The organism is Paracoccus litorisediminis, assembly GCF_009711205.1.
Lineage (GTDB): Bacteria > Pseudomonadota > Alphaproteobacteria > Rhodobacterales > Rhodobacteraceae > Paracoccus > Paracoccus litorisediminis.
This window is the reverse complement of record NZ_WMIG01000005.1, coordinates 56852-172194: the sequence shown is the minus strand read 5'-3', so window position 1 is coordinate 172194 and position 115343 is coordinate 56852. Positions and strand designations below refer to the sequence as shown.

At 63.6% G+C, this 115343-nt stretch carries 97 protein-coding genes and 1 tRNA gene (1 of these 98 cut by a window edge); 46 read left to right on the top strand and 52 right to left on the bottom strand.

The features are described from left to right. Nucleotides 1–401 precede the first annotated feature (401 nt). Both GL300_RS12275 and GL300_RS12270 read left to right on the top strand, forming a co-directional pair. Nucleotides 402–7001 (top strand): ATP-binding protein, encoded by a 6600-nt coding sequence (locus GL300_RS12275; RefSeq protein ID WP_155039922.1) that lies wholly within the window; start codon nt 402–404, stop codon nt 6999–7001. Beyond that, complete coding sequence (locus tag GL300_RS12270) at nt 7001–7921, top strand: hypothetical protein (protein WP_155039921.1); 921 nt, start codon at nt 7001–7003, stop codon at nt 7919–7921. Before GL300_RS12275 ends, GL300_RS12270 begins: the two co-directional genes overlap by 1 nt. A 568-nt stretch (nt 7922–8489) precedes the next feature. Here GL300_RS12270 and GL300_RS12265 read toward each other — a convergent pair. The 6 genes from GL300_RS12265 to GL300_RS12240 all read right to left on the bottom strand — a co-directional run bounded on the left by GL300_RS12265 (nt 8490) and on the right by GL300_RS12240 (nt 13791). After that, a tRNA-Ser gene (locus GL300_RS12265) sits at nt 8490–8579 on the bottom strand. 63 nt (nt 8580–8642) lie between these two features. After that, nucleotides 8643–9941: an NAD-dependent dihydropyrimidine dehydrogenase subunit PreA gene (preA, locus tag GL300_RS12260; protein ID WP_155039920.1), complete on the bottom strand. Its 1299-nt coding sequence runs from the start codon at nt 9939–9941 to the stop codon at nt 8643–8645. Beyond that, nucleotides 9934–11280, bottom strand: coding sequence for an NAD(P)-dependent oxidoreductase (locus tag GL300_RS12255; protein ID WP_155039919.1), 1347 nt, complete (start codon nt 11278–11280; stop codon nt 9934–9936). The genes preA and GL300_RS12255 overlap by 8 nt, the downstream gene beginning before the upstream one ends. Before the next feature lie 113 nt (nt 11281–11393). Next, nucleotides 11394–12707, bottom strand: coding sequence for a sensor histidine kinase (locus tag GL300_RS12250; RefSeq protein WP_246195161.1), 1314 nt, complete (start codon nt 12705–12707; stop codon nt 11394–11396). Further along, nucleotides 12704–13366, bottom strand: a complete 663-nt coding sequence (locus tag GL300_RS12245) for a response regulator transcription factor (protein WP_155039918.1) — start codon at nt 13364–13366, stop codon at nt 12704–12706. The genes GL300_RS12250 and GL300_RS12245 overlap by 4 nt, the downstream gene beginning before the upstream one ends. Further along, nucleotides 13363–13791, bottom strand: coding sequence for a PepSY domain-containing protein (locus GL300_RS12240; RefSeq protein ID WP_155039917.1), 429 nt, complete (start codon nt 13789–13791; stop codon nt 13363–13365). Before GL300_RS12240 ends, GL300_RS12245 begins: the two co-directional genes overlap by 4 nt. A 134-nt stretch (nt 13792–13925) precedes the next feature. Here GL300_RS12240 and GL300_RS12235 point away from each other — a divergent pair, with 134 nt between their 5' ends. From GL300_RS12235 to dacB, 7 genes are all read left to right on the top strand, one after another. Continuing rightward, a complete protein-coding gene (locus GL300_RS12235) occupies nt 13926–14750 on the top strand; it encodes a hypothetical protein (RefSeq protein WP_155039916.1) in 825 nt (274 codons plus the stop codon). Between the two features lie 223 nt (nt 14751–14973). Then, on the top strand, nt 14974–16548 hold the full coding sequence (locus tag GL300_RS12230; RefSeq protein ID WP_155039915.1) for an OpgD/OpgG family glucan biosynthesis protein: 1575 nt from the start codon (nt 14974–14976) through the stop codon (nt 16546–16548). 4 nt (nt 16549–16552) lie between these two features. Then, nucleotides 16553–18724 (top strand): glucans biosynthesis glucosyltransferase MdoH, encoded by a 2172-nt coding sequence (gene mdoH / locus GL300_RS12225; RefSeq protein ID WP_343043018.1) that lies wholly within the window; start codon nt 16553–16555, stop codon nt 18722–18724. Beyond that, a complete protein-coding gene (locus GL300_RS12220; protein WP_155039914.1) occupies nt 18721–19851 on the top strand; it encodes an OpgC domain-containing protein in 1131 nt (376 codons plus the stop codon). The genes mdoH and GL300_RS12220 overlap by 4 nt, the downstream gene beginning before the upstream one ends. A 15-nt stretch (nt 19852–19866) precedes the next feature. Further along, nucleotides 19867–21537 carry a formate--tetrahydrofolate ligase gene (locus GL300_RS12215; protein WP_155039913.1) on the top strand — a complete coding sequence of 557 codons (1671 nt, stop codon included), beginning with the start codon at nt 19867–19869 and terminating at the stop codon, nt 21535–21537. Nucleotides 21538–21540: 3 nt separating this feature from the next. Next, entirely contained in the window at nt 21541–22146 is a 606-nt protein-coding gene (locus GL300_RS12210; protein WP_155039912.1) for a nicotinate-nucleotide adenylyltransferase, read from the top strand. Next, nucleotides 22143–23600, top strand: coding sequence for a D-alanyl-D-alanine carboxypeptidase/D-alanyl-D-alanine endopeptidase (gene dacB, locus GL300_RS12205; protein ID WP_155039911.1), 1458 nt, complete (start codon nt 22143–22145; stop codon nt 23598–23600). Before GL300_RS12210 ends, dacB begins: the two co-directional genes overlap by 4 nt. Nucleotides 23601–23603: 3 nt before the next feature. Here dacB and GL300_RS12200 read toward each other — a convergent pair whose 3' ends face one another. Beyond that, complete coding sequence (locus tag GL300_RS12200; RefSeq protein WP_155039910.1) at nt 23604–24026, bottom strand: tellurite resistance TerB family protein; 423 nt, start codon at nt 24024–24026, stop codon at nt 23604–23606. 86 nt (nt 24027–24112) lie between these two features. On the opposite strand from GL300_RS12200, the gene GL300_RS12195 reads away from it, so the two are divergent. Both GL300_RS12195 and GL300_RS12190 read left to right on the top strand, forming a co-directional pair. Beyond that, nucleotides 24113–25705 carry a lysine--tRNA ligase gene (locus tag GL300_RS12195; RefSeq protein WP_155039909.1) on the top strand — a complete coding sequence of 531 codons (1593 nt, stop codon included), beginning with the start codon at nt 24113–24115 and terminating at the stop codon, nt 25703–25705. A 139-nt stretch (nt 25706–25844) separates the two neighbouring features. Next, entirely contained in the window at nt 25845–28136 is a 2292-nt protein-coding gene (locus GL300_RS12190) for a glycosyl hydrolase family 28-related protein (RefSeq protein ID WP_155039908.1), read from the top strand. 36 nt (nt 28137–28172) lie between these two features. Here the strand turns inward: GL300_RS12190 and GL300_RS12185 are convergent, their stop codons facing one another. Further along, the gene (locus tag GL300_RS12185) at nt 28173–28661 is read right to left on the bottom strand and encodes a HugZ family pyridoxamine 5'-phosphate oxidase (protein WP_155039907.1); all 489 of its coding nucleotides are present in this window, start codon (nt 28659–28661) and stop codon (nt 28173–28175) included. 235 nt (nt 28662–28896) lie between these two features. Between GL300_RS12185 and acs the strand changes: the two genes are divergently transcribed. From acs to GL300_RS12170, 3 genes are all read left to right on the top strand, one after another. Then, nucleotides 28897–30852 (top strand): acetate--CoA ligase, encoded by a 1956-nt coding sequence (acs, locus tag GL300_RS12180; RefSeq protein ID WP_155039906.1) that lies wholly within the window; start codon nt 28897–28899, stop codon nt 30850–30852. A 272-nt stretch (nt 30853–31124) separates the two neighbouring features. Then, nucleotides 31125–32912 carry an MFS transporter gene (locus GL300_RS12175; protein WP_211595045.1) on the top strand — a complete coding sequence of 596 codons (1788 nt, stop codon included), beginning with the start codon at nt 31125–31127 and terminating at the stop codon, nt 32910–32912. 59 nt (nt 32913–32971) lie between these two features. Then, a complete protein-coding gene (locus GL300_RS12170) occupies nt 32972–33334 on the top strand; it encodes a response regulator transcription factor (RefSeq protein WP_155039905.1) in 363 nt (120 codons plus the stop codon). 52 nt (nt 33335–33386) lie between these two features. Here the strand turns inward: GL300_RS12170 and GL300_RS12165 are convergent, their stop codons facing one another. The 5 genes from GL300_RS12165 to GL300_RS12145 all read right to left on the bottom strand — a co-directional run bounded on the left by GL300_RS12165 (nt 33387) and on the right by GL300_RS12145 (nt 38959). Next, nucleotides 33387–34397 carry an oligopeptide/dipeptide ABC transporter ATP-binding protein gene (locus GL300_RS12165; protein WP_155039904.1) on the bottom strand — a complete coding sequence of 337 codons (1011 nt, stop codon included), beginning with the start codon at nt 34395–34397 and terminating at the stop codon, nt 33387–33389. Next, nucleotides 34387–35436: an oligopeptide/dipeptide ABC transporter ATP-binding protein gene (locus tag GL300_RS12160; protein ID WP_155039903.1), complete on the bottom strand. Its 1050-nt coding sequence runs from the start codon at nt 35434–35436 to the stop codon at nt 34387–34389. The genes GL300_RS12165 and GL300_RS12160 overlap by 11 nt, the downstream gene beginning before the upstream one ends. Nucleotide 35437: 1 nt before the next feature. After that, the gene (locus GL300_RS12155; RefSeq protein ID WP_155039902.1) at nt 35438–36361 is read right to left on the bottom strand and encodes an ABC transporter permease subunit; all 924 of its coding nucleotides are present in this window, start codon (nt 36359–36361) and stop codon (nt 35438–35440) included. Between the two features lie 3 nt (nt 36362–36364). Next, nucleotides 36365–37282: an oligopeptide ABC transporter permease OppB gene (gene oppB, locus GL300_RS12150; protein WP_155039901.1), complete on the bottom strand. Its 918-nt coding sequence runs from the start codon at nt 37280–37282 to the stop codon at nt 36365–36367. Nucleotides 37283–37354: 72 nt separating this feature from the next. Then, complete coding sequence (locus tag GL300_RS12145; protein ID WP_155039900.1) at nt 37355–38959, bottom strand: peptide ABC transporter substrate-binding protein; 1605 nt, start codon at nt 38957–38959, stop codon at nt 37355–37357. A gap of 147 nt (nt 38960–39106) precedes the next feature. Between GL300_RS12145 and cobU the strand changes: the two genes are divergently transcribed. The 5 genes from cobU (at nt 39107) to GL300_RS12120 (ending at nt 43928) form a co-directional block, all read left to right on the top strand. Then, the gene (gene cobU, locus GL300_RS12140) at nt 39107–39640 is read left to right on the top strand and encodes a bifunctional adenosylcobinamide kinase/adenosylcobinamide-phosphate guanylyltransferase (protein WP_246195160.1); all 534 of its coding nucleotides are present in this window, start codon (nt 39107–39109) and stop codon (nt 39638–39640) included. Then, nucleotides 39637–40593, top strand: a complete 957-nt coding sequence (gene cobT, locus GL300_RS12135; RefSeq protein ID WP_155039899.1) for a nicotinate-nucleotide--dimethylbenzimidazole phosphoribosyltransferase — start codon at nt 39637–39639, stop codon at nt 40591–40593. Before cobU ends, cobT begins: the two co-directional genes overlap by 4 nt. Then, nucleotides 40586–41371 carry an adenosylcobinamide-GDP ribazoletransferase gene (gene cobS / locus GL300_RS12130; RefSeq protein WP_155039898.1) on the top strand — a complete coding sequence of 262 codons (786 nt, stop codon included), beginning with the start codon at nt 40586–40588 and terminating at the stop codon, nt 41369–41371. Before cobT ends, cobS begins: the two co-directional genes overlap by 8 nt. A gap of 98 nt (nt 41372–41469) precedes the next feature. Next, nucleotides 41470–42093, top strand: a complete 624-nt coding sequence (locus tag GL300_RS12125) for a TRAP transporter small permease subunit (protein WP_155039897.1) — start codon at nt 41470–41472, stop codon at nt 42091–42093. Continuing rightward, nucleotides 42090–43928, top strand: coding sequence for a TRAP transporter large permease (locus GL300_RS12120; RefSeq protein WP_155039896.1), 1839 nt, complete (start codon nt 42090–42092; stop codon nt 43926–43928). Before GL300_RS12125 ends, GL300_RS12120 begins: the two co-directional genes overlap by 4 nt. A 57-nt stretch (nt 43929–43985) precedes the next feature. Here GL300_RS12120 and GL300_RS12115 read toward each other — a convergent pair whose 3' ends face one another. Then, a complete protein-coding gene (locus GL300_RS12115) occupies nt 43986–45083 on the bottom strand; it encodes a TRAP transporter substrate-binding protein (RefSeq protein ID WP_155039895.1) in 1098 nt (365 codons plus the stop codon). Nucleotides 45084–45199: 116 nt separating this feature from the next. Next, nucleotides 45200–46324, bottom strand: a complete 1125-nt coding sequence (locus tag GL300_RS12110; RefSeq protein ID WP_155039894.1) for a TRAP transporter substrate-binding protein — start codon at nt 46322–46324, stop codon at nt 45200–45202. A 207-nt stretch (nt 46325–46531) separates the two neighbouring features. Between GL300_RS12110 and nrdR the strand changes: the two genes are divergently transcribed. Together nrdR and ribD are read left to right on the top strand one after the other, a co-directional pair. Beyond that, nucleotides 46532–46996 carry a transcriptional regulator NrdR gene (nrdR, locus tag GL300_RS12105; RefSeq protein WP_155039893.1) on the top strand — a complete coding sequence of 155 codons (465 nt, stop codon included), beginning with the start codon at nt 46532–46534 and terminating at the stop codon, nt 46994–46996. 29 nt (nt 46997–47025) lie between these two features. Continuing rightward, a complete protein-coding gene (gene ribD, locus GL300_RS12100; RefSeq protein WP_155040002.1) occupies nt 47026–48003 on the top strand; it encodes a bifunctional diaminohydroxyphosphoribosylaminopyrimidine deaminase/5-amino-6-(5-phosphoribosylamino)uracil reductase RibD in 978 nt (325 codons plus the stop codon). Here ribD and GL300_RS12095 read toward each other — a convergent pair. The 3 genes from GL300_RS12095 to GL300_RS12085 form a co-directional block, all read right to left on the bottom strand. Then, entirely contained in the window at nt 48000–49994 is a 1995-nt protein-coding gene (locus tag GL300_RS12095) for a capsular polysaccharide biosynthesis protein (protein ID WP_155039892.1), read from the bottom strand. The two genes, ribD and GL300_RS12095, sit on opposite strands and share 4 nt — an antisense overlap. 4 nt (nt 49995–49998) lie before the next feature. Further along, a complete protein-coding gene (locus GL300_RS12090; RefSeq protein WP_155039891.1) occupies nt 49999–51102 on the bottom strand; it encodes a polysaccharide biosynthesis/export family protein in 1104 nt (367 codons plus the stop codon). Nucleotides 51103–51274: 172 nt separating this feature from the next. Further along, nucleotides 51275–52534 carry a capsule biosynthesis protein gene (locus tag GL300_RS12085; protein ID WP_155039890.1) on the bottom strand — a complete coding sequence of 420 codons (1260 nt, stop codon included), beginning with the start codon at nt 52532–52534 and terminating at the stop codon, nt 51275–51277. A gap of 308 nt (nt 52535–52842) precedes the next feature. Between GL300_RS12085 and GL300_RS12080 the strand changes: the two genes are divergently transcribed. The 6 genes from GL300_RS12080 to GL300_RS12055 all read left to right on the top strand — a co-directional run bounded on the left by GL300_RS12080 (nt 52843) and on the right by GL300_RS12055 (nt 56569). Next, on the top strand, nt 52843–53436 hold the full coding sequence (locus GL300_RS12080) for a riboflavin synthase (protein WP_155039889.1): 594 nt from the start codon (nt 52843–52845) through the stop codon (nt 53434–53436). Continuing rightward, nucleotides 53436–54002, top strand: coding sequence for a hypothetical protein (locus tag GL300_RS12075; RefSeq protein ID WP_155039888.1), 567 nt, complete (start codon nt 53436–53438; stop codon nt 54000–54002). The genes GL300_RS12080 and GL300_RS12075 overlap by 1 nt, the downstream gene beginning before the upstream one ends. Further along, nucleotides 53992–55110, top strand: a complete 1119-nt coding sequence (gene ribB / locus GL300_RS12070; RefSeq protein WP_155039887.1) for a 3,4-dihydroxy-2-butanone-4-phosphate synthase — start codon at nt 53992–53994, stop codon at nt 55108–55110. Before GL300_RS12075 ends, ribB begins: the two co-directional genes overlap by 11 nt. 3 nt (nt 55111–55113) lie before the next feature. Beyond that, nucleotides 55114–55665, top strand: coding sequence for a 6,7-dimethyl-8-ribityllumazine synthase (locus tag GL300_RS12065; protein WP_155039886.1), 552 nt, complete (start codon nt 55114–55116; stop codon nt 55663–55665). Then, nucleotides 55662–56162: a transcription antitermination factor NusB gene (nusB, locus tag GL300_RS12060; RefSeq protein ID WP_155039885.1), complete on the top strand. Its 501-nt coding sequence runs from the start codon at nt 55662–55664 to the stop codon at nt 56160–56162. Before GL300_RS12065 ends, nusB begins: the two co-directional genes overlap by 4 nt. A gap of 62 nt (nt 56163–56224) precedes the next feature. After that, the gene (locus GL300_RS12055; protein ID WP_155039884.1) at nt 56225–56569 is read left to right on the top strand and encodes a hypothetical protein; all 345 of its coding nucleotides are present in this window, start codon (nt 56225–56227) and stop codon (nt 56567–56569) included. Nucleotides 56570–56747: 178 nt separating this feature from the next. Here GL300_RS12055 and GL300_RS12050 read toward each other — a convergent pair whose 3' ends face one another. After that, nucleotides 56748–57089, bottom strand: coding sequence for an MmcQ/YjbR family DNA-binding protein (locus tag GL300_RS12050; RefSeq protein WP_155039883.1), 342 nt, complete (start codon nt 57087–57089; stop codon nt 56748–56750). Nucleotides 57090–57269: 180 nt separating this feature from the next. On the opposite strand from GL300_RS12050, the gene cysS reads away from it, so the two are divergent. Genes cysS through GL300_RS12035 form a run of 3 tightly spaced genes read left to right on the top strand, consistent with a single transcriptional unit; the run spans nt 57270 to nt 61068 of the window. Further along, entirely contained in the window at nt 57270–58694 is a 1425-nt protein-coding gene (gene cysS / locus GL300_RS12045) for a cysteine--tRNA ligase (RefSeq protein ID WP_155039882.1), read from the top strand. Further along, nucleotides 58694–60310, top strand: a complete 1617-nt coding sequence (gene cimA / locus GL300_RS12040) for a citramalate synthase (protein ID WP_155039881.1) — start codon at nt 58694–58696, stop codon at nt 60308–60310. Before cysS ends, cimA begins: the two co-directional genes overlap by 1 nt. Then, entirely contained in the window at nt 60307–61068 is a 762-nt protein-coding gene (locus GL300_RS12035) for a squalene/phytoene synthase family protein (RefSeq protein ID WP_155039880.1), read from the top strand. Before cimA ends, GL300_RS12035 begins: the two co-directional genes overlap by 4 nt. 45 nt (nt 61069–61113) lie before the next feature. Here the strand turns inward: GL300_RS12035 and eno are convergent, their stop codons facing one another. From eno to GL300_RS12015, 4 genes are all read right to left on the bottom strand, one after another. Then, nucleotides 61114–62391 (bottom strand): phosphopyruvate hydratase, encoded by a 1278-nt coding sequence (gene eno, locus GL300_RS12030; protein ID WP_155039879.1) that lies wholly within the window; start codon nt 62389–62391, stop codon nt 61114–61116. A 64-nt stretch (nt 62392–62455) separates the two neighbouring features. Further along, nucleotides 62456–63214 carry an endonuclease/exonuclease/phosphatase family protein gene (locus GL300_RS12025; RefSeq protein ID WP_155039878.1) on the bottom strand — a complete coding sequence of 253 codons (759 nt, stop codon included), beginning with the start codon at nt 63212–63214 and terminating at the stop codon, nt 62456–62458. 13 nt (nt 63215–63227) lie between these two features. Further along, nucleotides 63228–64646, bottom strand: coding sequence for a protein adenylyltransferase SelO (locus GL300_RS12020; RefSeq protein WP_155039877.1), 1419 nt, complete (start codon nt 64644–64646; stop codon nt 63228–63230). Between the two features lie 71 nt (nt 64647–64717). Further along, nucleotides 64718–65056, bottom strand: coding sequence for a DMT family transporter (locus GL300_RS12015; protein ID WP_155039876.1), 339 nt, complete (start codon nt 65054–65056; stop codon nt 64718–64720). A 133-nt stretch (nt 65057–65189) separates the two neighbouring features. Here GL300_RS12015 and obgE point away from each other — a divergent pair, with 133 nt between their 5' ends. Together obgE and proB are read left to right on the top strand one after the other, a co-directional pair. Continuing rightward, on the top strand, nt 65190–66221 hold the full coding sequence (gene obgE, locus GL300_RS12010; RefSeq protein WP_192337221.1) for a GTPase ObgE: 1032 nt from the start codon (nt 65190–65192) through the stop codon (nt 66219–66221). Beyond that, nucleotides 66209–67321 carry a glutamate 5-kinase gene (proB, locus tag GL300_RS12005; RefSeq protein WP_155039874.1) on the top strand — a complete coding sequence of 371 codons (1113 nt, stop codon included), beginning with the start codon at nt 66209–66211 and terminating at the stop codon, nt 67319–67321. Before obgE ends, proB begins: the two co-directional genes overlap by 13 nt. A gap of 145 nt (nt 67322–67466) precedes the next feature. On the opposite strand, the gene GL300_RS12000 is transcribed toward proB, so the two are convergent. Next, nucleotides 67467–68354: a 1-acyl-sn-glycerol-3-phosphate acyltransferase gene (locus GL300_RS12000; protein WP_246195159.1), complete on the bottom strand. Its 888-nt coding sequence runs from the start codon at nt 68352–68354 to the stop codon at nt 67467–67469. 71 nt (nt 68355–68425) lie between these two features. Further along, the gene (gene pepN / locus GL300_RS11995) at nt 68426–70975 is read right to left on the bottom strand and encodes an aminopeptidase N (protein ID WP_155039872.1); all 2550 of its coding nucleotides are present in this window, start codon (nt 70973–70975) and stop codon (nt 68426–68428) included. Between the two features lie 156 nt (nt 70976–71131). On the opposite strand from pepN, the gene GL300_RS11990 reads away from it, so the two are divergent. From GL300_RS11990 to GL300_RS11975, 4 genes are all read left to right on the top strand, one after another. Next, nucleotides 71132–71752 (top strand): hypothetical protein, encoded by a 621-nt coding sequence (locus tag GL300_RS11990; protein ID WP_155039871.1) that lies wholly within the window; start codon nt 71132–71134, stop codon nt 71750–71752. Between the two features lie 174 nt (nt 71753–71926). Beyond that, nucleotides 71927–74065: a malate synthase G gene (locus GL300_RS11985; RefSeq protein WP_155039870.1), complete on the top strand. Its 2139-nt coding sequence runs from the start codon at nt 71927–71929 to the stop codon at nt 74063–74065. A 212-nt stretch (nt 74066–74277) separates the two neighbouring features. After that, on the top strand, nt 74278–75852 hold the full coding sequence (locus GL300_RS11980) for a Re/Si-specific NAD(P)(+) transhydrogenase subunit alpha (protein ID WP_192337226.1): 1575 nt from the start codon (nt 74278–74280) through the stop codon (nt 75850–75852). A 10-nt stretch (nt 75853–75862) separates the two neighbouring features. After that, nucleotides 75863–77302 carry an NAD(P)(+) transhydrogenase (Re/Si-specific) subunit beta gene (locus tag GL300_RS11975; RefSeq protein WP_155039868.1) on the top strand — a complete coding sequence of 480 codons (1440 nt, stop codon included), beginning with the start codon at nt 75863–75865 and terminating at the stop codon, nt 77300–77302. A gap of 71 nt (nt 77303–77373) precedes the next feature. Here GL300_RS11975 and GL300_RS11970 read toward each other — a convergent pair whose 3' ends face one another. Then, complete coding sequence (locus GL300_RS11970; protein WP_225612319.1) at nt 77374–77676, bottom strand: hypothetical protein; 303 nt, start codon at nt 77674–77676, stop codon at nt 77374–77376. 100 nt (nt 77677–77776) lie between these two features. Beyond that, nucleotides 77777–78286: a L,D-transpeptidase family protein gene (locus tag GL300_RS11965; RefSeq protein ID WP_155039867.1), complete on the bottom strand. Its 510-nt coding sequence runs from the start codon at nt 78284–78286 to the stop codon at nt 77777–77779. A gap of 162 nt (nt 78287–78448) precedes the next feature. On the opposite strand from GL300_RS11965, the gene GL300_RS11960 reads away from it, so the two are divergent. Further along, the gene (locus GL300_RS11960) at nt 78449–79741 is read left to right on the top strand and encodes a DUF3422 family protein (protein ID WP_155039866.1); all 1293 of its coding nucleotides are present in this window, start codon (nt 78449–78451) and stop codon (nt 79739–79741) included. A 143-nt stretch (nt 79742–79884) separates the two neighbouring features. Further along, entirely contained in the window at nt 79885–80229 is a 345-nt protein-coding gene (locus tag GL300_RS11955; protein ID WP_246195158.1) for an arsenate reductase family protein, read from the top strand. A gap of 12 nt (nt 80230–80241) precedes the next feature. Here the strand turns inward: GL300_RS11955 and GL300_RS11950 are convergent, their stop codons facing one another. Continuing rightward, nucleotides 80242–80844 carry a YitT family protein gene (locus GL300_RS11950; protein WP_155039999.1) on the bottom strand — a complete coding sequence of 201 codons (603 nt, stop codon included), beginning with the start codon at nt 80842–80844 and terminating at the stop codon, nt 80242–80244. A 325-nt stretch (nt 80845–81169) separates the two neighbouring features. Between GL300_RS11950 and GL300_RS11945 the strand changes: the two genes are divergently transcribed. Beyond that, nucleotides 81170–81859, top strand: coding sequence for a c-type cytochrome (locus tag GL300_RS11945; RefSeq protein ID WP_155039865.1), 690 nt, complete (start codon nt 81170–81172; stop codon nt 81857–81859). 77 nt (nt 81860–81936) lie between these two features. Here the strand turns inward: GL300_RS11945 and GL300_RS11940 are convergent, their stop codons facing one another. The 6 genes from GL300_RS11940 to GL300_RS11915 all read right to left on the bottom strand — a co-directional run bounded on the left by GL300_RS11940 (nt 81937) and on the right by GL300_RS11915 (nt 88197). Continuing rightward, nucleotides 81937–82923, bottom strand: a complete 987-nt coding sequence (locus GL300_RS11940; RefSeq protein WP_155039864.1) for an ABC transporter substrate-binding protein — start codon at nt 82921–82923, stop codon at nt 81937–81939. 35 nt (nt 82924–82958) lie between these two features. After that, nucleotides 82959–83795 carry an ABC transporter permease gene (locus GL300_RS11935; RefSeq protein WP_155039863.1) on the bottom strand — a complete coding sequence of 279 codons (837 nt, stop codon included), beginning with the start codon at nt 83793–83795 and terminating at the stop codon, nt 82959–82961. Beyond that, complete coding sequence (locus GL300_RS11930) at nt 83792–84655, bottom strand: ABC transporter permease (protein WP_155039862.1); 864 nt, start codon at nt 84653–84655, stop codon at nt 83792–83794. The genes GL300_RS11935 and GL300_RS11930 overlap by 4 nt, the downstream gene beginning before the upstream one ends. Before the next feature lie 9 nt (nt 84656–84664). Continuing rightward, complete coding sequence (locus tag GL300_RS11925; protein WP_155039861.1) at nt 84665–85438, bottom strand: ABC transporter ATP-binding protein; 774 nt, start codon at nt 85436–85438, stop codon at nt 84665–84667. 1 nt (nt 85439) lies between these two features. Continuing rightward, on the bottom strand, nt 85440–86891 hold the full coding sequence (gene hydA / locus GL300_RS11920; protein WP_155039860.1) for a dihydropyrimidinase: 1452 nt from the start codon (nt 86889–86891) through the stop codon (nt 85440–85442). Nucleotides 86892–86952: 61 nt separating this feature from the next. Continuing rightward, nucleotides 86953–88197: a Zn-dependent hydrolase gene (locus GL300_RS11915; RefSeq protein ID WP_155039998.1), complete on the bottom strand. Its 1245-nt coding sequence runs from the start codon at nt 88195–88197 to the stop codon at nt 86953–86955. Nucleotides 88198–88438: 241 nt separating this feature from the next. On the opposite strand from GL300_RS11915, the gene GL300_RS11910 reads away from it, so the two are divergent. Beyond that, a complete protein-coding gene (locus GL300_RS11910; protein ID WP_155039859.1) occupies nt 88439–89065 on the top strand; it encodes a TetR family transcriptional regulator C-terminal domain-containing protein in 627 nt (208 codons plus the stop codon). Here GL300_RS11910 and GL300_RS11905 read toward each other — a convergent pair. The 9 genes from GL300_RS11905 to purD form a co-directional block, all read right to left on the bottom strand. Then, a complete protein-coding gene (locus GL300_RS11905) occupies nt 89050–90468 on the bottom strand; it encodes a mannose-1-phosphate guanylyltransferase/mannose-6-phosphate isomerase (protein WP_155039858.1) in 1419 nt (472 codons plus the stop codon). The two genes, GL300_RS11910 and GL300_RS11905, sit on opposite strands and share 16 nt — an antisense overlap. 82 nt (nt 90469–90550) lie before the next feature. Continuing rightward, nucleotides 90551–91471 (bottom strand): 2-hydroxyacid dehydrogenase, encoded by a 921-nt coding sequence (locus GL300_RS11900; protein ID WP_155039857.1) that lies wholly within the window; start codon nt 91469–91471, stop codon nt 90551–90553. After that, on the bottom strand, nt 91471–92610 hold the full coding sequence (gene rodA / locus GL300_RS11895) for a rod shape-determining protein RodA (protein WP_155039856.1): 1140 nt from the start codon (nt 92608–92610) through the stop codon (nt 91471–91473). The genes GL300_RS11900 and rodA overlap by 1 nt, the downstream gene beginning before the upstream one ends. Before the next feature lies 1 nt (nt 92611). Continuing rightward, nucleotides 92612–94555, bottom strand: coding sequence for a penicillin-binding protein 2 (mrdA, locus tag GL300_RS11890; RefSeq protein WP_155039855.1), 1944 nt, complete (start codon nt 94553–94555; stop codon nt 92612–92614). A gap of 5 nt (nt 94556–94560) precedes the next feature. Continuing rightward, the gene (locus GL300_RS11885; protein WP_155039854.1) at nt 94561–95091 is read right to left on the bottom strand and encodes a rod shape-determining protein MreD; all 531 of its coding nucleotides are present in this window, start codon (nt 95089–95091) and stop codon (nt 94561–94563) included. Then, nucleotides 95084–96082, bottom strand: a complete 999-nt coding sequence (gene mreC, locus GL300_RS11880; protein ID WP_192337236.1) for a rod shape-determining protein MreC — start codon at nt 96080–96082, stop codon at nt 95084–95086. Before mreC ends, GL300_RS11885 begins: the two co-directional genes overlap by 8 nt. A gap of 12 nt (nt 96083–96094) precedes the next feature. Continuing rightward, nucleotides 96095–97129, bottom strand: coding sequence for a rod shape-determining protein (locus GL300_RS11875; RefSeq protein ID WP_155039853.1), 1035 nt, complete (start codon nt 97127–97129; stop codon nt 96095–96097). 609 nt (nt 97130–97738) lie between these two features. Next, complete coding sequence (locus GL300_RS11870) at nt 97739–99301, bottom strand: 2-isopropylmalate synthase (RefSeq protein ID WP_155039852.1); 1563 nt, start codon at nt 99299–99301, stop codon at nt 97739–97741. A 331-nt stretch (nt 99302–99632) separates the two neighbouring features. Continuing rightward, on the bottom strand, nt 99633–100895 hold the full coding sequence (purD, locus tag GL300_RS11865; RefSeq protein ID WP_155039851.1) for a phosphoribosylamine--glycine ligase: 1263 nt from the start codon (nt 100893–100895) through the stop codon (nt 99633–99635). A gap of 107 nt (nt 100896–101002) precedes the next feature. On the opposite strand from purD, the gene xseA reads away from it, so the two are divergent. After that, entirely contained in the window at nt 101003–102565 is a 1563-nt protein-coding gene (gene xseA, locus GL300_RS11860; protein WP_155039850.1) for an exodeoxyribonuclease VII large subunit, read from the top strand. Nucleotides 102566–102657: 92 nt separating this feature from the next. Here the strand turns inward: xseA and GL300_RS11855 are convergent, their stop codons facing one another. From GL300_RS11855 to GL300_RS11840, 4 genes are all read right to left on the bottom strand, one after another. After that, the gene (locus GL300_RS11855; protein ID WP_155039849.1) at nt 102658–103872 is read right to left on the bottom strand and encodes an MFS transporter; all 1215 of its coding nucleotides are present in this window, start codon (nt 103870–103872) and stop codon (nt 102658–102660) included. Nucleotides 103873–103876: 4 nt separating this feature from the next. After that, nucleotides 103877–104515: a bifunctional 4-hydroxy-2-oxoglutarate aldolase/2-dehydro-3-deoxy-phosphogluconate aldolase gene (gene eda, locus GL300_RS11850; RefSeq protein WP_155039848.1), complete on the bottom strand. Its 639-nt coding sequence runs from the start codon at nt 104513–104515 to the stop codon at nt 103877–103879. A 167-nt stretch (nt 104516–104682) separates the two neighbouring features. After that, on the bottom strand, nt 104683–105294 hold the full coding sequence (locus GL300_RS11845; protein WP_155039847.1) for a DUF1190 domain-containing protein: 612 nt from the start codon (nt 105292–105294) through the stop codon (nt 104683–104685). A gap of 3 nt (nt 105295–105297) precedes the next feature. Further along, complete coding sequence (locus tag GL300_RS11840; protein WP_155039846.1) at nt 105298–106521, bottom strand: glutathionylspermidine synthase family protein; 1224 nt, start codon at nt 106519–106521, stop codon at nt 105298–105300. Nucleotides 106522–106695: 174 nt separating this feature from the next. On the opposite strand from GL300_RS11840, the gene GL300_RS11835 reads away from it, so the two are divergent. The 5 genes from GL300_RS11835 to GL300_RS11815 all read left to right on the top strand — a co-directional run bounded on the left by GL300_RS11835 (nt 106696) and on the right by GL300_RS11815 (nt 111959). After that, nucleotides 106696–108285, top strand: a complete 1590-nt coding sequence (locus tag GL300_RS11835) for an ABC transporter substrate-binding protein (RefSeq protein ID WP_155039845.1) — start codon at nt 106696–106698, stop codon at nt 108283–108285. A 110-nt stretch (nt 108286–108395) separates the two neighbouring features. After that, the gene (locus GL300_RS11830) at nt 108396–109388 is read left to right on the top strand and encodes an ABC transporter permease (protein ID WP_343043025.1); all 993 of its coding nucleotides are present in this window, start codon (nt 108396–108398) and stop codon (nt 109386–109388) included. Continuing rightward, the gene (nikC, locus tag GL300_RS11825) at nt 109385–110293 is read left to right on the top strand and encodes a nickel transporter permease (protein WP_155039844.1); all 909 of its coding nucleotides are present in this window, start codon (nt 109385–109387) and stop codon (nt 110291–110293) included. The genes GL300_RS11830 and nikC overlap by 4 nt, the downstream gene beginning before the upstream one ends. Continuing rightward, entirely contained in the window at nt 110290–111153 is an 864-nt protein-coding gene (locus GL300_RS11820; RefSeq protein ID WP_155039843.1) for an ABC transporter ATP-binding protein, read from the top strand. Before nikC ends, GL300_RS11820 begins: the two co-directional genes overlap by 4 nt. A 47-nt stretch (nt 111154–111200) precedes the next feature. After that, nucleotides 111201–111959 carry an ABC transporter ATP-binding protein gene (locus GL300_RS11815; RefSeq protein WP_155039842.1) on the top strand — a complete coding sequence of 253 codons (759 nt, stop codon included), beginning with the start codon at nt 111201–111203 and terminating at the stop codon, nt 111957–111959. Here GL300_RS11815 and GL300_RS11810 read toward each other — a convergent pair. The 5 genes from GL300_RS11810 to GL300_RS11790 all read right to left on the bottom strand — a co-directional run. Further along, complete coding sequence (locus GL300_RS11810) at nt 111956–112675, bottom strand: VIT1/CCC1 transporter family protein (protein ID WP_155039841.1); 720 nt, start codon at nt 112673–112675, stop codon at nt 111956–111958. The genes GL300_RS11815 and GL300_RS11810 overlap by 4 nt on opposite strands. Before the next feature lie 70 nt (nt 112676–112745). Further along, complete coding sequence (locus GL300_RS11805; protein ID WP_370576897.1) at nt 112746–113570, bottom strand: metal ABC transporter permease; 825 nt, start codon at nt 113568–113570, stop codon at nt 112746–112748. Next, nucleotides 113570–114430: a metal ABC transporter permease gene (locus GL300_RS11800; RefSeq protein WP_155039839.1), complete on the bottom strand. Its 861-nt coding sequence runs from the start codon at nt 114428–114430 to the stop codon at nt 113570–113572. The genes GL300_RS11805 and GL300_RS11800 overlap by 1 nt, the downstream gene beginning before the upstream one ends. Next, complete coding sequence (locus GL300_RS11795; protein WP_155039838.1) at nt 114427–115284, bottom strand: manganese/iron ABC transporter ATP-binding protein; 858 nt, start codon at nt 115282–115284, stop codon at nt 114427–114429. The genes GL300_RS11800 and GL300_RS11795 overlap by 4 nt, the downstream gene beginning before the upstream one ends. Beyond that, nucleotides 115277–115343 carry the final stretch of a metal ABC transporter substrate-binding protein gene (locus tag GL300_RS11790; protein ID WP_155039837.1) on the bottom strand. The gene runs 836 nt beyond the window's last position, so only the last 67 of its 903 coding nucleotides appear in the window; its start codon lies off the right edge, out of view; its stop codon occupies nt 115277–115279. Before GL300_RS11790 ends, GL300_RS11795 begins: the two co-directional genes overlap by 8 nt.

Here is a 115343-nt window from a genome sequence, read left to right as displayed (position 1 = left end):
CGGCATAATAGCCGCGGAAAAATTGCGAGACCGATCACTCAGGCGGTGCACGGCGCAAAACAGTGCATCGCGAACAACACTGTGATAGTCGGAGATACCGGACGACCCGCGCGAACAGCGTTGGTGCCCCAAACCATGTCCCTGTCCGGCCAGACCAATAGCAAACCTCGAAGTTTCAACGGCTCGTTATAGATTTTCCAGTTTGTCGTGCGGTAGAGATCTGGTGCCGAGTTCTATATATCGAAACGATTAACCTACTGGATTCGCTTGGTGAATTTTACAGATAGGTGAGTTATGCAATAACGCCAATGCGTGGTATTTAAGGTGACTGTTGACGTTTGCATGTTTGCGAAGTCCGCCTAAGCTGGGGCAGACATGACCCGAAGATAGATTAACTGACCATGAGCGGCGAGCGCGCGATCGACGACACAATACTTATAGACAAGGTGCGGGCGTCCAAGGCGGGGCATGCGTACCACGAGGCTTGGGCTGCACGCACGGCGCTGGAACTTCTGCTGCCTTCGACTGACCTCACGGCAATCACCCTCGAAGGGTTCGATTCGCTAGATGAGCAGGAACTCGGAACGGGTGCCGTCGAAATTGCCGACCTCGTTAGATATTATGGTGGAACCGATGTCGCGCGGTCGCACCGAGTCGCAGTTGTTCAGTTCAAATATTCTATTTCCAGTGCGGATCGGGAAGTACGTGCCGCAGATTTCGCGCCAACATTGGCCAAATTTGCGATAACCGATGCCGAGCTTCGTGCTGCTCACGGCACGGAGCATGTCGAGAAGGTGGTTCGTTATGAATTCGCTACGAACCGTCCGATCCATCACAATCTTGGGCTAGCTATCGCATCGGTAATGGCAGGCTCTGAGGTTGCCGGTGATGTAAGCAAGCAAGCAAGTCAGATCAGGAAGGCACTTGAAGCCTATCCTCATCCATCCGTCGAGCTGCTGCGTCGATTGGATTTGGTCGGCAGCAAAGGGAGCTTGATGGAGGCAGAGCGCTTGATCGCCTCTACTCTGGCGTCTTGGAGCGAAGCAAGCGATCCTGACGCAGAGAAGCGGCTATTGAAGCTTCGAAACCTCATCAGGATCAAGGCTGGTCCCGGAAGCGAATCCGACAAGCGGATCGATCGTGTTGCGGTCCTAGCAGAGCTAGAAGTAGAGCACGAAGACCGCCTCTATCCGACGCCGGATGCATTTCCTGAGGTCAAAGACCTCGTTCAACGCGAGGTCCTATCCGCGATTTTAGCACAAGTGCGGCAAACAGGAGCCCCACTTATCGTCCACGCTGCCGGTGGAATGGGTAAGACAGTATTGATGCAGACATTAGCCGACCAGCTGCATGCGGACGGCCCCGTCGTTCTATTTGACGGTTTCGGCAGTGGCAAATGGCGTGATCCAGCTGATGGTAGGCATTTGCCTGATCGGACATTTGTGCACCTAGCTAATCTGCTCGCCGGCCAGGGGTTATGCGATATCCTTCTACCCGTTGCTGACGTAACCAGCCTGCTCCGCGCATTTCGCCGTCGCCTTGCCCAGGCAGTCACGACAGCGCGACACACTAACGTCGAAGCTTGTGTTTCGCTGGTGCTGGACGCGATCGACCATGCTGCATTGGCCGCGCAGGAAACCGCGACGTCGTCCTTCGCCCATCTCTTGTTGCGGAGCGTCAGCGTCGACCCTATCGACGGCGTGCGGTTGATTGCATCCTGTCGCACAGAAAGACGCGCGATTGCCGTCGGAGACAGCTTTCACCGCGAATTTGCGGTGCCATTATTCACGGATGTAGAAGCACGGACGCTTATCACGAGGCGCGCACCGGAGGCGTCAGCGGACGAAATCGCGGCGCTCCTTACGCGATCTGGTCGAAACCCCCGATGCCTTGACAGTTTGATAGCATCGGGACGGCCCTTTGATCCCGTGTCTTTTCCAGATGAACCCAGACAACCTAATGATCTCCTTGATTCATTGCTTCGCCGACGCCTCGAAGATGCTCGAAATACTGCCCGGTCGCGGGGAGCCAAGGATGCCGATGTCGATCTTTTGCTTGCAGGAATTGCATTGCTCTCACCCCCGGTACCTATCGAGGAGCTCGCAGCTGCACATGGCCTCATCGCTGAGGAGGTCGAGAGCTTCGCAGCCGACTTGGCGCCATTGCTTGAAAGGACCCCGCATGGGTTGATGTTCCGCGACGAGCCGACGGAGACCCTCATACGTTCCACTTATGGAACCAATGAGGCCAGTCGACATCGTGTCATTTCAGCTTTGCAGGAGAGACAACTCTCTTCAAACTATGCGGCGAGAGCTTTGCCTGCATTGCTCACATCGCTCCGCGACGCCGACCAACTTATTCGCCTAGCATATGATGCTCGCGTCCCCGTTGGCGCTTCGCAAGTGAGTACGCGCGATATCCGTTTGGCCAGGATCACCGCTGCGATAGCTCTTGCAGGAGAGGTGGGTCGACGGGATGACCTGCTGCAACTGCTGCTGGAAGCGTCTTTAGTCGCAGCCGGTCATGAGCGCTCGGACCGCTTTCTTTACGAGCATCCCGATCTAGCGGCGGTCTCAGGTGATCCAGAAGCGTTGCGGCGCCTAGCTGTCACGAGCGTGGGTTGGCCCGGCGGAAAGCACTCTGCGCTCGCATTGGCAAACGCCTTCGCGGGGGACCGTGACGAAGCCCGGCGGCATGCGCGCCGAGCTATCGATTGGCACAATTGGTCGGCCCGATCACAGCGGAGCACCTGGTTCAACACTACGAACGTAGCCCAAGACTGGGATGATGTCGGCTTTGCATATGTCGAAATGCTGGCAGGAAACGACATTCGAGTAGCTGAGTTTATTAGCCGCAAAGACGACGGAGCTGCCTTCGCAAAATTCAGCGACCTCTTTGATTTGCTTGAGCGACACGAAACGACAGCTCAGGCCTCTTCACCCCGCGCCTTCCAAAAACTTCCTCTATGCCGACTTCCCTCACGCGCCCTGTTTGCGGCCGCTTTGCGGTACAGCCCGCGTGACGACGATCGGGACAGGCGAATTATCAATAGGATGGCCGCCGCACGTCCACTCACCGGACAAGGCGAAGGATTGGCAATGGCGAGCATACTCGCCGCTGCGAGAGCTGCCGATCTCGACCTGATCAGCGCGGGTCTTGCATTGGTTCAAGGTGCAGGACTGAAGACCCCAACCATATATGATTATTCGAGCTACCACCCGATCGATCGTGCAGTTGACCTGACGGTAGCCGCGGCCGGAATTAGGTCCGCACTGCGGCGGAGGCCTGTTACATTGATCGACATAGCTCCCAGCGAGCTAATCGACCTCGTACCGAAAAGCGCTCGTACCCGTGGCCCGGTAGCGTTCTCACGCGCACTCGCTCAGAAGCTGGCCGAACCCAAATATGACCCTGCCCGACCCCGCCGAAAGCGCCGTAGTGCCGTCGACGGAAAGGACCGCTCCGAATATTCTCGCATCCTAAACGGCCGGATCAAGCCGCTGGTGCCGTATGCACAGGATATCGCTTGTATCGTGCGCCCACCGACCGGGAAAACGCGCGCACAGATGCTTCACGCCGCATTTGATCGGCTCGTCGGTGATGTCGAACAGTCTTCCGACTATCCGTATCGTGATGGAAAGGCATATCTCGCTCGTACTGGCTTCCGAGCAATCTTCTATGTGGCCGATGCGCTCGGGGCCTTGGATCGGCAATTAGCACAGCGGATGGTAGATTGGCTGGCAAACGCGCCCGGGATGTATCATCCCGAGCTTTCGGACGCCGTGGCTCGATTGTCACGGGTCAGTGCATGCCATGACGCCGCGCTTGCCCTAGCTGCCCAAGTGGAGGGGAAAATACAGCTCGACACGGATGTGGGTTCGAGAGTGACAGCCTACGGACGCCTGGCACGGGCGGTGTGGCGAGTGAGTACGGATGAGGCGGCCGCATATTTCAGACGAGCGCTCGATCTCGCGGAAGCTATTGGCTCCGACGATTTCGATCGCACAAACCACCTGCTCGAACTTACAGGGCATTACAAAGGCCCCGAGTTGTCGGCACAAGCTGCGCATACACTCGCTCGGATATTGGAGCTAAATCAGGGCGAAGATGGGCGCTTTCCGTGGATTGAATACGCCCAGACAATGGTACCGATTGCCGGGCAGGGCACGCTGGCGATGTTGGCGCGGTTGGATGATCGGGATGTCGCACGGCTGGGTCTTTCGCTTGGGCCCGCATTAACTGTTCTGACCCGACAATCGAAATTACCAGCGGCAACGGCGGCCGCGCTGTTTGGCTTGGCGCCCCCCGTTGAATCTTGGACGTGGCACATTTCGGATTTTGCCTCTGAGACGCTGCGAGGCATTCCGGCGATCCACCACGAATGGTTCTTCAATTTGCTGCTTGTGGAAATCGATCGTGACGACCAGCTCGTCCCAGTTCGCGAGACCATTGAAGGCCTGGATCGCCTCGCTCAGGAAATACTTCCTCCCACGTCAGCGGCCCGAAGGCGGATCGAAGGACTGCTACGGCGGCGGAACCCGGGAGCCGAGGCACCTTCGCCGGCAGCCTCAGCAGCCGCAAGTCCGGAAGTCCCGGAGCCCTATCTGATCGACGTCACTGATCCGGATGAAATCGATCGGCAGATCCTTAACGAAGATTTGGATCAGAATGGCCGAAGGTGGCCGGTCCGAACCTTGCTCGACTTGGCGCGGCGAGCATCTACTCCGGCTGAACGCTTCGGCTTTGTACGTGCGGTCGTTGAGTCCGGCACCGTCAGCCTTGCCGACAAGGTTCGGGCCTTGGATGATCATGTCGAGGAATGGAGCAAGACCTCGGCAGCCATGCGCGACGCGTTACCTGAGCTAGGTCTTCGGTTGGCCACGAAACATGCCAGAGAATTGGCTAGCTCTAGCAGTGATGCATGGGGGGCATGGCGGGGACTGGAGAAATACTTCCGCGTCGAACGGGTTGCTCTGGTCGAGCGAGTGGTCGCAGGATTGCGCGGCGTTGCTGATGAGCTGGGGGGCAACGCATGGCTCGCATTGTCAGCTCGGCTGGCCGCAGACGTTTGTGATCAAGCGATCGCCAACGGGTTGGAACGCTTCCTTGCAAGCGGCGCTGAAATGCTGCCGGCCGAAGTCGGCGACGGCCCTTGGAACGATCGTCTGACTGTAGTCGACGATGAGGCGGAAGTCGTCGCGGGACTGGTTTGGGCCCGACTAGGTCACCCAGTGGCGGCGATGCGCTGGCGAGCGGCTCACGCCGTGAGGCGTTTGGCTGAAATCCAGCGCTTCGATGTCTTGGGTAAGCTCATTGTGCGCTTTGACTCTGGCTCGGCGGCGCCATTCAACGATGGAAAGCTCCCCTTCTATTCAATGCACGCCCAGCTATGGCTGCTTATTGCGCTTGCGCGGGTCAGCAAGGCTGATCCAAGCGCACTGGCCAAACATCAAACGTTTTTCGAACGGGTCGCGCTTTCGACCGATTTTCCCCACGCCGTAATGCGTTCGTTCGCGGTCGATACATTGCAGGAGATCGCCGGATCACTCGATGATGCAGAAGCCCAAGCGATTTTAGGGACGGTCGCTGTAGCCAATGTCTCGCGATACGAACACGGCCCGAAGGTGAGGCATGCCGAGTTTCGTTACATCACGAGGCCGGATTCGTCGCCACGCGCGGCAGATGCACTCCATCTGGATTACGACTTCAATAAGTATCACGTTGAAAGCTTGTGCCGCGTGTTCGCGTGCCCAGGATGGGAGGTGCACGACCGGATCGGCAGCTGGGTGCGTAGTTGGGACAAAACCCTGAGCGCCATGCATGCCTGTCCTCGGACGACGAATTACGAGGGAGCCTGGTCATCCGGCGATGTTCCGGATCGTGATCGTTATGGTGACTATCTTAGTTGGCATGCCCTCATGCTCGTCGCTGGCGATCTCCTCACGCTGCGTCCGGTTGTCGAGGATGATTGGAGCGAAGATCCTTGGACGACCTTTCTCAACAGGTACCGACTTTCTCGCAAAGACGGCTTGTGGCTCGCGGATCTCACCGATCCATTCCCGCTCGACCTGGCCATCGAATCTGACTTTGCGATGCCGCAAAGTGGAGGAAAGCAAAGCTCCATGCGCGATGACGCTCGGCTGCTTTCGCCCATACTCGGCATCAAAAATGGAGAGCTTGTGGATGAGTGGATCCCTGTGGCCGGACGCTGGTCGATCGGGCAGGATACTACCCTCACAATTCAAAGCGTTGTAGCGAACGAGAGCGATGCGCGCTCGACCAGCATGACCCTGCTGTCCGACGAGAAATTCTTTCGGTGGCTTCCGGACGACGAAAATGAGATCAGTCGCCATTTTGGGAAGGAAGGCCACAGCATTCAGCCATGGGTTGCCGTAATGTCGGACACCGAGCATCGACTCGATCGACACGACCCCTATGGTACGACATCCGCGCTCAACCGCCCCTTTCCGACCGATCTCACTGTAGACGTCTTGGGTATCGCAGCAGACGACGCTGCAGTCCGGCAGTGGTCAAGCGTTACCGAACCACAGTTCTATGCTGAGGCTTGGGGTGCGGAAGGTGGACGGGGCGAGCGAGCGTGGAGCGAGACCGGTTCGCGGCTGTTTTTCCGCACAGGTTCCTTAACGGCGCTGTTGGAAACAGTCGGCAGTAATCTCGTCATTTTTCTCAATTTACAGAAATATCATCGTGGTAAATCGACGTGGCGCGCTGGAGATACCAGTTCATTCGCCCATCGCTCCCTTATCGCGGTTTTAAACAAGCGAGGCGAGGTCTGGCTGCCGCAACGCCTTTCTAGCAAAGCCAAGCGTGCACTTAATTCACTCGGCGCCGATCGTCCGCACGATTTTTATCAACGATTTAGAGCGATTGCGGGCCTGCCGGACGAGTTCCTCTCTCGTAGAAATGAATCTACCCGGATCGATGCCGAGAGCTTTCGGATAATTATCGAAGGCCTGACAGCAGATGAGGAAAATCTGTAATGATCGACACACAAAGCAAATCAGGCTCGACGGCGATCGTGGCTATCGCAGCTTGGTTCGATCTTTATGCCTATGGTTCGGAAATCGAGGAGGCATGTTTCGATCCGGCCGATTACCGCGCGGCCAAACCTCTTAGGAGGCTACGCGCCTTCCAGCGGATCGTTCGCGACAACAGCACCACGAAGTTCCCCACGCTGGTTATTAACGACGGCGCCGCCGTGCAGACCAACATCGAGGAGAGGCGCAGCGACAGAGCCTGGCTGTTCATCCAACGTTGCTGGAAGCTCTATCAAGAGGCGACCGAAGTGGATCGAAGCACCGGTGGCCTAGGTCTGCGCGCCGTGATCGCTGTCGGACTACGAGCGAAGGGTGCGGGTGCCGGCATTGTCGCACAGGAAAAAGAGCACACAGCTATCATTGATGCTCTGGTTAATGGCAAGATTGATCGGGACGAAGCCGTGGCCCGGGCACGCAAGGTCAGGCGCGTATTTGATATCGTTCCGACCCTACAGGCAAACTTCGCCTTCACACGCGCGTACGAAGCCGAAAGCTCGGGTAAAAGGGGCGGGTTTCCTGGTCCGGCGCTGTATCTCGACATGATGATTCTCAAGGACGAGATACCGGAATGGATCGACGCACGTCCACCAAAGCCCTGGCGACCTAGCAAGACATCGCTGTCGACCTCCTTCATCGCGGTCGACAAGATAACCTCCGTCGATGACGCCACAGCACGCGCCAGCCTACGAACAGGTCGGGAGTTGCGTGCACTACTTAGCTATCCGGGCGGTCGCAGGTTCTGTACTGTTTTACACGAGGGTCACTCAGCGGGGGGAGGCGGGGTCAATCTTCTTAAGCCGCGCGGAGCCGATCTGGGTAGCGAAGTGGGGGTTGAGGATGATCTGCCTCCTATCGCGCAATAGTTGAACCTCTCGGGACAAAACTGGCTGAGGTGATCGAGACCACGTCGCTCAACGAACAGGATCTTGCCAAATATTGCCACCAGCGCGGGCGCTATGCCGAGCGGACACGGTTCTGGCGCGAGGCCTGTCAGCGGACGAATGACTGGGACGAGGCAGCCACTTACCAGATCGCGCGAGCCCCGGGACGCTAAGAGGTGAATCAAGGATCTGGAGCGCGAGCTTGCCCGCAAGGAAAAGACGCTGGCTGAGGCGCCACAAACCGGCTGTCACCGGCAAACTTGATCCGACGCCAGATGAACAGCGAATGTTCGATTTCGGCCCCTTCATTTTGGTCGGGCCTGAGATCGAACCGAGCACGCTCTGTCAAAATTTTTTCATCTAAAACATAGTGCTAAGTCAACTTCACCGAAACCGGCTCAGGCAATAGCTACAGAGAAAAAGACGTGTAGAGAACGAATTTCGGGCCTGAGGCGTCATTGCCGGTGAAGCACGGCACAGCCATAACCCTCGAAAACAACGAGAAAATACGTGTTCTGTGCTGTGAGGAGAATGCTTTCATCAGGCCAAGTGGCGGAGGAGGTGGGATTCGAACCCACGGTGGAGTTACCCCCACGTCGGTTTTCAAGACCGGTGCATTAAACCGCTCTGCCACTCCTCCGACGCGCATGGGACTAGCGCGAAGCTGGCATCTGGGCAAGGGGGCGCAATGCGCCCTCTCACATTATTCTGCGGCCTGTGCCATGGGGTTGTTGGGATGGGTCGTCCAGTTGGCATAGGGGCGTACGGGGCGGCCGGTGCGGGCGTCGATCTCGCCCACGGCCAGCTCTCGCATGGTGATGCAGTTCTCGACCGGGCAAACGTCCAGGCACAGGTTGCAGGCGACGCATTCCTCCTCCTTGACCGAGAAGACGCGGCCCGGACCCATGGCTATGGCCTGATGCGAGGTATCCTCGCAGGCGGCATAGCAGCGGCCGCATTTGATGCAGGCATCCTGATCAATGACGGCTTTGGTCGTGTAGTTGAGGTTCAGATATTGCCAGTCGGTGACATTCGGGACAGCACGGCCGATCAGGTCGGTCATCGCGATGTCCTTGTCGTCCAGATATTCGCGCAGACCCGAGATCATTTCCTGCACGATCTTGAAGCCATAGGTCATGGCGGCGGTGCAGACCTGCACCGTGCCCGAACCAAGAGCCATGAACTCGGCAGCGTCGCGCCAAGTGGTGATGCCGCCGATGCCGGAAATCGGCAGACCGTAGGTGGCGGGATTTCGGGCGATTTCGGCGACCATGTTCAGGGCGATAGGCTTCACCGCCGGACCGCAATAGCCGCCATGGCTACCCTTGCCGTCGATGGTCGGTTGCGGCGAGAACAGGTCCAGATCGACCGAGGTGATCGAGTTCACCGTATTGATCAGGCTGACCGCATCGGCACCGCCGCGCATGGCGGCCTCGGCGGGTTTGCGGACATCGGTGATATTGGGCGTGAGCTTCACGATGCAGGGCATGCGGGAATGCTGTTTGACCCAGCGCGTGACCATCTCGATATATTCGGGAACCTGACCCACGGCCGAGCCCATGCCGCGTTCGGCCATGCCATGTGGGCAGCCGAAGTTGAGTTCGACCCCGTCGGCGCCGGTATCCTCTACCTGTTTCAGGATCGCCTTCCAGCTGTCCTCGTCGCAGGGGACCATCAGGCTGATGATCAGCGCGCGATCGGGATAGTCGCGCTTGACCGATTTGATTTCGCGCAGGTTCACTTCCAGCGGTCGATCGGTGATCAGCTCGATATTGTTGATGCCAAGGACCCTGCGGTCGGCGCCGTAGACCACGCCATAGCGCGGGCCGTTGACGTTGACGACGGGCGGGCCTTCGCTGCCCAGCGTCTTCCAGACGACACCGCCCCAGCCGGCCTGAAAGGCGCGGCGGACGTTGACCTCCTTATCCGTGGGCGGGGCCGAGGCCAGCCAGAACGGGTTCGGGGATTTGATCCCGATGAAATTTGAGCGCAGATCAGCCATGAGCGGCCTCCATCAGTTGCGCGTGGATGTCCTCGGCCGCGTCGCGACCTTCGGCGACGGCGGTCACGGTCAGGTCGTCGCCACCTGCGGCGCAATCACCCCCGGCCCAGATGCCGGGGATCGAGGTCCGGCCCGGCCCGTGGATCGCGATCTTGCCGCCCGACATGGCAAGGTCGCTTGGCACGCCATCCAGTTTCTGGCCGATTGCGCGCAGAAGCTGGTCGGCGGGCAGGCGGAAGCGTTCGCCGGTATCTTCCAGCCCGTTCGGACCTTCGCGGGTCAGCATGAACTCGACCTCGCGCACGGTGCCATTGCCATGAACCTTGAGCGGTGCGGCATTGCAGATGATGCGGACGCCGGAATGGGTGGCGTGGTCCTGTTCATGTTGGCTGGCCGACATGCGGTTCTGGCCACGACGATAGACGATGGTGACGTTCTGCGCGCCCAGCAGTTTGGCCTGAACGGCGGCGTCCACCGCGGTCATGCCGCCGCCGATCACCACCACATCGCGCCCGACGGGCAGGGCGGAAAGGTCGCCCGACTGGCGCAGCTCGCGGATGAAATCCACGGCATGAGTGACATGGGTGCGATCCTCGCCTTCGGTGCCAAGGGCGCTGACGCCCTGCAGGCCAAGGCCAAGGAAAACGGCGTCGAAATCGGCGGAGAGCCCCTCCAGCGTGATGTCGCGGCCAAGCGCCTTGCCCGAGGCCAGTCTGATCCCGCCGATCCCCAGCAGCCAATCGACCTCGCGCGCGGCGAAACCGTCCACGGCCTTGTAGCTGGCGATGCCGTATTCGTTCAGGCCGCCGGGCTTGGGGCGGGCGTCGAACAAAGTGACCTCATGGCCCTTGGCGGCCAGACGATGCGCGGCGGACAAGCCTGCCGGACCCGCGCCGACCACGGCGATGCGCTTGCCGGTCGGGGGGCCGCGACGGAAGGGATGGTCGCCCTGCGCCATCAGGTGGTCGGTGGCGTAGCGCTGCAGCGCGCCGATCTCGACCGGCTTGCCCTCGGCCTCCATCCGCACGCAGGAACCTTCGCACAGGTTCTCGGTCGGGCAGACGCGGGCGCAGATGCCGCCAAGGATATTCTGGTGAAAGATCGTCCGCGCCGCCGCGTCCGGTGTCCCGGTCGAGATCTGCCGGATGAACAGCGGAATGTCGATCGAGGTGGGGCAGGCCGTGACGCAGGGCGCGTCATGGCAGAAATAGCATCGGTCGGCAGCGACCTGTGCTTCGTGGCGGTCCAAAGGCGGTGCGACATCCGAGAAATTAGCGGCGTAGGAATCCGCTGGCAAACGGCCGGGCACGACTCCGGGCGTGAGCTGGCTGTTGGTCATCGACGTGACCTCCCTGCTTGCTTGTTCTTATAAGAATCAGGCTGACACAGGAGCGTTTTTTTATCAAATGGTAAAAAATCTGCGCCGATCTTTTGCGTATATTTCGGGCAAGCTCAGGCGGGCAGGATCAGGCTGGCCGCCAATCCGCCAAGCCTGGCCCGTTCCAGCCGCAAAGCACCGCCATGCAGCGCCGCCAGATCGGCGACGATGGCAAGACCCAGACCCGAGCCGGGCGGACCGGATTCGTCCAACCGTCCGCCGCGCGCCATGGCAAGGGCGTGGTCCTCGGCGCTCAGGCCGGGGCCGTCATCCTCAATGGCGATGAACAGGCGGTCGCGGCCTTCGGGGCGGGCGGTGATGTGGATGCGGGTATTGGCCCATTTCACCGCGTTCTCGACCAGATTGCCGATCATCTCCTCAAGATCCTGCCGCTCTCCGGCAAAAGCGAGGGTCGGTGGCAAGTCCAGATCGACTTGCAGGCCGGATTCCGTGATGGGACCGCGCAGAACCAACAGGATGTCATCGACCACTGGTGCCACCTGCGTGCGCTGTCCAAGGGCGCGTGCCGTGCCCGAACTGCGTGCGCGGCGCAGATGCCAGCCGATCTGACGGTCCATGCGGGCGACCAATGCGCGGCCGGGATCGTCCTCGGGCAGGGCATTGTCCAGCGCCGCCAGCGGGGTTTTCAGCGAATGGGCAAGGTTTCCGACATGTTCACGGGCGCGGGACAGGACCTGACGGTTCTGCTCGATCAACCCGTTGATTTCCGAGGCGAGCGGACGCAATTCCGCGACACGGGGCAGGGGCAGCGTGTCGGCGCGCCCGGCGCGGATCGCCCGCAGGTCGCGACCCAGACGATCAAGGCTGCCAAGCCCCGCCGCGACCTGCAGGGTGCTGGCCAGCGCCAGAACCACCCCCAGCACCGAAAGCGACACAGCCAAGGGGCGGCGCACCCGCGCAAGGCTCGCATCGATTTCCTGCCTGGGCGCGGTCACCACCACGGCAAGGGCCGAGTTCGAATCCGGCAGCGAGAATTCATGACGCAGCACCCGCAGCGGCGCGCCATCCGGCCCGGTGCCCTGACCGCCGACGAAATCGGAGGCAGGAGGGGACATGACGTTGTCGTAGAGAGAAGCGGATTTGGCGACGACGCGCCCGTCCTGCTGAAGCTGCCAGAACCAGCCTGACAGCGGCATGTCGAAGCGCGGATCGATCGGTGCGCCGCCCGCGACCAGCCGACCGGATGCATCGATCGAGGCCGCGGCGATCAGCGCATCGGCGGCGGCCTCGGCATCGGCGTCGAAACGGTCGGTGACGAAGCGGTCAAGGATTGCGCCGATCGCCATGTAACCTGCAACCAGCGCCGCGCCGATCAGCAGGGCGGCAAGACCGATCAGCCGGGCGCGGATGGAGTCGCGCAGGATCAAGGGCTGCTCCGCAGGACGTAGCCTTCGCCGCGACGGGTTTCGATCAGGCCTTCGCCGATCTTCTTGCGCAGGCGGCCGATGACAACCTCGATGGATTTGAAATCGCGGTCGGCGGCGGCGTCATACAGATGGTCGGACAGTTCGGTCCGGCTGACGATGCGGTTCTGGTGGTGGATCAGGTAGGACAGGATGCGGGTCTCGAACGCGGTCAGCTTCAAGGCCATGCCGTTGCGGGTGATGACACCCAACTGGCTGTCCAGCCGCAGCGGTCCGGCCTTGATGATGGCCTGCGCATGACCTGCCGCCCGGCGCACCAAGGTCTGGGCGCGGATCACCACCTCATCCAGACGAAAGGGTTTCACTGCATAATCATCGGCGCCGGCGCGAAAGCCCGCAACCTTGTCGGTCCAGTCGCCGCGCGCGGTCAGGATCAGGACCGGCATCGAGATCCCCGCCTCGCGCCAGCGGGTCAGGACATCGATCCCCGGCAGGCCCGGCAGACCCAGATCCAGCACCGACAGGTCGTAGCTTTCGGTCGAGCCCAGATATTCGCCCTGGACCCCGTCATGGGCCAGATCGCAGGCAAATCCGCCCTCGGTCATTGCCTGTTCCAGTTGGGCGGCAAGGACGGGGTCATCCTCGACGATGAGGCATCTCATTTTCTGTCCTCGTGACGGCGACGGGCCTCGGTCAGACCCGAGCCCCGAACTTCAAGAAAGGCCCCGGTGCGCGCGTCCAGCCGGATCAGCAGGACATCGCGGCGCTGGGTCAGCAGGCGCAGCTCATGCACCAGTTCGACCCCGCGCGCACGTTCATCCGGGGTCGGCGGTCGCAATCTTGCGGCGATCAGGCGGCCACGGAAGCGGTCTGTCGCCAATTCGGCGGCCTGCTGAAGCGGGATGACGCGGAAATCCGGGTGCTCCATCAGCTCGAACTCGTCCTCAAGTTGGTCGTGTTCAAAGGCGGGATGATCGTCACGCGGGGCGGCGCTAGGGTGAACATGCAGGCCAAGCACCAGCAATCCGGCCAGTCCGGGGACGGCCAGCCAACGCGACAGCAGGGATTTCAAACCGGGTTCCAGCATGCGATCAGCATATTGCCGCAAATCCAAATGAAACCCAAACGGGCTGTTGGAGATTGGTTGGTGACGGGGCGGCTAGAGATGATTCTCATGGGGCCGCTGCCCCGTTCATGAAGATGAACCAAGGAATTGAACAGATGAGCAGATATTTCACCTCGTCGGTCGCCGCGACCGCCCTGATGGCCCTTCTGGCTGTCCCGGCGCTGGCGCAGGACAATGCACCGGCCCAAGCGCCCGCCGAGCATGCCGCCGCCGAGGGCAAAGCCCCCGTCGAACTGCCGCAGGTCCTGCGCGATCTGGGCCTGACCGATGTGACCGCCAAGGGCACGCGTCACGGCCAGCGCGTTTCGGGCAAGCTGCCCGATGGCAGCTGGCTGAACGCGATGCTGGATGATGGCGGCGAACTGCGCGGCCTGCGTGCCGGCAAGAATGCCAGCCTGCCCGCGACCCTCATCGAGCGGCTGGTCCCGCAGGCCGTGCGCAGCCAGCAGGTCTACGGTGAACTGGGCCAGATTGACGCCATCTTCCTGGGCGACAAGTCCGTGATGCTGTCGGGCGAGGATGCCCAGAAGAATGAGGTCCGCGCCGCTTTTGCCGAGGATGGCACGCTGCTGCGCTTTGGTCGTGGTGACGATCGCGGTCCCAAAGGTCACGGCAAGGACCATGGCCGCGACCACGGCAAGGATCGCGGCGACCGTGACGACCGTGACGGCAAGCATCGCGACAAGGACCATGGCGATCGCGAAGCCCGTGGCCCGCGTGACGACGGCCCGCGCGGCGACATGCCTGCGCCCGCCCCGGACCAGATCCGCGCCAACCTGACCGAGGCTGGCTATACCGAGATCGGCCAGATTCTGCAGCAGGGCCCGATCACCATCGCGCAAGCCACCAACCCCGAGGGAGAGCCGGTTCTGGTTGAGCTGGGTCCGAAAGGTCGCGTTGTGCGCGAGTTGAACCGCTAACCTGCCGGTCACATTGCCGCAGCGGTGACCTGAGGGTCACAATTGCTTAAAATCAGCAAGAAAGGGCGTAGGGTTGATCCTGCGCCCTTTTTTATTAACCTGTTTTCGACGAAGAATTGGCAAGGGCTCGCCGCTCGGGGGGAAAGGGCTTGCCTGATCGTCGCCGCAATGCCAAATCGCACCAAATTTCCGGCCCTTCTGGGCTGAACACTGGGAACAGTCGATGCATCGTCGTGTATTTGTCAAATCTGCCGGAGCGGCCCTGACGGCCGTCAGCGCGCTCACCTCGGGTCTGGGCGCAGCTTTCGCGCAAGAGACCACCGCTGAACCCGCCGCCGGTCAGCCCATCGATGCTGCCCCGGTCAAGCCCTTCGATTTCGAGGATGTGGCGGCGATGGCCAAGGAACTGGCCTCGAAGCCATATGCCTATCGCGATTCCGATCTGGCTGGCACCTTTGCCAACCTGACCTATGACCAGTATCGCGGCATCCGCTTCCGCCGCGACCGCGACCCCTGGGCGGGCAGCCGCGATTTCGCGCTGGACCTGCTGCCGCCGGGCGCGATCTTCCATGAGCCGGTCGACATCAGTCTGGTCGATGACGGCGTCGTCATTCCGGTGAAATTCGATCCCCATATGTTCGAATTCGATCCGACCCTGTTCCCCGACGGCGTGGATTACGAGACCATTGGCAACATGGGCTTTTCGGGCTTCCGCCTGCGCGCGCCGCTGAACCGCCCGGACGTGATGGACGAATTCTGCGTCTTCCAGGGGGCAAGCTATTTCCGTGCCGTGGCGCGTGGCACGCTTTACGGCATCTCGGCCCGTGGTCTGGCCATCGGCACCGGCAGCGCCGAGGGCGAGGAATTCCCGCTGTTCCGCGGCTTCTGGATTCACAAACCCGGCGCTCAGGAACGTTCGGTGCTGATCCACGCGCTGTTGGACAGCAAATCGGTCTCGGGCGCGTTCGAATTCCGCGTGACGCCGGGGGCCGAGACGGTCTTTGACACCCGCGTCGCCTTGTTCCCGCGTCAGGATATGAGCAATGCGGGCATTGCGCCGCTGACCTCGATGTATTGGTTCGGCCCGACCGACCGCACCCGCGTCGACGACTACCGCCCTGCGGTACATGACAGTGACGGGCTGCAGATGCTGACCGGAGGAGAGCAGCGCTTGTGGCGTGTGCTGTCGGGTCACAGCACGCTGCAGATCTCGGCCTTCCTTGATCAGGATCCGCTGGGCTTTGGTCTGGCACAGCGCGCGCGCAGCTTTGACGCCTATCAGGATGCGGAAGCCCGCTATGAAAAGCGCCCCTCGGCATGGATCGCGCCGCAGGATGGCTGGGGCAAGGGCTCGGTCACCTTGGTCGAGATCCCGGTCCAGAACGAGTTCAACGATAATATCGTGTCGTACTGGCAGCCCGGCGACGTGCTGAAGGCCGGCGAGCGTTACAACTTCAACTACATGCTGAGCTTCGCGCCCGAGCCGCCGGACAGCGCCCCGATTGCCCGCGTGGTCGAGACCATGTCCGGGGCGTCGGTGAACAATCCCACGGCCCGCAGCTATGTCATCGACTATGACCTTGACCTGTTCGGCTCGGACGATCCGGTGCCGCAGATCAAGGCATCGGCGGGGTCGATCGGTCACAGCTATCTGCTGCGCCTGCCCGAACAGGGGCGGATGCGGCTGGCCTTTGAATATATTCCCGAGGGCGGGAAACTCGCGGACCTCTCGGCGGTTCTGAATGGGCCGGAAGGCCCCCTGAGCGAGACTTGGATCGCCCGCTGGACGCGCGAGTGACATTGTGACCAAGACCGATCCGACTGACCTGCCGCACGCTTCCGCCGACGGCGAGGTCGACCTTCCGCTGTCCGAAGAGGGCGAGTGGGCGGCGCTGGATATCGAATTGACCGGCGGTCCGGCGACTCCGGCCGAGGCGCCCTTGGCAATGCCCGAACAGGACTTCCGCGCGCGTCCGCCGCACGGGCCGGATAGCGGCTGGCCCAGCCTGCGCACCATCGCGGCGCGGCTGATCGCCTTTGGCGGGGCGGCGGCGATCGCATGGTACGGGCTGCAGCAGATGATGCAGGTCTTTGGTGACAACGTCACCTACCTGCAATTGGTGCTGCTGGTCCTGTTCGCGATCACCTTCACCTGGGTGGGATTTTCCTTCACCTCGATGATCGCGGGCTTTCTGGCACCGCGCCTGACGACGCCGACGACCCAGAATGACGCCAAGGTCGCGGTCATCATGCCCGTCTATCACGAGGATGCGGCGGCCACGGCGGGGCTGCTGGCCGCGCTGGCGCGTGATCTGTATCGCGTGGGCATGGCCGACCGGACCGAGATTTTCGTTCTGTCCGACAGCCGTCAGCCTGGATCTGTTTTTGAAGAAATGATTGCAATCAGCCGGTTGCGAGACATTTCTCCGGTACCGATCTGGTACCGGCGGCGGCGCAGCAACAAGGGCCGCAAGGCCGGCAACGTGGCCGAATTCGTCATGCGCTGGGGTGGCCGTTACGATCAGATGGTCGTGCTGGATGCCGACAGCGTCATGGGGGCCAGCACCATCAGGGCCCTGTCGGCGCGGATGAATGCCGACCCGGCAGTCGGGCTGATCCAGACCATGCCGATGCTGGTCGGTGGCCAGACCATTTTCGCACGTCTGACGCAATTCGCGGGCCGCATCTATGGTCCCGCCATCGCGCGCGGCGTTGCCGCATGGTCGGGCGACAGCGGCAATTTCTGGGGCCATAACGCCATTATCCGGGTCAAGGCCTTTGCCCAGTGCTGCGGTCTGCCGGAACTGCCGGGCAAGCCGCCCTTTGGCGGCACCATCCTCAGCCATGACTTCGTCGAGGCGGCACTTCTGCGCCGCGCCGGCTGGAAGGTGCGGCTGGATCACGACCTGCGCGAAAGCTTCGAGGGTAGCCCGCCGACGCTGCTGGACATGGCGGTGCGTGAGCGTCGCTGGGCGCAGGGCAACCTGCAGCATTCGCGGCTGCTGTTCTCGCGCGGGTTTGCGTGGATCAGCCGGGCGCATTTCGTGATCGGGATGCTGGGCTTCCTGATGTCGCCGATCTGGCTGGCGATGATCCTTGTGGGCCTTGCGCTGTCGGCGAATGTGCTGCTGTCGCGGCCCGACTATTTCCCGCAGACCTATCAGCTGTTCCCGGAATGGCCGACCTTCGATCCGGTCCGGATGCTGTGGCTGTTCGTGGCGGCGATGTCCTTCCTGCTGGTGCCCAAGTTCATCGGCATCTTCCGCGCGTGGCTGCGTCCGCTGGCCAAGAATTCGGGCGGCAAGGGGCGGCTGATGGCCTCGGCCCTGTTTGAGATCACGCTGTCCGCGCTGATCGCACCGGTGCAGATGCTGATCCAAACCCGCCAGATCTATGAGATCCTGCGAGGCCGCGATTCCGGCTGGGAGGCGCAGGTCCGCGCCGGTCAGATGCCGCCATGGAAGGTGGTCCTGCGCCGTCACAAACTGCATGTCACGCTGGGTCTGGGTACGCTTCTGGTGCTGGCGGTGTTCTCGCCGGGGCAACTGGTCTGGCTGTCGCCGATCCTTGCCGGGCTGATCTTGTCACCCGTGACCTCGCGCTGGTCGGCCAGCCCGGTCTTTGGCCGCTGGGCCCGGTTGCATGGTCTGCTTGTCACCCCCGAGGAACGCGACGCACCTGAAATCCTGACCGCCGCCAATGCGCTGGACTACCGTATCGCGGGCAGCCTGCCGCGTGACGGGCTGGCGGCGATGGGGCGCGATCCGGCGATGCAGGCGCGCGTGGCCTCGCTGCTGCGGGCCGGTGCGCCGGTCGGGCCGGCGGCGGCGCGGCTGGATGCGATCTCGGCCGAGGCGAAGCTGGCCCATGCCGCGACGCAGGCCGAGGCGCTGTCCTTCCTGACCGAATCCGAAAAGCTGGCCATGCTGGAAAACCGCATGCTGGTGGATGTGTTTGCGAAGTTGCCGAAATGAAACGTATCGAGTCGCTGGACATGCTGCGCGGTTACGCGCTGGTCTGCATCATGCTGGATCACATGCCTCTGGGCGTCATGCGCAACCTGACGCTGGCGAATTTCACGGTCTTTGACGCGGCCGAGCTGTTCGTGCTGCTGTCGGGTTTTCTGGTCGGCATGGTCTGGGTCAAGGTCGAGGAACGCCAAGGCCGCCGCGCGGCACAGTGGCGGTTCCTCAAGCGTGCCTTCAAGGTCTGGCAGGCGCTGGTGATCGGGGCGGTGCTGCTGGCGCTGTTCTCGCACCTGCTTTTCGAACTGAAGATGAACCACACGGCGGTCTGGTTCCAGTATTCGCGCTGGATCGTCGAAAACCCCTTTGGCTATATCGCCACCGTTGCCCTGATGTGGATGCAGCCGAACCTGCTGGACGTGCTGGCGCTTTACGTGCTGCTGATCGCGACGGCGCCGGTGACCGTGCCCTTCCTGCTGAGGATGCCGTTCACCGCGATGGCGGTATCGGTCGCGGTCTGGTGGCTGTCCGGGCCGCTGAACACGATGATCCCGAACCAGCGCGAAGGGCAGGGGCTGCTGTTCAACCCCTTCGGCTGGCAGTTGCTGTTCTTTACCGGCGTGGCCATAGGTGCCTTCCGCGACAAGATCATGCCGGTGCTGCGTCCCAGGACCGGCGTGCTGAACGGGATCAGCGCCGCGATCATGCTGTTCGGCTTGGCGATCATCATCTGCTGGCGGATCGGTGAGCCTGCGCAGGCGGTCGCGGACATGCTCAAGCAGGTCTATGGCTCGATCGACAAATGGTCGCTGGATGGGCTGCGCTTGGTCTCGATCCTGGCCGCGACGTGGCTGGTCGCCGTCCCGCTGGCTCCGGCATTCAACTGGATGGCCCGGACCGCATTGGGCCGCGATCTGGCCGAGATCGGGCGCGGCGGCCTGTGGTCCTTTGTCACCTGCGTGTTGCTGTCCATGTGGGGCGATGCGCTGGACATGACCGCGCCTGCGGGCTTCAGCGGATGGCTGCTGCGGCTGGCCATCGATGTCTGGGTGATCATGGCGCTGTGGATCTCGGCGGCGCTGTGGTTGCGCCGCGATGAATGGATCGGGCAAATTCGCGCCAGACTGCCCCGTTGAAGGACAAGGAACCCCATGAAATCCGACATCGAGATCGCCCGCGAGGCCAAGAAGCGCCCGATTGCCGAGATTGCTGCCAAGCTGGGCATGGGGCCGCGGGATTTCCTGCCCTATGGCCATGACAAGGCCAAGATCACGCATGAATTCATCGCCGGGCTGAAGAACCGCAAACAGGGGCGGCTGGTGCTGGTCACAGCGATCAACCCGACCCCCGCGGGCGAGGGCAAGACCACGACCACGGTCGGTCTGGGCGATGCGTTGAACCGGATCGGGCGGCGCGCGACGATCTGCATCCGCGAGGCCAGCCTTGGCCCGAATTTCGGCATGAAGGGCGGCGCTGCTGGTGGCGGCATGGCCCAGATCGTCCCGATGGAGGAAATGAACCTGCATTTCACAGGGGATTTCCACGCCATCACCAGCGCCCATAACCTGCTGGCCGCGATGATCGACAACCACATCCATTGGGGCAATGCGCTGCGCATCGACCCGCGCCGGGTGACCTGGCGGCGGGTGCTGGACATGAACGACCGCGCCCTGCGTGAGACGGTGATCGGCCTTGGCGGCCCGGCGAACGGTCATTCGCGCGAAAGCGGCTTTGACATCACCGTGGCCTCGGAGGTCATGGCGATCCTGTGCCTTGCCTCGGATCTGCATGACCTGCAGGAGCGGCTGGGTCGGATCGTCATCGGCCAGACCTTTGACAAGACCCCGGTGACCGCCAAGGACGTGGGTGCTGATGGCGCGATGACCGTGCTGCTGCGCGATGCCTTGCAGCCGAACCTTGTCCAGACGTTGGAACATAATCCGGCGCTGGTCCATGGCGGGCCGTTTGCCAATATCGCGCATGGCTGCAACTCGGTCATGGCGACGCGCACCGCGCTGGCGCTGTCGGACTATGTCGTGACCGAGGCTGGCTTTGGCGCCGATCTGGGCGCGCAGAAGTTTCTGGATATCAAGTGCCGTCTGTCGGGGCTGGTTCCGGATGCTGTCGTGCTGGTGGCGACGGTGCGTGCGCTGAAGATGAACGGCGGCGTCGCCCGTGCCGATCTGGGGGCAGAAAACGTCGCCGCCTTACGCGACGGCTGCGCCAATCTGGGCCGCCATATCCAGAACCTGCGACAGTATGGCCTGCCGGTGGTCGTGGCGATCAACCATTTCACCTCGGATACCGAGGCCGAGATCGAGGCCGTCCGCACCTATTGCGCGCAGCACGACACGCAGGCGATCCTGTGCCGTCACTGGGCCGAAGGTGGGGCCGGGGCCGAGGATCTGGCCCGCGCTGTCGCCCATCATGCCGAAGCGGGCCAGCACAGCTTTGCCCCGCTTTATCCCGATGACATGACCCTGTGGGAAAAAATCGAGACGATCTGCAAGCGCATCTACCGCGCCGACCATGTCGAGGCCTCGCCCGCCGTCCATGACAAGCTGGCCGAATGGCAGGCGGCCGGGCATGGGCATATGCCGGTCTGCATGGCCAAGACGCAGTATTCCTTCTCGGCCGATCCGCATCTGCGGGGTGCACCGACGGGCTTCACCATCCCGCTGCGCGAGGTGCGCCTGTCGGCCGGGGCAGGGTTCGTCGTCGCCATTTGCGGCGAGATCATGACCATGCCCGGACTTCCGCGCGAACCTGCGGCCTTGCGGATTGGGCTGGATGAACAAGGCCGGATCGAGGGGCTGTTCTAGCCGATGCGGGCCGGGCTGCCGCTTGCGCTGCCGGGAATGCGTATCGGGCTGCTCGGCGGCTCGTTCGATCCCGCGCATGAGGGGCATGTCCATATCACCGAACAGGCGATGCGGCGGTTTCGCCTTGATCGGGTCTGGTGGCTCGTCAGTCCCGGCAATCCGCTGAAACCCCGAGGGCCGGCACCGCTGGAGGAACGTCTGCGCATCGCGGCGGATGTCATGCGCAATCCTCGTGTCGAGATCACTGCGATCGAGGCCCGGCTGGGCACGCGGATGACCGCCGACACCATCGCGGGCGTCCAGTCGCTTTATCCATTCGTTCGTTTTGTCTGGTTGATGGGGGCGGATAACATGGTTCAATTCGATCGCTGGGACCGTTGGTCGCAGATCGCCGCGAGCGTCCCCATCGGTGTCATCGCCCGTCCCGGGTGGCGGATGCCCGCCAGATTTTCCCGTGCCGCGCGCGGATTATGGCGGTATCGTCTACCCGAGGGGCAGGAATTCCGGCTTGCGGATTGTGCCCCGCCCGCTTGGGCCCTAATAAACGTGCCCATGAGCAATATGTCTTCTACCGCGATCCGCGCGCGCAAGGCCGGAGCCAGAACATGAGCCTTTCACGTCGACAGCTTCTGGCGGGATTTGGGGTGGCGATGCTGCCTGGTCTGCTGCCAACCCTCCTGCGTGCCGAAGGGGCGATGCCCGCTGTATCTGGCGCGCCCGGTCCCTTCTTTGACCCCGAACCGCTGATCGCCAAGGCGAAGCTGGGCGGCGAGGTATCCTTTGTCGTGACCGATGCGTCCGGCAAGGTGCTGAGTTCGCGCCATGCCGATCAGGTGATGGCCCCGGCCAGCACGCTCAAGATTGTCACCGCGCTATATGCGCTGGAAAAGCTGGGCCCGGATCATCGCTTTGTCACCCGCGTCTGGCAGGATGGCGACACGCTGATCCTTGCCGGTGGAGGCGATCCGCTGCTGGACACGGACGGATTGGCAAAGCTGGCCGTAACGGCGGCAAAGGCCTGGCAGGGTGCCGCGCCGAAGCGCTTTGTGGTCTGGGGCGGGGCGCTGCCGCAGCTTGAAAGGATTTCGTCTGAACAAGACGAATATCTTCCTTACAATCCAAGTCTTTCCGGGATGATCCTCAACTTCAACCGGGTTCATCTGAATTGGCGGCAGGGGCAGATGTCGCTGGAGGCGCGGGGACGCAGCCAGTCGCCACGGGCCTATACGATCAGCGTCGGTGCAGCGGATCGTGCCAAGCCGATCTTTACCTATGACGGAAGCGGCAAGACCGAAGCCTGGACCATTGCGCGTGGCGCGATGGGCAAGTCGGGCTCGCGCTGGTTGCCGGTGCGCCGCCCCGAGCTTTATGCCGGTGACGTGTTCCAGACCCTGTGTCGTGCCAAGGGGCTGGTTCTGCCCACGCCCGAGGTTGCTACTCTGGCCCCGACTGGTGCCGAGATTGCCCGGCGGGAGAGCGAGCCGCTGTCGGGTATCGTCAAGGGCATGCTGAAATATTCGACCAACGTCACTGCCGAGGTGATCGGGATTGCGGCCAGCGGCGCAGCCTCACCCACGGCATCGGCGGCGGCGATGGGGGATTGGCTGCGCGGTCTGCTGCCGGACCAGCAATTCACCTTCCATGACCATTCCGGGCTGTCGGCCCAGAACCGGGTCAGCGCGATGACCCTCGCGCGGCTGGTTGCACAGGAAGGATCGAAGCGCGGTCTGGATGACGTGCTGAAGCACATCCCGCTGCGCGACGAGAAGGGCAAGTCCAAGGAAAGCCCGATCGAGGTTCTGGCCAAGACCGGGACGCTGAACTTCGTCTCGAACCTTGCCGGATTTGCGCGGACCTCGGACGGACGCGAGGTGGTCTTCGCCATTCTGACCGGCGACGAGGCGCGCCGTGCCGCGACCGAAGGGCAGGAGTTGCCCGACGGGGTCAGCACATGGACGCGACGTTCCAAGGTGCTGCAGCAGGGGCTGATCGAGGGCTGGATCGGTGTGCTGCCGGCGCAGATTGCCGCGCCGGCCGTGACCTCGGAAACGGTGATCCGTTAAGGCTTACAGGACGCGGTGGCGAGCGCTGGTTGCCAGCTCGATCGCCGCCGCGTGCAGGCGCGAGATGTCCAGTTGATGGCGGATCTCGGCCAGCATCTCGGCCTCGACTTCGCCCAGACGGCCATCGGATGCCGCAACGTCGCAAGCCAGCAGATAGGCGGTGTCGAACATCTTTTCGGGCAGCGAGGCCCGGACAAGACCGAACAGCGCGTCAAGCCCGTCCTCTTCCTCGAACAGCGACATGACCGTCTGCGACACGGCGCGGATGCGGTCGATATCGTAATTGGCAAAGACCGGCGTGTGGTTTACGGCGCGTTCGATCGCGACCAGTTCTGCCGTCCGCAGGTTCTGGTCCGAGGCCGAGACCCCCACCATGACCGCGACAAGAGCGTCGCAGGGCGAAAACGAGGGCAAGGTTTCGGACATGTCATTTCTCCGCAGGGTTTTCGGGTAATTATTGACCATTTCGCCCGGTTTCAATACGGGGAAACCCTCAGCAATGGAGACCCGAAATGACCACTCTGCGTGACGCCGCGATGAAATCCAAGGCATGGCCCTTTGAGGAGGCCCGCCGCGTGCTGAAACGCTACGAGAAGAAGGACCCGGAAAAGGGCTTTGTCCTTTTCGAAACGGGTTACGGTCCCTCGGGTCTGCCCCATATCGGCACCTTTGGCGAGGTCGCGCGCACGACGATGATCCGCCGTGCCTTCGAGATGATCTCGGACATTCCGACGCGGTTGTTCTGTTTCTCGGACGACATGGACGGGATGCGCAAGGTTCCCGAAAACGTCCCGCAATACGAGATGCTGCTTGAGCACCTGCAGGAACCGCTGACCACCGTTCCCGACCCGTTCGGCGAATATCCGAGCTTTGGCGATCATAACAACGCCATGCTTCGCCGCTTCCTCGACACCTTCGGGTTCGAATACGAATTCATCAGCGCGACCGAGTTCTACAAGTCCGGCCAGTTCGACAGCACGCTGCTGCTGGCCGCAGAGCGCTATGACGCCATCATGGACGTGATGCTTGCCAGCTTGCGCGAAGAGCGTCAGCAGACCTATTCCTGCTTCCTGCCGATCAGCCCCAAGACCGGCAAGGTCCTGTATGTTCCGCTGAAGCATGTCGATGCGAAAAACGGCACGATCACCTTTGACGACGAGGACGGGCAGGAGCTGACCCTGCCGGTCACCGGTGGTCAGGTGAAGTTGCAATGGAAGCCCGATTTCGGCGCTCGCTGGGCCGCGCTGGACGTCGACTTCGAGATGTATGGCAAGGATCACTCGACCAACACGCCGATCTATGACCGCATCTGCGAGATCCTGGGTGGCAAGAAGCCCGAGCATTTCACCTATGAGCTGTTCCTGGATCAGGACGGGCAGAAGATCTCGAAATCCAAGGGCAACGGCCTGTCGATCGACGAATGGCTGACCTATGCCGCGACCGAGAGCCTGTCCTATTTCATGTATCAAAAGCCGAAAACGGCCAAGCGGATGCATTTCGACGTGATCCCGAAGGCGGTCGACGAATATCACCAGCAGCTGCGCGCCTATCACGACCAGACCCCGGATCAGCAATTCGCGAACCCGGTCTGGCACATCCATGGCGGCGATGTTCCGGCATCCGATATGGTGGTGCCGTTCCAGATGCTGCTGAACCTTGCCTCGGTTGCGGGGGCCAAGGACAAGGGCGGGCTGTGGGGCTTTATCAAGCGCTATGCGCCGGAAGCCAGCCCCGAGACCAACCCGACGCTGGATCAGGCCGCCGAATTCGCCGTGCGCTACTTCACCGATTTCGTCGCACCGACCCGGACCTTCCGCGCGCCGACCGATATCGAGCGTCGTGCGCTTGAGGATCTGGCCGGGCGTCTGACGGCGTGGGATCAGCCGGCCGATGCCGAGGCACTGCAGACCATGGTCTTTGCCATTGGCCGCGAGCATGGTTTCGAGCCGATGAAGGACTGGTTCCAGGCGCTGTATCAGGTGCTGCTGGGAGCCGATCAAGGCCCGCGTTTCGGCGGCTTCATCGCCCTTTACGGCGTCAACGAAACCCGCGCGCTGATTGAGCGTGCACTGGCGGGCGAGCTGGTTTCCGAACCTGCCGTCTGATCGTCCTGACCGACATGTTGCGCGCAGCCCCGTTGCTGCGCGCGCATGGTTAACGCCCGGTTAACGCCGGATTGCCAGAGTCTGACCCGACCGCGCGGCCTGTAATGGCTCGCAAGATCCGGGAAAGGGAGTTTCTGGCATGGCAATTGCCGTAGTGGGTAGCAAGGCGCTGATGCCGCGCGAGTTTCGGCTGGGGCTGAATCTCTGGTCGCGGACCAATGGCACGGCAGGTTCGCCGTCATGGGCCGGGCAGCCCAACGCCGCCATCGTTCCGGCGGATGAGGATTTCGGCAGTTGCCTTGAAATCCTGAAGCTCGAAAACACGACTTCGTTGCGTTACATGCGCCAGACCCCGATTTCGCCGGGCTGCTATCTGCGCATCTCGACCCGCGTCAAGGCCATCGCGGGCAACATTCCGCAGGTGCGGATTGCGGGCTATGCGGGCAATTCCGCGGGCAATGTCGCGGGTGTGCTGCAGGTTGGGCCGACCACGACGATTTCGGGCTATGGCAATGTGGTCGAAGTTTCGGCCATCGTCGGAACCGGGCGGCGCGACGGCGTTGACCTGCCATGGGGCAGGGCGACGACATTCGGCTATCTGGGGCTGGACCTGCTGGGCGACAATAATGGCTCGATCCGCATCGAGAATTTGGTGATCGAAGACGTCACCTCGGCCTTTGTGCCGGGGATGCTGGACTGGGTAGATGTGCGCGATTTCGGTGCGGTGGGCGATGGCGTCACCGATGATCGCGCAGCCTTTGTCGCGGCGAACCAGGCGGCGGGCAAGAACCAGTTGGTCGTGCCCGAGGGCAGCTATTACATCGGCTCGGACCTGAACCTCAGCGCGCCGGTGCGGTTTGTCGGCACGTTGAAGATGCCCCGCTCGGCCCGTCTGTCGCTGACCGGCAAGTTCGACTACCCCACCTATGCCGCCGCTTTCGGGGATGAGACCGAGGGGATGAAGCGGGCGCTGCAGGCGATGTTCGGCTTTGTCGATCACGGCTCGCTGGACCTGTGCGGGCGCAATGTCCATCTGTCCGAGCCGTTGAAGGTTTCGGATTACGCGCCGGGTCTGACCACTTTCTCGAACCGGCGGGTGATCACCAACGGTCAGATCTCGATCACGCCGGGCAGTGCCTGGACAACGCGCAGCGTGACTGCGACGGGGACCTACAATCCCAACAACCCCTTGGTCCTGACCGGGGTCAGCAATATCGCCAATATCGAGATCGGCGCGCGCATCACCGGCAATGGTGTCGGGCGCGAGGTCTATGTCACCGCCAAGAATGCGGGTGCTGCCACGCTGACCTTGTCGCAACCGCTTTATGGCGGGGCGGCGACGCGCAACTATACCTTCCTGCGCTATCGCTATGCCTTTGACTTCTCGGACTTGGAGCAGCTGAGCCGGTTGAATTTCGACGATGTCGAATTCCTGCTGGATGGTAATGCCAGCGGCGTCATGCTGGCGCAGACCGGCTCGATGACCTGCTTCCGCGACTGCTACTTCACCCGGCCCAAGGATCGCGGCATCACCTCGATCGGCTCGGCCTGTCAGGGGATGCGGGTCGACGGTTGCGAGTTCCTGTCGAACGAGATGGGCGATCTGGCGCAGAACCGCACGACCATCGCGATCAACGTCAACAACAATGACACCAAGATCCGCCACAACCGCTTCGTGCGCTTTGGCCATTTCATGGTCGCGGGCGGCGGTGGCCACATGATCGAGGGCAACCACTGGTTCCAAGGCGACTCGGCGCAGAACGGGGTACGCTTCGGCGGGTTGATCCTGACCCAGACCAACGTGCAGGCGAATATCACCGGCAACTATGTCGACAACTGCTCGATCGAATGGACGAATGAGCATGACGCCAAGCCGAATTTCGAGGGGAGCGCCTTTTCCTTCGGCGCGCTGACGATCACCGGGAATACCTTCCTGGCCTCGGATACCACCCTGGGATTCAACTGGCTGGTGGTGAAGCCCTATGGCACCGGCCATTTCATCCATGGGCTTGCGGTTCTGGGGAACGTCTTCAAATCCCTGAACAACAAGGTCACCCGGATCGAGAAGGTCGACACGACCTTTGCCGATCTGGACTACACCCGGATGCGCAATATCCAGTTCCAGGGCAACATGTTTAACGGCGTGCTGAACTATGTCGCGAACCCGGTGGACATCACCTTCAGCCAAGCCTCGGCGGCGGCGCGGTGGGCTGTCCCGATCAATGTCGAACTGCCCTTCAACGGCTGGGCGAAAAAGGTCGAATCCGTGGTTGCGACCTCGGCCATCACCAACTCGTCGAATGCGCGGGTGTCGGAGATGCCATGGATTCAGGCGCAGCAGGGCAGCAACAAGAAGCAGGTTGCCGTCAATTGGAGTACACCGGCCAAGGGTGCCATCGCCCTGCGGGTGCGGATGGACAGTCCCGACTGATCGGGGCTGTCGCGTGATCCAAGGCCCCGGTCGCCCTCAGGCGGTCGGGGTTTTCAGCATGTCATCGGGCGTCAGGCGGAAGGCGCGGCCGAAACCGCCATTCAGCAGCCCGGATTCCGGCACCAGCCGCCAGAAGCGGAAATCGGGCAGGTCGATATAGACCTTGGCCTTGGGGTCATGAACCAACCAGCCGTCGCGCAGAGCGGGCGTGGTTTCGATCTGCTCGGCGCGGGCTAGGATCGACAGCCGGGCATGGGTCATCGCGTCGCCCTTGACGGCCTCATCGTCCAGCACCAATAGGCCAGCGCGGGTATCGGCCAGCAATGCCCGGGTATGCGCGGCAAGGCGCGAAAGCAGCGCGACCGGCGCGCCGTCATCATCGGTCTGAACGGCGATGCGGGTGACAAGGGGGATGCCGGTCTCGGGGTCGATGCTCCCAAGGACGGCATGGCGCATTCCGGACAGCAGGCGGCGGGCAAGGGCGCGTGCCTCGTCATCGGTCGGGCGGATGGGTTCCTGTTTCATGGCGGCAAAATGGCGGAAGGGCCGCCGCTGTGCAAGATCTGCGGTGCTTGTGAAGAATTTACAAATTGACGCAGAATCTAGTGAATAAATTAACGAAATTTCCTTTGATAAAAAACAGTTTACCGAAATGACGCGCTTGTATTAACCTCGCGGCAGCCTAACGATTACAACCTGCCTGGCGCGAGGGGAGATGCGCGCCCGACAGGCTTCGGTGAAGGAATGGAGGAGGTCCGCAATGTCCGTTGAAAATACAGCCAAACACCCGATTCCGTCAGGTTTCGAGGATGCCCTGCTGAAGCCGGCCGATTACCAGCGCCTTTACGCCGAATCGATCTCTGATCCGGAAGGTTTCTGGGGCCGCGAGGGCAAGCGGATCGACTGGATTCACCCCTACAGCATCGTCAAGAATACCGATTTCTCGATGGGCAAGGTCTCGATCAAGTGGTTCGAGGACGGCATTCTGAACGCCTCGGTGAACTGCATCGACCGTCATCTGCCGGCCCGTGCCAGCCAGACCGCCATTATCTTTGAGCCCGACGACCCGGCGACGCCCGCGCGCCATATCACCTATGCCGAGCTGTCGGAAAAGGTGAACCGCTTCGCCAATGTGCTGCTGAGCCAAGGCGTGATGCGCGGCGACCGCGTCGTGATCTATATGCCGATGATCCCCGAGGCCGCCTATGCGATGCTGGCCTGCGCGCGGATCGGCGCGATCCATTCCATCGTTTTCGCGGGGTTTTCGCCCGACGCGCTGGCGAACCGCATCAACGATTGCGGCGCGAAACTGGTCATCACCGCCGATACTGCGCCGCGTGGCGGCCGTCGCACGGCGCTGAAATCGAATACCGATGCGGCGCTGCTGCATTGCTCGGACCGGGTGCGCTGCCTTGTCGTCAAGCATACCGGCGACCAGACCACGTGGATCGACGGCCGCGACGTCGACGTGCTGAAGCTCATGTCTGAGGTCAGCCCCGACTGCCCGCCGCGCCCGATGAATGCCGAGGACCCGCTGTTCATCCTGTACACCTCGGGTTCGACCGGCAAGCCGAAGGGGGTCGTGCATACGACCGGCGGCTACATGGTCTATGCCTCGATGACGCATCAATACGTCTTCGATTACAAGGAAGGCGACATCTTCTGGTGCACGGCGGATGTGGGCTGGGTCACCGGCCACAGCTACATCGTCTATGGCCCGCTGGCCAATGGCGCGACCACCCTGATGTTCGAGGGCGTGCCGAACTTCCCCGATGCGGGCCGGTTCTGGGATGTCTGCGACCGCCACAAGGTCACGCAATTCTATACCGCGCCGACGGCCATCCGTTCGCTGATGGGGCAGGGGCCGGAATGGGTGGACAAGCACGACCTGTCCAGCCTGCGCGTCCTTGGCACAGTGGGTGAACCGATCAACCCCGAGGCCTGGGTCTGGTACGACAAGCATGTCGGCAAGGGCCGCTGCCCGATCGTCGATACCTGGTGGCAGACCGAGACCGGCGGTCACATGATCACCTCGATCCCCGGCGCGATCGAGACCAAGCCGGGCTCGGCGACGCTGCCTTTCTTTGGCGTAAAACCCGAGATTCTGGATGCCGCGTCTGGCGCCATCCAGACCGGCAATGGCGTCGAAGGTGTTCTGGCGATTGCCGACAGCTGGCCGGGCCAGATGCGCACGCTTTGGGGCGATCATGAGCGCTTCATGGAGGCCTATTTCCAGCAATATCCCGGCTATTACTTCACCGGCGATGGCTGCCGCCGCGATGAGGATGGCTATTACTGGATCACCGGCCGCGTCGATGACGTGATCAACGTTTCCGGCCACCGCATGGGCACGGCCGAGGTCGAATCCGCCCTCGTCGCCCATGAGAAGGTCGCCGAGGCTGCCGTCGTCGGCTATCCGCATCATCTGAAGGGGCAGGGCATCTATGCCTATGTCACGCTGATGAACGGCGTCGATCCCAGCGACGATCTGAAGCGCGAGCTGGAAAGCTGGGTCCGCACCGAAATCGGCCCCATCGCCAAGCCCGACCTGATCCAATGGGCCCCCGGCCTGCCCAAGACCCGTTCGGGCAAGATCATGCGCCGCATCCTGCGCAAGATCGCCGAGAACGACTATGGCAGCCTTGGCGACATCTCGACGCTGGCCGAACCCGCCGTCGTCGACGAACTGATCGAGAACCGGATGAACCGGGCTTGATGACTGCGGCGCAGCGGAGGCCATAACCCGCTGCGCCCCGCCGGTTAACAGACCGGCCGACGCGCCAGAACGGCGCGTCACCACCAGAAGGCCCGGCCCGGATGGGAGGTTTCCGGACAGGGAAATTTGGAAGGCCGCCCGGATAAGGGCGGATTTCAAGCATCGGGGAAGGCTGGACCTTTCGCTGAACCTGCAAACTTGCGTTTGCGGGCGCGGGACCCGGCTTGCCCCGACAACCGCCAGCCACAAGCTGGCTACAGGGGAGGAGCCTTATGGCATATAACCAGACGGAAGTGGCGGGGACGCGTTCCCGCCCGATGACCGCGGAAGAGAAGAAGGTCATTCTTGCTTCTTCGGCGGGGACCATCTTTGAATGGTATGATTTCTACCTTTACGGTTCGCTCGCGGCGATCATCGGCGCGCAGTTCTTCACCTCGTTCCCGGAAGCCACGCGCAACGTCTTTGCGCTGCTGGCCTTTGCCGCAGGCTTCATCGTCCGCCCCTTCGGCGCGCTGGTCTTTGGCGCGATGGGCGACCTGATCGGGCGGAAATACACCTTCCTAGCCACCATCCTGATCATGGGCTTCTCGACCTTCCTGGTCGGCCTGCTGCCCGGATATAGCAGCTGGGGCGTTGCTGCGCCGATCATCCTGATCGCGCTGCGTATGGCCCAAGGTCTGGCGCTGGGTGGTGAATATGGTGGTGCCGCGGTCTATGTGGCCGAACATGCCCCCGCGAACCAACGCGGCTATTTCACCTCGTTCATCCAGACCACGGCCACGCTGGGCCTGCTGCTGTCGCTGATCGTGATCCTGCTGGTGCAGGGCTATGTCAACGGCAACTGGGAGCCGACCCCAGTTCTGGACGCGGCTGGCGCTGCGGTGATGAATGCCGATGGCACGCCCAAGATGATCAAGGCCTTTGATCTGTGGGGCTGGCGGATTCCGTTCCTTGGCTCGATCTTCCTGCTGGCGATTTCGCTGTATATCCGCCTGCAGATGAACGAAAGCCCGGCCTTCAAGAAGATGAAGGAAGAGGGTGCCCAGTCGAAAGCCCCGCTGAAAGAGGCCTTCGGTACCTGGAAAAACGGCAAGATTGCCCTGATCGCCCTGCTGGGCCTGACCGCCGGTCAAGCCGTGGTCTGGTATTCGGGTCAGTTCTACGCGCTGTTCTTCATCCAGAACGTGATCAAGGTGGACAGCTTCTCGGCCAACGTCTTTGTGGCCTGGTCGCTGATCTTGGGCACCGGCGGCTTCCTGTTCTTCGGCTCGCTCTCGGACCGGATCGGGCGTAAGCCGATCATTCTGGGCGGCTGCCTTCTAGCCGCGATCACCTACTTCCCGGTCTTCCACGCCCTGACCCAGACTGCCAACCCGGCGCTGTATGCCGCGCAGCAGACCCCGGTCACGGTGACGACCGATCTGTCGACCTGCTCGTTCCAGTTCAACCCGACCGGAACCGCCAAGTTCACCTCGCCCTGCGACATCGCCAAGGCGACGCTGGCGAAGTCCTCGGTGAATTACACGACCGTCGCGGGCACGCCCGCCGCGGGCGCCGAAATCAAGATCGGCGACACGGTGATCCCGTCCTATGACGCATCTGCGCTGGCCGGCCCGGAACTGGCCGCCGCGAAAACGGCCTTCGAGAAAGCCGTGAATGAGGCACTGAAGGCTGCGGGTTATCCGCTGGTCGCCGATGCCAATACGACCGTCGCCAAGGCCAACAACTTCTTCGACATCTTCACCGCGCAGAAGCTGAAGATCGTGGCGATCCTGACCTATCTGATCATCCTCGTGACGATGGTTTATGGCCCGATCGCGGCCATGTTGGTCGAACTATTCCCGACCCGCATCCGCTATTCCGGCCTGTCGCTGCCCTACCATATCGGCAACGGCTGGTTCGGGGGCCTGCTGCCCGCGACCGCCTTCGCGATCTCGGCCCAGTCCGGCAACATCTATGCCGGTCTTTGGTATGCGATCGTCGTCGCTGTGATGACCGTGGTGATCGGGACGATCTTCGTGCCGAACAACACCCATAAGAAAGACATCTTCGCGGATTGATCCGTGCATCGTCGGGCCCGGTTCGTCCGGGCCCGGCATCCCCGCCCAAAGGTGAGACGATGGCGAATATCCTGATTGTCGAGGACGAGGACAATATCGCCGTCGCGCTGGAATTTTTGCTGGGCCGCGCGGGCCATGCCCATAAGCGGCTGGCCAGCGGCTCGGGCGCGGTCGAGGAAATCCGCCGCAACCGTCCTGACCTTGTCCTGCTGGACATCATGCTGCCCGACATCTCCGGCTATCAGATCGTCGAGGAAGTCCGCGCCGATCCCGGCTTGCGTGATGTGCGCGTGCTGATGATGACGGCGCGCGGCTCGGTGGTCGAGCGCAAGCGCGGGTTGGAGCTGGGTGCCGATGGATTCATCGCCAAGCCGTTCGAGCTGGCCGAGCTGCGGGCCGAGATGGCGCGGCTTCTGGCCTGATCACTGCGCAATTGTGAAAACGCCCCCGATTGGGGGCGTTTCGCATTTTATATCAAGCGCTTTTAGCCAATTCCTCAGCCATCAGCTTGCCGGGGAAGTGGCAGGCGCACAGATGCGCGCCGCCCTCCAACACGGGCCGCTCACGGGCACACAATTCCTGCGCGCGGGGGCAGCGGGTGCGGAAAACGCAGCCCGAGGGCGGGTTCATCGGCGAGGGCAGCTCGCCCTTCAGCGGGATCATCCGCTTTTGACGCTCAAGCTGCGGATCAGGGATTGGAACCGCTGACAGCAAAGCCTGCGTATAGGGGTGGCGCGGATCGGCATAAAGCGATTCCGCCTGTGCCAGTTCCATCACCCGGCCCAGATACATGACCAGCACGCGGTCGCTGATATGCTTCACCACCGACAGGTCATGCGCGATGAAGATCAGCGCCAGCCCCAGATCGCGCTGCAATTCCGCCAGCAGATTGATGACCTGCGCCTGAATCGACACATCCAGCGCCGAGACCGGCTCATCGCAGATCACCAGCTTCGGCTGCACGATCAGCGCCCGCGCGATGCCGATGCGCTGGCATTGCCCGCCGCTGAACTCATGCGGGTAGCGGTTGATCTGGTTCGGCAGCAGGCCGACGCGGTCCATCATGTCCTTGACGCGGCGCTTGACCTCATCGCGCGACAGACCCTTGTGATGGGTGGTCAGGGGTTCCGCGATGATCTGACCCACGGTCATGCGTGGATTGAGGCTCGCCAGCGGGTCTTGGAAGACCATCTGGATCTCGCTGCGATATTTCAGCATCTTGCGAGGCGACAGGCCGATCAGGTTGGTGCCGTCCTGCCATTGTGCCTGACCGGTGGCCGGGACCAGCCCGATCAGCGCCCGTGCCAGCGTCGACTTGCCGGAACCGGATTCGCCCACGATGCCCAAGGTCTCTCCCGGCATCAGGTCAAAATCGACCCCGCCCACCGCTTGAAGCAGGCGCGGCGGCGTCCATGGCATCCCGCCCGAGGGCAGCTCAAACGTCACGCGCAGATCGCGCGCCGAGATCAGGGGCTTAGTGATCATGGGCGCTCTCCTGCATCTCGTCCAGATCGGCGGCGGCGGGTTCCGGCAGGTCGGGTTGCGGCGCATGGCCCTTGCGGACCACATCCAGCGAGGCATAGCAGGCGCGCTCGCGCCCCGGTGCGAAGGCGTCCAGTGGTGGCATCGTCTGACCGCAGACCGGCATGACATAGGCACAGCGCGGGGCGAAGGGGCAGCCCGCTGGCGGATGGGTCATGTTGGGCGGGCTGCCGGGAATGGCCGAAAGCTGATCGCCCTTCTGATCCACGCGCGGGATCGCCGCCAGCAAGCCCTGCGTATAAGGATGGGCCGGATCGGCAAAGATCGGATCCACCGGAGCACGCTCCATGATGCGCCCGCCATACATGACCATGACGCGTTCGCAGGAACCGGCGACAACGCCCAGATCATGGGTGATCAGGATCATCGCCATGCCGAACTCGCGTTGCAGATCGGCCATCAGCTCCATGATCTGGGCCTGAACGGTCACGTCCAAAGCTGTCGTCGGCTCATCGGCGATCAGCAGATCGGGACGGCACAGCAGCGCCATGGCGATCATCACCCGCTGCCGCATCCCGCCCGAAAACTCATGCGGATACAGCCGGATACGGCCCTTGGCATCGGGGATTTTCACCGCGTCCAGCATCCGGGCGGATTCCGCCACGGCCTGCGCCTTGCCCATGCCCTTATGCAGCATCAGGACCTCGGCCATCTGGTCCGAGACCCGCATATAGGGGTTCAGGCTGGTCATCGGGTCTTGGAAGACCATGGCGATGCGCTCGGCGCGGATCTTGTTCAGAAGGGGCGCGGGGGCGTTCAGGATCTCGGCCCCGTCGAAACGGACCGAGCCAGTGGCCCGGCCATTCCGCGCAAGCAGTCCCATGATCGAGAAGGCCAGCTGCGATTTGCCCGAGCCGGATTCGCCGACGATGCCCAGCGTCTCGCCACGGGCCACGTCCAGATTGATGCCATTGACCGCCGAGACCTCGCCATCGGTGGTGGCGAAGCGCACGTTCAGGTCGCGGATTTGAAGCAGGCTCATCTCAGCGATCCTTCGGGTCAAGGGCGTCACGCAAGCCGTCGCCGACGAAGAAGAAGGCGAAAAGCGTGATGCAGAAGAAGAACAGCGGGAAGATCAGCTGCCAAAGCGTGCCATAGTTCATCGTGCCCGCGCCCTCGGAAATCAGCGCGCCCCATGAGGTCAGCGGCTCCTGCACGCCAAGGCCGAGGAAGCTGATGAAGCTTTCCGAAAGGATCATCAGTGGCACCAGCAGCGTCGCATAGACCGCGACGACACCCAGAAGGTTCGGGACGATGTGGCGGATGATGATCTTCCAGCCCGGGACGCCGGTGGCGCGCGCGGCCTCGATGAATTCTCGGTTCTTGAGGCTAAGGGTTTGACCTCGAACGATTCTGGACATTTCCAGCCATGAGATCAGCCCAATGCCCAGGAACAGCATGGACATGGACCGGCCAAAGATCACCAGCAGCAGGATCAGGACGAACATATAAGGAATGGCCAGCAGGATATCGACCGTGCGCATCATGATCGCATCGGTGCGTCCGCCGACATAGCCGGCAGTTGCGCCGTAAAGCGTGCCGACGATGACCGCGATGCCTGCGCCGATCAGACCGACCATCAGCGACACCTGCGTGCCCTGCACGGTGCGCGAGAACAGGTCGCGTCCCAGATCGTCGGTGCCGAAATAATGGCCATTGGCGAAGCTGGGCATGCCCATCGTGGCGGCATTGCCCATGACCTCGAAATCCATTTCCTCGTTGGACCATCCGGCCAGCGAGTTCCCGAAGATTGCAAACAGCGCGACAAGGATCAGGATGACAAGGCTGACCATTGCCGCCTTGTTCCTGCGGAAGCGGCGGCGGGCATCGGCCCAAGGGCTGCGGCCCTTGACCTCGGCCTCGGTCATGCGCGCGGCGAGGGATTGCATTTGTTGAGTGTCGATCATGGCTCAGTACCTGATCTTGGGGTCGATCCATGCGTAAAGCACGTCCACCACGAGGCTGAAGAGGATGGTCAGCGCGCCGACAAGGATGGTGATCCCCATCATTACCGCATAGTCGCGGTTCAGCGCTGAATCGACGAAGCTGCGCCCGATGCCGCCGGTCGAGAAATACATGTCGACCACGACCGAGCCGGTGATCATCGTCACGAATGCCGGGCCAAGATAGCTGATCACCGGAAGCAGCGCCGGTTTCAGCGCGTGGCGCAGGATGACCTTGCTTTCCGACAGGCCCTTGGCGCGGGCGGTACGGATGTGGTTCGAGCCCAGCACCTCAAGCATGGATGACCGCGTGATCCGCGCGATCGAAGCCATGAAGCTGGTCGAAAGCGCCACGACCGGCATGATCCAGTAGATCGGCCCACCCCAGCCGCCGCCGGGCAGCCAGCCCAGCCACAGCGTGAAGACCAGCACAAGGATCGGGGCCATGACGAAGTTCGGCAGCACCTGCGCGCCGATCGAGGTGCCGACGGCCAGATAGTCGACCCAGCTGTTTTGCCGGATGGCAGCCGAGACGCCCAGTGAAACGCCGACCAGCACCGCCGCGACAAAGGCGATGCCGCCATAGGTCAGCGTGACCGGGAAACCGGCTGCGATGATCTGGTTCACCGTGCGGTCGGGATAGACGAAACTAGGCCCGAAATCGAAATGCGCGACGATCCCCCAGACGTAATTGATGATCTGGCGCCACAAGGGCTCATCCAGACCGTATTTCGCATTGAGGTTCGCGATGATCTGCGGGGGCAGGGCGCGTTCCTGCGTGAAGGGGCCGCCGGGGGCCGCATGCATCAGCAGGAAGGAAAGGACGATGAGCAGTAGCAACGTCGGAATGGCGACAGCGAGCCGCCGAAGGATGAATCCGAACATGTTCAGGTTCCCGCGTAAGGTGCCGGACAGTTTCGGCAGGGCGGCCCCGCAACGGGGGCCGCCGCCAAAAGGTTACTTTTCGATCCGGTAGATGTCTTTGGCGAGCCAGTCGTTCATGACGTTCTCGGTCGGCAGGCCCTTGATCGCGTCGCTGATCATGTCGACCTTGGCGTACTGATAGATCGGGACCAGCGGCATTTCCTCGGCGATGATTTTTTCAGCCGCTGTGTATTGGACATTCGGGTCAGCTGCGGTCTTGGATTCGTCCAGCAGCTTGTCGAACTCGGCATTGTTGAACTTACCGTAGTTCATGCCGGTCGAGCGGAAATAATCGAGGAAGGTCGACGCCTCGTTATAGTCCGCGCACCATGCGTAGCGGGCCATTTCGAAATCCTGCGATTGCAGGCGGTCGGTATGGACCTTCCATTCGACGTTGTTCAGCTCGATCTGGACGCCAAGCTGCTTGTAGAATTGCTGGGCTGCGACGGCGATCTTCTTGTGGTTCTCGTCGGTATTGTATTGCAGCGTCAGCTTCAGCGGCTTGTCGGGGCCGTAGCCAGCCTCGGCCAGCAGGGCCTTGGCTTTTTCCATGCGCTCTGCCTGGGTCCATGCGGCATAGTCGATTTCCGGCATCTGGAAGCCTTCGATCGCCCAATGGGTCCAGTTGTAGGACGGTTTCTGGCCACCTTGCAGGATCTTGTCGACGACCACGTCGCGCTGCATCGCATAGGACAGCGCCTTGCGGACGCGGACGTCTTTCAGCGCTTCGGGACCCTTGTCAGACAGGTTGAACAGGTAGCCATACGAGCAGGAGTAGGGGATCGAGATCGCCTGATCGGGGAACTCTTTCTCCAGGCTCGGATACTGGCCGGCCGGGATCTGCACGCGGTCAAGCTCGCCGGCCTTGTAGCGGGTCAGGGCGACGTTGTTGTCGTTCACCGTCAGGCCCTTGATGTGCTCCATGACCACATTCGCCGCGTCCCAGTAGTTCGGGTTCTTGTCCATGCTGATCTGGACGCCCAGATCGTGGCTGGTCAGGGTGAAGGCACCGTTGCCGACCAGCTTGCCAGCTTGGGTCCAGTTGTCGCCCTCGGCCTCGACGACCTTCTGCGGCACCGGGAAGGTCGAGCTATGCGTGACCATTTTCGGGAAATAGGGGGTCGGCGCGGTCAGTTTGACTTCCAGCGTGTGGTCGTCGATCGCCTTGATGCCCAGTTCTTCGGGCTTCTTCTCGCCCTTGACCACGGCGGGTGCGTTTTCGACGTTCATCAGCTCCATGAACCACGCATATTCCGAGGCGGTGGCCGGATCGGCCAGACGACGCCAGCTGTAGACGAAGTCATTCGCGGTGACCGGATCGCCATTCGACCATTTCGCCTCGGGGCGCAGGTGGAAGGTATAGGTCAGCTTGTCGTCGGACAGATCGAACTTGGTCGCGACGCCCGGAATCGGGGCGCCCTTGGCGTCCTCGTTCAACAGGCCTTCGAACAGTTGGCGGATCACGTCCGAGCCTTCGACATCCGAGTTCTTGTGCGGGTCGGTGGTCTTGATCGCGTCGAGCAGCCAGAAAGTGTAGGTCTGGTTGGCGGCAAGCTTTTCGCCGGGGGCGGGTGTGACGGCCAGCGCGGGCACAGCCAGACCCAGTGTCAGGGCCGTGGTCAGAAGCAGACGATTCATGGATTTCACCTCTCTGAGTATGTTCTTGGCGCGTATGTCGGGGTCCTCCACCCGCGCGCGAATGCGTAATCTGTTGCGCGAAATCTGTCTGACAGCAAGCAGGATTTCGGACTTTTGTCGCAGCCACGGCTGTGCATGATACAAGGCATGGAAACTGCCCAACACATCATCATGGTCACCGGAGGCGCCCGTTCGGGAAAGTCTGCGCTGGCGGAATCAATGGCTTCGCGCTTTTCGGGGCCGCGTATCTACATCGCCACGGCCGAGGCCTGGGATGACGAAATGACGCAGCGTATCCGGCTGCATCAAGACCGTCGGGGCGAGGGTTGGCAGACGATCGAGGAACCGGTCGATCTGCCCGGTGCCCTTCAACGCAGCGATGACGGGCAGACGGTGCGACTGGTCGATTGCCTGACCTTGTGGCTGTCGAATCTGCTGGCGGCGGGCGATCCCGCCCCGCATATTCGTGCCCTTGGCGATGTGTTGCGCAAACAGCGCGGCCCGGTCGTTCTGGTCACGAACGAGCTGGGGCTGGGCATCGTTCCCGACAATGCGCTTGCGCGCCGCTTCCGGGACGAGCATGGCTGGATGAACCAGGCGGTTGCGGGAATTGCCGACGAGGTCTGGATCTCGGTCAGCGGTCTTCCCCTGCAACTGAAACCGCAAAGAGGGACGCCTTGAAACCATTCGATGAATCGGCCGCTGCGGCCGCCCGCTCGCGTCAGGCCGAGCTGACCAAGCCCCCCGGATCGCTTGGGCGGCTGGAGGAACTGGCCGTGTTCATGGCGGGCTGGCAGGGCGCCGAACGCCCCAGGATCGAGCGCGCCCAGGCGCTGGTCTTTGCCGGCAACCACGGCGTGACCGCGCAGGGGGTGAACCCGTTCCCGGTCGAGGTCACTGCCCAGATGGTCGCGAATTTTCAGGCCGGGGGCGCTGCGATCAACCAGCTATGCCGTCTGGCCGGGGCCGAACTGACGGTGATCCCGCTGGATCTGGATCAGCCCACGCAGGATTTCACCCAAGGCATGGCGATGGAGGTTGCCGATCTGGTGACCGCAATCCAGATCGGCAAGAACGCCGTCGACGTCGAGGCGGACGTGATCCTGCTGGGCGAAATGGGCATCGGCAACTCTACCGTCGCCGCAGCCCTGGCCGCCGCGACTTTCGGCGGCAGGGCCGAGGATTGGGTCGGGCCAGGCACCGGCGCAGATGATGATATCATGGCCAACAAGATCCGCGCGGTGAATGCCGGGCTGGATCGTCACAAGGGCGCGGCCACGGCGGCCTCGATCCTTGGCTCCTATGGCGGGCGCGAGCAGGCGGCAATCTGCGGCGCAGTGATCCGGGCACGAGAGCTGGGCATTCCGGTGATCCTTGACGGCTTCATCTGCTCGGCTGCGGCGGGCACACTGCTGGTCAATGACCCGCAGGCGCTGGATCATTGCCTGATCGGCCATGAAAGCGCCGAACCGGGCCATCGCCGCCTGATCGCCGTGATGAAGAAAAAGCCGGTGGTCACGCTGGACATGCGGCTGGGCGAGGGCTCGGGCGCGGCAGTGGCGCTGCTGATCCTGCGGGCGGCGCTGGAATGCCACAACGGCATGGCGACCTTTGCCGAGGCGGGCATTGGCTAGGCTTTGGCTTCAGGCGGTAACTGCGCTGGTCTGGCTGACGCGGTTGCCGCTGGGCCGGTTCCTGCCGCAGTCGCCCGTGCCCCTGTCGCAGGCGGCATGGGTATTTCCCGTGGCCGGGCTGGCGGTCGGCACGGCTGCTGCGGCGGTCTTGTTGCTGGCCGATGCCCTTGGCCTGTCCGCCGCTATCGCCGCGATCCTCGCCATCGGCGTGCAGGTCTGGCTGACTGGCGGCCTGCATGAGGACGGGCTGGCCGATTACGCCGATGGCTGTGGTGGTGCGACCCGCGCTCGCAGCCTTGAAATCATGCGCGATTCCCGCATCGGCAGCTATGGCGTGCTGGCGCTGTCGCTGGTTCTGGGGCTGCGCGCGGCCTGCCTGACACAGCTGGGGGGACTGTCGCCCATTCTTGCGGCAATTTCCCTGATCGCGGCGGCAATGCTGTCGCGCGCGGGCATGAGCGCGGCCTTGGCGCTGATGCCGCCCGCCCGCGAGGACGGTCTGGGTCGCGCGGCGGGCAGGCCGTCGGGTAAGGCTGCGGCATCCGCCGTAGTTTTATCAATTATCCCATTATTTATATTCACTATTTCGGAAATTGCTCCGTTTGCGGCCGCCGTTTTCCCCCCGCTTGCCTGCCTTGGCGCTCAGGCGCTGCTGGCCCGTCAGGCCCATCGCAGGCTGGGCGGACAGACCGGCGACGTGCTGGGCGCGTTGCAACAGACGGGCGAGCTTGCCACGCTTCTGGCCCTGCTGGTTGCTGCATCGCCGCACGCTGCTTGACCGGCTTTTGGCGTTCCTTCATACGAAAATAGAAGACCGGTTAGACCGGCGGGCCGCACTTTGGAGGGGCGGCTGATTGAAAAGGGGAGGTTTTTGGCATGGGTGGCCTTTTGGGCCTGTCACGCGGCATTGACCGCGTCAACACCATCATCGGCAGGGCAGTGACCTGGCTGATCTTGGTTGCAGTTCTGGTAAGCGCGGGCAACGCCATCATCCGCAAGGTGTTGAACGTATCCTCGAACGCTTGGCTTGAACTGCAATGGTATCTTTACGGAGCGGCCTTTCTGGGCGCTGCGGCCTACACGCTGAAGGAAAACGAGCATATCCGCATCGACATCATCTACGGGATGTGGTCGCGGCGCCGTCAGCACTGGATCGACCTGATCGGCCACTGCCTGTTCCTGATGCCCTTCGTCACCCTGATGATCTATTACCTGACGCCCTGGGTAATGCGCAGCTATCACAGCGGCGAGGTCTCGACCAACTCGGGCGGGCTGATCCTGTGGCCGGCCAAGGCCATGCTGCTGGCCGGTTTCATCCTGCTGTTCTTTCAGGGCATTTCCGAAATCATCAAGAAGATCGCCGTAATGCGCGGCATCATTCCCGATCCGAACCCCTTCGTTTCGCACCACGCCGCCGCCGCCCTTGAGGGCGAGGCGATGGCCCGCGACATGGAAGCCGCGCTGGAAGACGAACCCGGCCGCGAGGAGAACCGCAAATGATGGAGTTCATTGCGCAGAACATGGCTCCGATCATGTTCGCCTCGCTGGTCCTGTTCCTGCTTTACGGCTATCCGGTCGCCTTCGCGCTGGCCGCGAACGGTCTGCTATTCTTTGTCATCGGCGTTGAACTTGCGCCGCTTTCGGGCGGTTCGATCAACCTCAGCTGGCCGCTGCTGAATGCGATGCCCGAGCGGCTATGGGGGGTGATGTCGAACGAGACATTACTTGCCATTCCATTCTTTACATTCATGGGCATCGTGCTGGAGAAATCCGGCATGGCCGAGGACCTGCTGGACACTGTGGGTCAGCTGTTCGGCCCGATCCGTGGCGGTCTGGCCTATGCGGTCATCATCGTCGGCGCGCTGTTGGCGGCCACGACCGGGGTCGTCGCGGCCTCGGTGATCGCCATGGGCCTGATCTCGCTGCCGATCATGCTGCGATACGGCTATGACCGGCGCATTGCCTCGGGGACCATCGCGGCCTCGGGGACATTGGCGCAGATCATTCCGCCGTCGCTGGTGCTGATCGTTCTGGCCGACCAGCTGGGCCGTTCCGTCGGCGACATGTACAAGGGCGCGCTGATCCCCGGTCTGGTCCTGACCGGCCTCTACATGGCTTATATCTTTGTCATGTCGATCATGCGGCCGCATCTGCTGCCGGCGCTGCCGAAAGAGGCCCGCACGCTGGGTTCGGGCGTGACTTCGCTGTTCGTGGCGCTCGCCGCGACTGGGCTGATGGGCTATCTGACCTTCAAATGGATGTATCCGACCCACGGCAAGGATGCCGACATCCTTGCGCCTGCGCTGGCGATCATCGTGATCTATGTCGCGGCGCTGCTGGACAAGTCGCTGAAGATCAACCTGATGTCGCGCTTGGCGCAGCAGGTCATCATCGTGCTGATCCCGCCGCTGGCGCTGATCTTCCTTGTTCTGGGCACGATCTTCCTTGGCATTGCGACGCCCACCGAAGGCGGCGCAATGGGCGCGGTCGGCGCGCTGCTTCTGGCGGGCCTGAAAGGTCGCCTCAACCTTGAGGTGATCCGCGGGGCACTTCTGGCGACGACGCGGCTGTCGGCCTTTGTCATGTTCATCCTGATCGGCGCGCGGGTCTTCTCGCTGACTTTCTATGGCGTGAACGGGCATATCTGGGTCGAGCATCTGCTGACCTCGCTGCCGGGGGGCGAATATGGCTTCCTGATCGCGGTGTCGGTGCTGGTCTTCCTGCTGGCCTTCTTCCTCGACTTCTTTGAACTGGCCTTCATCATCGTTCCGCTGCTGGCTCCGGCAGCCGAGGCGATGGGGATCGACCTGATCTGGTTCGGCGTCCTTCTGGGCGTCAACATGCAGACCAGCTTCATGCATCCGCCCTTCGGCTTCTCGCTGTTCTTCCTGCGTTCGGTGGCCCCCAAGGCACCCTATCAGGACAAGGTCACGGGAAAGACGATGGATCCGGTGACCACCGGGCAGATCTATCGCGGGGCCATTCCCTTCGTGATCATCCAGCTGGTGATGGTTGGCATCGTGATGGCCTTCCCCGGACTGGTCATGCACTACAAGGGGCCGCCGATCGACACCTCGAACGTCAAGATCGAGATCCCGGCCGGTGGCGGTCTGGGCGGTCTGGGCGGCGGCTTGGGCAATCCGTTCGGCGCACCGGGCGCAGCCCCCGGCACCGCGCCGGGTGGTCTGGGTGGAGTGCCGAATTTCGGCGCGCCCGCACCGGCACCCTCGACGGCCCCGGCACCTGCGACCCCGGCCCCTGCTTCGGGTGGGATCGATCCGCTGTCGGGTCCGCCTCCGGGGCTCAGCGCCCCGGCGACCCCGCCGGCAAACTGAACGACAAAAGGCGGCCTTCGGGCCGCCTTTCCTTTTCCTGCAAGGCTTCGGGGCGGGTTAGATACTGCCCTTCTGTTTCTGGATCATCATGTAGGTGTCGTAGGTGTAGTCCGAGATCTGCTGATACTGGAATGACTTGCCCCGGAACGCCGCAATCGAGTCGTAGATCTTCTTGAAGGTCGGGTTTTCGGCGCTGATCTCGGCATAGACCTGCTGGCTGGCGGCGAAACCGGCATCCATGATCGCCTCGGACATCGGGCGCAGCTGCGCGCCCGCGCCGACCAGACGCAGCAGGGCGTCGGGGTTCTTCCAGTCGTAATTCGCCATCATGTCGCAGGTCACGGCCTGAGACGCGACCTTCAGCGCGGTGCGGTAGGATTCCGGCAGGTCGTTCCATGCCTTCAGGTTGAACATCGCGTGCAGCGTCGCGCCGCCTTCCCACCAGCCGGGATAGTAGTAATAGGGTGCGACCTTGACGAAGCCCAGCTTGTCGTCGTCATAGGGGCCGACCCATTCCACCGCGTCGATCGTGCCCTTTTCCAGCGCCGCATAGATGTCGCCGCCGGGAATGTTCTGCGGCACGACGCCCAGACGCTCCATGATCTTGCCCGCGAAACCGCCGATCCGCATTTTCAGGCCCTTGAGGTCCTCGGCGGTGTTGATTTCCTTGCGATACCAGCCGCCCATCTGCGCGCCGGTATTGCCAAGGGGCAGGCCATACAGGTTCTGGGTGGCATAGAATTCGTTCATCATGTCATTGCCACCGCCGTAATAGAACCATGCGTTCTGCTGGCGGGGGTTCAGACCAAAGGGGATGGCGGTGGGCAGCGCCCAGACCGGGTCCTTGCCCCAATAGTAATAGGACGAGGTATGGGCGGCCTCGACCGTGCCATCGGCCACGGCATCGGCAGCTTGCAGACCGCCCACGATCTCGCCAGGGGCAAAGACCTGAATCTCGAAATTACCATCGGTCATGCCGCGGACATATTCCGCCAGCGTCACCGCGCCTTGGTGGATCGTATCCAGCGATTTCGGATAGCTCGAAGTCATGCGCCACTGAACCTTGGGCGCGGCTTGCGCAATGGCAGGGGCGGCTAGGGTCGTGGCCGCAACCGAACCGACTGCGCCAGTGCGCAGGAACGAACGTCTGTCCATATATTTCCTCCTCCGGAATGGGGGCGAAGATAGCGGCGGGTTCATTCCGGGAAAAGATGTGAAAACGTCGCCGCAGGGTCTGTCCCGCGGCGACGTTTCGTCATTTTTACAGATGCTTACAGCAGGCTGTTGCGCTGCTGGATCATCATGAACGTGTCATAGGTGTATTCGGCGGTCTGGTTGTACAGATACCAGTTCGCGCGCGACTCCTTGAGCGAGTCCCAGATCTTCTTGAAGGCCGGGTTCGAGGCGTCCAACTCGGCATAGACCTCGTTGGCGGCCTTGAAGCAGGCGTCTAGAATTTCCTGGCTGAAGGGACGAAGCTGTGCGCCAGCGGCGACCAGCTCCTTCAGCGCGATCGGGTTCAGGTGGTCGTATTTCTGCAGCATGTTCGCATCGGCGGCCTGCGCGGCAGTGTGCAGAAGCGATTTGTAATGGTCCGGCAGCGACTCGTACTGCGCCTTGTTGAAGAAGAAGTGGACCGTCGGGCCACCTTCCCACCAGCCGGGATAATAGTAGTAGGGTGCGACCTTGTAGAAGCCCAGCTTCTGGTCGTCATAGGGGCCGACCCATTCCGAGGCGTCGATCGTGCCTTTTTCCAGCGCCGGATAGATGTCGCCGCCCGCGATCTGCTGGGGCACGGCGCCCAGACGCTCCATTACCTTGCCGGCAAAGCCGCCGACGCGGATCTTCAGGCCCTTCATGTCGCCGACGGTGTTGATTTCCTTGCGGAACCAGCCGCCCATCTGGGCACCGGTATTGCCGCCCGGAAGGCCGTAGATGTTATAGGTCGCCAGGAATTCGTTATACAGGTCGATCCCGCCGCCATGATATTGCCAGGCGTTATGGGCGCGCGCCGATAGCGCGAAGGGCACAGCCGCGCCAAGCGCGAAGGTCGGGTCCTTGCCCCAGCTGTAATAGCCGACGGTGTGGCAGGCTTCGACGGTGCCATCGGTGACGGCATCCTGCGCCTGCAGACCGGGAACGATCTCGCCCGCGGCAAAGACCTGGATCTGGAACTTGCCGCCGGTCGCTTCCGACAGGTATTTCGACAGCACTTCCGCGCCGCCATAGATCGTGTCCAGCGATTTCGGGAAGGACGAGGCCAGACGCCACCTCACTTCCGGCATTTCCTGCGCGATTGCAGGAGCGGCGAGGGCGGCGCCGGCCGCGGCGGTCGCACCGCCGACAGCGGCACGGGTCATAAAGCTGCGCCGGTCAAATTTGCTGTTTTTATTCATGTTTTCCTCCGCGTTGGTCAACCTCTCCTGGCGGTTGACGCGGGCATGTTGCACGGGCTGACGCGTTGTGTCGAGATGTGCGGATCAGGAAAATGTGTCGCATGCGAAATTCCTGTCTGGCTTATCTTGTGGCCAAATCTGCGGGCTACCCAAGCAGTTTGGCTATGCCTATACTGGCTGAGGTTTGGGCAAATCAGAGGACAAGGGATGCGCTGTCCGTTCTGCGGAAATGTGGACACCCAGGTGAAGGATTCGCGTCCTGCCGAAGACAATGTCGCGATCCGTCGTCGCCGGTTCTGCCCGGCCTGCGGCGGGCGCTTCACCACCTATGAGCGCGTCCAGCTTCGCGATCTGGTGGTCGTGAAGTCAAGCGGGCGGCGCGAGGATTTCGACCGCACCAAGCTGGAGCGCTCGATCCGCATCGCCATGCAGAAGCGCCCCATCGACCCCGAGCGCATCGACCAGATGATCTCGGGCATCGTGCGGCGGCTGGAAAGCATGGGTGATACCGACGTCCCCTCGAAGGTCATCGGTGAGATCGTGATGGAGACTCTGGCCCGGATCGACACCGTTGCCTATGTGCGCTTTGCCAGCGTTTACAAGAACTTCCAGGCGGCGGACGATTTCGACAAGTTCGTCTCGGAACTGCGTCCGGGGCCGAACGACGAGTGATCGACCTGCGTCCCGCCGACCAACGCCACATGGCTCATGCGCTGGCATTGGCCACGCGGGGGCTGGGCAATACCTGGCCCAATCCCGCCGTTGGCTGTGTCATCATCCGCGATGGGCGCGTCCTTGGCCGGGGCTGGACCCAGCCCGGGGGCCGTCCGCATGCCGAGACGATGGCGCTGGCGCAGGCGGGTAATGCCGCACGCGGCGCAACCGCCTATGTCACGCTGGAACCCTGCGCCCATCACGGCAAGACCCCGCCCTGCGCCGAGGCGTTGATCGCGGCCGGTGTGGCCCGCGTCGTCGTGGCCCTGACCGATCCCGACCCCCGCGTGTCCGGGCGCGGCATCGCCATGCTGCAGACGGCAGGGATCGAGGTCACTCAGGGCGTGGCCGAAGCGCGTGCGCGGCAGCAGCAGCGCGGTTTCCTGACTCGCATCACGCAGGGCCGTCCGATGCTGACCCTGAAGCTGGGCAGCAGCTTTGACGGGCGTATTGCCACGGCCTCGGGTGAAAGCCAGTGGATCACCGGCCCCGAGGCGCGACGCCATGTCCACGCCCTGCGCCTGACCCATGACGCGGTCATGGTCGGCGGTGGAACCGCCCGCGCCGACCGGCCTGCGCTGAACGTGCGTGGTATGGGAACGGTCCGGCAACCGGTGCGGATCGTCGTGTCGTCGCAGAAGGTATTGGATATGCCGCCGGATGGGCCGGAGCATGGGCCGCTCTGGCAAGTCTCGGGCGAACCCGCCGAGTTCATGGCCGAGCTTGGCGCGCGTGGGCTGACGCGGGTGTTCTGTGAGGGTGGCGGCGTTCTGGCTGCCGGCCTGATGCGGGCAGGGCTGGTCGACCAACTGATCGGCTACAGCGCCGGGTTGGTTCTGGGTGGCGATGCGCGACCCGGCATTGCCTCGATGGGGCTACAGCATCTGGCCGACGCGCCACGCTTCCGCTTGGTCGAATGCCGGCGGATCGGGCCGGATGTCATGCATCGCTGGCTGCGGGACTAGCGCCGCCAGATCCAAGCATAGCTGCTGAGCACGCCCTGCGCCTTGGCCAACACACGCAGCGCCGGGCTGCCGCGCAGCTTCAGCGATGGGTCGGACAGGCGCGCCAGCGCGATCTCGGGCGGGCAGGGCAGGTTGCTGACCGGATCGTGGTAACGCGGATAGGCGATCAGCGCGGCATGGATCAGGCGGTGCAGATCGGCGCGAGTCTGGCGGCGCTGTGGTATCTGCCCCAAATCGCGGGTCAGGCCCCAGCCCGCGTAGAAGGGCGCGCCCAGCGTCGTCACCTTCAGGCCGCGCTGCAAAGCCTCGAACCCCAGGGTCGAGGTGATGGTCCAGACCTCATCCACCGCGGCCATCAGCACGGCCGCGCTGCTGTTGCGGGCGATAACATCCGCCAGCCGCGCCATATCGGCATCGGGGATCAGACCGGGACGCAAGCCGGCCTCGACATCGGGATGTGGTTTGTAGATCACCACGGCTTCGGGGTTCTCGGCCCGGACCCGCTCCAGCAAGGCAAGGTTCGTCCGCTCAAGTCCCGCACCCAACCGGATCGAGGCGTCATCCTCGACCTGTCCGGGCACAAGGATGCGATTGCCGGGCGGCAGGGGCGGAAGCGCGCCGCCAAGGTTGTATTTCGTAACGCCTGCCGCGATCAGCGCCTGACCAAGCGCCGCAGCACGTTCCGCACCACCGGGCGACAGCGGTTCGGCCATGATCCGTTCGAACCGGCTTTCGCGGGTGGGATCGTAATAGATCCCCAGATCATCGGCGACCAGCGATAGCGGTGGCACCAATTCGGCCCCCAAACCGCGAGAGCGCAGGAAGCCGTCCTCGACCCGGATTGCCTGTGGCAATCCCTCGGCCTTGCCTGCCCATGCCAGCGTCACCTTGGGTAAGGGGTGGTTCGTATAGCGCACACCTTTGCCGCCCCCGAACACCTGCGACAGGAACGGGCGCTTCCACAGCCGCATGCCATAGGCCAGATGCCCGGCATGGTCCTGCCGCCACGCCCTTGCCTCGGCCTCGATCTGGCGCAGCGCCCCTTCGAAATCGGTCAGGCGGTCGGCGCAGGGATCATACCATGTCGGCGCAAGCAGGTGGCTGGCCGCGAAAAGCTGGGTGATTTCGGCGGGCATGCGGCGGGGAAAGCGGTGCTGATCCCGCGACAGGCCCCAGCCTGCGTAGAATGGTTGGCCAAAGACGCGGGGGACGTGGCCCGCCAGCATCGCCTCATACCCCAGTTGCGATGACATGACATAGACCGCCTCGGCCCTGCGCAGCAGTGCCCATGGCGAAACCGGTCCGTCGCAGAGGCTTTCGCCCGCATGCAGATCGTCCGAGGTGAAATGTCCGGGTCTCAGCCCCGCCGCGGTTTCGGGATGGCTGCGAATGACCAGCGGTCTGCCGGGATTTTCGTCCCGCGCCGCATTGAGCATCGCCAGAAACTCGGCGCGCCCGGCCCCCAGCAACGAGGCGTCCCCGCGGGTCTGGTCGATCACCAGAACATAGCCCGGCGGCGGTAGGGCGGCATCCGGCAGATGCGCGTTGTATTTCGACAGATCCGCCGCAATCAGGCGTTCGATCGCCTGCGCGGCCTCAGTCTTGCAGGCCTGCGCCTTGGGCGAGGGGATCAGCGTTTCGATCAGCGACGGCTGGTCGGGTCGAAAATGCAGGCCCAGCGGGTCCATGATCAGCCCGACCGGCCCGCGCCCGGCCACCGGACCACGGGCGCGTCCGGGCAGGATTGAGCGCAAAAAGGCATCCTCGACCCGCAGCAACCCCGCACCGCTGCGCCGTGCCATCGCCTCGCCGCGCCATGCGGTGGGGCTGGCACCCCAAAGCCCGATCACGTCTTCGGGTCCGGGCAGGCCCAGCACCGGTTTCCATCCCGACAGGGTCAGGATGCGGTGCAGCCGTGGTTGCCTAAAGAATCCGCCGTTGAAAACAAAAAGCCGCCGGAGATCTCCGGCGGCCTTGAACGTTTCGGGCATGAACTCAGAACCCGCTTTCGGTCGTGCGGATCTGGTTGACCGGGGCAAGGATCACGTTGAGCGTCTTGGTCCACTGAACCATCGGCGCTTCGGTGACATAGACGGTGTCGCCATCGCGGATCAGGAAGTCGCGGGCCATGAACATGCCGTCGGGCTTGGTCAGGTCCAGCACATAGGCGATGCGCTGCGATCCATAGACATCCGAGCGGCCCAGCACCGCGCGGGCAACCGATTGCGGCTCTTCGCGCAGGATGAAGACGCCCTTGGGATCGGCCAGCGAGGTCGAAAGCCCGCCGACCATGGCCACGGCCTCGATCGCGTTGATTTCTTCATTGCCCAGCGGAACCTTGGTCTGGCCGCCAAGCGCGCCTAGCGCGGTGAAGCTGCGCTGGTCTTCCTCGACCAGAATGATGTCGCCGGGGCGCAGGGCAATGTCATTGCGCGAGCTGGAATACAGGTCACGTAGCCAGACCTTGCCGGTGGCGCCGCCGCGCTTGACGGTGACAACCGCCACTTCCGGCTCGATCGAGACGCCGCCCGCCTTGGACAGCATTGCCGACAGGGTGCGGGTCGGGCGCTCGATCGGGAAGACGCCCTGACCGTTGACCTTGCCCATGACCGAAACGGTCGCGCCATCGCCGGCGACGCGGGTCACCATGACCTGCGGATCGGGGGTCTGGGTTTCCAGCTTCTGGGTGATGATGCGGCGCAGCTCATCGGGGCTGTTGCCTGCCGCGCGGATGCGACCGGCATAGGGCACGAAGATATAGCCGTTGCTGTCGACCTGCAGTTGCTGCAGCTGGGTCGAGCTGGAGCCCATCGAGGCCAGCAGCCCGTCATCGACGTTTTCCCAGATCGACAGACCCAGCACGTCGCCGGGGCGCACCTCATCCGCACCGACCTGTCCGGCGCGCTGGAAATCCGCGCCGAAACCATAGGCGGGCGTAAAGTTCGCTGCCCGCGTCACCCGGTCGTCGACATTGACGATGTTGGTCGAGCCACCCTTGGCGACATCGCCGCTATAAATCTGGCCACGGGTCGGGCCCGAGCGCGGCAGGCCGCAGGCAGAAACGAAAACAACCGCTCCGACCAGTGCGAATTGACCCATCCTGACGCCCCAGGAGCGGCGCGTTTGCATGGCTCCGCCGCCGCTGCTGTGCGAAAAATCAAATGTGGTCAAGCTGTTACTCCTGTCTCTCGTCCTTTTTGGGCTTTGCCCAAACATGTTTTGTGGCCAGATTAAATCAGGCTTTTGTGGTTTGCCAACAATTCGCAACCATTCATTGAGCATAATGCTCCATCTGTTGCCGATATTTCCCGCGCCCGGCCAGCAGGGCCTGATAAGGGTCTTCGGCAGCAAGGATCATGTCGACGACAAAGCGCAGGGTATGGGCGCGCGAGCGCTCGGCATAAAATCCGCCCGGCACCTGGCTGCTTTCCAGCAGGAAATCGCGGAAACGCCGATAGGCCCAGGCATTTGGCGGTTCGGGATCGGCGAAAAACTCGGACAGGCTTTGGCGGGAAACCAATCCCGCCTTGTCATAGACCGCGCGGCCCATCGCCTTGACGGGCAGGCCGCGCCACAAGGCTTGCTGGGCCGAGGTCGAATTCACCGTTACCGCCGCCCGCGCCTGATTCATCAGCCGCGCCAGTTTGCCGCCCCGGACATAATGCACGCGGTCGGTGATCCCCAGTTCAGCCGCCTTGCGCGCGACGGCGGCGCGGATGCCGCCACGGCCATCCTCAAGCGGATGGGCCTTGAAGACGATATGGTGGTGGCGCGGCGCCGAGCGGGCAAATTCGGTCAGCGTCTCATCGGTGAAATCGGCCATGCTGCCATAGCGCGAATGGGCGACGAAATTCGAGTCGTGCTCAAGCTGCATGAGAACGAGGACATAGGGAAAGCCGCCGCGCTGGACGCTGGCCGTCTCGCGTCGCTGGGCGATGGTGTCAAAGGGCGTCAGAAGCAGCCGACGCAGGTTCAGCCGGAATTCCCGGAACACGCCGATCTGGCGATGCGTGCGATAGCCCGTGTAGCGGCGGTTCGCGATCAGCACGAAGAAATGGTAAAGCGCGCCGTAATACTTGTGCTGTCGCATATCGCCCCAATGGGCGGGCGGACGGCGAACCTCGCCCAGCTGACCGCGCAGGGCATTGCGCATATCGCTCAGCGGAACGTCCATCAGTGCCGAATGCCCATTCGAGCCGCCGCGTTCATAGGTGATCCAGAAGGGGCGCAGATAGCCTTCCTCGAACACATGCAGGACGATGCCATAACGCTTGCAGACTTCGTGCGCGGCGGCGTGGACGGGACGGACATCGCCGTAAAGCACCAGATCGGTCACGCGCTTGTCGTGAATGATCCGTTCCAGATGCGCGGGCCATTCCTCGGGTGTACCGGTATGGGCGATGAAGCGTTCGGGCACGGTCCAGAAATATTCGTCACCCGCGTTGAAACCGACGCGCCAGACCTTGGACCCGGCCTTGCGCAGCTGCGCCGCAAGCTGATCGAAAAACGGGCCATGCGGCCCCTGAAGCATCAGGAATACGCGCTGATCGGCCGGCCGTGAGGCAAGCGCGGCCGGGGATAACGGCTCGGGCGTTCGGCTAAGCAAGGTCACATCGTCATTCCCACGGTACACTTAAGAATCGCAACAAGACGACCTGTAGTTGTGAAAAATTTAGAAATCGCAAATAACGCGTCGCGCAAAGATCAAGATAGTCCATGCATGACAATTGGGAAACTGTCACGCGCATTTCTCAACCTGGCCGGTAATCGGCGTAGCCTCGCTTGAAGATTGCGCAGCAAAGCTCTAGGTCTCGGCGCAGGATTGCGCATGAGGGAAAGATGTTCACCGGGATCATCACCGATATCGGAACCGTCAGCAACGTCGAGATGCGGGGCGATATGCGCGCCCGGATTTCCTGCCATTACGATATGGTCGGCGTGGATATGGGCGCCTCGATCGCCTGCGACGGTGTTTGCCTGACGGTTGTGGACAAGGGACCCGACTGGTTCGATGTCGATATTTCCGCGGAAACCATCTCCAAGACCAATATCGGTGCGAATGGCTGGGCGGGCGGCAAGCGCCTGAACCTTGAGCGCGCGCTGCGCGTCGGTGACGAACTGGGCGGGCACATCGTTTCGGGCCATGTCGATGGCGTCGCCATCGTCGAGGAGATGCATGATGACGGTGACAGCACCCGCATCACCTTCCGCGCGCCTGATGCACTGGCGAAGTTCATCGCCCCCAAAGGGTCGGTTGCGCTGAACGGCACCTCGCTGACCGTGAACGAGGTCGAAGGCTCGACCTTTGGCATCAACGTCATTCCCCATACCCAGCAGGTCACCACCTGGGGCACGATCAAGACGGGCGATGCGGTCAATCTGGAAATCGACACGCTGGCGCGCTATGTCGCGCGGCTGGCCGAGGCGGGGTGATGGCCGGCATCGGGCATAATGGCGGCCCCGGAATGGGTAGCGGTTTTCGTGCCCATTGCTGGAGCGTCGCGCGCCGCGAGCTTCTGGGCGCCCGGCTTCCGGTCGAGGTCGTGCGCCTGCAGGTGCGCCGCGCGAAATCGCTGGGGCTGGACTACAAGACCTATGCGGGTGTTCGGGCCACAACCGGGCGCGATCTGGTGGCGTTTCTTTATTCCTCGAATGCGCTTGGCGTCTTTCGCCGGGGCGAGGCTGTGCCTGCGCCTGAAGCGGGCCGCATTGCCGCAGTCGCTGCGTCACCCCATCTGGGTTGTGCACCGGGCCTTGCGCCCGATGTGCTGGCGCGTCAGATCGGGGCGGTGTCGGGGCGCGAGTTGGCCGTCTTCGGGGCAAGCTGGTCCGCGATGCGCGACGAAATGAAATCCTGGCTCAAGGCGCAGGGCCTGCCGGGAGATGCCGTTCTGATGATCGGCGAAACTGCGCATGAGCGCGAGATGATGACGGCGGGCGGTCTTGCGGGTTTCGTAAGCGGTCAGGCCTTCTTTGCAGGAGTTGCCGATGCAGTATGACAATCCCGGACCTGTCGAGCGCGACTGGTCGGATGCGATCTCGACCACCGAGGAGATCATCGAGGAGGCCCGCAATGGCCGCATGTTCATCCTGGTCGATCACGAGGACCGCGAGAACGAGGGCGACCTGATCATCCCGGCCCAGATGGCCACCCCCGAGGCGATCAACTTCATGGCCATGCATGGTCGCGGCCTGATCTGTCTGGCCCTGACCGGCGAGCGCATCGACGCGCTTGGCCTGCCGCTGATGAGCCCCAAGAATTCCAGCCGTCATGAGACTGCCTTCACCATGTCGATCGAGGCGCGCGAAGGCGTCACCACCGGCATTTCGGCCCATGACCGCGCCCATACCGTCGCGGTGGCAATCGATCCCAGCAAGGGTGCGGCGGATATCGCCTCTCCGGGCCATGTCTTCCCGCTGCGCGCCCGCGATGGCGGCGTTCTGGTCCGCGCCGGTCATACCGAGGCCGCCGTGGACGTGCCCCGTCTGGCCGGGCTCAGCCCCTCGGGCGTGATCTGCGAGATCATGAACGAGGATGGCAGCATGGCGCGCCTTCCCGATCTGGTCGCCTTTGCACAACGCCACGGCCTGAAGATCGGCACGATCAGCGACCTGATCGCCTATCGCCGCCGCCACGACAACCTGATCGCCGAACGCTCGCAGCGTGCGGTTCATTCGCTGCATGGCGGCGACTGGATGATGCGGCTGTTTGCGGATGAAACCACCGGGGCCGAGCATGTCGTCCTGACCCAGGGCGATCTGACCTCGCCCGAGCCGGTTCTGGTCCGCATGCATGTGCTGGACCCGCTGCATGACGTGCTGGGCATCGGTCGCGTCGATGCGGGCGAGCTTTCCGCCGCCATGCGCGAGATCGGCCGCGAGGGCAGGGGTGTCATCGTCCTGTTCCGCGATCTGGAAAAGAAATTGCCGGTTCAGGGCGAGGTTTCGCCCCATACCCTGCGCCATTACGGGCTGGGGGCGCAGATCCTGTCGTCATTGGGGCTTTCCGAACTGGTTCTTTTGACGAATTCTGCTCCGGTGAAGGTTGTCGGGCTTGACGCCTACGGGCTTTCGATCCATTCCACCCGTCCGATTCCCAAAGAGTAGAACATGGCCGCCAGCATCGAACATTATCAGTTGCCGCTGCCCAGGATCGAGGGCGGCGTCCGGCTGCTGATCGTGGTCGCGCCCTATTACCGCCAGATTGCGGACGAGCTTGTCGCCGGCGCCAAGGCTGTCGCCGCGTCGGTCGGGGCTGCCGTCGATCTGGTCGAGGTCCCCGGCGCACTGGAAATCCCGACTGCAATCGGGCTGGCGGCGTCGCGCGGTCTTTATGACGGATATGTCGCCCTTGGCTGCATCATCCGCGGCGAGACCACGCATTACGACACGGTCTGCAACGACAGCTCTCGCGGGCTGACGTTGCTGGGCCTGCAGGGCACCTGCATCGGCAATGGCATCCTGACGGTCGAGAATTACGACCAGGCTGCCGTCCGCGCCGAGCATCAGGGCCAGAACAAGGGTGGCGGCGCGGCTGCTGCGGCGCTGCACCTGATCGCGCTGAAGCGCGGCTGGGAAGCCCGCCCGGCCGGACAGGCCGCCGATCTGAACCGAGACGTGATCCGCATTGCGGGCGAACTTGAAGGACCACGCGGCGCATGAGCGGGCAAGGTGGAAACCGGCTGAGCCCGGAAGAGAAAGCAGCCCGTCAGGCACGCACCGCGGCCGCCCGGCTTTACGCCGTACAGGCGCTGTTCCAGATGGAAGCTGGCGGCCAATCCGCCGATCGCGTTCTGGCGGAATTCAGCCAATGGCGCATCGGCCGGACGGACGAGGACGCGGACATGGTCTCGGCCGAGGCCGATGAAGACCTTTTCCGCCGTGTCGTCGATGGGGTCGTGAACTGGCAGTCCAAGATCGACCAGATGACCGATCGCGGGTTGGTGGCGAAATGGCCGATCGCCCGCATCGACCCGGTGCTGCGCGCGCTGTTCCGTGCCGCCGGAGCCGAACTGGTTGCGTCGAGCGTGCCGCCCAAGGTCGTCATCACCGAATATGTCCGCATCGCGCAATCCTTCTTCCCCGAAGGCCGCGAGTCGAAATTCGTGAACGCCGTGCTTGACCACATGGCCCGCGAGGCCCGCCCCGAGGCTTTCTGAGCCTCTTGGGAATTTTCCGGAAACCGATTATCCTTCCTGCCTGATCCGGCAGGAGGGATGCCATGCCAAGGCTGATCCGGCTTTACCTTTCCAGCATGATGTTCGGGGCCGTTCTGGGCGTCATCTTCGCTGTCCTGCTGGTGGCCTTTGACATCGCGGGGCTTCGCCATCTGCTGTTTGCAAGTCCGGCGGGCTGGATCGGTTTCTTCATGCTGATCTTCTTTCACGCCGCGCTGTTTGCAGGCGTGCAGTTCGGCATTTCCGTGATGCTGATGGCTGAAGGCGGGAGGAAACCGCCGTCGGGAAGAGTGGTGTTTTCCAACATCTCGCGACCGAAGGTGCTGGTTGAATCAACTGCGGGCAGCAGAGATCGTAAGAAGCTGCTGCCGGATAGCCACGGGCATTAAGCGGCCTTCGATCTTGTCCAGCGTTCTGGACTGTGGCCCTGTTTCCTGCGCGCCTGCTGCTGTAGGCGCAGTCCTTAACCGCACGATATGTGTGTGTTTTTATAAGGGCTTCGAAATTAGATAAATAATTCAACTTATCTATTTGATAGATAATATTAATTGCGTGGGGATCTCACTCCTACAGCGGCGGCAGCGCGGCCTGTGCCTTGCGGGACAGGGCCGTGCGGACCAGACGGTAGCTATGGCGGATGCGGTGGGCCAGTTCGTCGGGGGCGGCGTCAAGCGGCAGGGCGACCCAGCTTGCGTGCATATAGGGGGCACGGTCGGCGACGCCGGTCTCGATCAGGAAAGACGCCATCTCGGCACTTTCGGTCTTGACGGTGACGTGGGTTCCGACTGTTCCGGTCAGGGCAAAGATCTTGCCCGCGACCTTCCAGCAATCATGGCCTCCGCCCCAGGGATCGGACCATTCGGCCCCCGGCTGTGCGGCGCAGATTTCATTGACCAGTTCGCGGCTCATGGCCTTAGTCTTGCAGCCTCTCTTGGCAGAGGCAAGGCGATGGTTTAAGGCAACGGCATGAAGCTGCACGCCGCCACCATCCGTTGCATCATTACCGGCTGAAAATTCAGGCGGGCGTTCCTTCGTGACCAATGACGCCCGCGCCGGGACAGGTTCGGGATGCCCAATTCGAGGGAAGTCATGGTCGAGATCAGACTGACGAATACCAAGAGCCGCGGGAAAGAGATTTTCCGCCCCATCGATCCGGCGCGCGTGGGGCTGTATATCTGCGGACCCACCGTCTATGACCGGGCGCATCTGGGCAATGCCCGGCCTGTGGTCGTCTTTGACGTGCTGGTGCGGCTTTTGCGCCATGTCTATGGCGCGGATCACGTGACCTATGTGCGCAATTTCACCGATGTCGATGACAAAATCAATGCGACCGCACTGGCCCGTCAGCAGGCCGGCGCGCCCGGCACGCTTGAGGACCTGATCCGCGAGCGGACCGAGGAAACCATCGGCTGGTATCACGCCGACATGGACGCGCTGGGTGCGGCACGCCCGGATTTTGAGCCGCGCGCCACCGACTACATCGGCCAGATGATCGAGATGATCGAGGTTCTGATCGTGCGCGGCCATGCCTATGCCGCCGAGGGGCACGTGCTGTTCGACGTGCGCTCCTATCCCGAATATGGGCGGCTGTCGGGGCGTTCGGTCGATGACATGATCGCCGGCGCGCGGGTCGAGGTTGCACCCTTCAAGCGCGATCCGATGGATTTCGTGCTGTGGAAGCCCTCGGATGACGGTCTGCCGGGTTGGGACAGCCCTTGGGGCCGGGGGCGTCCGGGCTGGCATATCGAATGCTCGGCCATGTCCTATGAGCTGCTGGGCGAGAGCTTCGACATTCATGCGGGCGGGATCGATCTGCAATTCCCGCATCATGAGAATGAGATCGCGCAAAGCTGCTGCGCCCATCCGCATGGGCAGTTTGCCAATGTCTGGCTGCATAATGAGATGCTGCAGGTCGAGGGCAAGAAGATGTCCAAGTCCTTGGGCAATTTCTTTACCGTGCGCGACCTGCTGGATCAGGGGATTCCGGGCGAGGTGATCCGATACGTTTTGATGCAGACGCATTATCGTAGTCCGATGGACTGGACGGAGGAAAAAGCCGTCGCGGCGCGGAGTAAGCTCGAAGACTACGTTTGGATGGCCGAAAAATACGCTGATCTTGCCAAGGCAAGGATGATCGGACCTCATGAGGCAGTTGTCGCGGCGCTTGCAGACGATCTCAACACCCATGCTGCACTCATGGCGCTAGATCGGATGGCCAATCAAAGCGACCTCGTGACCGATCTGGTAGCAAACCTCGATTTTCTTGGATTGATCAAACTTGATCAGATGGGAGCCCGTATTGGGGAACTTCGAGAAAAGGTTGCGGGGCTCGCTTCATATGCGGAAAAACTTCAAGCCCTCCGCGATGTCGCAAAGCAGACTAAGGACTTTGCACCAGTCGACAGCTTTAAAGAGATGCTAACCAACGCTGGCGTCGCGGTTCAGATGGGCCGCGAAGGTGTCGAGCTCGCGCCGATGGCCCACTTCGACGCTAACGAACTCAAAGGGCTCTGATGGAACGCCTTTACCTTTACGACACCACGCTGCGTGACGGGCAGCAGACGCAAGGCGTGCAGTTCTCGGCGGCCGAGAAGGTCGAGATTGCGCAGATGCTGGACCTGTTGGGCGTCGATCATATCGAGGGCGGCTGGCCGGGCGCGAATCCGACGGACAGCGACTTCTTTGACGCAGCGCCCAAAACCCGCGCCACCATGACCGCATTCGGCATGACCAAGCGGGCGGGACGCTCGGCTGAGAACGACGATGTGCTGGCGGCGGTGCTGAATGCGGGAACGGCCTCGGTCTGTCTGGTCGGCAAGACCCACCCCTTTCATGTCCGCGAGGCGTTGGGAATCGGTCTGGACGAGAACCTTGAGAACATCCGCGCCTCGGTCGCGCATCTGGTGGCGCAGGGGCGCGAGGCGCTGTTCGACGCCGAGCATTTCTTTGACGGCTACGCTGACGATCCCGATTACGCGCTGGAATGCCTGCACGTGGCGATTGACGCAGGCGCGCGCTGGGTCGTGCTGTGCGACACCAATGGCGGCACGCTGCCGGGTCGCGTGGGCGAAATCACCCGTGCGGTGATCGCGGGCGGCATTCCCGGCGACCGACTGGGCATCCATTGTCATGACGATACCGGCAATGCGGTGGCCTGCACCCTGGCCGCCGTCGACGCAGGCGCGCGCCAGATTCAGGGCACGCTGAACGGCCTGGGTGAGCGTTGCGGTAACGCCAGCCTGACCACGCTGATCCCGACGCTGTTGCTGAAGGAGCCCTATCGCTCGACGCTGCAAACCGGCGTTTCACCCGAGGGACTGGCCGGTCTGACCCGGATCTCGCGCCGGTTGGATGAGATCCTGAACCGCGTGCCGCTGCGCGCTGCGCCCTATGTCGGGGCCTCGGCATTCGCGCATAAGGCGGGGCTGCATGCCAGCGCGATCCTGAAAAATCCCGCAACCTATGAGCATGTTGAACCCGCGATCATCGGCAATGAGCGGATCATCCCGATGTCCAATCAGGCCGGGCAGTCGAACCTGCGCGCACGTCTGGCCGGTGCGGGGATCGAGGTCGGCCGCGACGATCCGGCGCTGGCCCGCATTCTTGATCTGGTAAAGGTGCGCGAGGATCAGGGCTATGCCTATGACGGCGCGCAGGCCAGTTTCGAGCTGCTGGCGCGGGCCGAGCTTGGGACGCTTGAACCCTATTTCTCGGTCGAGCGCTATCGCACCACCGTCGAGCGGCGCAAGAACGCGCTGGGGCAGCGGATCTCGGTGTCTGAAGCCGTGGTCGTGGTCCGCATTGGTGATCAGCGGATGCTGTCGGTCAGCGAAAGCATGGACGAAGAGGGGCAGGATCGCGGCCCTGTCAACGCGCTGTGGCGCGCCTTGGGCAAGGATCTGGGGCCGTACCAAACCCATATCGAGGACATGCATCTGGTCGACTTCCGCGTCCGTATCACCGGCGGCGGCACCGATGCCGTCACCCGGGTCATCATCGACAGCGCCGACGGGCAGGGGCATCGCTGGTCCACCGTCGGCGTCTCGCATAACATCGTCGATGCCAGTTTTGAGGCGCTGGTGGACGCGATCCGCTGGAAGCTGATCCGCGACCGGGTGGCTCCGGCATGAGTCTCGATGACTGCGCGGATGCGCTGCGCGAACATGATCCCGACCGGTTCGGGATCTGCCTGATGGTCCCCTCTGCGGCGCGGCCCCGGCTGCTGACGCTTTATGCGTTGAACCTTGAACTGGCCCGCGCGCCATTGGCCTCGAACGAGCCGCTGATCGCCGAAATGCGCCTGCAATGGTGGATCGAACGGCTCGAGGATATCGGCGAGGGTAAGGCCCAGTCACATGAATTGCTGACGCCGTTGGCCGAAGCCTGGGGCCCGCGTGCGGCAGCCTTGGCTGCGCTGGCCGAAGCTCGCCGTCGCGATTCGGCGCGCGAACCGCATGACGGGCCGGACGCTGTCATGGCTTATGTGCGGGACACGGCGGTGCCGCTGGCCCAATTCGCCGCCGAGGCCCTCGATGGGCCGACGGCGGCGACGCCTGCCATTGCCGCGCAAGCCGAGGGGCTGGGTCTGGTCAACTGGTTGGCCGCCTTGCCCGCGCTTCAGGGATTGGGGCTGGGCCTTTGGGACCCGTCGCCCGAGGCATTGTCGCAGATCGCCACCCATGCGCACCAAAAACTGACCGAGGCGCGGGCACAGCGGCGTCACGTGTCGCGTGCCGTGGCACCGATCCTGTTTCCCGGCGCGGGCGTCAAACCCATCCTTGATGCGGCCCCGAAAGGGATCGAGGTGCTGGCCGTCGTCCAGCCTTCGGAGTTCCGAAAGCGACTGGCGCTTGGCGCCTTCGCGCTGACCCATCGCTGGTGGATATGAAAAGGGCGGCCAATTGGCCGCCCTTTCCGCATATTCGCGTGGCGATCAGCCGCGCAGGATGCTGCGCCCGGCATATTCGGCCGATGCGCCCAGCATTTCCTCGATGCGGATCAGCTGGTTGTATTTCGCGAGCCGGTCCGAACGGGCCAGCGAGCCGGTCTTGATCTGGCCGCAATTAGTGGCGACGGCGAGGTCGGCGATAGTGGCGTCCTCGGTCTCGCCCGAACGGTGCGACATCACCGAAGTATAGCCCGCGCGGTCGGCCATGCGGACGGCGTCCAGCGTCTCGGTCAGGGTGCCGATCTGGTTGACCTTGACCAGCAGCGAGTTGCCGCAGCCCTGCTCGATGCCTTCGGCCAGACGCTCGGGATTGGTGACGAACAGGTCGTCGCCGACCAGTTGCACGCGGTCGCCCAGCGTTTCGGTTAGCAGCTTCCAGCCTTCCCAGTCATCCTCGGCGCAGCCATCCTCGATCGACAGGATCGGGTAGTCGTTGCACAGCGCTTCAAGATAGGCGACGTTTTCGGCCGAGGTCAGCGACTTGCCCTCGCCCTTCATCTCGTATTTGCCGTTCTTGAAATACTCGGTCGAGGCGCAGTCCAGCGCCAGCATGATGTCTTCGCCGGGCTTGTAGCCGGCCTTCTCGATGGCCGTCAGGATGAAGTCCAGCGCATCGCGGGCCGAGGACAGGTTCGGAGCAAAGCCGCCCTCGTCGCCGATCCCGGTCGACAGACCCGCCGCCGACAGTTCCTTTTTCAGCGTGTGGAAAATCTCGGAACCCATGCGCACGGCTTCGCGGATGCTCGATGCCGAAATCGGCATGATCATGAATTCCTGGATGTCGATCGGGTTGTCGGCATGCTCGCCGCCATTGATGATGTTCATCATCGGCACCGGCAGGATGCGCGCGCCCGTGCCGCCGACATAGCGGTAAAGCGGCTGGGCGCTGGTCTCGGCTGCGGCCTTGGCCACTGCCAGCGACACGCCGAGGATGGCATTCGCGCCCAGGCGCGACTTGTTCGGGGTGCCGTCCAGTTCGATCATCAGGCGGTCGATGCCGATCTGGTCGGTGACATCCTCGCCGATCAGGTTCTCGGCGATCTCGCCGTTCACGGCGGCGACGGCTTCCAGCACGCCCTTGCCCATGTAGCGCGACTTGTCGCCATCGCGCTTCTCGACGGCCTCATGCGCGCCGGTCGAGGCACCCGAGGGCACCGCAGCGCGGCCCATCGTGCCGTCTTCCAGCGTGACATCGACCTCGACGGTCGGGTTGCCGCGGCTGTCCAGGATCTCGCGCGCGAAAATGTCGATGATGGCGGTCATGTTCCGTCCCTCTCGTGACAATGGTTGCAGGCTGTTTAGCGGCCTTCGCAGATGCAGAAAAGCGTCATTCAGCGGGGTTATCGCTCACACGGCCGGAAATCCCCGGCTCGGGTGCGGCGGACCAGGGTTCCAGCACCAGATCGGCCCAGATCGGCAGGTGATCCGAGGCGAGCCGCGCCGTCTCATTGTCCCAGACCCCGGAATCAAGCACTTCGATCCCGCGCGACACTGCGATGCGGTCGTAACGCAGGCGTGGAAAGGGCGCGGGCCAGCTGGGACCGGGGGCCAGCACATGCATCGGTGCCAGTGCCTCCAACCCGCGATTGTCGTGCCATTCGTTGAAATCGCCGGTCAGGATCAACCGGTCATGGCCGAAACGTCCGGCCTGCGCCACGATCCGGCGCAATTGCGCGCGGCGCGAGGACCGGATCAGCCCCAGATGCACGGCGATCACCGTGACGCCGGGCAGGCGCAACGCCAATGCCCCACGCGGCTCGAATCCGGGCAAGGGCAGGCGGCGGATGGTCGCCTGCTCAGCCAGTTCCGGGCGCATCAGGATGGTCTGGCCATGCCAGCCCAGCGAGCTTTCCCCGGTCGAGACGAAATCGGCCGGAACCAGCCCGGTCGCTTCCTTGATCTGGGCGCGGGGCAGGGCCTCGGGGCGGCGGCCAAGGCGGAAATCGACCTCTTGCAGGGCGATCACATCGGCCTTGATGCCGGCAATGACCTCAAGGTTTCGCTCGGGAGCGTGCGGGCCGGTCATGCCGCGGCATTTATGCAGGTTGTAGCTGGCCAGTCTCAGCCGATCCGTGCGTTGGGGCATGGAACCTTTCTTCTCAGGTGCCGCAGAAGGTGCGCTGGACGACCTCGTCGGGCTGGGGAGGAAGGGCGAGTTTGTCCCATTCCGGGCGATCCGTAAACGGGTCTCGCAAGGCGGCGTCGAGCAGATGGAACGGGCTGTAATCGCCGGAGTCGCGGGCCTGTGCGATGGCTTCCTCGATCCGGTGGTTGCGCGGGATGCGGCGGGGATTGGCCCGTGCCATGACCTGCGCGGCGTCCGGCAGATCTTTGATACGCGCCTGCCAGTCTACGGCCCATTGGTCGAAGGAATCACGGTTCAGGAACTCGTCGCGGGCCTTGCCGTTGGACAGGCCGGCAAAGACGCGGGTGAAATCGGCCTGCCCCTCGGCCATCAGGCCCAGCAGGCGTTCGATCAGCGCGCGGTCGGTGTCGCGCGGGGATGTGATGCCCAGCTTGGCCGCGAAACGGCGCAGCCATTCGCGCTGGTAAAGCGCCGGGAAAGAATGGACGATCCGCGTCGCTTCGGCCACGGCCTCGTCGCTGTCGCCCATCAGCGGCACTAGGCAACTGGCCAGCTGCGCAAGGTTCCAGACGGCGATATTGGGCTGTTCGTTCCAGGCATAGCGGCCATAGGCGTCAATCGAGGAGAACACCTTGTCGGGCCGGTAACCGTCCATGAAGGCGCAGGGGCCGTAATCGATGGTCTCGCCCGAGACCGACATGTTGTCGGTGTTCATCACGCCATGGATAAAGCCCAGACCCATCCAGCAGGAAATCGTATAGGCCTGCGCTTCGACCACGCGCTGCAGCAGGTCCGCCGCACCCGAGGCGTCTGGGTAATGCCGCGCGATGACATGTTCGGCCAGCAGACGCAGCCGGTCACGGTCGCCGCGTGCGGCGTAGAATTCAAACGTGCCGACCCGGATATGGCTGGACGCCACGCGGGTCAGGACCGCGCCGGGCAGCAGGGTTTCGCGAATGACCTGCTCGCCCGTGGTGACGGCGGCCAAGGCCCGCGTGGTCGGCACGCCAAAGGCGGCCATGAACTCACTGACCAGATATTCGCGCAGAACCGGACCCAGCCAAGCCCGCCCGTCGCCCCGGCGCGAGAAGGGCGTCGGCCCCGAGCCTTTCAGCTGGATGTCGAAACGCGCACCGTCGGGGGCCACGACTTCGCCCAGCAGCACCGCGCGACCATCGCCCAGCTGCGGGGAAAAGCCGCCGAACTGGTGACCGGCATAGGCCTGCGCGATCGGTTCCGCCCCTTCGGGCAGGGTATTCCCGGCCAGCATTAGCAGGCCTTCGGGGCTTTGCAGCCATGCGGGATCAAGGCCCAGACGCGCGGCCAGTGGCAGGTTCAGGGCGACAAGCTTGGGGTCGCGCACTGGGGTCGGCGCAGTGCGGGTGAAGAACCCTTGGGGCAGGCGGGCGTAGCTGTTGTCGAAGTGGATCATTGTGACCCTCCTTTCGACCTTATCTAGCCTTCATTGGCGAAATGTTAAGGGCGGCACGGCCACCTTGCGCGTCAATGTGACACAGTTGAGGAAAAGACATTGACCACGACCACGCCCGCCACGATCAGCCCCAGGCCGATGACTGCGGGCAGGTCCAGCCGCTGCCCGAACACCACCAGCCCGATGGTCGAGACCAGAACGATGCCAAGCGCGCTCCAGATCGCATAAGCGATGCCCAAGGGCATGGTGCGCAACGTCAACGACAGGAAATAGAACGATCCAGCATAGCACAGCCCCATCATCAGCGTCGGCAAAACCTGCGTGAACTGCTGGCTGCGTTGCAGGAACGTGGTGCCGACCACCTCAAGCGCGATCGCGATAACCAGAGTGGCATAGGTGGTCAGGGGCATTTTCAGGCATCTTTCGCAAGGGCGCGGGGATGATAACCTGTCCCTTCGCCGGGGAAAAGCCACGCCGCCCTTGAACCGGACGGGCCAAGGGCGTATCCCACGCTCTGCCCCGTATTTTGCCAAGGATTGCGTTGTGAAGTTCCTCGATCTCGCCAAAGTTTATATCCGCTCGGGTGGCGGAGGCGCGGGATGCGTATCCTTCCGCCGTGAGAAGTTCATCGAATATGGCGGCCCTGACGGCGGCGACGGTGGTCGTGGCGGTAGCGTCTGGGCCGAGGCGGTCGTGGGGTTGAACACCCTGATCGACTTCCGCTTCCAGCAGCATTTCTTTGCCAAGTCCGGCCAGCATGGCATGGGTTCGCAATGTACCGGCGCCTCGGGCGACGATGTCGTGCTGACGGTGCCCGTCGGGACCGAGATCCTCGATGAGGATCAGGAAACGGTGATCGCCGACCTGACCGAACCGGGCCAGCGCGTGCTGCTGGCCAAGGGTGGCAATGGCGGCTTCGGCAACCTGCATTTCAAAAGCGCCACCAACCGCTCGCCGCGCAATGCCAATCCGGGCCTGCCGGGGATCGAGCGCACGCTGTGGCTGCGCCTGAAGCTGATCGCCGATGCGGGCCTGCTGGGCCTGCCCAATGCCGGCAAGTCGACCTTCCTGTCGGCCGTGTCGAATGCGCGGCCCAAGATCGCCGACTATCCCTTTACCACGCTGCACCCGAATCTGGGCGTGGTCGGTATCGACGCGCATGAATTCGTCATGGCCGATATCCCCGGCCTGATCGAAGGTGCATCCGAGGGCCGTGGTCTGGGCGACCAGTTCCTTGGCCATGTCGAACGCTCGCGCGTGCTGCTGCATCTGGTGGACGGAACCGCCGAGGATGTCGCGACCGATGCCCGCACCATTCTGAACGAACTTGCGGCCTATTCGCCCGCACTGGCCGAAAAGCCGCGCGTCACCGCGCTGAACAAGATCGACGCCATCGACCCCGAGGAACTGGCCGAGAAGCGCGCCGCGCTGGAAGCCGAAATCGGCGGCCCGGTCTTCCTGATGTCCGGTGTTTCGCGGGCGGGCGTGCCCGAAGTGCTGCGCGCGCTGTGGACGCAGATCGCGCCGTCGCGCCTTCCCCAGACCGAAGAGGATAACGCACCTTGGCAGCCGTAATCCCCGAACTGGGGCGGGCGCAGCGGCTGGTCGTCAAGATCGGCTCGGCGCTGCTGGTCGATGCGCAGGGTCTGCGCGCGGACTGGCTGCGCGCGCTGTGTGACGACGTGGCTGCCGCGCGGGCGCGCGGCACGGATGTGGTGTTGGTGTCCTCGGGCGCCATCGCACTGGGCCGTAAAGTTCTGGATCTGCCCGCAGGACCCCTGCGGGTGGAACAGTCACAGGCTGCTGCTGCCGTCGGCCAGATCCGTCTGGCCCGCGCCTATGAGGAAGCGCTGGTCCCGAATGGCGTCAAGACGGCGCAACTGCTGGTGACGCTGGACGACACGACCGATCGCCGTCGCTACCTGAACAGCCGGGCGACGATGCAGGTGCTGCTGGGTATGGGCGTCGTCCCCATCGTCAATGAAAACGACACCGTCGCGACGGACGAGATCCGCTTTGGTGACAATGACCGCTTGGCCGCACAGATCGCTGTGACCTGCGGGGCGGACCAGCTGCTGCTGCTTTCGGACGTGGACGGGCTTTATACCGCCAATCCCAAGACCGACCCGACTGCCCGCCACCTGCCGGTGGTCGAACAGATCACCCCCGAAATCGAGGCCATGGGTGGCGATCCCATCTCGGGGCTGAGCAAAGGCGGGATGAAGACCAAGCTGATGGCCGCACGCACCGCCGTCGCCGGTGGCTGCGCCATGGCGATTGCCGAGGGCTCGGTCCTGCACCCGCTGCAGGCGGTGGCGGGTGGTGCGCGGGTGACATGGTTCCTGCCGGATACCGACCCCCATGCCGCGCGCAAGCGCTGGATCGCGGCGATGAAGCCCAAGGGTGAAGTCCGCGTCGATGCTGGCGCGGCGGATGCGCTGCGCCACGGCAAATCGCTGCTGCCTGCGGGCGTCACCGAAGTCGCAGGTCGTTTTGGCCGCGGCGATCCGGTCGTGGTGTTGGACATGCAGGGCGGCACGCTGGCCTCAGGCCTGATCCGCTACTCCTCGATCGAGGCCCGCGCCATTGCGGGGCATCGCAGCGACGAAATCGAGTCGATCCTTGGCTATCCGGGCCGCGCCGCACTGATCCATCGCGACGATATGGTGGTCTGAGCCGCGCATCATGCCAACCGCCGCGCCGGCCGCACTGTCGCATGGGTATTTAAGAAACGAAGAAAGCCTCAAGCCTCGCTTCTGGATTTCTTCGTTTCTTAAATACCCAAACACGGCATCGGCCACACGCGGCGCACTGGCGATTTTACTCGATCGGGTGCGGCTTGGTCATGGCATGGCGGACCTGCGACAGCCTGCGGATCTGCGACAGTTGGGTGGCCTGTGCCGAAGGTGGCGGAAGGTTCAGGACGGCGTCGCGCAGAATGGCGATGCCCTCCTCGCTGCGGGCGGGCAGGGATGCCGGTTGGATTGGTTGGCCTATTGTGACGGCAAAGGGTTGCGCGCCCTTGTTCAGTACCTCGTTGAACAGCGTCACGTCCCGCACCGTCGGGTGGATCGCGTCCAGCAGGTAGAACAGCGTCGAGTTCCGCGCCCGAATACGCAAGGGAATGACCGGCACGTCGAATTTCTTGGCGATCATCGCCGCACTGGCCATCCACGGGCGCTCATGCAGCGTAAGACCTCGGCGTTTGGCCAGCCGACCCGAGGGGAAGATCAGACCGATGCGGCCGCGCGCCAGCGCCTCGCGAGTGTAATCCATCGTGGCACGGGTCTTGGCGTGGCTGCGCTTTTCAGTGCGCCATTCCACCGGGGCGATCAGGCTGCTGCATTGCGGCAGGACCCGCATGATGTCGTGATTGGCATAGATGAACAGATCGTCCCGCACCGCCGAGATCACCGTATGCAGCACGATCCCGTCGGCGATCCCGGTCGGGTGGTTCGAGACGATCAGCGCCGCCCCGGTGGCGGGCAGGTTTTCCAGCCCCTCAACCGTCAGATCGCGCACGATCAGCTGGGCCATGCGGCGCATGATCTCATCGGCGGGCAGGTCGCGAAACTCGGCGCCCAGTTCGACGGTCTGGGGATAGCGCAGCAGCCACATCAGTGCCCGCCGCGCGAGGTTATGGTGCCAACGGCCTGAAAAAAGCCAAGGTGCCCGCTCGTCTATCAGCGGATCAAGGCGTCTTTTCATGTCCTCGCGGGCATCCATAGCGGCAGTATTGCCGTGCCCGCGAGGCGGCTGCAAGACCGCTTGATGCAACCTTAGCCAGCACCGGCAAGGATACGCGTAACCATCTCGGATGTGTTGCGCGAAAGTCCCGGCATGGCGGCGATGCGTTGCAACGCGGCGCGCGCCTTGGCCTGACGGCCCGCATCATAACGCGAAATCGTCTCGAAGGCCGAGCACATGCGTGCCGTGGTCTGCGGGTTGACCGGGTCGAGCTTCATCAGCCAGTCGGCAAGGAAGTCGTAGCCCGAGCCATCCGCCGCATGGAAGCCGGCATGGTTCGAGGTCAGCCCCGCGATCAGCGCCCGGAAGCGGTTGGGATTCTTCCAGTCGAAATCGGGCCGCGCGGCCAGTTCACGGGCACGGGCGACGGCCTGACCCGCTGCGGCGCGCAGGGGCTGGACCATGAACCACTTGTCCATGACAAGGCGGTTCTGGCGGAACTCGGCCTCAAACCGTGCCAGCGCGTCCTTGTCACGACCTGCGGCGATCAGTTGCTCCAGTGCGCCCTGACGTTCGGTCATGTTAGTGGCACTGGCAAACAGCGCCTCGGCCCGGTCACCGCCGTCAAGACGGCTGAGATAGGCAAGGCAGGCCAGACGCAGGCTGCGGTGGGCCGCGCCTTCCGCATCTGGCACATAGGGGCCCTTGGACTCCATCGCGTCATAAAGCCGGGCCAGAGCCGTCTGATGCGCTGTGGCAAGCTCAAGCATCAGCGCGGTGCGGGCCCGGTTGATCGCGTCCGGGTCAGGGGTCACGCCCGCTGCTGCCATGGTGGTGGCGATTTCCTCTTCGCCCGGCAGGACAAGGCAAAGCGCGGCAAAGGCCGGATCGGATTCCGCATCGTCCAGTAGCCCGGCGATGGCGCGGATGAACTCGGCCCCGCCTTCCTGCCCCTGCGCGCGGGCGATCAGCCCATCCAGCGCAAGGTCATGGCCTGCCTGCCAGCGGGCGCAGGCGTCGGTGTCATGCGCCAGCAGCAAGGCCTGCTCATCCGCCGTCATCTCGCGTGCGACGGTGACGGGGGCCGAGAAGCCGCGCAGCAGCGACACGACCGGACGCGCACCCAAGCCGTCAAAGCTGAAGCTTTGCGCGGTTTCGGTCATCTCCAGCACGGTGGTCGGCAGGACCTCGTCACCATTGGGGCCGATCAGGCCAAGGGCGATGGGAATAACACGGGCGGGCTTGTCGGGCTGGCCGGGGGTAGGGGCGGTGTGCTGACGGAAGTTCAGGACCAGCTTACCGTCGGACCATTCCTCGGTCAGCGACAGACGAGGGGTACCCGCATCCGTATACCAGCGCTTGAACTGCGTCAGATCGCGGCCCGTCGCGTCCTGGAAGACGGTGATCCAGTCCTCGATCGTGCAGGCCTGTCCGTCATGGCGGTCGAAATACAGGTCCAGCGCCTTGCGGTAGCCTTCATCGCCTACCAACCGCTTGAGCATGCCGATGACCTCGGCGCCCTTTTCATAGACGGTGGCGGTGTAGAAGTTGTTGATCTCTTGGTAGTGATCCGGGCGCGGGGGATGGGCCAGCGGACCCGCATCCTCACGGAACTGGCGCGCGCGCAGGGTCTGCACGTCATGGATACGCTTGACCGAGGCCGAGCGCATGTCGCTGGTGAACTGCTGGTCGCGGAAGACCGTCAGCCCTTCCTTGAGGCACAGCTGGAACCAGTCGCGGCAGGTGATGCGGTTGCCGGTCCAGTTGTGGAAGTATTCATGGCCGATGACGCCCTCGATGCGCTCGTAATCGCCATCGGTCGCGGTTTCTGCGGTGGCAAGGACCAGCTTCGAGTTGAAGATGTTTAGGCCCTTGTTCTCCATCGCGCCCATGTTGAAGTCATCGACGGCGACGATGTTGAACACATCGAGGTCATATTCGCGGCCGTAGGCCTCCTCATCCCATTTCATCGAACGGATGAGGCTCTCCATCGCGTAACCCGCGCGCGGCTCGTCGCCCGGACGCACCCAGACGTTCAGCGCGACGTCACGTCCCGACATGGTGGTGAAGCGGTCAGAGATGGCGCGCAGATCGCCTGCGACCAACGCGAACAGATAGGCGGGCTTGGGCCATGGATCGTGCCAGACGGCCTGACCCGGCTGGCTGCTGACCGGGTTGCCATTCGACAGCAGCACCGGCTGATCGGAATGCACGGTCACGCGGAAGGGCGCCATCACATCGGGGCGGTCGGGATACCAGGTGATGTGGCGGAAACCTTCGGCCTCGCATTGGGTGCAGAACATGCCGCCGGACAGGTAGAGACCCTCAAGGGCGGTATTCGCCTCGGGGTCGATCTGAACCTCGGCCTCAAGGGTGAAGCTGTCGGGAAGCTGTGCGGCGGGAATGATCAGCTTTCCATCCGTCTGCGGGATCAGCGAGGGCGAAACAGCTTGGCCATCGATGCTTAGCGAAAGGGTCTTCAGACCCGCGCCGTCAAGGACCAGATCCTCGGGCGCAAGGCGGCGGAAGTCGATCTGCGAGCGCACGATCGTGGCCCTTGGGTCCAGCCGGAACTCCAGCCGGGTCTCGAGGATCTCATAGGGATAGGGACGCCAATCAGAGAGATATTGCGTGTCGGTCATGACATGGACCTTCAAAAAACTTGGCAAGTCGCGGGAACTCGCGCGGAAACCCGATTGTTAATCGCAGGATATCCGGGTCGCAACCCACCGGGCCGATTGCCATGCGGCGCAATCCCGGGCGAGACCCCTTCGAAACTTGTCCCGAGGAGAGCCAAGATGGCCAATTACGATCCGAATGATCCGAACAGGAATGATCCGGTCGATCCCGCCTACCGGGATCCGGCCAACCAGACCTATGTGGAGCCTGTGGAACGTCGCGCCTCGCCCCTGCCGTTGATCATCGGCATCCTGCTTGCATTGGCGATCGCCTATTTCGTCGTGCAATACTTCATGAACGGAAATGAGGTCACGACCGGGACCGAGCCTGCCGCCGTGACGACCACCGCCCCGGCAGAGACCTCGACCGCTCCGGCGACGACGACGGAACCCGAGGCGGCGGCAGATGCGGCCAACACGGCTGCGGATGCGGCGACCAATGCTGCCGATGCGGCAGGTGAGGCGGCCACTGACGCAGCCACCGCAGCCAAAAGCGCGGCCGACGCCGCAGGGGCTGCCGTGAACGATGCAGCAACCGACGCGGCCAATGCCGCCACGGATGCGGCCAATGCGGCGGGTGAAGCGGCCTCGGATGCCGTGAACGCTGCCGAGGATGCGGCCAAGGATGCTGCGACCGCAGCCGGAGAGGCGATGAAGGATGCCGGTCAGGCTGTCGAGGATGCCGTGACCGTTGAACCGGCAACGCCTCCGGCGACGACGACCACGCCTCCGGCCAACTGATCCGGTTTAAGGCAAAAGGACCGCCGTGCGGATATTCCGCCGGCGGTTTCTCTATTTCTTGGGGAATATCCTTCAATACGCGCTTAATACTGGGCGCGGTTGCACGGTTGCGGGGTTTGGCATGCCACCGTATACCGAAATCACTCATGCTGTTGGAATTAGGAAGGAATCGCGATGGCGCGTGTCGAAAAGGCTGGTTTGCGGGTGGACGAGACCCTGGCCGCATTCATCAATGAGCGCGCATTGCCGGGAAGCGGTGTCGAGCCGCGCCGTTTCTGGGAAGGCCTTTCGGCCCTGCTGCATGATTTCGGTCCCCGCAACCGGGCGCTGCTGGACCGTCGGGACGAACTGCAATCCTCGATCGACGCATGGCACCTTTCGCGCAAGGGTCAGTCCGTCGACGCAGGTGCCTACCGCGATTTCCTGACCGAGATCGGCTATCTGGTTCCCGAAGGCGATGACTTCCAGATCGAGACCTCTGCGACCGATCCCGAATTCGCCAGTGTCGCCGGTCCGCAGCTGGTCGTGCCGATCACCAACGCCCGCTACGCGCTGAACGCCGCCAATGCCCGCTGGGGCAGCCTTTACGATGCGCTTTACGGCACCGATGCGCTGGGCGACATGCCGCAAGGCAAGGGTTATGATGCCGGGCGCGGCGCCCGCGTGATCGCATGGGGTCGCGATTTCCTTGACCGTTCCGTGCCGCTGGCCGCCGGCTCGTGGAGCGATGTTGCCGCGCTGAGCGTCACCGATGGTGTCCTGTCCCCGGCGCTGGGCGATGCTGCGGGTTTTGCGGGCTATCTGGGTGATGCCGCGACGCCTTCGGATATCTTCCTGAAGCATCACGGGCTGCTGATCCGCATCGTCATCGACCCCTCGACCCCGGTCGGCGGGCAGGACAAGGCCGGGATTTCGGACATCGTGCTGGAATCGGCGCTGTCCGCGATCATGGATTGCGAGGATTCGGTCGCCTGCGTCGATGGCGAGGACAAGGCGCTGGCCTATTCCAACTGGCTGGGCCTGATGGACGGCACCCTGTCCGAGCAGGTCGAGAAGGGTGGCAAGACCTTTACCCGCCGACTGAACCCCGACGTCAGCTTCACCGCGCCCGATGGTTCGACCGTCACCCATAAGGGCCGCGCGCTGATGCTGGTGCGCAATGTCGGCCACCTGATGACCACCCCCGCCGTCCTTGACCGCGAGGGCAACGAGGTCTTCGAGGGTCTGCTGGACGCCATGGTCACCGCGCTTTGCGGCATGCGCGATCTGAAGCGCGACGGTGCGGGCAACTCGGTCACGGGCTCGATCTATGTCGTGAAGCCCAAGATGCACGGCCCCGAGGAAGTCGCCTTCGCCAGCGAGATCTTCGACCGCGTCGAACAGGTGCTGGGCCTGCCGCGCCACACCGTCAAGCTGGGCATCATGGACGAAGAGCGCCGCACCAGCGCCAATCTGAAGGAATGCATCCGCGCCGCGAAACACCGGGTGGCCTTCATCAATACGGGCTTCCTCGACCGCACCGGCGATGAGTTCCACACCTCGATCGAGGCCGGCGCGATGCTGGCCAAGGGCGAGATGAAATCCCAGCCCTGGATCGCCTCCTACGAGGATCGCAATGTCGATATCGGTCTGGCCTGTGGTCTGGCCGGCAAGGCCCAGATCGGCAAGGGCATGTGGGCGATGCCCGACCTGATGGCCGACATGCTGACGCAAAAAATCGCCCATCCGATGGCGGGCGCAAACACCGCTTGGGTGCCCAGCCCGACCGCCGCGACCCTGCATGCGACCCATTACCATCAGGTCGATGTCCATGCCCGTCAGGCCGAGATCGCCGAGCTGAAGCGTCCGGCGCGGCTGGATGAGCTGCTGACCATCCCGCTGGCCGGGGGCCGCAACTACAGCGACGCCGAAGTCACGCGCGAGTTGGAAAACAACTGCCAGGGCATCCTTGGCTATGTCGTGCGTTGGGTCGATCAGGGCGTCGGCTGCTCGAAAGTGCCGGGCATCAACGATGTCGGCCTGATGGAGGACCGGGCGACGCTGCGCATCTCGGCGCAGTCGCTGGCCAACTGGCTACACCACGGCATCGTCTCGGAAGCGCAGGTGATGGACGCGATGCGCAAGATGGCCGCCGTGGTGGACCGTCAGAACGCCGGTGATGCCGCCTACCGCGCCATGGCGCCGGGCTATGACGGCGTGGCCTTCCAGGCGGCCTGCGATCTGGTCTTCCTCGGCCGCGTGCAACCCTCGGGCTATACCGAGCCGGTGCTGCATGCCCGTCGTCTGCAGGCCAAGGCCGAGCGCGCGATCTGACGCAGCGAAACATCTGCCTTTGGGCGCCGGAAGCTACGCGAATTTGCGGCAGCTCCGGCGCCTTTTTCGTCGTTTTGCCAGAAAATTCGCAGAAAACGCCAAATTGACCTAACGTCAATATTCGGGATGAGTTCTCCCGTCACGCCCTTGTGAAAGATAATTTCGCGATGCTATCAACTCGCCTGTAACACGCTAACAGGGGAGGTGCCCTCGTGAAGATTGGCGCTTTGAAGGAGAGTTACGAGGGAGAGGCGCGGGTTGCGATCACTCCGGCCTCGGCGGCCCATCTGCGAAAACTGGGTCACGAGGTCTATGTGGAAAGCGGCGCGGGTGTGCGCGCAGGCTTTACCGACGCAGCCTATGCATCGGCGGGTATCACCGTCGAGCCGACCTCCTCGGCACTGGTGAATGACGTTGACGTTGTGGTCAAGGTTCGTCCGCCAAGCGAGGCCGAGATCAAGCAGATGCGCCACGGCCAGACGCTGATCTCGCATTTCTATCCGTCGCAGAATGCCGAACTGCTGGAAACCGCGCGCGAACAGGGCATCACTGCCATCGCGATGGACATGGTCCCGCGGATCTCGCGCGCGCAGAAAATGGACGCGCTGTCCTCGATGGCCAATATCGCGGGCTATCGCGCGGTGATCGAGGCTGCCAACAATTTCGGCCGCTTCTTCACCGGGCAGGTGACGGCGGCGGGCAAGGTGCCTCCGGCCAAGGTGCTGGTGGTGGGCGCGGGTGTCGCCGGTCTGGCGGCCATCGGGGCCGCGACCAGCCTTGGCGCGCAGGTCTATGCCTTTGACGTGCGGCCCGAAGTGGCCGAGCAGATCGAATCCATGGGCGCGTCCTTTGTCTACCTTGATTTCAAGGAGCAGCTTCAGGACGGTGCGGCGACCGGTGGCTATGCCGCCCCCTCCAGCCCGGAATTCCGCGAAAAGCAGCTGGAAAAGTTCCGCGAGCTTGCGCCCGACATGGACATCGTCATCACCACGGCGCTGATCCCCGGACGCGATGCGCCGAAGCTGTGGACCAAGGACATGGTCGAGGCGATGAAGCCCGGCTCGGTCATCGTCGATCTTGCCGCCGAGCGTGGCGGCAACTGCGACCTGACCGTTCCCGATGAGCGTTTCGTCACCGAAAACGGCGTCGTCATCATCGGCTACACCGATTTCCCCTCTCGCATGGCGGCGCAGTCATCCGAGCTTTACGGCAACAACATCCGCCATATGCTGGCCGACCTGACGCCCGGCAAGGACGGCCAGCTGGTCCAGAACATGGAGGACGACGTCATCCGTGGCGCAACCGTCGCCCATGACGGCGACGTGACCTGGCCGCCGCCGCCGCCCAAGGTGGCCGCGATCGCCGCGCAGAAGCCCAAGGAGAAAGCCAAGGAGCTGACCCCTGCGGAGCGCCGCGAGCAGGAAATCGCCGCGTTCAAGGCGCAGACCAAGTCGCAAGTGACGCTTCTGGGCGCGGGCGCGGTGCTGATGCTGCTGATCGGCAGCTTTGCTCCGACCAGCTTCCTGTCGCATTTCATCGTCTTCGTGCTGGCCTGCTTCGTCGGCTTCCAGGTGATCTGGAATGTCAGCCACTCGCTGCACACGCCGCTGATGGCGATCACCAACGCGATTTCCTCGATCATCATCGTCGGCGCGCTGCTGCAGATCGGCTCGGGGTCGTGGCTGATCGTGATCCTTGGCGCGGCGTCGGTGCTGATGGCGGGCGTCAACATCTTTGGTGGTTTCCTGGTCACGCGCCGGATGCTTGCCATGTTCCAGAAGTCGTGAGGAGAGGGTGATGGAGTTCGGAATCACCACCGCCGCCTATGTGGTGGCCGCCGTCCTGTTCATCCTGTCCTTGGGCGGGCTTTCGGGACAGGAAAGCGCCAAGCGCGCGGTCTGGTATGGCATCTCGGCCATGGCCCTAGCGGTCGTGGCCACCCTGTTCGGTCCCGGCGCAGGCAACTGGTTCCTGTCGCTGGTCATGCTGGCCATTGGCGGCGGCATTGGCTGGATCGTCGCCAAGCGCGTCCAGATGACGGAAATGCCGCAACTGGTCGCCGCGATGCACAGCCTGGTCGGCCTTGCCGCCGTGCTGATCGGCTTCAACGCGCAATTCGAACTGGGCCGCGTGCTGCGCGCCAAGGCCGCTGACGCGAGCGCCGAGTTCCACGGCTTTGCCGCGGTGCTGGCACACAAGTCCCCGGCCGAGATCGCCATGCTCAAGGTCGAGGTCGCACTGGGGATCTTTATCGGTGCGGTGACTTTCACCGGCTCGATCGTGGCTTTCGGAAAGCTCGCCGGCAAGATCGACGGCAAGCCCAAGAAACTGCCGGGCGGGCATATGCTGAATGCGGGCGCTGCCGCGCTGTCGCTGCTGGCCGTGATCCTTTACTGCACCACCGGCGCGCCGGTGCTGTGGCTGCTGGTCATCACGCTGGCCGCTTTCTTCATCGGCTATCACCTGATCATGGGCATTGGCGGTGCCGACATGCCGGTCGTCGTGTCCATGCTGAACAGCTATTCCGGCTGGGCGGCGGCGGCCATCGGTTTTACGCTGGGCAATGACCTGCTGATCGTGGTCGGTGCGCTGGTCGGCTCGTCCGGTGCGATCCTGTCCTACATCATGTGCAAGGCGATGAACCGCAACTTCGTCAGCGTCATCCTTGGCGGCTTCGGTGGTGAGACCGGCCCGGCGATGGAGATCGAAGGCGAACAGATCGCCATCGACGCCGAGGGCGTGGCTGCGGCCCTGAACGAGGCCGATGAGATCGTCTTCGTTCCGGGCTATGGCATGGCAGTGGCACAGGCGCAGCAATCGGTGTCGGAGCTGACCCGCAAGCTGCGGGCGCGCGGCAAGAATGTCCGCTTTGCCATTCACCCGGTCGCGGGCCGCCTGCCGGGCCACATGAACGTGCTGCTGGCCGAGGCCAAGGTCCCTTACGACATCGTTCTGGAAATGGACGAGATCAACGAGGACTTCCCCAATACCGACGTGGCCATCGTCATCGGCTCGAACGACATCGTGAACCCGGCGGCGCAAGAGGACCCGAACAGCCCGATCGCCGGCATGCCGGTGCTGGAGGTCTGGAAGGCGAAGCAGGTCTTTGTGTCGAAGCGCGGGCAGGGCACCGGCTATTCCGGCATCGAAAATCCGCTGTTCTACAAGGAGAACACCCGGATGTTCTATGGCGACGCCAAGAAATCCATCGACCAGCTGCTGCCGATGATCGACTGAGGCACAGCGACGAAACGATCAAGGCGGGCCCAGGGGCCCGCCTTTTTTCTTTGCCGCTTGGTCATGGTGGTTCAAAGAGCCCGGAGCATGGATTTGACGACTTCGGCGGGCAGCGCGGGATGCAGCGCAAGTTTGCGCGTGCGCTTTCCACGGCGCGGGATCAGCAGGGCGCAGCGTATCGCCACGGCCTGCGAACGTTCGGCACAACCCATCACAATGGCGCCGGCACGCCATTTTGACTTCGGACCGAAACGCAGGACAGATTCAATGGCCGCAGGCACATAGCCTTCGGTCTCGTCGGAATCAATCAGCGCAGCATGAATGACTGGGGGTAAATACATGGCCTTCAGCACGTGAAAAGTACCGTCAACCATTAACCTGTATGGAAGGAAGCGCCTATCTGACTATTTGAACAGGTGCTTCATTCCCCGCAAATAGGGTTTTTGCGGCCCATTTCTGGACCGCACCGCAAGATCAGGGCAGGATGCGGATCGGGGTCCCATTGCGGACCATGGCATAGACGTCCTCGACCTCGTCGTCGCGGACAGCGATGCAGCCTGCAGTCCAATCGCGCTGGCGTTGGGACAGGACGCGGCCTTCAGGCCCTTGACCGTGGATGAAGATGTCGCCGCCCGGACGCATGCCGAACGAGGCGGCATTGGCGCTGTCCACCACGTTCGGATAGGACACCCCGACCGAGAGGTGATACTTGCTGTCGGGATTGCGGCGGTCGATGTAATACAGACCCTCGGGGGTCTTGCCGTCGCCCTCGACCTGCTTGTGGCCGATCGGCTCATTGCCCAGCCCGATGTTATAGGCCTTGAGCGCGCGGTTGCCGCTTAGCAGGTACATCTTGCGCTCACCCTTGAGCACCAGCACCTCGGTCACAGGAGGACCGGAGTAGCGCTTGAACTTGCTTGGACCGCAGGCGGACAGCCCTGCGATCAGCCCGACGACGATCAATCCGGTCAACCAGCGTCTCATCACTGTCCCCTCGGTGGTGTTTTGCGCTATTTTGCCTGCAACCGGCGCGGGCAACAATCAGGTGACGATCACGAAATGCTGAGGCAACCCCACTGACGCGGCGAAATTTGGCCCCCGGCTTTTCTCTATGCGCCGCGAAACGGGCCTGCTAATCATTCGCGCATGAACGACCAAGCCGAACACCCGCTGCGCTATGCCCTTGTCAATGAACTCCATGCCCGGCCCTCGCCGCGGCTTGAGGCCCCTTGCACCGCCGTCTTCGTGGCCTTCAAGGAGCCGCGCGATGCGGCCAACCGTGAACGGTCGCGCGATGTCGCGCATCTGGCCGATCTGTGCAGCCGCCACGGCTCGCCCAGCCCGGACCCGCAGGCGGGGCACTATGCCGCGCAACTGGGTCGCCACAAGCTGCGCTGGGAAAGCCATACCGAATTCGTGACCTACACGGCCTTTGCCCGTGGCCTGCCGCCGCGGCCCTTCGATCCTTCGGTGGGTGAGATCTTTCCGCTGGACTGGCAGCGCAACGCGCCGGGTAAACGCGTGGCGGCGGTCATCGTCCATGTCGATGTGCTGCCCGAGGACCCGAATGAGATCAAACCGCGCCTGAAAGAATGGTTCGCGGCCGAAAGTCTTGCCTCGGTCTGGGTGCTGGACGAATCCGCTGCCGTGGCCGGCGACTTCCGCATCGATCCGGCGGGCTGGATGCGTTTTGCCGTATTTGTCCGTCCCGGCACCGCTTCGGGTCGGGTCGGGCGGATCATCCAGCGCCTGCTGGATCTGGAAACTTACCGCGCCATGTCGATGCTGGGTCTGGGCCGCGCCCGCATCCTGAGCGAGCAGATGAACGGGCTGGAAGTGCAGCTGAGCGACATCCTGCAAGGTATGGCCGACGATACCCGCCCGTCCGAGGCGGTCCTGCATGACCTGTTGTCGGTTTCGACCCGACTGGAAAGCGCTGCGACCCAGCACAGTTTCCGCTTTGGCGCGACCGCCGCCTATGAGGCCATTGTGATGGAGCGCGTGGCCGCCCTGCGCGAGACCCGCTTCATGGGCGGGCAGATGCTGACCGAGTTCATGCAGCGCCGCTATGCCCCGGCGATGCGGACGGTGAAATCGACCGAGAAGCGGCTGGCCACCCTGCTGGACCGGGCCGAGCGCGCGGGTGAACTGCTGCGTACCCGCGTCGATGTCTGGCGCGGTGCCCAGAACCAGGAAATCATGCAGCGCATGGACCGCCGCGCCGATTTGCAGCTGCGCTTGCAGCACACGGTCGAGGGGCTGTCGGTCGTTGCGATCAGCTATTACGCGGTCGGGCTGCTGGGCTATGCGCTGTATCCCTTGGCCCATGCCGTGCATCTGGACAAATCCGTGCTGATCGCTGCGCTGACGCCGCTGGTGGTGCTGGCGGTGTGGTTCGGGATGCACCGGATCAGGGCGCGGCTGCATGATGACCACTGAACGGGCCGTGGCTTTACCCTTGTCGCCTTCCGGGCGATAAGGCGCGGCTAAAACCCTAGGAGCCTTTCCTTGAAACTTGCCCTTTCCCTGCTGGCCATTCTGGCCCTTTCCGCCTGCAACGTTCCTCTGGTGCCGCTGATCTGATGACCAAGAACCTGACCATGTATGGGCTGGCCCATTGCTCGACCTGCCAGAAAGCCCAGTCCGAGCTTGAATCTGCGGGTTGGACCGTCGACTTTCGCGACGTGAAGACCGCGCCCCTGTCCACCGAGGACTGGCAGCAGATGATCCCCGCCTTTGGCGAAAAGATCGTCAACCGCGCCAGCCTGACATGGCGTGGCATGTCCGAGGACGAACGCGCCGCCACGCCGCTGGAGATGCTGCTGGCCAAGCCTTCGCTGATGAAGCGTCCGGCAATCGTGCAGGGGGATCTGCGCCTGCTGGGCTGGACTGCGAATGTGAAACGCGCGCTGGGGGTGGCGGCCTAAAGGGCCGCGCCTTCAGGCGATGTAGCGGTCGCGGCGGTGGTTCATCGCGATCACAAGGTTCAGCACCACCGCACCCAGGAACGACCAGCCGACCGTCTGCCAGTCGCGCAGCAGCAGCGCGCAGCCGAACAGGCAGGCGTCAAAGATCATCTGCGTCCATCCGGCGCGGAACCCGGTGCGGTCCTGAATATACAGCCCCACAATCCCGATCCCGCCCAGTGAGGACCCGTGCCGGAACAGCGCCAGCAGCGCCGATCCGGTCAAGCATCCCAGCAGCACCGCCGCCACGCCGGGATGGACGTGGCCGAATTGCATCTGGGCGGGCAAAAACTGCGCCATGACCGAAAGCAGCGCCACGGCGACAAAGCTTTTCAGGGTGAAGGTCAGGCCGAAGCGCTTGTAGCCCAGCCAGTAGAAGGGCAGGTTCACCGCAAAGAAGACCGGGCCAAAGCCCCAGCCGGTCGCATAGGAAATCAGGATCGCCAGACCAGCCGTCTGGCCGGTGACGAAGCCCATATGGGTCATCAGGATGACGCCGACCGCTGCCACGAAGCTGCCATAGGCCAGCCCCTGCGCATCGTCGATCAGGCTGTGTCGGAGGGTATTCTCGGTCATGGCGCTGCTCTGGCCCGAGTGGCGGGAATGCGCAAGATCCCTTGGCATGATTTCCTGTACTCGTGGACAAAACGCACTTTTCTGACCAAAGAGACAGCCCCTTTGCCGCAGAATGCCCCGCTGGGCGGATCGCGCTTCGTGGTATTTAGCCTGCAGTCCATCCACTGGGGTCTCAGCCATGAAATGCGGAATTTCCGTTCTAGCCCTTGCCCTAATGCCCACCGCCCTACTTGCCGCACCCAGCGTTGAGCGCGGCGAATATCTGGTCCAGGGTCCAGCCGGTTGCGGCAACTGCCATACGCCGATCGGACCCGAGGGTTTCGACATGTCCCGCGACCTTAGCGGCCGTCTGGTCGACAAGAACCCGTCCTTCACCGCCATCGCGCCGAATATCACCCCCGCCTCGCGTATCGCGGATTGGAGCGATGCCGATCTAGCCCGCGCGATCCGCGAGGGGCTGCGTCCCGATGGCAGCCTGATTGGTCCGCCCATGCCCTTTACCATGTATAGGGGCCTCGGCGATGAGGATCTGGCCTCGATCGTGATGTACCTGCGCAGCATCCCTGCGGTCGAGGGTGATCCGGGCAAGTCGGAATATGCGATCCCGCTGCCGCCTGCCTACGGTCCTCCGATCGCCAGCGTGACCCCGCCCGCGCGCGGCGTCAGTGCGGAATATGGTGCCTATCTGGCCGGGCCGATCAGCCACTGCATGGAATGCCACACACCGATGGGACCGCAGGGGCCGATGGTCGACAAGCGGTTGGGGGCAGGGGGGTTCGAGTTCCACGGGCCCTGGGGCGTCGCCGTCGCCGCCAATCTGACGAATGGTCCGGATGGGCTGGTCGACTATTCCGATGGCGAGCTGAAGGTGATGATCACGCAGGCGAAACGGCCCGACGGCACCGCAATGCTGCCGCCGATGCCCTATCCCTATCTGGCGAAGATGACGCCCGAGGATCTGGACGCGATCGTTCTGTATCTGCGCAAACTTCCCGCGCTGCCCGATCAGGAGTGAAAAAAGAAGGGGGGCTGTCTGCCCCCCGTCCCCTACGGGGACACCCCCGAGGATATTTAGGCAAGAAAGAAGCCCGGTCAGTTCAGCGCCTTGTCAGAGATGGCGTGGGTCCATGCCCCTTCCGGCGCTTTCGAGATCACCGGGTCCGAGCCGCCCGAGAGCAGCGTCTCGACCGTGCGCTTGAAATCGGCCTCATCCAGCGCGCCGGTCGATCCGGCGGTCAGCTTGGCGATTTCTCCGGCCATGCGGGTCTGGTGCTCAATGGTCTGGGCGCCGGTTTCGTCATTTTCCAGAACGATCTCGGCGGCCTCGGCCGGATGTTCCTCGGCGTATTTCCAGCCCTTCATGCTGGCGCGCACGAAGCGGGTCAGCTTGTCGGCCATGGCGGGGTCGTTCAGCTTTTCTTCAAGCACGTAGAGCCCGTCTTCCAGCGTGGCGACGCCCTGATCGTCATATTTGAAGGTGACGAGTTCTTTGGGTTTGATGCCTGCGTCGATCACCTGCCAATATTCGTTATAGGTCATGGTGCTGATGCAGGCGGCCTGTTTCTGCAGCAGAGGATCGACGTTGAAGCCCTGTTTCAGCACGGTCACGCCGTCGGGGCTGCCATCGGTTTTCAGGCCCAGATGGTTCATCCAGCTGAGGAAGGGATATTCGTTCCCCGAGAACCAGACGCCCAGCGTCTTGCCCTTGAAGTCGGTCTTGGGGTCGGCGACGCCGCTTTCCTTGAGGCAGGTCAGCATCATCCCGGATTTCTTGAAGGGCTGGGCGATATTGACGATGGGCAGGCCCTTTTCGCGGGCGGCAAGTGCTGCGGGCATCCATTCGACGGTGACATCCGCGCCACCCCCGGCCAGCACCTGCACCGGCGCGATATCCGGCCCACCCGGCTTGATGGTGACGTTCAGGCCCTCTTCTTCGTAGAAGCCCTTGTCCTTGGCGACGTAATAGCCGCCGAACTGGGCTTGCGTGACCCATTTCAGTTGCAGGGTCAGGTCATCCGCTGCCGAGGCCGCGCCCGCCATCAGCGAAAGCAGACCCGCCGAAATCAGGAATTTCTTCATCACTCTCTCCACTGTTGAGGGCTTTTGGCCCCGGCTTATTGGCGCTGCGAGGGGTGCCAGAAGGTCACCCGCCTCTCGATCAGCGCGACAATTCCATAAAAGGCGGTTCCGGCCAGTGCCGCGACCAGAATTTCGGCCCAGACCAGCGGCATGTTGAGCTGGCCCACGGCGGTCGAGATGCGAAAGCCCATGCCGCGGGTCGGGCTGCCGAAGAACTCGGCGACGATGGCCCCGATCAGCGCCAGCGTCGTGGTGATCTTGAGCCCGTTGAACAGGAACGGCATCGCTGCGGGCAGGCGCAGCTTTAGCAGCGCTTGGGTATAGCTGGCCCCCCATGTTGCGATCTGGTCGCGGGCCAGCGCATCGGTGGCCTTGAGCCCGGCGACCATGTTCACGAGGATTGGGAAGAAGACCATGACAACGACGACGGCGGCCTTGGACTGCCAGTCGAAGCCGAACCACATGACAAGGATCGGTGCGATGCCGACGATGGGCAGGGCCGCGACAAAGTTCCCGATGGGCAGCAGGCCCCGTTGCAGGAAGGGTGAGCGGTCGATGGCGATGGCGGTGGCGACCGCAGCGGCGGCGCCAATCAGCCAACCGGACAGCGCGCCCTTCAGGATGGTCTGGACAAAATCGCCCCAAAGCAGCGGCAGGTTGGCCCCGAACGCCGTCCAGATCTGGCTGGGGGCGGGCAGGATCACGGCGGGAATGGCAAAGCTGCGGCAAGCCATCTCCCACAGGATCAGGATGGTTGCGCCGAAGATCAGCGGCACCAGCGCCGATGGGATAGGACCGCGATACCGCGCAAGCCATGTGTTCAGGCCAAACGCGCCCAGCCAGACCGCGATCAGGGGCAGGGCGGCGGTCATCGCGCCAGCCCCATGCGTTTCAGCGTGACACGCTCGATCCCGCTGATCACCATGACCAAGACCGCGGCCAGTGCGGCGGCGGCGAAAAGCGCGGCCCAGATCTGGATCGTCTGGCCGTAATAGCTGCCCGAGAGCAGCCTTGCGCCCAAGCCCGCCGTTGCCCCCGCAGGCAATTCGCCGACGATGGTGCCGACCAGCGCCGCCGCCACCGCGACCTTGAGGCTGGCGAACAGGTAGGGCATGGCCGAGGGCAGCCGCAGCCGCCAGAAGGCCTGCGCGCGCGAGGCGTTCCAGCTGTGCATCAGGTCCATCTGCATTCGGTCGGGTGTCCTCAGCCCCTTGACCATGCCGACCAGCACCGGAAAGAAGGAAAGCCAGGCCGCGATCATCGCCTTGGGAACCAGTCCGGTCACGCCCGCGCTGGCAAAGACCACGATGACCATGGGCGCAATGGCAAGGATCGGCACGGTCTGGCTGGCAATGGCCCAAGGCATGACGGACAGATCCATGACCCGGCTATGCACGATCCCCACAGCCAGCAGGATGCCCGCAAGGCTGCCAATGGCAAAGCCTGCCAGCGTCGCCGACAGCGTGACGCCCGCGTGCCAGACAAGGCTGCGCTTCGAGGTGATCTTCTGCCCCGCGACCCCGTCCCAGACGCCCTTGGCAACCTGATGCGGCGCGGGCAGAACCGGGCGTTCCTGTGTCATCGTCGCGCGGATCAGCGCCGGCATGGTCAGGCTTGTTCCGGCCCGCGCTGCCTGATCGCGCGCCCAAGGCGCATTCAGGGCGACGGCCGCGACATACCAGCCAAGGATGATGGCGCAAAGCACGGTCAGGACGGGCAGGGCATGTTTCATTGCCGCGCCTCAATCATAGCTGTGGCCCTCGCGCAGGCCCTCGCGGACCTCTTGCGCGATGCGGATGAATTCGGGAGTGTCGCGGATCTCCAGCGGGCGCTCGCGTGGCAGGGTGCTTTCGATGATGCGGGTAATGCGGCCGGGGCGCGGGGACATGACAACGATCTTGGTGGACAGATACACCGCCTCGGGGATCGAATGGGTGACAAAGCCGATGGTCTTGCCGGTCTTGGCCCAAAGCTCCAACAGAGCGGCGTTCAGGCGGTCGCGCACGATTTCGTCCAGCGCGCCGAAGGGTTCATCCATCAGCAGGATATCGGCGTCGAAGGCCAGCGCCCGCGCGATGCTGGCGCGCTGCTGCATTCCTCCCGAAAGCTGCCACGGGAACTTGCCGCCAAAACCCGAAAGCTCGACCATATCCAGAACGCGGGCAATACGTTTGGCACGATCTGTCTTTGAAAATCCCATGATTTCAAGAGGCAGAGAGATATTCCCCGAAATCGTCCGCCACGGGTAAAGCCCCGGTGCCTGAAAGACATAGCCGTAAGCCCGCGCGCGCCGTGCCTCATCGGCGCTAAGGCCGTTGACGCCGATCCGGCCCGCGGTCGGGGTTTCCAGCGCGGCGATGGTGCGTAGGAAGGTGGTCTTGCCGCAGCCGGATGGGCCGATGAAGCTGACGAATTCGCCCTTGCCTATGGTCAGGTCCACGTCCTTCAGGGCATGGACCGGGCCGTCGGCGGTCTGGAAAGTCAGGCTGACGCCCTGCGCCTCGATGACCGACAACTCAGACCCCGCTGGCCGGAATGCCGGAGCGCTCGACCGGGCGGGGCGCGGTCAGCTCCTTCCAAGCTGATAGCGCGCGATTGACGGCGGGCCGTGCCTCGCGGGCGACGAATTCGCCATGGCCTTCGTGGCTGTCGACCTTGCCCTCGGTCACGGCGACCACACCACGGGTCAGGGTGAAACGCGGCAGGCCCTTGACCTTGATCCCCTCGAAGACATTGTAATCGATGGCAGATTGCTGCGTCCCGGCGCTGATGGTCTTTTCCGCCTCGGGGTCCCAGACGACCAGATCGGCGTCGCTGCCGACCAGAACCGCGCCTTTCTTCGGATACATGTTCAGGATCTTGGCAATATTGGTCGAGGTGACGGCCACGAACTCGTTCGGGGTCAGCCGCCCGGTCCCTACGCCCTTGGTCCACAGCACCGGCATCCGATCCTCAAGGCCGCCCGTCCCGTTCGGGATCTTGGTGAAATCACCAACCCCATAGCGCTTCTGCTGGGTGGTAAAGGCGCAATGATCGGTCGCAACGCAGGACAGGCTGCCCGATTGCAACCCGGCCCAAAGGCTGTCCTGATGCAGCTTGTTGCGGAACGGGGGCGACATCACCCGCCGCGCTGCATGGTCCCAGTCCGGGTTGAAATACTCGCTTTCGTCCAGCACCAGATGCTGGATCAGCGGCTCGCCCCAGACCCGCTTGCCCTGCGCCCGCGCCCGGCGGATCGCCTCATGCGCATCCTCGCAGGACGTATGGACCACATAAAGCGGCACACCCGCCATATCCGCGATCATGATGGCGCGGTTGGTGGCCTCTCCCTCGACCTGAGGCGGGCGGGAATAGGCGTGACCCTCGGGGCCGGTATTCCCCTCGGCCAGCAGACGCGCCGACAACTCGGCCACGACATCGCCATTCTCGGCATGGACCAGCGCGACGCCGCCCAGATCGCCGACCCGGCGGAATGACGAAAACATCTCGTCATCGTTCACCATCAAGGCACCTTTATAGGCCATGAAATGCTTGAAGCTGGTGATGCCGCGCTTCACCACCTCGTCCATCTCGTCAAAGACCTGCTCGCCCCACCAGGTAACCGCCATGTGGTAGCTGTAATCGCAATGCGCCCGGCCGGACTTGTTGTCCCACATCTTCAGCGCATCCAGCAGCCCCTGATCGGGCGAGGGCAGGACGAAATCCACCACCATGGTCGTGCCGCCCGCCAGCGCCGCCCGCGTGCCGGATTCGAAATCATCGGCGGAATAGGTGCCCATGAAGGGCATTTCCAGATGGGTATGCGGGTCGATCCCGCCCGGCATGACATAGCAACCCGAGGCGTCCAGAACCTTTTCGCCCACCAGTCCTTCGCCAATCGCGACGATCCGGCCGCCATCGATCAGAACATCGGCCTTGTAGCTCAGATCAGCGGTGACGATGGTGCCGCCTTTGATGACCGTGCTCATCCCTCAACCCTTCTTTCTTGCAAAAATATCCCGGGGGTGCGGGGGCAGCGCCCCCGCGATGTCACGCGACGATCTCGGCCGTTTCCAGCACCGCATGCAGCAGCACGTCAGCCCCGCTTGAGGCCCATTCCGGGCTGATCTCCTCGGCCTCATTGTGGGACAATCCGTCGACACAGGGGCACATGATCATCACCGTCGGCGCGACCTTGTTGACCCAGCAGGCGTCATGCCCCGCGCCCGAGACGATATCCATCCGGCTGTAACCCAGCCGGTCAGCGGCAGAACGTACCCGTTCGACCAGTGCCGCATCGAAGGCCGGAGGGTCGAACTGCCCCACCACCTCTGCGGAAAACTCGCAACCCAGATCCGAGCAGATCGCGGGCGCGCGGGCGTTGAACTCCTCAACCATGGCCAGCAGCACTGGCAGCAGGTGGCTGCGGAAATCGACTGTGAAGACAACCTTTTCGGCGATGATGTTGCGGCTGTTCGGATAGACGTCGATATGGCCGATCGCACCCACGGCAGCGGGCTGATGCTTCATCGCGATCTCATGGACCAGCTCGGTCAGCTGCGCCAAGCCGCGCCCGGCATTCCGGCGCATCCGCATCGGCGTCGAGCCGGTATGCTGGCCCTTGCCGGTCACCGTGCATTCGATCCAGCGCAGACCCTGCCCATGGGTCACCACACCGATCTGCACCCCGTCCGCCTCAAGGATCGGGCCCTGCTCGATATGGTATTCGAACATGGCGTGGATCTTGCGATCGCCGGGCTTTTCAGAGCCCTTCCAGCCGATCCGCTCAAGCTCATCGCCAAAGGTCTTGCCCTTGGCATCATGGCGCGCATAGGCGAAATCCTGTTCGATCACCCCAGCGAACACGCCCGAGGCCAGCATGGCCGGGGCAAAGCGCGTGCCTTCCTCATTCGTCCAGTTGGTGACCACGATGGGCCGGCGCGTCCGCACGCCCAGATCGCGGATCGAGCGGATGACCTCAAGGCCCGCTAGCACGCCCAGAACGCCGTCATATTTCCCGCCCGTGGGCTGGGTATCCAGATGGCTGCCGATATAGACCGGGTCCAGATCGGGATGAGTCCCCTCATGGCGGAAGAACATGTTGCCCATCTGATCGACGGTCATCGCCATGCCTGCTTCCTCGCACCAATGCTGGAACAGGCGGCGGCCTTCGGCGTCCTCGTCGGTCAGGGCCTGACGGTTATTGCCGCCCGCGATGCCGGGGCCGATCTTGGCCATCTCCATCAGGCTGTCCCACAGCCGGTCGCCGTCGACCTTCATGTTGGCCGCGGGCATGACAGCCGTATCCGTTCCGCCGGGGGCAGTGGTCATCGCATCTTCCTTCCTGTCTGGCCGCCGTCTTCTGCGGACGGTCGGCGGGATCGGTCTTGGGACGTGACATGCCTGAAAGGCACTCTGACCCTTTCGCCGCAAATTATTGACCATTTGGTCAGGATCAGGCTAGCACGGGTCCATAGGCAGTCAAGCGCGGCGATGTCAGTCCTTAGTCCGATGCCGCGCCTTTCACGGAAAACCCATGCAGGAACAGCCGCGTCGGCAAAGCCGCATCCAGAGAAAGAACCGCGAAACGATCCTGACCGCCGCGTTGCGCGAATTTTCGGCACGGGGATTCGCCGGGACCACCATCGACCAGATCGCCGAGGCGGCAGGCCTGTCGAAACCCAATGTGCTGTATTATTTCCAGTCCAAGGACGCGATCCATACCGAGCTACTGCGCGGGCTGATGGATCTGTGGCTGGGGCCGTTGCGCGATATGCGGGCAGAGGGCGATCCGGCGGACCAGATCCTTGCCTATGCCCGGCGCAAACTGGAAATGTCGCGCGACTACCCGCAGGAAAGCCGACTTTTCGCCAATGAGGTGCTGCAGGGCGCGCCACGGCTGCAGCCGATCCTTGGCGGCGAACTGCGCGAGCTGGTCGAGGAAAAATCCGCCCTCATCGCCCTCTGGATCGCCGAGGGCCGCATCGCCCCGGTCGATCCGCATCATCTGCTGTTCTCGATCTGGGCGCTGACCCAGCATTACGCCGATTTCGAGGTGCAGGTCAGGGCCGTGCTTGGCCCCGACCACGATCCCTATGCCGAGGCAGAGGTCTTTCTTGACCAGCTCTATCGGCGGATGCTGCGGGTTCAGCCGCGGGAATAGACATCCTCGTAGCGCACGATGTCATCTTCGCCCAGATAGACGCCGGTCTGAACCTCGATCAGCACCATCGGCACCTTGCCGGGGTTTTCCATGCGATGCACAGCACCCAGCGGGACATAGATCGATTGGTTTTCGGTCACCAGCGTCACCACCTCATTGACCGTCACCCGCGCCGTGCCGCTGACCACGATCCAGTGTTCAGACCGGTGGAAATGCGATTGCAGCGACAGCGCCGCGCCGGGATTGACGACGATGCGCTTGACCTGGAAGCGGTCGGCAAGGGCCAGCGTCTCGAACCAGCCCCACGGACGGTGATCGCGCAGAAAGGTCTCGGCCTGACGCGCGCCCTTGGATTTCAGCGCGCTGACGGCCTTGCGGACCTCTTGCGCGCGGTCCATTCCGGCCACCAGCACGGCATCGTTGGTGGTGACGACCATCACGTCCTTCAGCCCGATGCCGACGACCTCGATCCCTTCATCCTGCGAGCGCAGCAGCACATTGTCGCAATCGATCGCGGTCGAGCGGGTGTCGGTGACATTGCCGCGTTCGGTGGTGGCATCCTGGGCCTCGCGCCAGACCGCGTCCCAACCGCCAAGGTCGGACCAATGGCCGGAAAAACGCACGACGGACAGGTTGTCGGCCTTTTCCAGCACCGCATAGTCGATGGACAGGTCGGGCAGGCTGTCCCAAGGCGCCGGGGCCAGCCGCAGGAAGCCCAGATCGGTTTTCGCCGTTCCCAGCGCCTCTTCGACCGGGGCAAAAAATTCCGGCGCATGGGCGCGGAAAGCCTCGATCATGGTGCGGGCCGAGAACAGGAAGATGCCCGCGTTCCACAGGAAATTTCCTTGCGCGATCATCTGCTCGGCCGTCGCCACATCGGGCTTTTCGACAAAGCGCTTAAGCGTCACCGGGCCTTCGCCCGCGCCCGCAGCCTCCATGTAGCCATAGCCCGTTTCGGGGCGGGTCGGGGTGATGCCAAAGGTCACGATCTGGCCCATCTGCGCGGCAGGCACGCCCAGCTCGACCGCGCGGCCAAAGGCCTCGGCGTCGGGCACGACATGATCCGAGGGCGCGACCAGCAGCAGCCCTTCCGGGTCGGTCCGCGCCACGGTCAGGGCGGCAGCAAGGATCGCGGGGGCGGTGTTCCGGCCCGAGGGCTCGATCAGGATGGCCGAGGGGGCAATCCCGATCTGGTCGAGTTGCTCGGCCACGATGAAGCGGAAATCGGCATTGGTCATGACCAGCGGTGCGCCAAAGCGCACGCCCGACAGCCTGCGGGCCGAGGCCTGGAACAGCGATTCCTCTCCGACCAGCGGCGCGAATTGCTTGGGAAAGCTTTTGCGAGAGACCGGCCAAAGCCGGGTGCCCGATCCGCCAGCCAGAAGAACAGGGGTCATCACCATGCCATCACTCCATGGGGGTCGTTTCGTTATTGTCCGCCAAGCTCTTTATCCGCCGCGAATTTCCGGGCGGCAAGTCGCAACCTTAGTAACCGCGCATGCGGTCGACGCGGTAAAGCAGTGCCTCGTCCCGCATGGCGCGGCGCAGGTTTTCCGCGGCGACCAGCGCAGCTGTCGCCGGGCGGGTCTCGGCGGCGATATGGGGCGTCACCGTCACGCGGGGATGCGACCAGAACGGGTGGTCCGGCGGCAACGGCTCGGTCCGGAAGACATCCAGCACCGCATGGCCGGGGTGGTTGCGATCCAGCGCGGTCAGCAATGCCGCATCGTCGATCAGCGTACCCCGACCGGCATTGATGACCGTCGCGCCTTCGGGCAGCAAGGCAAGGCGGTCGGCATCCAGCAGATTGCGGGTTTCAGGCGTGTCGGGCAGCAGGCAGATCAGGATCTCGGCCCGCGCCAGTGCCAGTTCCAGCTGATCTCCGGCAAGGACCGGGATGCCCTCGACCGGGCGACCCGATTGCGACCAGCCGGCGACGTCAAAGCCAAGCCCGGCCAGCGTCGCGGCCACGGCGCGACCCAGTTCACCCATGCCCAGCACGGTGACTTCGCGATCCGAGGCCAATGGCGGTGTCATCCCTTGCCGCCAGACCCCGTCCTGCGGGTAATTGTCCATGCCCAGATGGGCGCGCATGGCCCAGCCGGTGCAATATTCGACCATGCCCTGCGCCAGCCCCGGATCGACCATGCGGCACAAGGGCTGGGTCAGTGTCGGGTTGGTCACGATCCGCTCGACCCCGGCCCACAGGCTTTGCACCACGCGGGCATTCACGAAGGGGCTGAAGTCCAGCTCGGTTCCGTCCTCGGGGTAGCCGGGCGCATAGATCAGCGCATCGAAACTGTCGGGCGCGCCGTCGCGGGTCAGCTCGATCTCGGGGCAGGCGGCGCGCAGTGCGGGGGCCCAGTCATCCCACAGACGTGCGGGGGCGGCGAACAGCACCCGCATCAGCGCGGCCTGTGGACATGGGCGGATTGCAGGATGCCAAAGCCCATCAGCAAGATCATCAGCGAAGTCCCCCCATAACTGACCAGCGGAAGGGGTGAGCCCTTGGCTGGAAGCATCCCCATCACCGTGGCCATATTGATCGAGAAGTACAGAAAGAATGTCCCGGCGATACCGATGGTCATCAGACTGGCGAAACGGTCCCGGTTGGTCAGCGCCGAATGCAGGCAGAAGCCAAGGATCAGCACATACAGCATCAGCAGCGTCCCCGCGCCGACAAAGCCGAACTCCTCGGCCAGCGAGGTGAAGATGAAGTCGGTGTGCTTCTCGGGCAGGAAGTTCAGCCGTGACTGCGTGCCTTGCATGAAGCCGCGTCCCGACCAACCACCCGATCCCAGCGCGATCTGGGCCTGCATGATGTTGTAGCCCGCGCCCAGCGGGTCCGAACCGGGGTCAAGGAAGGTGTCGATGCGCTTGAACTGGTATTCGTGCAGCAACTGCCAGTCGGTGCCGCGGCTTTCCATCACCGCTGTGATCAGGCCGACGACGATGGCAATGACCGCGCCGAAATACCAAAGACTGACGCCCGCCGCGAACATCACGATGCCGCCGCCTGCAATCAGCATGATCGAGGTGCCAAGGTCGGGCTGCATCAGCACCAAAGCCGTCGGCGTCAGGATCAGCAGGACCGGGATCAGCACCCAAAGCGGGCGCGAGACCTTTTCGATCGGCAGCCAGTCGTAATAGGCGGCCAGCGTCATCACGAAGGCGATCTTGGTCAGTTCCGATGGCTGGATGCGGATCGGGCCAAGGACCAGCCAGCGCTGTGCGCCCATGCCGACATGTCCCATGACCTCGACGCCGACCAGCAGCAGCACGCAGATCACATAGGCCACGACCGCGATCGAGCGCCAGAACCAGATCGGCACGAAAGCCAGCCCGAACATGATCGCCATGCCGGCGACAAAACGCTCCATCTGCGGCATGGCCCAGCGGTCAATATCCCCGCCCGAAACCGAGTAGAGCATCAGGAATCCGATGCAACTGACTGCGGTAACAAGGAAAACCAGCGGCCAGTTCAGATACAGGACCTTGCGCCAGCCGGTCGGGACGCGCTCGACCGAATAATCCAGATAGCTCATGTCAGGCCTTCGCTCGGGCGGTCTTGCTGGCCGGTTCGGGCATGAGGTTCATCTTGGACCACATTTCCTCGACCTTGGCGCGCTCTCCGTCCGGATAGGCGGACAGGGGCGGCAGGCCGTCGGCCAGCGCGAAAAGCAGGATGTCGCGGGCGATGGGGGCCGCGACTGCCGAGCCGCCTCCGCCATGCTCGACCACGACCGAAACCGCATAGCGCGGCATCTCATAGGGGGCGAAGCAGACGAACAGGGCGTGGTCACGCCGGTTCCACGGCAGCTGGTCGTTCGAGATGACACCCCGCGCCCGTTCGGCGGCGGTGATGTTGCGGACCTGACTGGTGCCGGTCTTGCCCGCCATCTGCCATTCGGGTGCCACGATCCGGGCGCGGCGTGCCGTGCCGTGGCTGCCGTTCATCACCGCGTCCATGCCGCCGCGTGCCGTGCGCAGGTGCAGCGGGTTGATGCCCAGATCGGCGAACTCGGGTACCGGCTGGACGACGCCGTCGATGGCGCGGACCAGACGGGGAATGACCTCCTTGCCAGTGGCGACGCGCGCCGCCATCACAGCAAGCTGCAGGGGCGAGGCCAGCACATAGCCCTGACCAATCGAGGCGTTGATCGAATCGCCGACCTGCCATTCCTGCTTGTAGCGGGCCATTTTCCAAGCGCGGTCGGGGGCGATGCCCTCGGTGATCGCGGACATCGGCAGGTCGTGACGCACCCCGATGCCCATGCGGCGGGCCATGGCGGCGATGCGGTCGATGCCGACCTTCTGCGCCAGTTCGTAGTAATAGACGTCGCAGGACTGTTCGAGGCTGCGCACCGCGTCGACCGTGCCGTGGCCACCCTTGCTCCAGCAATGGAAGCGGCGGCCCGCGACCTGAATGTAGCCGGGGCAGAAGAAGCGCGATCCGGGATTGATCACCCCGGCCTCCAGCCCGGCCAGCAGCGTCACCATCTTGAAGGTCGAGCCGGGCGGGTAGGCCCCCTGAACGGTCTTGTCCGCCAGCGGGCGGTGGTCGTGCTGCATCAGCTCCTTGTAGTCGGTCGAGCTGATGCCGCGCACGAACTTGTTCGGATCGAAGCCCGGCGAGGAGGAGATCGCCACAATATCGCCATTGGTCACGTCGATGACCACGGCCGCGGCGCTTTCATTGCCCAGCCGCTGCGCGGCATAGTTCTGCAGCCGCGCGTCCATGGTGGTCTGGACCGTCGCGCCCTGCTGGCCCTCTTGGCGGGACAGTTCGCGCATTTCGCGACCGGCGCTGTTCACCTCGACCCGGCGAGAGCCTGCCTTGCCGCGCAAGGGCTCCTCAAGCTTGGCCTCCATGCCGATCTTGCCCAGCTGGAACTCCGGCAGGCGCAGGACGGGATCGGGGTTCTCGATCTTGGACAGGTCGAAATCCGAGACCGGGCCGACATAGCCCAGCACATGCGAGAAATCGCCCGCGCGGGGATAGCTGCGCGACAGGCCGGATTCCGGGGTGACGCCGGGCAAAGCAGGCGCATTCAGCGCGATCGAGGAGAATTCCTGCCACGTGAGCCTATCGGCGACCATGACCGGGGTGACGGCGCTGCGGCGGCGGATCTCGGTGATCAGCTCGGCGGCTTGGCGGTCGTTCATCGGGATGATGCGGCGCAACCGCGCCACCACGGTCGAGATGTCGCCCGCATCCTCACGCGTCAGCGTCACGCGGTAATTCTGTTCATTCCCGGCGATCACCGTGCCATTGCGGTCAAGGATCAGCCCGCGTGCCGGGGGCAGCAGGCGAATCTTGATCGAGTTGCCATCCGACAGCATCCGGTATTCTTCGGCATGTTCCAGCTGCATCGAGCGCAGCTTGAGGCCCAGCGTGCTGATGACGGCGGCCTGAATGACCCCCAGCATCAGCACCCGACGCGAGATCAGGCGGCTGCTTTCGGCGATTTCCCTTTGCGACTTGCGCATGGCGGTCAGCGTTGCCTCGTTTCGGGATCGACCTGGCTGCGGCGCAGGCCCAAAGGCCAGCGCATCAGCCCCACGACGATCGGATAGGCGGCCGTCGTGGCGATGAATTGCAGGATCGCCTGTCCCAGCGGCGGCCGGGGCAGGAAGAACAGCGCAAGGGTGAAGCGGCAGGCCAGCAGCATCAGCGCCAGCAGCACGGCCACCCGCAGCCATTCAATCATGAATGGCAACTCGCGCCAATGCTGCTCGCGGCGGCGGGCAGCCTCGGTTCCCATGACGACGATCGCGGCCCACAGGCCCAAGGGGCGCAGCAGCAGGATGTCTTCCAGCAGGAACAACGCCGCGATGATCAGCACCGGGGCCTGTTCGGGTCGCCGCAGCACCCAGCCGATGCTCAGGCAGATCGCCAGATCCGGCCCCGGCCAGATCACCCGGCCGGGATTGAGCGGCATCAACCGCAGGAACAGGATGGCAAGGAACAGCAGAATGAACAGGATCTGCCCCGCCAGCCGGTGGCGTCGGGCCTGCTCAATCATTGTCCTGCCCGTCGGGATTGGGCTCGGCTTCGGGCAGGTCCGGGGCCGGTTGGATGGCCCCTTCGGCTGCCGGGTCAGGCTTCAGTGCCGCCGGGTCCACATCCATGGCCGGGGGCATCGGTGGGCCGATGAACTCGGCCGGGGGCGGCGGGATCAACAGCCCGGTATCGGCCAACCGTTCGGACGGGTGGCTGCGCAGCACGCGCAGGAATTCCAGCCGCCCGTAATCGGCGGACAACCGAACCCGCAGCCTGCCGTCGCTGGCCTGCGCCACCTGACCGACCGGCAGACCGGGCGGGAAGACGCCGCCATCGCCCGAACTGATCACCCGATCGCCCGGACGCAGGTTCTCGGGGCTTTCGATGAAATCCAGCGCCGGGAACGAGGTATTGTCGCCGCTCAGCAGCGCATGCTGCCCCGAAGGCAGGATGTTAACCGGAATCCGGCTGGAGGGATCGGTCAGCAGCATGACGCGGCTGGTGGTTTCACCCACGCCGGAAATCCGACCGACAAGACCCAGCCCGTCCATCGTCGCCCAGCCGTCCAGAATGCCGTCGCGCGCGCCCACGTTCAGCAGCACTGATTGCCGGAAGGCCGTGCCGCTATCGGTCAGCACCACCCCCGAAACCGAGGTCAGCGCCGGATCGATGCGGACATTGTTCTGCGCCAGCAGCTTGGCATTTTCCTGCTCAAGCTGGACCGAGGCCTCTTTCCATGCCGACATCTTCTGCAGCTCGCGCCGCAGTTCCTGGTTCTGTTCGTATAGCCGTGCATAGGATTCGAACCCGGCGACCATGCGGCTTAGCCGCGTCACCGGGGCCATCGCCCATTCGAAGCCCGGCACGAAGCGGTCGATCACCATGGACCGGATCCGCTCGGCGCGGGGGCTGTCGATCTGCCAGAACAGGAAGATCGACAGCAGCAGCAGGATCAGCAGCGAAACCAGGACGCGCCGGACCGGAGCCACATAATCGGGGCCCTTGCGTGCCACAGCCTGTCCCGATCAGCTGTCGTAGTCGATGACGTGGCGCAGCTGCTTTTCGAACTCCAGCGCCTTGCCGGTGCCAAGTGCGACGCAGCTCATCGGCTGATCAGCCAGCGTGATCGAAAGGCCGGTCTGCTCGCGCAGCGCCAGATCCAGATCGCCCAGCATCGCGCCGCCGCCGGTCAGCATGACGCCGCGGTCGACGATGTCGGCTGCCAGATCCGGAGGGGTCGCTTCCAGCGCGACCATGACGGCCTCGCAGATCTGCTGCACCGGCTCGGCCAGCGCCTCGGCGACCATGGCTTGGGTGATCTCCATTTCCTTGGGGATCCCGTTCAGCAGGTCGCGGCCACGAACCATGATCGTCGCGCCACGGCCGTCATCGGGCATGCGGGCGGTGCCGATCTGAGTCTTGACCCGCTCGGCGGTGGATTCGCCGACCAGCAGGTTGTGGTTGCGGCGCAGGTAGTTGATCAGTGCGTCATCCATGCGGTCGCCGCCGATACGGACCGAGCGTGCGTAAACCACGTCGCCCAGCGACAGGACTGCCACTTCCGTGGTGCCACCGCCGATATCGACGACCATGCTGCCGGTCGGTTCGGTGATGGGCATGCCCGCGCCGATGGCGGCTGCGATCGGTTCGGCGATCAGACCGGCCTTGCGCGCACCAGCGGACAGGACCGACTGGCGGATCGCGCGTTTCTCGACCGGGGTCGCGCCATGCGGCACGCAGACGATGATCTTGGGCTTCGAGAAAGTCGTGCGCCGGAACACTTTCTTGATGAAGTGCTTGATCATCTCCTCGGCGCTGTCGAAATCGGCGATGACGCCTTCGCGCATCGGACGAATGGCCTCGATGCTGCCGGGCGTGCGGCCCAGCATCAGTTTCGCATCCTCGCCGACGGCCAGAACCTGCTTCTTGCCGTCCTTGACGTGATAGGCGACGACCGAGGGCTCATTCAGGATGATCCCCTTGCCCTTGACATAGACCAGCGTGTTCGCTGTGCCGAGGTCGATCGCGATGTCGGTGGAAAACAACCCGCCAAAGGCCATCTGATTATCCCTTCTGCCGTCCCTGCCATGACGGCGTGTTTGCCGTCGTTTTTCGACGGCCATTGTCCGATTGCCCCGATGAGTCCCCTCATCGAAGTTGCCGGACATATATGCCCTGACATTGCCGTGGGAAACCGAAATATTCGGTTCATGGCAAAGCCGCGCCATTGGCTGCCGACCTTGTGCGGCTTGACCAGCGGCGGGTCCGGGCATGACCTGTCTGACAAAATCCTCACCATCAGGAAACGCGATATTTTGCAAGAGGATATCGCTTCCGGCGGTGAGGTCCGTGAGCATCTGAGCCTGATTGTACTCCGATATCGCCGTCCCTGTGCACACGACGAGGTTACTCGCCCTACGCGCGAGTTGGCGCTTTCGCGGCCAATGCGACTCGGATCTTGCGGGTGTCGGTTCTGCTGGACCAAGGCGACGACGACTGCCGGTCGTTCGCACACAGCCGCACCGGGCAGGATTGAAGGCGACGAATATCCCTCGTGTGGCTTCGATGACCGCGATTCGGTCGCAAGGGCCGCCTGCTGTCTCCCTTCGCCTTCTAAACAAAAAGGGACGGCCTGAAGCCGTCCCCTGATAGTCGTCCCGAAACTGGGGTCAGTGCGAATACATGCTGACCTGCTTGGAATCCGTACCCTCGCCGACCATCTCGCGGCGGACTTTCAGCCGGTTCAGAGCCCCGACATAAGCCTTGACGCTGGCCAGGATCGTGTCGGTATCGGCAGCCTGACCGGTGGCGATGCGGCCCTCTTCCTCCATGCGGACGCTGACCGTCGCCTGTGCGTCGGTGCCTTCGGTCACGGCATGGACCTGATACAGCTGCAGCACGGCATTATGCGGCCAGATCGCCTTCACCGCGTTGAAGCAGGCATCGACCGGGCCGTCGCCCTCGGCATGGACGGTTTTCTCCTCGCCGCCGACGATCATGGTCAGGTCGGCCGATTGCCCGTCGCTGCCGCAAACCACGCGCAGGTGCTTGACCTGCAGGTAGTCGCTGTCGGTATTCGCGGTGCTGTCCTGCATCAGCGCGACCAGATCGTCGTCGTAGATTTCCTTCTTGCGGTCGGCCAGCGCCTTGAAGCGGACGAACACGTCCTTCAGCTGGTTGTCGCCCAGTTCATAGCCCAGATCCCGCAGCTTCGAGCGCAGCGCGGCGCGGCCCGAATGCTTGCCCATGACGATGTTGGCCTCATTCAGACCGATATCGGCGGGGCGCATGATCTCGAAGGTCTCGACGTTCTTGAGCACGCCGTCCTGATGGATGCCGGATTCGTGCAGGAAGGCGTTCTTGCCGACGATGGCCTTGTTGAACTGTACCGGAAAGCCCGAGACTTGGCTGACCCGGCGCGAGATGCCCATGATCTTGGTCGTGTCGATATGGGTGTCATAGGGCATGATGTCATGACGCACCTTCAGCGCCATCACGACCTCTTCCAGCGCGGTATTGCCAGCGCGCTCACCCAGCCCGTTGATGGTGCATTCGATCTGGCGCGCGCCTGCCTCGACGGCGGCCAGAGCGTTCGCGGTCGCCATGCCCAGATCGTTATGGCAATGCGTGGCGAAAATGATGTCATCCGCGCCCGGCACACGCTCCAGCAGCATCTGGATCAGGGCCGCAGATTCGCGCGGCGCGGTATAGCCCACGGTGTCGGGGATGTTGATCGTGGTGGCGCCCGCCTTGATCGCGATTTCGACCACGCGGCACAGGTAGTCATGCTCGGTCCGGGTCGCGTCCATCGGCGACCATTGCACATTGTCGCACAGGTTGCGGGCATGGGTCACGGTCTGGTGGATGCGCTCGGCCATCTGGTCCATGTCCAGATTGGGAATGGCGCGGTGCAGCGGCGAGGTGCCGATGAAGGTGTGAATGCGCGGCTGGCGGGCATGCTTCACGGCCTCCCAGCAGCGGTCGATATCGGGCAGTTGCGCACGCGCCAGCCCACAGATCACCGAGTTCTTCGACAGTTTCGCGATCTCGCTGACAGCGGCAAAATCGCCTTCCGAGGCAATGGGGAAGCCCGCCTCGATGATGTCCACGCCCATCTCGTCCAGCATCTGGGCGATTTCCAGCTTTTCGGCATGGGTCATGGTTGCGCCGGGCGACTGCTCGCCGTCACGCAGGGTGGTGTCAAAGATCCATACGCGGTTCTTGTCGGTCATTTTCGGGAATCCTTCTTTACGCTACTCAGGTCCGGGCGCGGCCAAACTGAGCGGTAGCCCGGAGACCCGCTCAGCGCAGCGTAAGAAGAAGGAGACCGCGGAGGCTCACGGCGAAACGCGCGCCGATTTGCGCGTTCTGGGTCGTGGCGATGTGTCGCATCCGAGTCATGGCGCGGAATATAGAACCCCTGCCGCCGGCTTGAAAAGGCGGAAATTGACGTAACGGCGCAATTTTCACTGGCGACATGAAAAAGGCGGCGCAATCCTCTCGCGCCGCCCGATTTCTTCGTTTCTGAAATACCCCAGCGACAGTGCAGCCGGGGGCCACGCTTCAAAGCGCGCGCCAGCCGATGTCGCGGCGATAGAAGCCGCCGGGCCAGTCGATGGCATCGGCAAGGCGATAGGCGCGCTCATGCGCCTCGGCAAGGCTCGCGCCGCGCCCGGTCGCCGCCAGAACCCGTCCGCCGGTGGCGATGATCTGCCCGTCCTTGGCGGCCGTTCCGGCATGAAACACCATATGGGACGAATCCTCGGCAAGCTGGTCCAGCCCGCGAATCTCGGTGCCCTTCTCATAGGTCCCCGGATAGCCATTGGCGGCCAGAACCACGGTCAGGGCATGGTCGTCGGCCCAGGTCACGGCAGTTTCAGCCAACCGCCCTTCGGCGCAGGCCAGAAGCAGGTCCAGCGCCTGCGCGCCAAGGCGCATCATCAGCACCTGACATTCCGGATCGCCGAAGCGGACGTTGTATTCGACCAGTCGAGCATGCCCGTTCTCGATCATCAACCCGGCGTAAAGGATGCCCTGGAAGGGCGTACCGCGCCGCGCCATCTCGGCGACGGTCGGGCGGACGATCTGCGCCATCACCTCGTCCTGAATGGCTTGGCTCAGTACCGGGGCAGGGGAATAGGCGCCCATGCCGCCGGTGTTCGGACCGGTATCGCCATCGCCGACGCGCTTGTGGTCCTGCGCCGTTCCGATCGGCAGGCAGTCCGTGCCATCGCACAGGATGAAGAAGCTGGCTTCCTCGCCCGCCATGAACTCCTCGATCACGACCTCCGCCCCGGCAGCGCCAAAGGCCCCGCCAAAGGCGTCGTCGATGGCGGCAATGGCCTCGGCTTCGGACATGGCGACGGTCACGCCCTTGCCAGCGGCCAGCCCGTCCGCCTTGATGACGATGGGCGCGCCCTTTTCGCGGATATAGGCGCGGGCCGGTTCAGCTGTGTCGAAACGCGCCCATGCGGCGGTCGGCGCGCCGCAGGCATCGCAGACCTCCTTGGTGAAGCTTTTCGATGCCTCAAGCATTGCTGCCGCCTTGGACGGGCCAAAGACCAGAATTCCCGCCGCGCGCAGATCGTCGGCGACGCCTGCCGCCAGCGGGGCCTCGGGGCCGACCACGACCAGATCGATGGCGTTTTCTTCGCAGAAGCCGATCACGGCGCTGCCCGACAGGATGTCCAGTTCGGCCAGCCGGGCAAGGCTCTCCATCCCGACATTGCCGGGGGCCACGAACAGGCGGTCGCATTTCGGATTCTGCCGGATCGCCCAGGCCAGCGCATGTTCGCGCCCGCCGCTGCCGAGGATCAGGATGTTCATGTGAAGGCCCCTTCTGCGGATGTTACGCGCCTGATAGGAACTGCCTTGCGCCGGATCAATGCGAAACTTCCCTTGAACCCTGCACAAAGCCAAGCCAGAACCGGAATATGGAACTGTTCGAAGACCCCCAGCCCGGCAGCAATGCGCCCGAATTCACCGTCTCGGAAATCTCGGGGGCGGTCAAACGCGTGCTTGAAGGCGAATTCGGCCGCGTCCGCGTGCGCGGAGAGATCGGCCGCGTCTCGCGCCCAAGCTCGGGCCATATCTATTTCGACCTCAAGGACGACCGCTCGGTCATCGCCGCCGTGACGTGGAAGGGGCAGGCCGCGCGTCTGTCCACCCGCCCCGAGGAAGGCATCGAGGTCATCGCCACCGGTCGCCTGACCACCTTTCCCGGCCAGTCGAAATACCAGCTGATCGTCGATGAGATCGAACCGGCGGGCGCCGGCGCGCTGATGATGATGCTGGAGAAACGCCGCAAGCAACTGGCGTCCGAGGGGCTTTTCGACGAGAGCCGCAAGCGCCCGCTGCCCTATCTGCCGCGGGTGATCGGGGTCGTGACCTCGCCTTCCGGTGCGGTCATCCGCGACATCCTGCACCGCCTGCGCGACCGCTTCCCGACCCGCGTGCTGATCTGGCCGGTGGCCGTTCAGGGCGAGGGGTGCGCCCCGCAGGTCACCGCCGCCATTCAGGGCTTCAACGCGCTGGCCAAGGACGGCCCGATTCCGCGTCCCGACCTGATCATCGTCGCGCGCGGCGGTGGCAGCCTTGAGGACCTTTGGGGCTTCAACGAGGAATCGGTGGTCCGCGCCGCCGCCGCCAGCGACATCCCGCTGATCTCGGCGGTCGGACATGAAACCGACACCACGCTTATCGACTTCGCCTCGGATCGCCGCGCGCCGACGCCCACGGCTGCGGCGGAAATGGCCGTGCCGGTGCGCTCCGATCTGGCCGCCCGGCTGGCCGAGGCCGCCGCCCGCATGATCCGGGCCGTCCAGCAGCGCGACTTGCGCCAGCGTCAGCGGCTGACCGATCTGGCCCGCGCGCTTGGCCGCCCGCAGGCGCTGACCGACCCGGCGCGCCAGCGTTTTGACCTGATCGCGGATCGGCTTGCCCCGGCGCTTCGCACCTTTGTCCGCAGCCGTCGCGAGCGGCTGAACGCGCAACCCTTGTCGCTTTCGGTCCTGCGGGCAAGTCTAAGCCACCGCCGTGACCGCCTGTCGGATCAGGGCCAGCGCCTGCAAGCGGGAACCGGACGAAACAGCATCCGCCGCCACGAGCGTCTGACCGACATTGCCGCCCGTCTTGAACGCGCAAAGGCAAGGTCGCTCAATGACGGTGCCCGCCAGATTGCCCGTCAAAAGCAGGAACTGGCTGGTCTGAGCCGCCGCCTGCAAGCGGTCTCGACCCGCCTGGTGCCGCCGCATCGCGACCGATTGGACCGGTTGGACCGTCTGCGCCAGACGCTGGGTTATACTGAAACCCTGCGCCGCGGCTATGCGGTGGTGCATGGCCCGAACGGGCTTCTGACCTCGGCCGTGCAGGCCGCCGAAACTCCGCGCTTCGAGATCGAATTCTCGGATGGCCGGGTTCCGGTTCGGCCCGAGGGGGCGTCGGGAAAACCGACCCGCACGACGAAACCCGCGACGGACCAGAAGTCCCTTTTCTGAAGCTTCTTGCTTGCTGAAAATATCCCGGGGGTGAGGCGCTTGGGAAAAGGTCCGGGGGACCTTTTCCGTGACGAACGGGGCAGAGCGCCGATCTACCGCGCCGTCTCACGCGGCCGCAACGCCAGCCACAGCAGCGCAGCCCCGGCAATGACCAGGAACGGCAGCATCGCCAGATTGACCGCCGACCAGCCGTCGCGGGCCTCGCCGCCGATGCAGTTCATCAGCCCGCCCGAGGACAGCGATGCGAGGAACACCCCGCCAAACACGGCGGCGTCGTTCAACCCCTGCACCCGCTCGCGTTCTTCCGGTCGATAGGCGCGGGTCAGCATGGTGGTCGACCCGATAAAGCCGAAGTTCCAGCCAAGCCCCAGCAGCACCATCGCGATCTGGAAATGCGCGAGCGTTACCCCGGCCAGCGCGGTCGCCCCAGCTCCGGCAAGGATCGCCAATCCCAGCATGACGATGGGGGCCGCGCCAAACCGCGCGATCAGATGGCCGGTAAAGAAGGACGGCGCGAACATCGCCAGCACGTGGAACGACACCACCCCCGCCGCGTCTGATGTGTGAAACCCGCAACCCACCATGGCCAGCGGGGCCGAGGTCATCACAAGGTTCATCAGCGAATAGGACACCATCGCGCAAACGGTGGCGACGACGATCTGGGGGACGCGCAGCAGTTCCGAAAGCGGCCTGCCGCTGCTGGTCCCGGCGGTGACAGGGGCGGGACGCGGGATGTCCAGAAACGCGAAGATCACCGGACCCAGCAGGTTCAGCAGGGCGATCGCGCCATAGGTGGCAAGGAAGGGGATGGCGGTGGCCTCGGCGGTCATGCGGACCAGAAACGGCCCGGTAAAGGCCGCCACCAACCCCCCGGCCAGCACCCATGAGATGGCGCGCGGCTGGATCTCGGGCGGGGCGCAATCGGTCGCGGCAAAGCGGAAGAAGCCCTGCGCCGCCATATAAACCCCGCTCAGCAACGCGCTGAACGAGAACAGCCAGAAATTCCCCCAGACCAGTGCCAGCGCGGCCAGCGCAGCCCCCAGCGCCGCCAACCCGCAGGACAGCAGGAAGCCCGCACGCCGACCATGGCTGCGCATGAAGCCGGCCAGCGGCCTTGCTGCCAGGGCCGAACCCAGCACCATCATCGACAGGGGCAGGGTGGCGATGCAGGGATTGGGGCTGAGCATCTGCCCGGCCAGCCCGCCGACGATAAAGATCATCGACAGCTGCGCGCCCAGCACTGATTGCGCAAGGATCAGGACAGAGACATTGCGCCAGGTGCGGCGTGCGGCGCTGGCCGGGTTCATGGGATCAGCGCAGGCCGAATGCCTCGCGGGCGCGGGTCTCGATGGCTTGCCAGTTGCCTTCGGCCACGTCCGCATCGGGCGAGATCCAGCTGCCACCGACGCAGATGACATTGGGCAGCGACAGGTATTCCGGCGCGCTGGCCAGAGTAATGCCACCGGTCGGGCAGAAGCTGACCTGCGGCAGCGGCGCGCCGATGGCTTTCAGCGACTTGGTGCCGCCCGCCGCCTCGGCCGGGAAGAATTTCAGCATCGAATAGCCCAGTTCCATCGCGCGCATCACCTCGGAGGCGGTGACCGCGCCGGGCAGCAGCGGCAGGTCGATATCGGCGCAGGCACGGGCCAGCGTCTCGGTCAGGCCGGGCGAGACGGCGAAGCTGGCCCCGGCATCCTTGGCGCGTTTCGCGTCATCGGGGGTCAGCACGGTGCCCGCGCCGACATGGCCGCCGGTGACCTTGGCCATCTCGCGGATCACGTCCAGCGCGGCGGGGGTGCGCAGGGTCACCTCCAGCACCGGCAAGCCCCCCGCGACAAGTGCGGTGGCCAGACCCTCGGCCTTGGTTGCGTCCTTGACGACCAGAACGGGAATCACCGGGGCAAGCTGGCAAAGCGCGCGGCTTTTCTGGGACTGGATCTCGGGGGTCATGGGCGTTCCTCGGGGTTGGCGTGAATTCCGCGGCAGACTGCGCTTTTCATGGCCGAGGATCAAGACATGGACGTTAGCGATAGCGGCGCTGGGGAAGGGGGCCTTCTGCCCCCTCTTGCGACTGCGCCGCAATTCACCCCCGAGGATATTTCCGCAAGAAAGAAGGATCAGCCGCCGAACAGCCGTCCGCCGCCGCCAGAGGTCGGGCGGGCGGTGCGGGCCGCGCCGAAGCCGCCGCGCTGGCTGACCTGCGAAGCGGTCATTGGCGGCTTGCCCAGCGTGGTTGGCGCACGCTGGAATGTCTGGGTTGTGACCTTGCCCCGGCCGGTATTGCTGGCAAAGCTTTGGTCGCCCTTGGGCGTGCTGTATTGGCCATTCGCGGTCTTGACCATCGGTTGCGAATAGGCACCTGCACCGCGCGACATCATCGAGCCCATCATGTAGCCCATCAGCAGCGGCATGAACGAGAAACCGCCGCCCGATTGCTGGGCCGCCGCCGGGTCGTCGCCACAATTGCCCGCGCCGTGCTCCTGTTCGCAAAGCTCCTTTGATGCATAGCGCGGGGCGGTTTCGACCAGTTCCTTCTGCGCGGCGGCGAAGTTCTTACGGCAGTCATCCTCGGTGAACCACAGGCCGTTTTCCTTGCTGGCGGCGATGCAGCTGTCCAGATCGGGGAAGGCCTGAGCGTCGACGCGGTCATCCTCGCAGGCGGCAAGGGCAAGGGTCGCGGTGCCCAGAAGAACCAGCGCGACATGGCGCGAACGTTTGCGATGGGTCATGGGTCAGCCCTCGATGAAATGCGGCTTGAAGCGCGACAGGTTGTGGGTGATGCGGGCGCGGTCCTCGCGCAGGCCGATGCCGCAGCATTGCTCGCCGACGATCCATGCGCCGATCACCGGGTGGAAGCCGTCGAATTCCGGCAGGGTTGCGAGTGCCTGCACGATCATCGGGTGATGTGAATAGCTGTCATCGGTCACCTGCGCGGTGACATGGCCGGATTCGTGGATGGTGACGCCCGCACCTTCGCGCGAGAAGATCGGCTTCGTCACATGCCCGGCTGCCAGTTGCGGCGCTGCGGCGGTGAAGGCGGCGGAAACCTGCGGGGCGGGGCTGCCGCCATTCAGGGCCTCCTGCACATCGTCAAGGAAGAAGGCCGGAAGCAGGTTGGGATGGCCGGGGAACATCTGCCACAGCAGCGGCAGCAGTCCCTTGTTCGACAGGATCGCCTTCCATGGTGGCTCGACGAAGCGCGTGCCCGAGGGTTGCAGGTGCGCCGCGAAGTCGTCGCGCAGCATGTCCTCCCACGGGTAAAGCTTGAACAGAGATCCGATGACGCGCGACTGGTCGTCAGCGAACTGTCCCTGCTCGGTCAGGCCGATCTGCGCCAGATCGGTGAAATGTGCACCCAGACCCGCCTCTCGTGCGGCCCATGCCAGCGTCTCGACAGTGGCGTAATCCTCGGGGTTCTGGGCGTCGGCAGCGAAATGCACGTCCTCGCCCTTGGCGAAAATCTGGGCAAAGCGGTCAACCAGCGCCTCATGGATGCCGTTGAACTGATCGGCATCATGGCCCAGCACGCCCAGTTCCTGCTGCTGTTCGAACCACAGCCACTGGAACGACGCCGATTCGTAAAGCGAGGTCGGCGTGTCGGCATTGTATTCCAGAAGCTTGGCCGGACCATTGCCCGCATAGGCCAGATCGAAACGGCCATAAAGCTCGGGCTCACGCCGCGTCCAGCTGTCGGCGATGAAGTCGCGATGCTCGGGCGGGATGGCCAGACGGTCCATCCATTCCTCGCTTTGCAGGGCGACATCCACGGCCTCGCGGCACATGGCGTGCAGCTCGGTCGCGGGGGCCTCCAGCTCGGCCTCGATTTCGCGGAGGCTGAATTGATAGGCAGATGTCTCATCCCAATAGGGTTCGCCCCCCATGTCGGCAAAGGTAAAACCGAGGCGTTCGGCCTCAATGCGCCAGCCGGGGCGCTCGGGCAGGGTCAGTTTGCGCATGTTTTCTCCTTGAACCTCGGACATGGAGGAGGGCCGGACCATGTGCAACCCCATGGTGCAGCGACGGGTCGCCGCGTCGGGACTTCAGCGCGGGGGCTTGCCGGATCAATTGCTTCGCGCCAAGCTGCTTCCATTCAAGTCCCGCAACGACGGGGCGACAACAGGGAAGACATCATGAAACAATTCTCGCTTCGCGCGATCCTGCTGGCGACTGCCGTGTCGCTGGCCCCTGCGGCCTTTGCCGAAACCCCGGCCGATACGCTGGTGGTCGCGGCTCAGATCGACGACATCATCAGCCTTGACCCGGCGCAAAGCTTTGAGTTCTCGGGCAACGACGTCGATAACAACCTGTATGACCGGCTGGTCGATTTCGACCCGATGGACCTGAATGCCGGGTTCAAGCCCAGCCTTGCACAAAGCTGGGAAGTGACGGATGGCGGCAAGACCATCACCCTGACCATGCGCGACGGCGTCAAGTTCCAGTCCGGCAATCCGGTTCGGGCCGAGGATGCCGCATGGTCGCTGCAGCGCGCGGTCAAGCTGAACAAGTCGCCGGCCTTCATTCTGGCCCAGTTCGGCTTTACCCCCGAAAACGTCGACCAGCAGGTGACATTCGACGGCAACAAGCTGATCCTGAAGCTGGACCAGCCCTATGCGCAGTCTTTCGTGTTGAACTGCCTTGCCTCGAATGTGGCCTCGGTCGTCGACAAGGAAACCGTGCTGGGCCATGTCGAGGGCGAGGATTTCGGCAATACGTGGCTGTCGACGAATGCGGCGGGTTCCGGCCCCTATGCGCTGCAGACCTGGCGCCCGAACGAGGCCGTGCAGCTGACCGCCTTTGACGGCTATTGGCAGGGCGCGCCGGTGATGAAGCGCGTGATCGTCAAGCATGTGCAGGAAAGCAGCGCCCAGCGTCTGCTGCTGGAACAGGGCGATGTCGACGTGGCGCGCAACCTGACGCCGACCGACGTGGACGGTATCGCCACGAACGACAAGGTGGTGGTCGGGACCGAGCCGCGCGGCCGCATCCTGTATATGGGCCTCAGCCAGAAAGACCCGCTGCTGTCGCAGGCACCCGTGGTCGAGGCGATGAAGTATCTGGTCGATTATGCCGGGATCGAGGGCAGCTTCCTGAAGGGCCAGTTCAAGACCCATCAGAACTTCCTGCCCGAGGGCTATCTGGGTGCCTCGGATGAGAACCCTTGGACCTATGACATCGAGAAGGCGAAAAAGATCCTGACCGATGCCGGGATCACCTCGGGCACGGTCAAGACCGCCGTCCGCGACATCCAGGAATATGTGAACGTCGCGCAGACCTTGCAGGCGTCGATGGCGCAGGTCGGGCTGACGCTGGAAATCCAGCAGATGACCGGGGCGCAGGTGCTGGACGCTTACCGCGCGCGTTCGGTTCCGATCTTCATCGGGGAATGGGGCCCGGATTACGCTGATCCGAACACCAACGCGTCGACCTTCGCCTATAACCCCGACAACTCGGATGAGGCGAAGCTGTCCTTCCTTGCATGGCGCAACTCTTGGGCCGTGCCGGACGACATGAACAAGGCCACCATCGCCGCCACCATCGAGGGCGATACCGACAAGCGCGTGCAGATGTATCTGGATATCCAGAAGGAATATCGCGAGATCGCGCCGATCATCCCGCTGTTCCAGCGCATCGAACAGGCGGGCATCCAGAAGAACGTCAAGAACTGGAATGCGGGCGGGGCGGTCAGTTCGGTCTTCTACCGTCAGGTCACGAAAGAGTAACCGTGGCCGATACGGGTATGGTGAAGACGCCGGGGCAGGGTGGCCTGCCCCCGGTGAATGGCGGTGCGCCCGGTTTCGGACGCATCCGTCTGCGCCGCAGGGCCAAAAACGTGGGCGGTGTCGCGCTGTCGCTGGTTTTGACCCTGCTGGGCCTGCTGCTGGTCACTTTCATCATCGGGCGGGTCATGCCGATCGACCCGGTGTTGAAAGTGGTGGGAGAGCGCGCGACGCAGGCGCAATATGATGCGGCCTATCAGGCCATGGGCCTCGACAAGCCGCTGTGGCAGCAGTTTCTGCGCTACATGGCCGAAGTGTTAAGGGGCGATTTCGGCCGCTCGATCTCGACCGGGCATCCGGTCATCGACGATCTGAAGCGGGTCTTTCCGGCGACCTTCGAACTGGCGGCCTTGGGTACGTTGATCGGCGTCTTTGTCGGCGTGCCTTTGGGCGTCATCGCCGCCGCGCGGCGCGGGGGCTGGATTGACCAAATCGCCCGTGTCGTGGCGCTGGTCGGCTATTCGATGCCGATCTTTTGGCTGGGGCTGATGGGTTTGCTGCTGTTTTACGGCATCCTTGGCTGGGTCGGAGGGCCGGGGCGGCAGGGCATCATCTATGACGGCATGGTTCCGACCGTGACCGGCATGATCCTGATCGACAGCCTGCTGGCGAGCGATTGGGGCGCGTTCCGCGACGCCTTCAGCCATATCATCCTGCCCGCGAGCCTGCTGGGCTATTTCAGCCTTGCCTATATCAGCCGGATGACCCGCAGCTTCATGCTGGAACAGCTTTCGGCCGAATATGTGACCACCGCACGGGTCAAGGGCCTGAGCGAGCGGCGGGTGATCTGGGGCCATGCCTTCCGCAATATCCTCGTGCCGCTGATCACGGTGATTGCGCTGAGCTTTGGCGGTCTTTTGGAGGGCTCGGTGCTGACCGAGATCGTGTTCAGTTGGCCCGGCATCGGTCAATACATCACCAAGGCGCTGCTGGCCGGGGACATGAACGCCGTCCTTGGCGGGACGGTGCTGGTCGGGACCTGCTTCGTGCTGCTGAATTTGATCTCCGACATCCTTTACCGCGTGCTGGACCCGAGGGCGAAATGACCGAGTTGACCACACGCGCATGGCTTCTGTCCGACGCCCCCCAGACCCGCAGGCAGGCGAAACTGGGGGCGCTTTATCAGGGCTGGCTGACCTTCCGCGCCAACAAGCTTGCAATGTTCGGGCTGGTGATCCTGATCCTGCTGGTGCTGATGGCGATTTTCGCACCATGGCTGTCGCCGCAAAGCCCCTTTGCCCAGAACCTGGCCGACCGGCTGAAGCCGCCAAGTGCCGCGCATTGGCTGGGCACGGATGCGCTGGGGCGGGATATCCTGTCGCGGCTGATCCATGGCTCGCGCATCACGCTGTTCATCGTGGGCACCGTAGCGCTGATTGCGCCGGTGATCGGGCTGTTCATTGGCACGGTTGCGGGCTTTGCCGGTGGCTGGGTCGATCAGGTACTGATGCGCATCACCGACATCTTTCTGGCCTTTCCCAAGCTGATCCTCGCGCTGGCCTTTGTCGCGGCGCTGGGGCCGGGGATCGGCAATGCGGTGCTGGCGCTGGCGATCACTTCATGGCCACCCTATGCGAGGCTGGCGCGGGCGGAAACGCTGACGATCCGCCATGCCGATTACATCGCCGCCGCAAGGCTGCAAGGCGCGGGGCCGCTGCGCCTGCTGATCGGCCATGTCTGGCCGCTTTGCATCAGTTCGCTGATCGTGCGGGTGGCCTTGGATATGGCGGGGATCATCCTTTCCGCCGCGGGGCTAGGTTTCCTTGGCCTTGGCGCGCAGCCGCCAATGCCGGAATGGGGGGCGATGATCTCGGACGGGCGGACCTATATCCTTGATTTCTGGTGGGTCGCCGCCGTGCCGGGCATGGCAATCTTTATCGTCAGCCTTGCCTTCAACCTGCTGGGGGACGGCCTGCGCGACGTGCTGGACCCGAAAGGGGCAAAGGAATGAGCGATCCGCTACTGTCGATCCGCGACCTGCGGGTCAGCTTCCCCACCCGCTCGGGTCTGTTTCAGGCCGTGCGTGGCGTCAGCTTCGACCTTGGCCGCGAAAGGCTGGGGGTGGTGGGCGAATCCGGCTCGGGGAAATCCATGACCGGGCGCGCCATCCTTGGCCTTGTCCGTCCACCGGGCAAGGTCACGGCAGAACGGATGGATCTGGGCGGCCAGTCCATCCTGAACCTGCCCGAGAGCAAGATGCGCGCCCTGCGCGGCGCGCGTATCAGCATGGTCATGCAGGATCCCAAGTTCAGCCTGAACCCGGTGATGACGGTCGGTCAGCAGATCATGGAAAGCTACCGCCTGCATTCCGGCCAAGGCGGCCGCGCCGCGCGTGACAAGGCGCTGGACATGCTGCGCGCCGTGCAGATCCGCGACCCCGAGCGGGTCTTCGACGCCTATCCGCATGAGGTTTCGGGCGGCATGGGCCAGCGCATCATGATCGCGATGATGCTGGCCCCCGACCCGGAAATCCTGATCGCGGACGAACCCACTTCGGCACTGGATGTTTCGGTCCGGAACGAGGTCCTGCGGATCATGGACAAGCTGGTGACGGAACGCGGCATGGGGCTGATCTTCATCAGCCACGATCTGAACCTTGTCGCGCAATTCTGCGACCGGGTGCTGATCATGTATGCGGGCCAGGTGGTCGAGGAACTGGCGGCGAAGGACCTGCACAATGCCCGCCACCCTTATACTCAAGGGTTGCTGAACAGCCTGCCGCGCCTTGACCATCAGGTCGACCGCCTTGCCGTCCTGCAACGTCAAGACAGTTGGCGTGACCAGACCCCACCCCTGCGAAGCGGTGCGTGACATGGCGTTTCTTCGTTTCTCAAATACCCAATCGCAAGGCCAGCCACATGCTCAAGGTTGAAAATCTGGATGTCTGGTTCGGCGATCTGCCCGAACGCGTTCACGCGGTCCGGCAGGCCAGCTTCTCGGTCGCAGCGGGCGAAAGCTTTGGTCTGGTGGGCGAAAGCGGCTCGGGTAAATCCACCATCCTGCGTGCCATTACCGGGCTTGCGGGGGGATGGTCGGGCCGGATCGAGGTCGCGGGAGAGGCCGTTTCGGGGCGTCACCGCTCTCGGGCTTTCCACAAGACGGTGCAGATGGTGTTTCAGGACCCCTATGCCAGCCTGCATCCGCGCCATTCGGTTGACCGGGTGCTGTCGGAAACCCTGCATCTGCAGGGCATGGACCAGATCGACGCGCGGATCACCCGGCTGCTGGATTCGGTGGGCCTTGGGCGCGGTTTCCGTTTTCGCTATCCGCACCAGCTTTCCGGCGGCCAGCGCCAGCGCGTCGCCATTGCCCGCGCGTTGGCGGCAGAGCCTCGGTTGCTGTTGCTGGACGAACCCACCTCGGCGCTGGATGTCAGCGTGCAGGCCGAGATCCTGAACCTGCTCTCGGACCTGCGCAAGGATCGCGGCCTGACCTTTGTCATGGTCAGCCACGACCTCGCCGTGGTCGCGCATATGTGCGACCGGCTGGCGGTGATGCGGGGCGGTGAGGTGGTCGAACAGATGGCGGCGCCGGTCCTGCGCTCGGGGCAGGCACACAGCGCCTATGCCCGCGATCTGCTGGCGGCCAGCAGCAGCTATCGCCGGGAATCGGCCTAGATCGCGACCCCGAACAGCCTGCCGACCAGCGCGGTCAGTCCCAGGGCGATGATGCCGCCCAGCACCACGCGGATCACGGCCCGGCCAAGCGGTGCGCCACCGGCCCATGCGCCAAAGGCCCCCAGCACGGCCAGCGCCGCGACCACCGTCATCAGGACGCAAGCGACGACAAGGTTTGCGGGCGCGAAGATCGCGGCCAGCATGGGCAGCCCGGCCCCGATGCTGAAGGTCAGGGCCGAGGCGGCCGCCGCGAGGATCGGATTTGCGGCCGAGGCCTCGCTCAGCCCCAGTTCATCGCGCATATGCGCGCCAAGCGCGTCATGCTCGGTCACTTCGCGCGCGGCTTGCAGGGCGGTGGCCGGAGTCATCCCGCGCGATTCATAGATCTCGGCCAGCTCGCGCAGCTCTTCCTCAGGGGTGTGGTGTAAGGCGGCACGTTCTCGGGCAATGTCGGCGCGCTCCGTATCGGATTGCGAACTGACCGAGACATATTCCCCCAGCGCCATCGACAATGCGCCGCCGACCAGTCCCGCGCCGCCGGCCAGCAGAATGGCTTCCTGTCCGGGATTTGCTGCGGCAACGCCCACGATCAGCGCGCCTACGGACAGGATGCCGTCATTTGCGCCCAGCACCGCCGCCCGCAGCCAGCCCATCCGGCTGACGTAATGGGGATCATCGGGATGGGCGCTGGGAATGTCGCTGATCGTTCGGCTCATGGGTTTGCCTGTCGCGAAAGGTCTGGTCGCGGCACTCTAGCTTGCCGCTTTCCGCCTTGACCAGACCGCTTCAGGCCGCGCTTGCCCGCCTCTGGGCAAGGTTGCGCCATGTAAAGGCCAGCACGAACAGCCCGGTCAGCACCAGAACCACGGTCGGCGCGGGCGCGCTGTCCAGCCAGAAGCTGCCCCAGACCCCGACCGTCGTGGCGAAGGCTGCGACGATAACTGCCGTCACCAGCATCGCGGCCAGCCTGCGCGTCACCAGAAAGGCAACCGCCCCCGGCGCGATCAGCATGGCCACGGCCAGGATGATGCCGACCGAGCTGAGCATCGCCACCACCGTCGCCGAGATCATCGCCAGCAAGCCGTAATGCAGCCAGCCCACCGCCAGCCCGGCCACCCGTGCCTGCACCGGGTCAAAGGCCGCCAGAGCGAAATCCTTCCATTTCAGTACCAGCACCAGCCCCACCACACCCGAGATCATCGCCGCAAGGCGCATATCCTCGGGGCCGATGCCCAGCATGTTGCCAAACAGGATATGGTCCAGATGCAGGTCCGAAGGGATCGCGGTGTAAAGCACCACGCCCAGCCCGAACATGCCCGACATGACCACGCCCAACACAGTGTCGCGCTTGACCCGACTGTTATCCTGCAACCATCCCGCCATCAGCGCCGAGCCCAGTCCAGCGACAAAGGCCCCAAGGATCAGCGGCAGTTGCAGGATATAGGCCAGCACCACGCCCGGCAGGATCGCATGGCTGACCGCATCGCCCATCAGCGACCAGCCGCGCAGCACCAGAAAACACGACAGCAGCCCCGCCGGGACCGAGATCATCAATCCGATCAGTGCGGCATCGCGCATGAAGGGAAAGGTGAAGGGCAGCAACCAGTCCATCATGCTTGCCCCCCTTGCACCCGGCGTCCGCGCCGGCGTGCGGCCAGCAGCCCGTGCTTTGGCGCGAACAGGAAGGCCAGCAGGAAGATCGCGGTCTGCAGGCAGACGATCACGCCCCCCGTCGCCCCGTCGAGGAAGAAGGAAATATAGGCCCCCAGCGCCGAGGTCAGGCTGCCGATCGCCACCGACAGCAGGATCAGCCGCGGAAACCGGTCGGTCAGCAGATAGGCCGTCGCCCCCGGCGTCACCACCAGCGCCACGACCAGAAAGGCGCCCACCGTCTGCATGGCCGCAACCGTGCAGCCCGCGAGCAGGGTGAAGAACACGATGCGCAGCAGTTCAGGGCGCAAGCCGATGGTGCGGGCATGGTTTTCATCAAAGAAAACAACCATCAAATCGCGCCATTTCAAGCTGAGTATCAATAGCGAAATCCCTCCGATCAGCGCCAGTTGCAGCGTGTCGGCAGGGCTGATCGCAAGAATATTGCCCATGGTGATCGTCTGGACGGACACCGCCATCGGGTTCAACGACACCATGAACAGCCCCAGCCCGAAAAAGCCGGTAAAGATCAGGCCGATGATGGCGTCCTCTTTCAGTCCGCTGCGCTGGTTCAGGAACAGCATGGCCAGCGCCGCAAGCCCGCCTGAAAGGAACGCCCCCAGTGCAAAGGGCAGTCCCAGCATATAGGCCCCGGCGACGCCCGGCACGATGGCGTGGCTGAGCGCGTCGCCGATCAGCGACCAGCCCTTCAGCATCAGATAGGCCGACAGAAAGGCGCAGACCGCGCCGACCAGCGCCGAGACCCAGATCGCATCGGTCATGTAGCTGTATTGAAAGGGGATCAGCAGGGTCTCGATCATTTGCCGCTGGCCTCGGTGCTGCGTTGCTGGCCGTCATAAAAGACCAGCGGGCGTTCCTCATCGGACAGCAGGGTGACGCCGCGGGGATCGTCATCCTCATGCAATTGCTGGGCCCTGATGGTGAAATGGCGCAGCACCCCGCCAAAGGCCAGCCGCAGATTTTCCTGCGTGAAGACCTGTGCGGTCGGACCCGAGGCCAGCACCGTCCCCTTGACCAGCACCACCCGGTCGCAGAACTCGGGCACCGAACCCAGATCATGGGTCGAGACCAGCATCACATGGCCTTCGTCGCGCATCTGGCGCATCAGGCCGATGATCGCTTCCTCGGTTTTCACGTCGACGCCGGTGAAGGGTTCATCCAGCAGCACGACCCTGCTGCCCTGCGCAAGGGCGCGGGCAAGGAAAACGCGTTTCTTCTGGCCGCCGGAAAGTTCGCCGATCTGGCGGTGGCGGAATTCCTGCATGCCGACGCGGTCCAGCGCCTGATCCACGGCCTGTCGGTCGGCGGCGCGGGGGCGGCGCAGAAAGCCCATATGGCCGTAGCGGCCCATCATCACCACATCCTCGACAAGGACGGGGAAACTCCAGTCGACTTCCTCGGATTGCGGGACATAGGCGATGAGGTTGCGGCGCAGGGCTTCGGGGACGGTCATGCCGAGCACGCGGACATCGCCGGATGACGCTGGAACAAAGCCCATCAGCGCTTTGAAAAGTGTCGATTTTCCGGCCCCATTCACGCCGACAAGCGCGGTGATCGAGCCGGTCGGGACGGTAAAGCTGGCATCGGTCAACGCGGTGAAGCCGTTGCGATAGGTGACGGTCAGGCCATGGGCCTCGATCCCGGTATCAAGCATCGCTCAGCCCCTTGAGAATGGTTTCCGACGTGACGCGCAGCAGGTCCAGATAGGTCGGG

Coding starts and splice junctions, on each gene's coding strand:
- GL300_RS11800 (WP_155039839.1), bottom strand. CDS start 114,430: ATGATCGAGACCCTGCTGATCCCCTTTCAATACAGCTACATGACCGAT.
- GL300_RS12235 (WP_155039916.1), top strand. CDS start 13,926: ATGAGCAGATATTTCACCTCGTCGGTCGCCGCGACCGCCCTGATGGCC.
- GL300_RS11965 (WP_155039867.1), bottom strand. CDS start 78,286: ATGAGACGCTGGTTGACCGGATTGATCGTCGTCGGGCTGATCGCAGGG.
- GL300_RS11940 (WP_155039864.1), bottom strand. CDS start 82,923: ATGAAGAAATTCCTGATTTCGGCGGGTCTGCTTTCGCTGATGGCGGGC.
- GL300_RS12195 (WP_155039909.1), top strand. CDS start 24,113: ATGACCACTCTGCGTGACGCCGCGATGAAATCCAAGGCATGGCCCTTT.
- pepN (WP_155039872.1), bottom strand. CDS start 70,975: ATGACCGACACGCAATATCTCTCTGATTGGCGTCCCTATCCCTATGAG.
- GL300_RS12015 (WP_155039876.1), bottom strand. CDS start 65,056: ATGCCCCTGACCACCTATGCCACTCTGGTTATCGCGATCGCGCTTGAG.
- GL300_RS12080 (WP_155039889.1), top strand. CDS start 52,843: ATGTTCACCGGGATCATCACCGATATCGGAACCGTCAGCAACGTCGAG.
- GL300_RS12085 (WP_155039890.1), bottom strand. CDS start 52,534: ATGCTTCAGGGGCCGCATGGCCCGTTTTTCGATCAGCTTGCGGCGCAG.
- GL300_RS12210 (WP_155039912.1), top strand. CDS start 21,541: ATGCGGGCCGGGCTGCCGCTTGCGCTGCCGGGAATGCGTATCGGGCTG.
- GL300_RS11835 (WP_155039845.1), top strand. CDS start 106,696: ATGAAACAATTCTCGCTTCGCGCGATCCTGCTGGCGACTGCCGTGTCG.
- GL300_RS11875 (WP_155039853.1), bottom strand. CDS start 97,129: ATGGCCTTTGGCGGGTTGTTTTCCACCGACATCGCGATCGACCTCGGC.
- nikC (WP_155039844.1), top strand. CDS start 109,385: ATGACCGAGTTGACCACACGCGCATGGCTTCTGTCCGACGCCCCCCAG.
- GL300_RS12020 (WP_155039877.1), bottom strand. CDS start 64,646: ATGATCCACTTCGACAACAGCTACGCCCGCCTGCCCCAAGGGTTCTTC.
- GL300_RS11970 (WP_225612319.1), bottom strand. CDS start 77,676: ATGGTTGACGGTACTTTTCACGTGCTGAAGGCCATGTATTTACCCCCA.
- GL300_RS12125 (WP_155039897.1), top strand. CDS start 41,470: ATGGGTGGCCTTTTGGGCCTGTCACGCGGCATTGACCGCGTCAACACC.
- GL300_RS11805 (WP_370576897.1), bottom strand. CDS start 113,570: ATGGACTGGTTGCTGCCCTTCACCTTTCCCTTCATGCGCGATGCCGCA.
- GL300_RS12155 (WP_155039902.1), bottom strand. CDS start 36,361: ATGATCGACACTCAACAAATGCAATCCCTCGCCGCGCGCATGACCGAG.
- GL300_RS11975 (WP_155039868.1), top strand. CDS start 75,863: ATGGAGTTCGGAATCACCACCGCCGCCTATGTGGTGGCCGCCGTCCTG.
- GL300_RS12220 (WP_155039914.1), top strand. CDS start 18,721: ATGAAACGTATCGAGTCGCTGGACATGCTGCGCGGTTACGCGCTGGTC.
- GL300_RS11950 (WP_155039999.1), bottom strand. CDS start 80,844: ATGACCGAGAATACCCTCCGACACAGCCTGATCGACGATGCGCAGGGG.
- GL300_RS12240 (WP_155039917.1), bottom strand. CDS start 13,791: ATGCTGGAACCCGGTTTGAAATCCCTGCTGTCGCGTTGGCTGGCCGTC.
- GL300_RS11870 (WP_155039852.1), bottom strand. CDS start 99,301: ATGACCGACAAGAACCGCGTATGGATCTTTGACACCACCCTGCGTGAC.
- eno (WP_155039879.1), bottom strand. CDS start 62,391: ATGACCGCCATCATCGACATTTTCGCGCGCGAGATCCTGGACAGCCGC.
- GL300_RS12200 (WP_155039910.1), bottom strand. CDS start 24,026: ATGTCCGAAACCTTGCCCTCGTTTTCGCCCTGCGACGCTCTTGTCGCG.
- GL300_RS12190 (WP_155039908.1), top strand. CDS start 25,845: ATGGCAATTGCCGTAGTGGGTAGCAAGGCGCTGATGCCGCGCGAGTTT.
- GL300_RS11905 (WP_155039858.1), bottom strand. CDS start 90,468: ATGGTGATGACCCCTGTTCTTCTGGCTGGCGGATCGGGCACCCGGCTT.
- GL300_RS12075 (WP_155039888.1), top strand. CDS start 53,436: ATGGCCGGCATCGGGCATAATGGCGGCCCCGGAATGGGTAGCGGTTTT.
- GL300_RS11795 (WP_155039838.1), bottom strand. CDS start 115,284: ATGCTTGATACCGGGATCGAGGCCCATGGCCTGACCGTCACCTATCGC.
- hydA (WP_155039860.1), bottom strand. CDS start 86,891: ATGAGCACGGTCATCAAAGGCGGCACCATCGTCACCGCTGATCTGAGC.
- GL300_RS12215 (WP_155039913.1), top strand. CDS start 19,867: ATGAAATCCGACATCGAGATCGCCCGCGAGGCCAAGAAGCGCCCGATT.
- GL300_RS12055 (WP_155039884.1), top strand. CDS start 56,225: ATGCCAAGGCTGATCCGGCTTTACCTTTCCAGCATGATGTTCGGGGCC.
- GL300_RS12160 (WP_155039903.1), bottom strand. CDS start 35,436: ATGAGCCTGCTTCAAATCCGCGACCTGAACGTGCGCTTCGCCACCACC.
- GL300_RS11985 (WP_155039870.1), top strand. CDS start 71,927: ATGGCGCGTGTCGAAAAGGCTGGTTTGCGGGTGGACGAGACCCTGGCC.
- ribD (WP_155040002.1), top strand. CDS start 47,026: ATGGCTCATGCGCTGGCATTGGCCACGCGGGGGCTGGGCAATACCTGG.
- GL300_RS11945 (WP_155039865.1), top strand. CDS start 81,170: ATGTCCCGCGACCTTAGCGGCCGTCTGGTCGACAAGAACCCGTCCTTC.
- GL300_RS12145 (WP_155039900.1), bottom strand. CDS start 38,959: ATGAATCGTCTGCTTCTGACCACGGCCCTGACACTGGGTCTGGCTGTG.
- GL300_RS11885 (WP_155039854.1), bottom strand. CDS start 95,091: ATGATTGAGCAGGCCCGACGCCACCGGCTGGCGGGGCAGATCCTGTTC.
- GL300_RS11960 (WP_155039866.1), top strand. CDS start 78,449: ATGAACGACCAAGCCGAACACCCGCTGCGCTATGCCCTTGTCAATGAA.
- GL300_RS12255 (WP_155039919.1), bottom strand. CDS start 11,280: ATGACCAACAGCCAGCTCACGCCCGGAGTCGTGCCCGGCCGTTTGCCA.
- GL300_RS12065 (WP_155039886.1), top strand. CDS start 55,114: ATGGCCGCCAGCATCGAACATTATCAGTTGCCGCTGCCCAGGATCGAG.
- GL300_RS11815 (WP_155039842.1), top strand. CDS start 111,201: ATGCTCAAGGTTGAAAATCTGGATGTCTGGTTCGGCGATCTGCCCGAA.
- mrdA (WP_155039855.1), bottom strand. CDS start 94,555: ATGCGCAAGTCGCAAAGGGAAATCGCCGAAAGCAGCCGCCTGATCTCG.
- GL300_RS12245 (WP_155039918.1), bottom strand. CDS start 13,366: ATGAGATGCCTCATCGTCGAGGATGACCCCGTCCTTGCCGCCCAACTG.
- GL300_RS12025 (WP_155039878.1), bottom strand. CDS start 63,214: ATGCCCCAACGCACGGATCGGCTGAGACTGGCCAGCTACAACCTGCAT.
- GL300_RS12110 (WP_155039894.1), bottom strand. CDS start 46,324: ATGAATAAAAACAGCAAATTTGACCGGCGCAGCTTTATGACCCGTGCC.
- GL300_RS11810 (WP_155039841.1), bottom strand. CDS start 112,675: ATGAGCCGAACGATCAGCGACATTCCCAGCGCCCATCCCGATGATCCC.
- acs (WP_155039906.1), top strand. CDS start 28,897: ATGTCCGTTGAAAATACAGCCAAACACCCGATTCCGTCAGGTTTCGAG.
- dacB (WP_155039911.1), top strand. CDS start 22,143: ATGAGCCTTTCACGTCGACAGCTTCTGGCGGGATTTGGGGTGGCGATG.
- GL300_RS11910 (WP_155039859.1), top strand. CDS start 88,439: ATGCAGGAACAGCCGCGTCGGCAAAGCCGCATCCAGAGAAAGAACCGC.
- GL300_RS12120 (WP_155039896.1), top strand. CDS start 42,090: ATGATGGAGTTCATTGCGCAGAACATGGCTCCGATCATGTTCGCCTCG.
- GL300_RS12035 (WP_155039880.1), top strand. CDS start 60,307: ATGAGTCTCGATGACTGCGCGGATGCGCTGCGCGAACATGATCCCGAC.
- GL300_RS11955 (WP_246195158.1), top strand. CDS start 79,885: ATGACCAAGAACCTGACCATGTATGGGCTGGCCCATTGCTCGACCTGC.
- GL300_RS12050 (WP_155039883.1), bottom strand. CDS start 57,089: ATGAGCCGCGAACTGGTCAATGAAATCTGCGCCGCACAGCCGGGGGCC.
- GL300_RS11900 (WP_155039857.1), bottom strand. CDS start 91,471: ATGCGGGTGCTGTTCGCCGCCCCCGCACGTCTGTGGGATGACTGGGCC.
- GL300_RS12095 (WP_155039892.1), bottom strand. CDS start 49,994: ATGCCCGAAACGTTCAAGGCCGCCGGAGATCTCCGGCGGCTTTTTGTT.
- GL300_RS11915 (WP_155039998.1), bottom strand. CDS start 88,197: ATGCCCGCGGCCAACATGAAGGTCGACGGCGACCGGCTGTGGGACAGC.
- xseA (WP_155039850.1), top strand. CDS start 101,003: ATGGAACTGTTCGAAGACCCCCAGCCCGGCAGCAATGCGCCCGAATTC.
- GL300_RS11930 (WP_155039862.1), bottom strand. CDS start 84,655: ATGAAACATGCCCTGCCCGTCCTGACCGTGCTTTGCGCCATCATCCTT.
- ribB (WP_155039887.1), top strand. CDS start 53,992: ATGCAGTATGACAATCCCGGACCTGTCGAGCGCGACTGGTCGGATGCG.
- GL300_RS11855 (WP_155039849.1), bottom strand. CDS start 103,872: ATGAACCCGGCCAGCGCCGCACGCCGCACCTGGCGCAATGTCTCTGTC.
- cysS (WP_155039882.1), top strand. CDS start 57,270: ATGGTCGAGATCAGACTGACGAATACCAAGAGCCGCGGGAAAGAGATT.
- GL300_RS11935 (WP_155039863.1), bottom strand. CDS start 83,795: ATGACCGCCGCCCTGCCCCTGATCGCGGTCTGGCTGGGCGCGTTTGGC.
- rodA (WP_155039856.1), bottom strand. CDS start 92,610: ATGAGCTATCTGGATTATTCGGTCGAGCGCGTCCCGACCGGCTGGCGC.
- preA (WP_155039920.1), bottom strand. CDS start 9,941: ATGGCTGATCTGCGCTCAAATTTCATCGGGATCAAATCCCCGAACCCG.
- GL300_RS11820 (WP_155039843.1), top strand. CDS start 110,290: ATGAGCGATCCGCTACTGTCGATCCGCGACCTGCGGGTCAGCTTCCCC.
- cobU (WP_246195160.1), top strand. CDS start 39,107: ATGGAAACTGCCCAACACATCATCATGGTCACCGGAGGCGCCCGTTCG.
- nusB (WP_155039885.1), top strand. CDS start 55,662: ATGAGCGGGCAAGGTGGAAACCGGCTGAGCCCGGAAGAGAAAGCAGCC.
- GL300_RS12275 (WP_155039922.1), top strand. CDS start 402: ATGAGCGGCGAGCGCGCGATCGACGACACAATACTTATAGACAAGGTG.
- eda (WP_155039848.1), bottom strand. CDS start 104,515: ATGACCCCCGAGATCCAGTCCCAGAAAAGCCGCGCGCTTTGCCAGCTT.
- GL300_RS11840 (WP_155039846.1), bottom strand. CDS start 106,521: ATGCGCAAACTGACCCTGCCCGAGCGCCCCGGCTGGCGCATTGAGGCC.
- GL300_RS12000 (WP_246195159.1), bottom strand. CDS start 68,354: ATGAAAAGACGCCTTGATCCGCTGATAGACGAGCGGGCACCTTGGCTT.
- GL300_RS11845 (WP_155039847.1), bottom strand. CDS start 105,294: ATGACCCATCGCAAACGTTCGCGCCATGTCGCGCTGGTTCTTCTGGGC.
- cimA (WP_155039881.1), top strand. CDS start 58,694: ATGGAACGCCTTTACCTTTACGACACCACGCTGCGTGACGGGCAGCAG.
- GL300_RS11990 (WP_155039871.1), top strand. CDS start 71,132: ATGGCCAATTACGATCCGAATGATCCGAACAGGAATGATCCGGTCGAT.
- GL300_RS12165 (WP_155039904.1), bottom strand. CDS start 34,397: ATGATCACTAAGCCCCTGATCTCGGCGCGCGATCTGCGCGTGACGTTT.
- GL300_RS12115 (WP_155039895.1), bottom strand. CDS start 45,083: ATGGACAGACGTTCGTTCCTGCGCACTGGCGCAGTCGGTTCGGTTGCG.
- oppB (WP_155039901.1), bottom strand. CDS start 37,282: ATGTTCGGATTCATCCTTCGGCGGCTCGCTGTCGCCATTCCGACGTTG.
- GL300_RS12185 (WP_155039907.1), bottom strand. CDS start 28,661: ATGAAACAGGAACCCATCCGCCCGACCGATGACGAGGCACGCGCCCTT.
- purD (WP_155039851.1), bottom strand. CDS start 100,895: ATGAACATCCTGATCCTCGGCAGCGGCGGGCGCGAACATGCGCTGGCC.
- GL300_RS12175 (WP_211595045.1), top strand. CDS start 31,125: ATGGCATATAACCAGACGGAAGTGGCGGGGACGCGTTCCCGCCCGATG.
- GL300_RS12270 (WP_155039921.1), top strand. CDS start 7,001: ATGATCGACACACAAAGCAAATCAGGCTCGACGGCGATCGTGGCTATC.
- GL300_RS12230 (WP_155039915.1), top strand. CDS start 14,974: ATGCATCGTCGTGTATTTGTCAAATCTGCCGGAGCGGCCCTGACGGCC.
- GL300_RS12090 (WP_155039891.1), bottom strand. CDS start 51,102: ATGGGTCAATTCGCACTGGTCGGAGCGGTTGTTTTCGTTTCTGCCTGC.
- nrdR (WP_155039893.1), top strand. CDS start 46,532: ATGCGCTGTCCGTTCTGCGGAAATGTGGACACCCAGGTGAAGGATTCG.
- GL300_RS12170 (WP_155039905.1), top strand. CDS start 32,972: ATGGCGAATATCCTGATTGTCGAGGACGAGGACAATATCGCCGTCGCG.